This is a genomic window from Cellulomonas sp. plas2 (genome assembly GCF_057221735.1).
Window position 1 is genome coordinate 2,337,516 of sequence record NZ_CM170155.1, and the last position, 115,343, is coordinate 2,452,858.

The 115,343-nt window shown below is 76.5% G+C and carries 97 protein-coding genes (2 of these 97 cut by a window edge); 27 read left to right on the top strand and 70 right to left on the bottom strand.

What is annotated here, in order from left to right; genetic code table 11:
• The 14 genes from ftsZ to mraZ form a co-directional block, all read right to left on the bottom strand.
• Positions 1-125 carry the beginning of a cell division protein FtsZ gene (gene ftsZ / locus AC2TDM_RS10510; RefSeq protein WP_090030281.1) on the bottom strand. The gene continues 1,156 nt to the left of window position 1, outside the view, so only the first 125 of its 1,281 coding nucleotides appear in the window; its start codon is at positions 123-125; the stop codon falls past the left edge of the window.
• A gap of 147 nt (positions 126-272) precedes the next feature.
• Positions 273-1,055: a cell division protein FtsQ/DivIB gene (locus AC2TDM_RS10515; protein WP_090030538.1), complete on the bottom strand. Its 783-nt coding sequence runs from the start codon at positions 1,053-1,055 to the stop codon at positions 273-275.
• Positions 1,056-1,300: 245 nt separating this feature from the next.
• Positions 1,301-2,758: a UDP-N-acetylmuramate--L-alanine ligase gene (murC, locus tag AC2TDM_RS10520; RefSeq protein ID WP_484636440.1), complete on the bottom strand. Its 1,458-nt coding sequence runs from the start codon at positions 2,756-2,758 to the stop codon at positions 1,301-1,303.
• 74 nt (positions 2,759-2,832) lie between these two features.
• Positions 2,833-4,005, bottom strand: a complete 1,173-nt coding sequence (gene murG, locus AC2TDM_RS10525; RefSeq protein WP_484634573.1) for an undecaprenyldiphospho-muramoylpentapeptide beta-N-acetylglucosaminyltransferase — start codon at positions 4,003-4,005, stop codon at positions 2,833-2,835.
• On the bottom strand, positions 3,998-5,269 hold the full coding sequence (gene ftsW / locus AC2TDM_RS10530) for a putative lipid II flippase FtsW (protein WP_090030277.1): 1,272 nt from the start codon (positions 5,267-5,269) through the stop codon (positions 3,998-4,000). The genes murG and ftsW overlap by 8 nt, the downstream gene beginning before the upstream one ends.
• Entirely contained in the window at positions 5,266-6,798 is a 1,533-nt protein-coding gene (murD, locus tag AC2TDM_RS10535) for a UDP-N-acetylmuramoyl-L-alanine--D-glutamate ligase (protein ID WP_484634574.1), read from the bottom strand. The genes ftsW and murD overlap by 4 nt, the downstream gene beginning before the upstream one ends.
• Positions 6,799-7,881: a phospho-N-acetylmuramoyl-pentapeptide-transferase gene (gene mraY, locus AC2TDM_RS10540; RefSeq protein ID WP_484634575.1), complete on the bottom strand. Its 1,083-nt coding sequence runs from the start codon at positions 7,879-7,881 to the stop codon at positions 6,799-6,801.
• A complete protein-coding gene (locus AC2TDM_RS10545) occupies positions 7,878-9,317 on the bottom strand; it encodes a UDP-N-acetylmuramoyl-tripeptide--D-alanyl-D-alanine ligase (protein ID WP_484634576.1) in 1,440 nt (479 codons plus the stop codon). The genes mraY and AC2TDM_RS10545 overlap by 4 nt, the downstream gene beginning before the upstream one ends.
• Positions 9,314-10,903: a UDP-N-acetylmuramoyl-L-alanyl-D-glutamate--2,6-diaminopimelate ligase gene (locus tag AC2TDM_RS10550; protein WP_090030269.1), complete on the bottom strand. Its 1,590-nt coding sequence runs from the start codon at positions 10,901-10,903 to the stop codon at positions 9,314-9,316. Before AC2TDM_RS10550 ends, AC2TDM_RS10545 begins: the two co-directional genes overlap by 4 nt.
• Positions 10,900-11,040, bottom strand: a complete 141-nt coding sequence (locus AC2TDM_RS10555; RefSeq protein WP_484634577.1) for a hypothetical protein — start codon at positions 11,038-11,040, stop codon at positions 10,900-10,902. The genes AC2TDM_RS10550 and AC2TDM_RS10555 overlap by 4 nt, the downstream gene beginning before the upstream one ends.
• On the bottom strand, positions 11,037-13,040 hold the full coding sequence (locus tag AC2TDM_RS10560) for a peptidoglycan D,D-transpeptidase FtsI family protein (protein WP_484634578.1): 2,004 nt from the start codon (positions 13,038-13,040) through the stop codon (positions 11,037-11,039). Before AC2TDM_RS10560 ends, AC2TDM_RS10555 begins: the two co-directional genes overlap by 4 nt.
• Entirely contained in the window at positions 13,037-13,354 is a 318-nt protein-coding gene (ftsL, locus tag AC2TDM_RS10565) for a cell division protein FtsL (RefSeq protein ID WP_239078636.1), read from the bottom strand. The genes AC2TDM_RS10560 and ftsL overlap by 4 nt, the downstream gene beginning before the upstream one ends.
• A 158-nt stretch (positions 13,355-13,512) precedes the next feature.
• The gene (rsmH, locus tag AC2TDM_RS10570; protein WP_484634579.1) at positions 13,513-14,658 is read right to left on the bottom strand and encodes a 16S rRNA (cytosine(1402)-N(4))-methyltransferase RsmH; all 1,146 of its coding nucleotides are present in this window, start codon (positions 14,656-14,658) and stop codon (positions 13,513-13,515) included.
• A 293-nt stretch (positions 14,659-14,951) separates the two neighbouring features.
• Positions 14,952-15,389: a division/cell wall cluster transcriptional repressor MraZ gene (mraZ, locus tag AC2TDM_RS10575; RefSeq protein ID WP_373308390.1), complete on the bottom strand. Its 438-nt coding sequence runs from the start codon at positions 15,387-15,389 to the stop codon at positions 14,952-14,954.
• Between the two features lie 576 nt (positions 15,390-15,965).
• On the opposite strand from mraZ, the gene AC2TDM_RS10580 reads away from it, so the two are divergent.
• Genes AC2TDM_RS10580 through AC2TDM_RS10590 form a run of 3 tightly spaced genes read left to right on the top strand, consistent with a single transcriptional unit; the run spans position 15,966 to position 20,571 of the window.
• Positions 15,966-16,979, top strand: a complete 1,014-nt coding sequence (locus AC2TDM_RS10580) for an AAA family ATPase (RefSeq protein ID WP_090030263.1) — start codon at positions 15,966-15,968, stop codon at positions 16,977-16,979.
• On the top strand, positions 16,979-18,226 hold the full coding sequence (locus AC2TDM_RS10585; RefSeq protein WP_090030261.1) for a DUF58 domain-containing protein: 1,248 nt from the start codon (positions 16,979-16,981) through the stop codon (positions 18,224-18,226). The genes AC2TDM_RS10580 and AC2TDM_RS10585 overlap by 1 nt, the downstream gene beginning before the upstream one ends.
• Positions 18,223-20,571 (top strand): transglutaminase TgpA family protein, encoded by a 2,349-nt coding sequence (locus AC2TDM_RS10590; protein WP_090030259.1) that lies wholly within the window; start codon positions 18,223-18,225, stop codon positions 20,569-20,571. The genes AC2TDM_RS10585 and AC2TDM_RS10590 overlap by 4 nt, the downstream gene beginning before the upstream one ends.
• A gap of 283 nt (positions 20,572-20,854) precedes the next feature.
• On the opposite strand, the gene AC2TDM_RS10595 is transcribed toward AC2TDM_RS10590, so the two are convergent.
• Both AC2TDM_RS10595 and AC2TDM_RS10600 read right to left on the bottom strand, forming a co-directional pair.
• Positions 20,855-21,241 (bottom strand): DUF3040 domain-containing protein, encoded by a 387-nt coding sequence (locus AC2TDM_RS10595; RefSeq protein ID WP_484634580.1) that lies wholly within the window; start codon positions 21,239-21,241, stop codon positions 20,855-20,857.
• Between the two features lie 200 nt (positions 21,242-21,441).
• Complete coding sequence (locus tag AC2TDM_RS10600) at positions 21,442-21,993, bottom strand: SAV_6107 family HEPN domain-containing protein (protein WP_484634581.1); 552 nt, start codon at positions 21,991-21,993, stop codon at positions 21,442-21,444.
• A gap of 171 nt (positions 21,994-22,164) precedes the next feature.
• Here AC2TDM_RS10600 and AC2TDM_RS10605 point away from each other — a divergent pair, with 171 nt between their 5' ends.
• A complete protein-coding gene (locus AC2TDM_RS10605) occupies positions 22,165-23,001 on the top strand; it encodes a spermidine synthase (RefSeq protein WP_090030256.1) in 837 nt (278 codons plus the stop codon).
• 57 nt (positions 23,002-23,058) lie between these two features.
• On the opposite strand, the gene AC2TDM_RS10610 is transcribed toward AC2TDM_RS10605, so the two are convergent.
• From AC2TDM_RS10610 to AC2TDM_RS10630, 5 genes are all read right to left on the bottom strand, one after another.
• Entirely contained in the window at positions 23,059-23,262 is a 204-nt protein-coding gene (locus AC2TDM_RS10610; RefSeq protein WP_090030531.1) for a cold-shock protein, read from the bottom strand.
• Positions 23,263-23,616: 354 nt separating this feature from the next.
• Positions 23,617-24,546: a proteasome assembly chaperone family protein gene (locus tag AC2TDM_RS10615; RefSeq protein WP_484634582.1), complete on the bottom strand. Its 930-nt coding sequence runs from the start codon at positions 24,544-24,546 to the stop codon at positions 23,617-23,619.
• A 129-nt stretch (positions 24,547-24,675) separates the two neighbouring features.
• Positions 24,676-25,128, bottom strand: coding sequence for a response regulator (locus AC2TDM_RS10620; RefSeq protein WP_484634583.1), 453 nt, complete (start codon positions 25,126-25,128; stop codon positions 24,676-24,678).
• A complete protein-coding gene (locus AC2TDM_RS10625; protein WP_484634584.1) occupies positions 25,125-26,894 on the bottom strand; it encodes a sensor histidine kinase in 1,770 nt (589 codons plus the stop codon). Before AC2TDM_RS10625 ends, AC2TDM_RS10620 begins: the two co-directional genes overlap by 4 nt.
• On the bottom strand, positions 26,891-28,165 hold the full coding sequence (locus AC2TDM_RS10630) for a PP2C family protein-serine/threonine phosphatase (RefSeq protein WP_484634585.1): 1,275 nt from the start codon (positions 28,163-28,165) through the stop codon (positions 26,891-26,893). The genes AC2TDM_RS10625 and AC2TDM_RS10630 overlap by 4 nt, the downstream gene beginning before the upstream one ends.
• Positions 28,166-28,468: 303 nt before the next feature.
• Between AC2TDM_RS10630 and AC2TDM_RS10635 the strand changes: the two genes are divergently transcribed.
• Together AC2TDM_RS10635 and serA are read left to right on the top strand one after the other, a co-directional pair.
• Positions 28,469-30,739 carry a HelD family protein gene (locus tag AC2TDM_RS10635; RefSeq protein ID WP_484634586.1) on the top strand — a complete coding sequence of 757 codons (2,271 nt, stop codon included), beginning with the start codon at positions 28,469-28,471 and terminating at the stop codon, positions 30,737-30,739.
• A 65-nt stretch (positions 30,740-30,804) separates the two neighbouring features.
• Positions 30,805-32,004 carry a phosphoglycerate dehydrogenase gene (gene serA, locus AC2TDM_RS10640; RefSeq protein WP_484634587.1) on the top strand — a complete coding sequence of 400 codons (1,200 nt, stop codon included), beginning with the start codon at positions 30,805-30,807 and terminating at the stop codon, positions 32,002-32,004.
• Between the two features lie 76 nt (positions 32,005-32,080).
• Here serA and AC2TDM_RS10645 read toward each other — a convergent pair whose 3' ends face one another.
• Positions 32,081-32,305, bottom strand: a complete 225-nt coding sequence (locus tag AC2TDM_RS10645; RefSeq protein WP_090030246.1) for a DUF5302 domain-containing protein — start codon at positions 32,303-32,305, stop codon at positions 32,081-32,083.
• 210 nt (positions 32,306-32,515) lie between these two features.
• On the opposite strand from AC2TDM_RS10645, the gene AC2TDM_RS10650 reads away from it, so the two are divergent.
• Positions 32,516-33,556 carry an aldo/keto reductase gene (locus AC2TDM_RS10650; RefSeq protein ID WP_090030527.1) on the top strand — a complete coding sequence of 347 codons (1,041 nt, stop codon included), beginning with the start codon at positions 32,516-32,518 and terminating at the stop codon, positions 33,554-33,556.
• On the opposite strand, the gene AC2TDM_RS10655 is transcribed toward AC2TDM_RS10650, so the two are convergent.
• From AC2TDM_RS10655 to AC2TDM_RS10665, 3 genes are all read right to left on the bottom strand, one after another.
• The gene (locus AC2TDM_RS10655) at positions 33,522-35,762 is read right to left on the bottom strand and encodes a S9 family peptidase (RefSeq protein ID WP_484634588.1); all 2,241 of its coding nucleotides are present in this window, start codon (positions 35,760-35,762) and stop codon (positions 33,522-33,524) included. The genes AC2TDM_RS10650 and AC2TDM_RS10655 overlap by 35 nt on opposite strands.
• Before the next feature lie 9 nt (positions 35,763-35,771).
• Complete coding sequence (gene nrdR / locus AC2TDM_RS10660) at positions 35,772-36,317, bottom strand: transcriptional regulator NrdR (protein WP_239078640.1); 546 nt, start codon at positions 36,315-36,317, stop codon at positions 35,772-35,774.
• Positions 36,318-36,592: 275 nt separating this feature from the next.
• A complete protein-coding gene (locus AC2TDM_RS10665) occupies positions 36,593-36,925 on the bottom strand; it encodes a LysM peptidoglycan-binding domain-containing protein (RefSeq protein WP_175499178.1) in 333 nt (110 codons plus the stop codon).
• Positions 36,926-37,321: 396 nt separating this feature from the next.
• Between AC2TDM_RS10665 and lexA the strand changes: the two genes are divergently transcribed.
• Positions 37,322-38,029 (top strand): transcriptional repressor LexA, encoded by a 708-nt coding sequence (lexA, locus tag AC2TDM_RS10670; protein ID WP_275407324.1) that lies wholly within the window; start codon positions 37,322-37,324, stop codon positions 38,027-38,029.
• 82 nt (positions 38,030-38,111) lie between these two features.
• Here lexA and AC2TDM_RS10675 read toward each other — a convergent pair whose 3' ends face one another.
• The 3 genes from AC2TDM_RS10675 to hflX form a co-directional block, all read right to left on the bottom strand.
• Entirely contained in the window at positions 38,112-39,122 is a 1,011-nt protein-coding gene (locus AC2TDM_RS10675; RefSeq protein WP_090030240.1) for an L-lactate dehydrogenase, read from the bottom strand.
• A gap of 79 nt (positions 39,123-39,201) precedes the next feature.
• The gene (locus AC2TDM_RS10680; protein ID WP_484634589.1) at positions 39,202-41,457 is read right to left on the bottom strand and encodes an ATP-dependent DNA helicase; all 2,256 of its coding nucleotides are present in this window, start codon (positions 41,455-41,457) and stop codon (positions 39,202-39,204) included.
• 104 nt (positions 41,458-41,561) lie between these two features.
• The gene (gene hflX, locus AC2TDM_RS10685; RefSeq protein WP_090030236.1) at positions 41,562-43,073 is read right to left on the bottom strand and encodes a GTPase HflX; all 1,512 of its coding nucleotides are present in this window, start codon (positions 43,071-43,073) and stop codon (positions 41,562-41,564) included.
• A gap of 168 nt (positions 43,074-43,241) precedes the next feature.
• Here hflX and AC2TDM_RS10690 point away from each other — a divergent pair, with 168 nt between their 5' ends.
• A complete protein-coding gene (locus tag AC2TDM_RS10690) occupies positions 43,242-43,874 on the top strand; it encodes a class I SAM-dependent methyltransferase (RefSeq protein ID WP_484634590.1) in 633 nt (210 codons plus the stop codon).
• A 20-nt stretch (positions 43,875-43,894) separates the two neighbouring features.
• On the opposite strand, the gene AC2TDM_RS10695 is transcribed toward AC2TDM_RS10690, so the two are convergent.
• The 4 genes from AC2TDM_RS10695 to AC2TDM_RS10710 are packed head-to-tail and all read right to left on the bottom strand — an operon-like array spanning position 43,895 to position 47,238.
• Positions 43,895-44,230 carry a thioredoxin family protein gene (locus AC2TDM_RS10695; protein WP_090030232.1) on the bottom strand — a complete coding sequence of 112 codons (336 nt, stop codon included), beginning with the start codon at positions 44,228-44,230 and terminating at the stop codon, positions 43,895-43,897.
• Complete coding sequence (locus AC2TDM_RS10700; RefSeq protein ID WP_484634591.1) at positions 44,211-45,230, bottom strand: diaminopimelate epimerase; 1,020 nt, start codon at positions 45,228-45,230, stop codon at positions 44,211-44,213. The genes AC2TDM_RS10695 and AC2TDM_RS10700 overlap by 20 nt, the downstream gene beginning before the upstream one ends.
• Entirely contained in the window at positions 45,227-46,330 is a 1,104-nt protein-coding gene (gene miaA, locus AC2TDM_RS10705) for a tRNA (adenosine(37)-N6)-dimethylallyltransferase MiaA (protein WP_484634592.1), read from the bottom strand. Before miaA ends, AC2TDM_RS10700 begins: the two co-directional genes overlap by 4 nt.
• Positions 46,327-47,238 (bottom strand): hypothetical protein, encoded by a 912-nt coding sequence (locus AC2TDM_RS10710; protein ID WP_139224269.1) that lies wholly within the window; start codon positions 47,236-47,238, stop codon positions 46,327-46,329. Before AC2TDM_RS10710 ends, miaA begins: the two co-directional genes overlap by 4 nt.
• 121 nt (positions 47,239-47,359) lie before the next feature.
• On the opposite strand from AC2TDM_RS10710, the gene AC2TDM_RS10715 reads away from it, so the two are divergent.
• Both AC2TDM_RS10715 and AC2TDM_RS10720 read left to right on the top strand, forming a co-directional pair.
• Positions 47,360-47,947 carry a type III secretion system chaperone family protein gene (locus AC2TDM_RS10715; protein WP_090030225.1) on the top strand — a complete coding sequence of 196 codons (588 nt, stop codon included), beginning with the start codon at positions 47,360-47,362 and terminating at the stop codon, positions 47,945-47,947.
• Positions 47,944-48,465, top strand: a complete 522-nt coding sequence (locus AC2TDM_RS10720; protein WP_090030223.1) for a type III secretion system chaperone family protein — start codon at positions 47,944-47,946, stop codon at positions 48,463-48,465. The genes AC2TDM_RS10715 and AC2TDM_RS10720 overlap by 4 nt, the downstream gene beginning before the upstream one ends.
• 26 nt (positions 48,466-48,491) lie before the next feature.
• Here the strand turns inward: AC2TDM_RS10720 and miaB are convergent, their stop codons facing one another.
• On the bottom strand, positions 48,492-50,123 hold the full coding sequence (gene miaB / locus AC2TDM_RS10725; RefSeq protein ID WP_484634593.1) for a tRNA (N6-isopentenyl adenosine(37)-C2)-methylthiotransferase MiaB: 1,632 nt from the start codon (positions 50,121-50,123) through the stop codon (positions 48,492-48,494).
• A 304-nt stretch (positions 50,124-50,427) separates the two neighbouring features.
• Here miaB and AC2TDM_RS10730 point away from each other — a divergent pair, with 304 nt between their 5' ends.
• The 4 genes from AC2TDM_RS10730 (at position 50,428) to AC2TDM_RS10745 (ending at position 53,898) form a co-directional block, all read left to right on the top strand.
• Complete coding sequence (locus AC2TDM_RS10730) at positions 50,428-51,291, top strand: amino acid ABC transporter ATP-binding protein (protein WP_484634594.1); 864 nt, start codon at positions 50,428-50,430, stop codon at positions 51,289-51,291.
• 89 nt (positions 51,292-51,380) lie between these two features.
• The gene (locus AC2TDM_RS10735; RefSeq protein WP_484634595.1) at positions 51,381-52,247 is read left to right on the top strand and encodes a glutamate ABC transporter substrate-binding protein; all 867 of its coding nucleotides are present in this window, start codon (positions 51,381-51,383) and stop codon (positions 52,245-52,247) included.
• A gap of 101 nt (positions 52,248-52,348) precedes the next feature.
• Positions 52,349-53,038, top strand: a complete 690-nt coding sequence (locus tag AC2TDM_RS10740) for an amino acid ABC transporter permease (protein ID WP_484634596.1) — start codon at positions 52,349-52,351, stop codon at positions 53,036-53,038.
• Positions 53,035-53,898 carry an amino acid ABC transporter permease gene (locus AC2TDM_RS10745; protein WP_090030215.1) on the top strand — a complete coding sequence of 288 codons (864 nt, stop codon included), beginning with the start codon at positions 53,035-53,037 and terminating at the stop codon, positions 53,896-53,898. The genes AC2TDM_RS10740 and AC2TDM_RS10745 overlap by 4 nt, the downstream gene beginning before the upstream one ends.
• Positions 53,899-53,971: 73 nt before the next feature.
• Here the strand turns inward: AC2TDM_RS10745 and rny are convergent, their stop codons facing one another.
• The 4 genes from rny to AC2TDM_RS10765 form a co-directional block, all read right to left on the bottom strand.
• On the bottom strand, positions 53,972-55,708 hold the full coding sequence (gene rny, locus AC2TDM_RS10750; protein WP_484634597.1) for a ribonuclease Y: 1,737 nt from the start codon (positions 55,706-55,708) through the stop codon (positions 53,972-53,974).
• Between the two features lie 259 nt (positions 55,709-55,967).
• Positions 55,968-56,558, bottom strand: coding sequence for a regulatory protein RecX (locus AC2TDM_RS10755; RefSeq protein WP_090030211.1), 591 nt, complete (start codon positions 56,556-56,558; stop codon positions 55,968-55,970).
• A 16-nt stretch (positions 56,559-56,574) separates the two neighbouring features.
• Entirely contained in the window at positions 56,575-57,618 is a 1,044-nt protein-coding gene (gene recA / locus AC2TDM_RS10760) for a recombinase RecA (RefSeq protein ID WP_090030519.1), read from the bottom strand.
• A gap of 306 nt (positions 57,619-57,924) precedes the next feature.
• Positions 57,925-58,158, bottom strand: a complete 234-nt coding sequence (locus AC2TDM_RS10765; protein ID WP_090030209.1) for a DUF3046 domain-containing protein — start codon at positions 58,156-58,158, stop codon at positions 57,925-57,927.
• A gap of 210 nt (positions 58,159-58,368) precedes the next feature.
• On the opposite strand from AC2TDM_RS10765, the gene AC2TDM_RS10770 reads away from it, so the two are divergent.
• Positions 58,369-63,423, top strand: coding sequence for an Lhr family ATP-dependent helicase (locus AC2TDM_RS10770; RefSeq protein WP_484634598.1), 5,055 nt, complete (start codon positions 58,369-58,371; stop codon positions 63,421-63,423).
• A gap of 135 nt (positions 63,424-63,558) precedes the next feature.
• A complete protein-coding gene (locus tag AC2TDM_RS10775) occupies positions 63,559-64,482 on the top strand; it encodes a DNA-formamidopyrimidine glycosylase family protein (protein ID WP_484634599.1) in 924 nt (307 codons plus the stop codon).
• 122 nt (positions 64,483-64,604) lie between these two features.
• Here AC2TDM_RS10775 and AC2TDM_RS10780 read toward each other — a convergent pair whose 3' ends face one another.
• The 8 genes from AC2TDM_RS10780 to AC2TDM_RS10815 form a co-directional block, all read right to left on the bottom strand.
• Positions 64,605-64,946, bottom strand: coding sequence for a helix-turn-helix domain-containing protein (locus AC2TDM_RS10780; protein WP_090030205.1), 342 nt, complete (start codon positions 64,944-64,946; stop codon positions 64,605-64,607).
• Positions 64,947-65,329: 383 nt separating this feature from the next.
• Positions 65,330-65,821 carry a CinA family protein gene (locus tag AC2TDM_RS10785; RefSeq protein ID WP_090030515.1) on the bottom strand — a complete coding sequence of 164 codons (492 nt, stop codon included), beginning with the start codon at positions 65,819-65,821 and terminating at the stop codon, positions 65,330-65,332.
• Positions 65,822-65,913: 92 nt separating this feature from the next.
• Positions 65,914-66,528, bottom strand: coding sequence for a CDP-diacylglycerol--glycerol-3-phosphate 3-phosphatidyltransferase (pgsA, locus tag AC2TDM_RS10790; RefSeq protein WP_373308391.1), 615 nt, complete (start codon positions 66,526-66,528; stop codon positions 65,914-65,916).
• Between the two features lie 20 nt (positions 66,529-66,548).
• Positions 66,549-69,464, bottom strand: a complete 2,916-nt coding sequence (locus tag AC2TDM_RS10795; protein WP_484634600.1) for a DNA translocase FtsK — start codon at positions 69,462-69,464, stop codon at positions 66,549-66,551.
• A gap of 105 nt (positions 69,465-69,569) precedes the next feature.
• A complete protein-coding gene (locus AC2TDM_RS10800; protein ID WP_090030203.1) occupies positions 69,570-71,255 on the bottom strand; it encodes a ribonuclease J in 1,686 nt (561 codons plus the stop codon).
• Between the two features lie 112 nt (positions 71,256-71,367).
• Entirely contained in the window at positions 71,368-72,294 is a 927-nt protein-coding gene (gene dapA, locus AC2TDM_RS10805) for a 4-hydroxy-tetrahydrodipicolinate synthase (protein ID WP_484634601.1), read from the bottom strand.
• Positions 72,295-72,377: 83 nt separating this feature from the next.
• Positions 72,378-73,640, bottom strand: coding sequence for a dihydrofolate reductase (locus tag AC2TDM_RS10810; RefSeq protein WP_484634602.1), 1,263 nt, complete (start codon positions 73,638-73,640; stop codon positions 72,378-72,380).
• Positions 73,641-73,659: 19 nt separating this feature from the next.
• Positions 73,660-74,466 (bottom strand): thymidylate synthase, encoded by an 807-nt coding sequence (locus tag AC2TDM_RS10815; RefSeq protein WP_090030201.1) that lies wholly within the window; start codon positions 74,464-74,466, stop codon positions 73,660-73,662.
• A gap of 83 nt (positions 74,467-74,549) precedes the next feature.
• On the opposite strand from AC2TDM_RS10815, the gene AC2TDM_RS10820 reads away from it, so the two are divergent.
• Entirely contained in the window at positions 74,550-76,031 is a 1,482-nt protein-coding gene (locus tag AC2TDM_RS10820) for an NAD-dependent succinate-semialdehyde dehydrogenase (RefSeq protein ID WP_484634603.1), read from the top strand.
• Entirely contained in the window at positions 76,028-76,612 is a 585-nt protein-coding gene (locus AC2TDM_RS10825; protein WP_484634604.1) for a GNAT family N-acetyltransferase, read from the top strand. Before AC2TDM_RS10820 ends, AC2TDM_RS10825 begins: the two co-directional genes overlap by 4 nt.
• A 108-nt stretch (positions 76,613-76,720) precedes the next feature.
• Here AC2TDM_RS10825 and AC2TDM_RS10830 read toward each other — a convergent pair whose 3' ends face one another.
• From AC2TDM_RS10830 to rpsO, 8 genes are all read right to left on the bottom strand, one after another.
• The gene (locus AC2TDM_RS10830) at positions 76,721-76,975 is read right to left on the bottom strand and encodes an acyl carrier protein (protein WP_484634605.1); all 255 of its coding nucleotides are present in this window, start codon (positions 76,973-76,975) and stop codon (positions 76,721-76,723) included.
• A 133-nt stretch (positions 76,976-77,108) separates the two neighbouring features.
• A complete protein-coding gene (locus tag AC2TDM_RS10835) occupies positions 77,109-77,363 on the bottom strand; it encodes a hypothetical protein (protein ID WP_484634606.1) in 255 nt (84 codons plus the stop codon).
• A 152-nt stretch (positions 77,364-77,515) separates the two neighbouring features.
• Positions 77,516-79,351 (bottom strand): apiosidase-like domain-containing protein, encoded by a 1,836-nt coding sequence (locus AC2TDM_RS10840; RefSeq protein WP_484634607.1) that lies wholly within the window; start codon positions 79,349-79,351, stop codon positions 77,516-77,518.
• 220 nt (positions 79,352-79,571) lie between these two features.
• On the bottom strand, positions 79,572-80,057 hold the full coding sequence (locus AC2TDM_RS10845) for a tetratricopeptide repeat protein (RefSeq protein WP_484634608.1): 486 nt from the start codon (positions 80,055-80,057) through the stop codon (positions 79,572-79,574).
• Positions 80,054-80,896: a 4-hydroxy-tetrahydrodipicolinate reductase gene (gene dapB, locus AC2TDM_RS10850; RefSeq protein WP_484634609.1), complete on the bottom strand. Its 843-nt coding sequence runs from the start codon at positions 80,894-80,896 to the stop codon at positions 80,054-80,056. Before dapB ends, AC2TDM_RS10845 begins: the two co-directional genes overlap by 4 nt.
• A gap of 17 nt (positions 80,897-80,913) precedes the next feature.
• Positions 80,914-82,257, bottom strand: a complete 1,344-nt coding sequence (locus AC2TDM_RS10855) for a M16 family metallopeptidase (protein WP_484634610.1) — start codon at positions 82,255-82,257, stop codon at positions 80,914-80,916.
• A 2-nt stretch (positions 82,258-82,259) separates the two neighbouring features.
• Positions 82,260-84,488 (bottom strand): polyribonucleotide nucleotidyltransferase, encoded by a 2,229-nt coding sequence (locus AC2TDM_RS10860; protein WP_090030185.1) that lies wholly within the window; start codon positions 84,486-84,488, stop codon positions 82,260-82,262.
• A 286-nt stretch (positions 84,489-84,774) separates the two neighbouring features.
• Positions 84,775-85,044, bottom strand: coding sequence for a 30S ribosomal protein S15 (gene rpsO / locus AC2TDM_RS10865; RefSeq protein ID WP_090030183.1), 270 nt, complete (start codon positions 85,042-85,044; stop codon positions 84,775-84,777).
• A gap of 162 nt (positions 85,045-85,206) precedes the next feature.
• On the opposite strand from rpsO, the gene AC2TDM_RS10870 reads away from it, so the two are divergent.
• Positions 85,207-86,607: a cystathionine beta-synthase gene (locus AC2TDM_RS10870; protein WP_090030181.1), complete on the top strand. Its 1,401-nt coding sequence runs from the start codon at positions 85,207-85,209 to the stop codon at positions 86,605-86,607.
• 208 nt (positions 86,608-86,815) lie between these two features.
• Complete coding sequence (locus AC2TDM_RS10875) at positions 86,816-88,054, top strand: cystathionine gamma-synthase (RefSeq protein WP_484636441.1); 1,239 nt, start codon at positions 86,816-86,818, stop codon at positions 88,052-88,054.
• On the opposite strand, the gene AC2TDM_RS10880 is transcribed toward AC2TDM_RS10875, so the two are convergent.
• The 7 genes from AC2TDM_RS10880 to AC2TDM_RS10910 all read right to left on the bottom strand — a co-directional run bounded on the left by AC2TDM_RS10880 (position 88,051) and on the right by AC2TDM_RS10910 (position 96,110).
• On the bottom strand, positions 88,051-89,076 hold the full coding sequence (locus AC2TDM_RS10880; RefSeq protein WP_484634611.1) for a bifunctional riboflavin kinase/FAD synthetase: 1,026 nt from the start codon (positions 89,074-89,076) through the stop codon (positions 88,051-88,053). The genes AC2TDM_RS10875 and AC2TDM_RS10880 overlap by 4 nt on opposite strands.
• A gap of 96 nt (positions 89,077-89,172) precedes the next feature.
• Positions 89,173-90,123 (bottom strand): tRNA pseudouridine(55) synthase TruB, encoded by a 951-nt coding sequence (gene truB, locus AC2TDM_RS10885; protein WP_484634612.1) that lies wholly within the window; start codon positions 90,121-90,123, stop codon positions 89,173-89,175.
• Between the two features lie 23 nt (positions 90,124-90,146).
• Positions 90,147-90,662 (bottom strand): 30S ribosome-binding factor RbfA, encoded by a 516-nt coding sequence (rbfA, locus tag AC2TDM_RS10890; protein WP_484634613.1) that lies wholly within the window; start codon positions 90,660-90,662, stop codon positions 90,147-90,149.
• A 138-nt stretch (positions 90,663-90,800) separates the two neighbouring features.
• Positions 90,801-93,749, bottom strand: coding sequence for a translation initiation factor IF-2 (gene infB, locus AC2TDM_RS10895; RefSeq protein ID WP_484634614.1), 2,949 nt, complete (start codon positions 93,747-93,749; stop codon positions 90,801-90,803).
• Between the two features lie 81 nt (positions 93,750-93,830).
• The gene (locus tag AC2TDM_RS10900) at positions 93,831-94,322 is read right to left on the bottom strand and encodes a YlxR family protein (protein WP_484634615.1); all 492 of its coding nucleotides are present in this window, start codon (positions 94,320-94,322) and stop codon (positions 93,831-93,833) included.
• Positions 94,319-95,434: a transcription termination factor NusA gene (gene nusA, locus AC2TDM_RS10905; protein ID WP_090030173.1), complete on the bottom strand. Its 1,116-nt coding sequence runs from the start codon at positions 95,432-95,434 to the stop codon at positions 94,319-94,321. Before nusA ends, AC2TDM_RS10900 begins: the two co-directional genes overlap by 4 nt.
• A gap of 1 nt (position 95,435) precedes the next feature.
• A complete protein-coding gene (locus AC2TDM_RS10910) occupies positions 95,436-96,110 on the bottom strand; it encodes a ribosome maturation factor RimP (protein WP_484634616.1) in 675 nt (224 codons plus the stop codon).
• A 250-nt stretch (positions 96,111-96,360) separates the two neighbouring features.
• Here AC2TDM_RS10910 and AC2TDM_RS10915 point away from each other — a divergent pair, with 250 nt between their 5' ends.
• A complete protein-coding gene (locus AC2TDM_RS10915; protein WP_484634617.1) occupies positions 96,361-97,470 on the top strand; it encodes a DUF4439 domain-containing protein in 1,110 nt (369 codons plus the stop codon).
• A 59-nt stretch (positions 97,471-97,529) separates the two neighbouring features.
• Here AC2TDM_RS10915 and AC2TDM_RS10920 read toward each other — a convergent pair whose 3' ends face one another.
• Positions 97,530-99,323 (bottom strand): proline--tRNA ligase, encoded by a 1,794-nt coding sequence (locus tag AC2TDM_RS10920; protein WP_484634618.1) that lies wholly within the window; start codon positions 99,321-99,323, stop codon positions 97,530-97,532.
• A gap of 84 nt (positions 99,324-99,407) precedes the next feature.
• Between AC2TDM_RS10920 and AC2TDM_RS10925 the strand changes: the two genes are divergently transcribed.
• Complete coding sequence (locus AC2TDM_RS10925) at positions 99,408-100,298, top strand: DNA-formamidopyrimidine glycosylase family protein (protein WP_484634619.1); 891 nt, start codon at positions 99,408-99,410, stop codon at positions 100,296-100,298.
• A gap of 58 nt (positions 100,299-100,356) precedes the next feature.
• On the opposite strand, the gene AC2TDM_RS10930 is transcribed toward AC2TDM_RS10925, so the two are convergent.
• The 3 genes from AC2TDM_RS10930 to AC2TDM_RS10940 all read right to left on the bottom strand — a co-directional run bounded on the left by AC2TDM_RS10930 (position 100,357) and on the right by AC2TDM_RS10940 (position 103,928).
• The gene (locus AC2TDM_RS10930; protein WP_484634620.1) at positions 100,357-101,241 is read right to left on the bottom strand and encodes a GNAT family N-acetyltransferase; all 885 of its coding nucleotides are present in this window, start codon (positions 101,239-101,241) and stop codon (positions 100,357-100,359) included.
• 62 nt (positions 101,242-101,303) lie between these two features.
• Positions 101,304-102,464 carry a flavodoxin-dependent (E)-4-hydroxy-3-methylbut-2-enyl-diphosphate synthase gene (gene ispG, locus AC2TDM_RS10935; protein WP_484634621.1) on the bottom strand — a complete coding sequence of 387 codons (1,161 nt, stop codon included), beginning with the start codon at positions 102,462-102,464 and terminating at the stop codon, positions 101,304-101,306.
• 165 nt (positions 102,465-102,629) lie between these two features.
• Positions 102,630-103,928 carry a M50 family metallopeptidase gene (locus AC2TDM_RS10940; RefSeq protein ID WP_484634622.1) on the bottom strand — a complete coding sequence of 433 codons (1,299 nt, stop codon included), beginning with the start codon at positions 103,926-103,928 and terminating at the stop codon, positions 102,630-102,632.
• Between the two features lie 181 nt (positions 103,929-104,109).
• Here AC2TDM_RS10940 and gabT point away from each other — a divergent pair, with 181 nt between their 5' ends.
• Together gabT and AC2TDM_RS10950 are read left to right on the top strand one after the other, a co-directional pair.
• Positions 104,110-105,570 (top strand): 4-aminobutyrate--2-oxoglutarate transaminase, encoded by a 1,461-nt coding sequence (gabT, locus tag AC2TDM_RS10945; RefSeq protein ID WP_484634623.1) that lies wholly within the window; start codon positions 104,110-104,112, stop codon positions 105,568-105,570.
• Positions 105,567-106,940 carry a transaminase gene (locus AC2TDM_RS10950; protein WP_484634624.1) on the top strand — a complete coding sequence of 458 codons (1,374 nt, stop codon included), beginning with the start codon at positions 105,567-105,569 and terminating at the stop codon, positions 106,938-106,940. Before gabT ends, AC2TDM_RS10950 begins: the two co-directional genes overlap by 4 nt.
• Positions 106,941-106,980: 40 nt before the next feature.
• On the opposite strand, the gene AC2TDM_RS10955 is transcribed toward AC2TDM_RS10950, so the two are convergent.
• The 6 genes from AC2TDM_RS10955 to AC2TDM_RS10980 all read right to left on the bottom strand — a co-directional run bounded on the left by AC2TDM_RS10955 (position 106,981) and on the right by AC2TDM_RS10980 (position 114,151).
• Positions 106,981-108,309 (bottom strand): saccharopine dehydrogenase family protein, encoded by a 1,329-nt coding sequence (locus AC2TDM_RS10955; protein ID WP_484636442.1) that lies wholly within the window; start codon positions 108,307-108,309, stop codon positions 106,981-106,983.
• A 63-nt stretch (positions 108,310-108,372) separates the two neighbouring features.
• The gene (locus AC2TDM_RS10960; RefSeq protein ID WP_090030495.1) at positions 108,373-109,164 is read right to left on the bottom strand and encodes an ABC transporter permease; all 792 of its coding nucleotides are present in this window, start codon (positions 109,162-109,164) and stop codon (positions 108,373-108,375) included.
• A gap of 74 nt (positions 109,165-109,238) precedes the next feature.
• Complete coding sequence (locus tag AC2TDM_RS10965; RefSeq protein WP_484634625.1) at positions 109,239-110,156, bottom strand: ABC transporter permease; 918 nt, start codon at positions 110,154-110,156, stop codon at positions 109,239-109,241.
• Positions 110,153-111,295 carry an ABC transporter ATP-binding protein gene (locus AC2TDM_RS10970; RefSeq protein ID WP_090030151.1) on the bottom strand — a complete coding sequence of 381 codons (1,143 nt, stop codon included), beginning with the start codon at positions 111,293-111,295 and terminating at the stop codon, positions 110,153-110,155. Before AC2TDM_RS10970 ends, AC2TDM_RS10965 begins: the two co-directional genes overlap by 4 nt.
• Complete coding sequence (locus AC2TDM_RS10975; RefSeq protein WP_484634626.1) at positions 111,292-112,542, bottom strand: polyamine ABC transporter substrate-binding protein; 1,251 nt, start codon at positions 112,540-112,542, stop codon at positions 111,292-111,294. The genes AC2TDM_RS10970 and AC2TDM_RS10975 overlap by 4 nt, the downstream gene beginning before the upstream one ends.
• 166 nt (positions 112,543-112,708) lie before the next feature.
• Entirely contained in the window at positions 112,709-114,151 is a 1,443-nt protein-coding gene (locus AC2TDM_RS10980) for an aminobutyraldehyde dehydrogenase (protein WP_484636443.1), read from the bottom strand.
• Between the two features lie 242 nt (positions 114,152-114,393).
• Here AC2TDM_RS10980 and AC2TDM_RS10985 point away from each other — a divergent pair, with 242 nt between their 5' ends.
• Both AC2TDM_RS10985 and AC2TDM_RS10990 read left to right on the top strand, forming a co-directional pair.
• The gene (locus AC2TDM_RS10985; protein WP_203708706.1) at positions 114,394-114,882 is read left to right on the top strand and encodes an Lrp/AsnC family transcriptional regulator; all 489 of its coding nucleotides are present in this window, start codon (positions 114,394-114,396) and stop codon (positions 114,880-114,882) included.
• Positions 114,879-115,343, top strand: partial view of an aspartate aminotransferase family protein gene (locus AC2TDM_RS10990; protein ID WP_090030146.1) — the start only. Its footprint extends 969 nt past the window's final position; the window shows 465 of its 1,434 coding nt (coding positions 1-465); the start codon lies at positions 114,879-114,881; its stop codon lies beyond the right edge, outside the window. The genes AC2TDM_RS10985 and AC2TDM_RS10990 overlap by 4 nt, the downstream gene beginning before the upstream one ends.

A 115,343-nucleotide genomic window follows, 5' to 3' on the forward strand; every position in this document is an offset into this window, starting at 1 on the left:
GTGTTGATCGCGATGAACTCGACCCCCTTGAGGCCGACCTCGATCATGCGGTTGACGGCGTTGACGCCGCCGCCGCCGATGCCGACGACCTTGATGACCGCCAGGTAGTTCTGCGGAGCTGCCACGTGGGGTGCCTCTCGTCCGGGTCCGGTGAACCCTCACCTTCAGGTGGAGGGTTAGAGTTATGTCAGGTGCGCTGCTGCCCGTGACGCTAGGTGCGGCCCCCGCCGGGTTCAACGACCGCCGCGCGCGTGTCGGCGATCGGTCGCGCGTCAGCGCGTGATGGGCATCGTGGGCGCCGACACGTCGTAGACGGTCACGCCCGCCGCGTCCGCCGACGCCCGCAGCGTGGCGAGCACCGCCGCCTTCAGCGCCGTGCCGTCCGCGCTCCCCCACTCCACCGCGACGCCGTCCCGCAGGCCCAGGCGGACGGTGTCCTCCGTCCCGGCGCTGACGTCGGCGACCTGGGCCAGCAGGTCCGCGGGCAGCCCCTCGAGGACGCGCAGGACCGCGGCCAGGACGCGCGGCCGGCCCACGGGGACGTCGACGACCGGCAGGCCGTCGGGCACGTCGTCCACGCGCCCGACCTGGACCCCGTCGGTGTCGAGCAGGACGAACCCGCCGTCGGCCTCGGGCACGGCGGCCGCCGGCTGCCGCGCCACGAGCTCCACGGCCAGGCCGTGCGGCCACAGCCGCAGCACGCGCACCTCGCGCACGCCGGGCACGTCGAGGAGCTCGTCGCGCAGCGCGACCGTGTCGAGCCGCGGGAGGGGGACCCCGCTGCGCGCGGCGACGACGGCGTCCACCTGGTCGACGGCCACGACCGTGCTCGCGCCCGTGACCCGCACCCGGGCCGGGTCGAGCGCGAGCACGGGCGACCAGAGCAGCACCCATGCCACCGCCGCCAGCGCGACGACGCCGCCGACCAGCGCGGCGACCTTCCGCCGCGCGAGGGTGCGGCGCAGCCGGACCCGTTCGGCGAACCTCGCGGCGGACCGCGGGGAGACGACGGGCGGTTGGCGCGGGCCGCGCGCCGGGGGCGGCGGGACCACCACCTGCGGCGCCGGGGGCTGCGGCCGGACCGTGGCCGGCGCGCCCGGCCGCTCTCCCGCCGGAGCCCGGGTCGCGGCGGACGCGGGCGCCTCGGGCCGGGCGGCTGCCGGCGCCGGCGGCCGGATCGGCGGGGCGGGCAGGATCGGCGGGCCGGTCGCGACCGGCGGGGCGGGCGGGACCGGCGGGGCGGGAGCACGAGGGGCCGTCCGCACGGGCACCGGCCGCGGGCGTGGCGGCCGGGCCGGGCTCACGCCGTCCCCCGCCCGTGCGTCGTGCCCCCGTCGGCGGCAGCGGTGCCCTCGGCGAGCGCCGCGAGCACGACGGGAGCGAGCTCGGTGACGTCCCCCGCACCGACGGTCAGCAGCAGGTCTCCCGGCCGCGCGGCGGCGGCCACGGCGAACGCGGCGGCGGTCCGGTCGGCGACGAAGGCGGCGCGTCCGGGCGTCGGCACCGCGTCGGCGACGAGGGCACCGGTCACCGTCGGGTCGGGCGCCTCGCGGGCCGCGTAGACGTCGGTGACCACGACGACGTCGGCCAGGTCGAAGGCCTGCCCGAACTCCTCCGCGAAGGTCCGCGTGCGGGAGAACAGGTGCGGCTGGAAGAGCGCGAGGACGCGCCCGTCCCCCGCCTCGGCGCGGGCCGCCCGCAGGAGCGCCGCGACCTCGGTGGGGTGGTGGGCGTAGTCGTCGACGACGCGCACGCCGCCGGCGCTGCCGCGGTCCTCGAAGCGGCGGCCCGTCCCGCGGAAGGACCCGAGACCGGCCGCCGCCGCCTCCGGGGCGACGCCGACGCGGCGCAGCGCGCACCACGCGGCGGCCGCGTCCAGCGCGTTGTGGACCCCGGGCACCGCCAGGAAGAGCTCCACCACCGTGCCGTCGCGCCGGTCGGTGAGCCGCACCGGCCAGCGGCGTGCGCCGTCGACCGTGCGTGCCGCGCCGGGCTGCACGGCGACGTCCGGCTCCCCGGTGGCTGCGCCGTCGGTGGCCGCGCCGTCGGTGGCCGCGCCGCCCTCGTCGATGCCGTACGTGGCGACCTCGGCGCCGCGGGTCGCGAGGGCTTCGCGCGTGCGGGCGACGAGCGCGGCGGACCCCGGGTCGTCGGCGCACGCGACGAGCAGCCCGCCGTCGCGGACCCTGCCCGCGAACGCGACGAAGGCGTCCTCGAACGCCTCCCGCGTCCCGTAGTGGTCGAGGTGGTCCGGCTCGACGTTGGTGACGACCGCGACGAGGGGGGCGTAGGCGAGGAAGGACCCGTCGGACTCGTCCGCCTCTGCGACGAACACCGGTCCGGCGCCCTCGCGGCTGCCGCCGAGGGGGCCGTCGGCCGCCAGCACCGTGCCCCCGATGGCGAACGACGGGTCCGCACCGGCGGCCACCAGCGCGGCGGCGACCATCGCCGACGTCGTGGTCTTGCCGTGCGCGCCGGCGACGGCCACGGCGTCCCGGTCCGCCATGAGGGCGGCCAGGGCCTCCGACCGGTGCAGGACGCGCCGGCCGAGCGCCCGCGCCCGCGCGAGCTCCGGGTGGTCGGCGCGCACGGCGGAGGTGACGACGAGCGTGTCCGCGTCGTCGGCGTGCGCGGCCGCGTGCCCGACGTGCACGGCGACCCCGGCGTCCCGCAGGACTGCCAGGGCGGGCCCCTCCTTCGCGTCGCAGCCCGAGGTCGGCACCCCGCGCGCGGCGAGCAGGCCCGCGACCGCCGACATGCCGACCCCGCCGACGCCGACGAGGTGCGTGCGGCCCAGCGCGCGCAGGTCGACGGGCGCCCCGCCGACCCCGCTCACGACCAGCCCCCGGCGGCCCGGACGGGCGGCAGGTGCCGCTCGACGAGGTCCGCCACGCGCGCGGCGGCGTCCGGGACGCCCACGCCGACCGCCGCGGCGCCCATGCGGGTGCGCGCCGCGACGGCGTCGGGCCCGTCGAGCAGGGGCAGCAGGTGCGCGCGCAGCCATGCCGCGTCGAGGCTCTCGTCGGGCACGAGCAGGCCGCCCCCGGCCGCGACCACCGGGGCCGCGTTGAGGCGCTGCTCGCCGTTGCCGACGGGCAGCGGCACGTAGACCGCCGGGATCCCGAGGGCGGCCAGCTCGCAGACGGTCCCGGCGCCGGCGCGCCCGAGCACGAGATCCGCGCAGGCGAGCGCGAGCTCCATCGCGTCGAGGTACTCGCGCACGACGTACCGCTCCGACCCGGGCAGGCCGGACACCGCCGCCAGGACGGGCGCGGACTTGCCGGCCCCGGTGAGGTGCACCACCTGCGCACCGGTCGCCAGGAGATCGGCGGCGGCCCCGGCGACAGCGGCGTTCACGCTCTGCGCGCCGAGGGACCCGCCGGTGACGAGCAGGGTGGGGCGGGCCGGGTCGAGCCCCAGCGCCGCGGCGGCGCGGGCGCGCGTGCCCGCCGCGTCGGCGGACCGGTCCGCCAGGAGCCGCGCGACCGCCGTCCGCAGCGGGAGCCCCGTGACGACCGCCCCCGGCAGCGCCGTGCCGGGGAAGGTCGTGGCGACCGCGGCGGCGCCCCGGGCGCCCACGCGGTTGGCCAGGCCGGGCCGGGCGTTCTGCTCGTGCACGACGACGGGCAGGCGCAGGCGCCGGGCGGCGAGGTAGGCCGGCGTCGCGACGTACCCGCCGAAGCCGACGACGACCTCGGCGCGGCTCCCGCGGGCGGCGTCCTCCGCCGCGCGCACCGCCGCGACCAGCCGCGCGGGCAGGCGCAGCAGGTCGACGGAGGGCCGGCGCGGCAGCGGCACGCGCGGCACGGGGACGAGCGGCAGCCCGTGCGCCGGCACGAGCCGCGCCTCGAGGCCCGCCGTCGTGCCGAGGACCGTCAGCACCACGCCCGGGTCGCGGCGGCGCAGCTCCTCGGCGACCGCCAGGAGCGGGTTGACGTGGCCGGCGGTCCCGCCGCCCGCCAGGAGGACGGACCGTGCGCGTGCCGCCGCGGGGGCCTCAGCCACGGACCCGGCCCACGACCGCGAGGCTGCGGCGCACGACGGAGGGACGGGCTGCCAGGGCCTCGGCGGCCCCGGGCTCGGTCCGCGCGAAGGCCAGCACGACCCCGATCGCCGCCATCGTCATGATGAGGGCGGAGCCGCCCGCCGACACGAGCGGCAGCGGCACGCCGATGACCGGCGCCAGTCCGACGACCACCGCGATGTTGACCAGGGCCTGCCCGACGATCCAGGCCATGACCGCGCCCGTCACCACCTGGGCGAACGGGTCGGGGTGCCGCCGCACGACGCGCAGCATGGCGACCGCCATCAGGCCGATGAGCACGAGGACGAGCACCGTCCCGACGAGCCCGAGCTCCTCGCCGAGGATCGCGAAGATGAAGTCGTTGTGCGCCTCGGGCAGGTAGGACCACTTCTCCCGGCTGCTGCCGAGGCCCACCCCGAGCAGCCCGCCCGTCGCGAGCCCGTAGCCGCCGTGCAGCGTCTGGTAGCAGGCGCCCGAGGTGTCGCAGGTGTCCGAGAGCCAGCTCGTGATCCGCTCGACGCGGTTGGCCGACGTCAGCGCCAGGGCCGCGGCGAGCCCGGCGCCGGCCAGCCCCGCGACCGCGAAGAACCGCAGCGGCAGCCCGGCGACGAAGAGCGCCCCTGCGACCAGCAGCAGCATGACGAGCGCCGTGCCCAGGTCGTGCCCGACGAGCACGACCCCGACCGCGACGGCGACGACGGGCACCACCGGCACGGCGGCGTGCCGCCAGTCCCCCAGCAGGTGCTGCTTGCGGGCGAGCACCGCGCCGAGCCACAGCGCGAGCGCGAGCTTGATGGCCTCCGACGGCTGCGCCGAGAAGCCGCCGACGCACACCCAGTTGAGGTTGCCGCCGGCCCCGCAGCCCAGCCCGGGGACGAAGACGAGGAGCTGGAAGACGACCGCGCCGGCGAGCGCCGGCCAGGCCAGGCGGCGCAGCAGCCGCACGGGCGCACGGGACAGGAGCACCAGCACCGGCAGGCCGAGCAGCGCGTACTGCAGCTGGGAGAGGAACCCGGCGTAGGGCGACCGCCCCGCGTCCACCGACTCGACGCTCGAGCTCGACAGCACCATGACGAGGCCGATGACGAGCAGCAGCCCGGCGGCCCCGGCCAGGAGGTAGGACGAGGCGACGGGGCTGTTCCAGTGCCCGATCAGCCCGCGGGCCCGCACGAGCGCGGGGGCACCCGACCCGGGGGGCAGCGCGGTCGCGCCGCGCTGCGGCCGGGCGTCGGTCGGGGCGCTCACCGGGATCCGGTCGGGCTGCTCGTGGGCACGCCGTCGGGGCCGTCGCCGTGCCCGTCGCCGTGCCCGTCGACGTGCCCGTCGACGAGGGCCCGCGCGGCGCGCGCGAAGGCCTCGCCCCGCTCGGCGTAGGAGCGGAACTGGTCCATCGACGCGCACGCGGGGGCCAGCAGGACGGTCACGGGGTCGTGCGCCCCGACGGCCGGCAGGGCCAGCCGCCGCGCCACGGACACGGCTCGGGTCATCACATCCCCAGTGTCACCGGCGTCGATCTCGACGACGGGCACCTGCGGCGCGTGTCGGGCCAACGCGTCCCGCAGCGGGGCGCGGTCCACGCCGATGAGCACGGCGGCGTGCACGCGGTCGGCACGGGCGCGGACGAGCTCGTCGAACGTCGCGCCCTTGGCCAGGCCGCCGGCGACCCATACGACGCTGCCCGGCTCGAAGGCCGCGAGGGACGCCGACGCCGCGTGCGCGTTGGTGGCCTTGGAGTCGTCGACCCACGCGATCCCCTCGCCGCGCGCGACCGTCTCGATGCGGTGGGCGCCCGGCGCGTACGCGCGCAGGCCGTCCCGCACCGCGACGGGCTCCACGCCGTGCGCCAGCGCGAGGGCCGCGGCGGCGAGCGCGTTCTGCACGACGTGCGGCGGCACGAGCCCGTCGGGGCCGGCCAGGTGGCGCAGGTCGTCGACGGTGCCGAGCTCGGCCGCGCCGTGCCGGTGCCGCAGGGGGGTGAACCCGCGGTCGACGAGGATGCCCTCGACGAGCCCCACCTGCCCGACGGTGGGCGCCGCGAGCGTGAAGCCGACCGCCAGCGCGCCCTCCACGACCTCGGCCTCCCGGACGAGGGCCTCCGTGCGCGGGTCGTCGACGTTGTAGACGCAGGCGACCTGGGTCCGGGCGTAGACCCGGCCCTTGTCGGCCGCGTAGGCGTCCATGCCGCCGTGCCAGTCGAGGTGGTCGGCGGCCACGTTGAGCACGGCCGCGGCCTGCGGCGAGGTGCTGTGCGTGCTGTGCAGCTGGAAGCTCGACAGCTCGACGGCCAGCACGTCGAGGTCGGGGTCGGTCACGGCCTCGACGACCGGCGTGCCGACGTTGCCGACCGCCGCCACGCGACGGCCGCCCGCCCGCAGCACCGACTCCAGCATGCCGACCGTCGTCGTCTTGCCGTTGGTGCCGGTGACCGCGAGCCAGGGCGCGGGCCCGCCGTCGGCGGCGCGGTCGACGCGCAGCCGCCAGGCCAGCTCCACCTCGCTCCAGACCGGGACGCCGGCGGCGGCGGCCGCGACCGGCAGCGGCGAGCGCGGCGGCCAGCCCGGCGAGACGAGCAGCAGCGCGGCGCCGTCGAGCCCGCCCGCGGCGACGAAGGCCGCCTCGTCGGCGGCGTCGGCCCCCGGGGCGCGGGCGTCGACGGTGACGACGTGGTGGCCGCGCCCGCGCAGGGCGCGCGCGGCGGCCGCGCCGGAGACGCCGAGACCGGCGACGACGACCCGGGCGCCCTCGGCCAGACCGGGGACGGGTGCGGTCGTCATCTAGGAGCTCACCACCCACTCGCCGTAGAACACGGCGACACCGGCGGCGACGAAGAGCCCCGCGATGATCCAGAACCGGATGACGATCGTGACCTCGCCCCACCCCGACAGCTCGAAGTGGTGGTGCAGCGGGGCCATCTTGAACACCCGCCGGCCCGTCATCTTGAAGAACCCGATCTGGATGACGTCGGACAGGACGACGAGGACGAAGAGCCCGCCGAGGATCGCGGCGAGGATCTCGGTGCGCGACAGGATCGAGATGCCCGCCAGCGCCCCGCCGAGCGCCAGGGACCCCGTGTCGCCCATGAAGATCCGTGCCGGGCTGGCGTTCCACCACAGGAAGCCGAAGCACGCGCCGGTGATCGCCGCGGCCACGGCGGCCAGGGCCAGCGGGTCACGGGCGTCGTAGCAGCGGGGGCCGGGCGCCAGGGTCTGGCACGTCTGGTTGAACTGCCAGATGCACACGATGACGTACGCGCCGAAGACGATGAGCGACGCCCCCGTCGCGAGCCCGTCGAGCCCGTCGGTGAGGTTGACGGCGTTGGACCACGCCGTGATGAGGAAGTTGGCCCACACGACGAAGAGCACGAGCCCGAGCGTCGCCCCGGCGAAGGCGAGGTCCAGGTCCGTGTCGCGCAGGAACGAGATCTCGGTGGAGCCGGGCGTCAGGCCCTCGGCGTTGGGGAACCGCAGGGCCAGCACCGCGAAGGAGATCCCGACGAACCCCTGCCCGACGATCTTCCACACCGCGCGCAGGCCGAGGCTGCGCTGCCGGGAGATCTTGATGTAGTCGTCGAGGAACCCGACGAGCCCGAGGCCCGTCATGAGGTACAGCAGGAGCAGCGCCGACACGGTCGGTGCCCGCCCGGTGCTCAGCACCGCCGCGAGCCACCCGACAAGGGTGGCGCCGATGATGACGACGCCGCCCATCGTCGGGGTCCCGCGCTTGGTGAAGTGGCCGGTCGGCCCGTCCTGGCGGATGAACTGGCCGTACTGCTTCTTGACGAGGAGGCGGATGAAGAGCGGCGTGCCGAGCAGCGCCACCACCATGGAGACCGCCCCGGCGATGAGGACGGCCTTCACGCGGTCTGCACCCCCTGGGTCAGGTGGTCCCCGAGCCGCCACAGGCCGGCGCCGTAGGAGGACTTCACGAGCACGACGTCACCCGGCCGCAGCTCCGCGTCGAGGAACGCGGCGGCGGCGTCGACGTCGTCGACCACCGCCACCTCCTCCCCCCACGAGCCCTCGTGCTGGGCGCCGTCGGCGATGCGGTGCGCGCCCTCCCCCACGACGACGAGGAGCTTGACGTTGAGCCGGACCGCGAGACGCCCGATGAGGTCGTGCGCCTCGCCCGCCTCGTCGCCGAGCTCGCGCATCTCCCCCAGCACGGCCACCGAGCGCCGGTCGCGGCCGGCGAGGACCGCCAGGGCCTTGAGCGCGGCGCGCATGGAGTCGGGGTTGGCGTTGTAGGAGTCGTCGACGACGGTTACGCCGTCGGGGCGCTCGACGACGTGCATGCGGTGCGGCGACAGCGCGTCCGCGAGCGACAGGCCGGTCGCGACCTCGTCGAGGTCCAGCCCGACGGCCAGCCCCGCGGCGGCCGCCGCCAGCGCGTTGTGCACGTGGTGCTCCCCGACGAGGCGCAGCCGCACGGGGGCCGAGCCGCCGCGGGCGGTGAGCGTGAACGAGGGGCGCCCCGCACGGTCGAGCTGCACGTCGACGGCCCGCACGTCGGCGGTGGGGGCGCTGCCGAACCACACGACGTCGCCCGGCGCGCGCTCGGCCATCGCCTGCACGCGCAGGTCGTCGACGTTGAGCACGGCCACCCCGCCGGGCGCCAGCCCGTCGACGATCTCCGCCTTCGCGCGCGCCACGGCCTCGATGCCGCCGAAGCCGCCGAGATGCGCCTGCCCGACGACGAGCACGACGGACACGTCCGGCGGCGCGATCCGCGTGAGGTACGTCAGGTGCCCGGGGCCGCTCGCGCCCATCTCGAGGACGAGGAACCGCGTCCGCTCGTCGGCCCGCAGCACCGTCAGCGGCAGCCCGATCTCGTTGTTGAACGACCGCACCGGCGCGACGGTCGGGCCCGCGGCGGAGCACAGCTGCGCCAGCAGGTCCTTCGTCGTCGTCTTGCCGACCGAGCCGGTCACCCCGATGACCCGCAGCCCCGCGCCGCCCGGCTCGACCGAGGCCTCGCGGAGCCGGCCGAGGACGTCACGGGCGAGCTCGCCGAGGGCCGCGACGGGGTCGTCGACCACGACGGCCGGCAGGGGCGACCCGTCGGGCCCCGCCAGCTCCCGCGCGGCCAGCACGAGGACCGCTCCCGCCGCGACGGCGGACGCCGCGTGGTCGTGCCCGTCCGCGTGCTCCCCGGCGATGGCGACGAACAGCGCCCCGGGGTCCACCTCGCGCGAGTCGCTCACCACCGGCCCGCTCACGACGGTCGCGGGGTCGACCGGCCCGGTCAGCCGCCCGCCCGTCGCGTCGGCCAGCTCGGCCGCGGTCAGCGCGATCACGCGGGCAGCCCCGCGGTCCCGGCCCGGTGGCGGCGCTGCGCCTCCAGGTACACGTCACGGTCGTTGTAGCGGTGGAACACCCCGGCGATCTCCTGGGTCGGTTCGTGGCCCTTGCCCGTCACGATGACGGTGTCGGGCTCGTGCGCCGCGGCGACGGCGTCGAGCAGGCCCTGGCGGCGGTCGGTGGCCTCGACCACGTCGTGCAGGTCGGGGCGCACGGACCGCACGCCCTCGAGGATGGCGGCCCGGATGGACGCGGGGTCCTCCGAGCGCGGGTTCTCGTCCGTGACGACGACGACGTCGGCCAGGCGGGCGGCGATCTCCCCCATGATCGGCCGCTTGCCCCGGTCGCGGTCGCCGTCGGAGCCGAGGACGAGCACGAGCCGCCCCGGCGTGATCGGCCGCACGGCCTCCAGCGCCAGCACCAGCGCGTCCGGGGTGTGGGCGTAGTCGACGAGGCACAGCGGCAGCCCGTCGCCGCGCTCGACGACGCGCTCCATCCGTCCGGGCACGGCGTGCGCGGCGCCGACGGCGGCGATCGCGGTGCCCAGCGGCACCCCGGCGGCGTGCGCGACGACGACGGCGAGGGCCGCGTTGGAGACGTTCACGAGCCCCGGCAGCGGGCTGGCCGCCTCGTGCGTCGTCCCGTCCGGGCCCCGCAGGGTGAACCGTGAGCCGACGCCGTCCAGCCCGACGTCGGCCGCGACCACGGCCCAGTCGGCCTCGTCGGCCCCCGGCGCCCCGACGTGCGTGGCGACGGTCTCGACCGGCACGGTCGCCTCCGTCGCCAGCCGCCGGCCCCAGTCGTCGTCGACGACGACCACCGCGCGGCGCGCGTGCGCCGGGGTGAACAGGGCCGCCTTGGCGGCGAAGTAGCCCTCCATGTCGCCGTGGAAGTCGAGGTGGTCGCGCTGGAGGTTGGTGAAGGCCGCCACGTCGGCGACGAACCCCTCGACGCGGCCCAGGGCCAGCGCGTGCGACGACACCTCCGTGGTGAGGGCGCCCGCGCCGCGCTCGAGCGCCAGCGCGCAGATCGCCTGCAGCACCGGCGCCTCGACCGTCGTGCGCGGGCTCTCGATGGACTCCTCGCCGATCCGCAGCTCCACCGTGCCGAGCACGGCGGTCACCGGGTGGACGGCCCGCAGGGCCGCGTCGACGAAGTAGCTCGTCGTCGTCTTGCCGTTCGTGCCCGTGACGCCGACGGTCACGAGCCGGTCCGCCGGGTGCCCGTGCAGCCAGGCGGCCACGGGCCCGGCCAGCGCGCGCGGGTCCGCCGCGAGCAGCACGGGCACCCGGTCCGCCAGCCCGGCGTCGGCCAGGTGGGACAGGCCCTCGTCGTCGGTGAGGACGGCGGCCGCACCGAGGTCGAGGGCCTGGGCGGCGAAGCGGGCCGCGTGCACGGTCAGGCCGCGGACGGCGACGAAGAGGTCGCCGGGAGCCACGTCGCCGGAGGCGACCGTCACGCCGCTGACCTGCACGTCCGCCGCCGGGGCTCCCGCCGCGGCGAGGCCGTGGGCGGCGGCGAGGTCGGTCACCCGGCGGGCCGTCGGGGCGTGCGGGCGCAGCCGACCCTGGGGGGACGTCATGGGGCGAGGCTACCCCGCGCCCGGCGGCCGGCCCGGTCCGCCGTGCCCGGGGACCCGGCCGCGGCCGCGGCCGTCGACGTGGCGTCCACCACGTCGCGCACCACGTCGCTCACCACGTCGCTCACCACGCTGCTCACCACGTCGTCGGGTACAGCGTCGGGGCCGTGCCGGAGGGCGCGACGCCGAGCTCCCCGAGGGCGTACCGCGTGACGTCCTGGAACACCGGCGCCGCCACCGTGCCACCCCACTCGGACGTGCGCGGGTTGTGCAGGATGACGCTCACGACGAGCCGCGGGTCGTCGACGGGCGCCACGCCGATGAAGGAGGCCGTGATGCCCTGCACGCCGTCGACCCAGTTCTGGGCGGTGCCGGTCTTGCCGGCGACGCGGTAGCCCTCGATGGCCGCGCTGCCACCCGTGCCGTCGTCGACGACGCTCTCGAGCATGCTGAGCACGGTCCCGGCCGTCTCCGCGGAGACGACCTGCGTGGAGGCCGCGGGGGCGGCCGGCGTGAAGGTCCCGTCCTCGTCCGTCGTGCCGGCGACGAGGTGCGGCGCCACCCGGACGCCGTCGTTGGCGATCGTCGCGAAGACGCTCGTCGCCTGCACCGCCGTGACGGAGAGCGCCTGGCCGAACAGGACCGCGTACTGGGAGCGGCCGTCCCACTCCTCGGCGGGCAGCAGCCGCCCGGCCGACTCCCCCGGCAGCTCGATCCCCGTGCGGGCGCCGAAGCCGAAGCGGCGCAGGTACTCCTCGCGCGTCGGCTCGCTCAGCCGCTGGCCGATCATGACGGTCCCGGTGTTCGACGACTCCGCGAGCACGCCCGTCGTCGTCAGTCGCTGCAGCTCGTGCTCGTGGGAGTCCTTGAAGGTCTGCCCGTTCTCCGTCGTGTACGTGTACGGGACCTCGTACTGGTCCGTCGGCGTCGTGATGCCCTGCTCGAGCGCGGCGGCCATCGTGACGACCTTGCCGGTCGACCCGGGCTCGAAGACGTCCGAGACCGACGGGGTCAGCGACCCCGTGCTGCCGCCGGGGCTGTTCGGGTCGATGCTGCCCGAGTCGGCGAGCGCCAGGACCGCGCCGGTCCGCGGGTCCATGACGACGACCGTGCCGCTGTCGGAACCCGTCGCGGCCACCTGCGCGTCGAGGGCCGCCTGGGCCTTCCACTGGATGTCGGAGACGATCGTCGTGCGCACCGACAGCCCGTCGCGCGCCGGGTCGCCCTCGCTGTAGCCGCCCGGGATGGCCTGCCCCATGCGGCCGCGCTCGTACTGCTCCCAGCCCGCCTCGCCCGTGAGCGTGCGGTCGAGCGCCGCCTCGAGGCCCGCCACGCCCTGGTCGGACGAGTTGACGAAGCCCACGACGTTCCCGGCCAGCGTGCCGTTGGGGTACACGCGGTCGGGCACCATGTCGACGCCGATGCCCGGCAGCCCCAGGGACCGGATCTCGCGGGCGATCTCGGGCAGCACGTCCTTCTGCAGCACCTTGTAGCCCGCCTCGCCGACGAGCCGCCCGCCGAGCTCGGCCACGTCGGCGTCGAGCAGCGGCGCGAGGAGCTGCGCCACGCCCGCCGCGCCCTCGGGCGCCTCGTCGGAGCCGCGGAACTCGGCGACCTGGTGCTGGTTGACCCACACGACGTAGCGCTCGACGGAGGTCGCCAGCGCGACGCCGTCCGCGTCGGTGATCTGGCCGCGGGTGCCGAGCACCTCGGTCCGCGTCGTCAGCCGCGAGGCCAGCGCCTCCTCCGCACGCGCCGGCCCGACGACGACCTGCACCCACACGAGGCGGCCCGCGAAGACGGCCAGGAGCGCCAGGACGAGGACCGTGAGGAACGCGGTGCGTCCCCGGGCGTCGGCGGCGACCGGGCCCAGCGCGCCGGGACGGCGGCCGCCGCGCCCGCCCGCGCCGCCACCTCCTCCGCCGGCGCCGGCGCGGGCGGGACGGGCGTTGCCGGCGCCGGACGCCGGACGGCGGTTGGTGCCGACGACGCCGGGCCGGACGGCCGTGGACGTCGTGGCGCCCCTGGTGGCGGTGGCGCTGGTCGTGGTGGCGCTGGTGGTGGTGGCGCGGGCGGCGCCGCCAGGGGTGGCGGTCGCCCCCGGGGCGCGCCGAGCCGGACGCGGCGTCGTCGTCGTCATCCCGCTGCCCCCGGCCGGCCCTGGACGGTGCCGTCGGACAGGCGGATCCACCCCGTGCCGTCGGCGGGGACCATGCCGAGCGCCGTCGCCGCCCGTGCGAGCGAGCCCGGCGCCGAGCGCTCGTCGAGCTCGGCCTGCAGGTCCTTGCGGTCCTGCTCGAGCTGGCCGAGCGTGCTGGAGAGCTCGTACTTCGCGTACGCGCCGCCGGCCATGGTGGTGTTGAGCAGCAGCGCGGTCAGCAGGGCGGCGCCCAGCACGGCCATGCAGAGCAGCACGAAGGGGACCCGCGTGCGGGCCTGCAGCGGGGCGCGCACCAGGCGCAGCCGCGGCGCGGGCGCGGTCGACGGCGCGCCCGCGCGACGGGGGGACGGGGCTGCCCCGGGTGCGGCTGAGGCTGCGGATGACGGTGCGGCTGACGGCACGGGGGCCGTGCGGTGACGGTCGGGGCCGACGGCCCGGGCGGCGCTCGCGCTCATGCCACGCTCCTCGATCGCTGCTGGGGGGACGGTGCCGGTCGGACGGGTCCGGGGGTGGACGTGGGTGTGTCGGCGGGGCTCCGCAGGCGGGCCGGGCGGCCCGGTCCCCCGCGACGCGCCGGGCGCGACCCGCGGGGCGCCGCGTCGCCCGCCGCGGCGGGGCGCCGGTGCGCGGGCGTCGGGCGCGTCCGCTCCGCCGCGCGCAGCCGCACGGACTGCGCGCGCGGGTTGCGGGCGAGCTCGGCCTCGTCGGCCTCCTCCGCGCCGCGGGTGAGCAGGCGCAGGTAGGGCGCGTCGTCGGCGGTCTCGACCGGCATGCCCGGTGGGGCCGACGACGTGGCGCCGGCGGCCAGCGCGCGCTTGACGATGCGGTCCTCGAGGGACTGATACGCCTCCACGACGATGCGGCCGCCGACCGCCAGGACGTCCACGGCGGCCGGGACGGCCCGTCCGAGCACCTCGAGCTCGCCGTTCACCTCGATGCGCAGCGCCTGGAAGGTCCGCTTGGCCGGGTGGCCGCCCGTCGCGCGCGCCGCGGCCGGGATGGCGGCCCGGACGATCTCCACCAGCTCCTCCGTGCGCTCCAGCGGCCGGCGCGCCCGCGCGGCGACGACCGACCGAGCGATCCGCGGCGCGAAGCGCTCCTCGCCCCAGTCGCGCAGCACGCGCACGAGCTCGCGCTCGTCGTAGGTGTTGAGCACGTCGGCGGCGGTCGGGCCCGTCGTGGGGTCCATCCGCATGTCGAGCGGGGCGTCTCGGGCGTAGGAGAAGCCGCGGTCGACCTCGTCGAGCTGCAGCGAGGACACGCCGAGGTCCATGAGCACGCCGTCGACGGCCGGCAGGCCGAGGTCGTCGAGGACCGCGCGCATCTCGTCGTACACCGCGTGGACGCCGACGAACCGGTCGCCGAACGGCGCGAGCCGCCGGCCCGCGAGCGCGAGCGCCTGCGGGTCGCGGTCGAGGCCGACGACGCGCACGTGCGGCAGCGCCCGCAGCACGCCCTCCGTGTGGCCGCCCATCCCGAGCGTCGCGTCGACGAGGACCGCGCCCGACGCGGCCAGCGCGGGGGCGAGCAGCTCCACGCACCGGTCGAGCAGCACCGGGACGTGCCGCGCCGCGGCGTCGTCCACGGGCTCGGTCATCGGTCCTCCTGGCCGGTCGCTCGCGGTCGTGGGGCGGGTGGTGCTCGGTACGGGGTCGTGCGTCATGGCGATGTGTCGAGCTCGTCGTGCGTCGTGCTCGGTCGCGCCCGTCGTGCGGGTGGGCCTGCCGGGGTGGCAGGCCGGACGGCCCTCCACCGTCCGGCCAGATCCCCCTCCGAACCCCCTGCCGCCGGGGAAGTGCGGCAGCGGGATCGGGGGGAGGTCTCGTCGGACGACGGCGTCGCCGGTCGTGCGGGTGGTGCTGGTCGTAGCGGTCGTGCTGGTCGTGCGGGTCAGGGCACCTCGCCCGGGAAGCCCTCCTCGACCGCCTCGGCGTAGCCCGCCTCCTTCTCGGCCAGGTAGGCCTCCCACGAGGGGAGGTCCCAGATCTCGACGCGGTTGCCCGTGCCGATGACGGCGACCTCCCGGTCCAGCCCGGCGTAGCGGCGCAGCACCGGCGGGATCGAGAGGCGGCCCTGCTTGTCGGGCAGCTCGTCGCTGGCCCCGGAGAGGAACACCCGCAGGTAGTCCCGGCTCGAGCGGTTGAGCAACGGGTTGCGGCTCAGCGCGTCGTGGATGCGGTGGAACTCGGCCGGCGGCAGCAGGTACAGGCAGCGCTCCTGCCCCCGCGTCATGACGAGCCCCGCCGCGAGCCGGGCCCGGAACTTCGCCGGGAGGATGAGCCGGCCCTTGTCGTCGAGCCGTGGGGTGTACGTGCCGAGGAAGGGCACGACGCCGCTGAGCACGCCGCTCGACGCATCGTCCACACCCCGCCTCCCCCTCCGGACCGCCGGCGACCCCACACCGCTCCCGTGCGCCCCACCGTACTCCACATCCATCCACCGCACACCCCTGCCTTCCCCGACCGTTCTCGTGCAGGGTGCGTCGTCGCAGGACAGAGCGGTGGTGCGGAGTGGAGCGACACGACGTGTCATCAGCGGACGACGGCGCCGCCGACGGTGTCCGACGACGCCACAGCGCGCGACCGGCACTGCGCGGCCCGCCTCGTGCGGCCCGCCCCAGTGCGCGGTGGAGGGACGTGGAGGGCGCCGGCGCCCCCGACCGGGACGCCGGTGGAGGGAGAGGGAGGGAGCCGGCGGGCCCCGCGCCGCGATGTCGGTGGAGGGAGAGGGAGGGGCGCGGCGGGCCCCGGCCCCGCAACCACCAGCGCCCGCGGAGCGGTCCGGGCGGCCCCGCGGGCGCCGCTCGTTCGCGCGGTCGGGTGGTCCTCCTGAGGGTCCCCGGATCGGTGCGCGAGGGGTCGGCGGCGCGTCTAGGCTCGTCGCCACCACGCCGAGGAGCCGCACATGATGTCCGTCCCGCCCGCGCCCGCCGAGATCGACCACCTGGCTGCCGTGGGCGCGCGCCTGTCCGCGGCGATGAGCTCCGTCGTCGTGGGACGGCCGGACCTCGTGCGGACGAGCCTGGCGGTGCTGCTGGCCGGCGGGCACCTCCTGCTGGAGGACGTCCCCGGCCTGGGCAAGACGACCCTCGCGAAGGCGCTGGCGCGGTCCATCGACTGCACGGTCGGTCGCGTGCAGTTCACCCCGGACCTCCTGCCGAGCGACCTCACGGGCGTCACCATCTACCGCCCGCAGACGCAGGAGTTCGAGTTCCGGCCCGGGCCCGTGTTCGCGCACGTCGTCATCGGCGACGAGATCAACCGCGCCTCCCCCAAGACGCAGGCCGCTCTGCTCGAGTGCATGCAGGAGGCGCAGACGACCGTCGACGGCACCACCTACCCCCTGCCGCGGCCGTTCTTCGTCGTCGCCACCCAGAACCCGGTCGAGATGGAGGGCACCTACCCCCTTCCCGAGGCGCAGCGCGACCGGTTCATGGCCCGCCTGTCCGTCGGCTACCCCGACGCCGCCACCGAGGTCGAGCTGCTCGACCGCAACGAGGACGGGGACCCGCTCGACGACCTCGCCCCCGTGACGGAGGCCGCGGAGGTGGAGCGGCTCGTCGCGGTGGCCCGCCGGCTGCACGCCTCCCCCGCCGTCAAGCGGTACGTCGTCGACCTCGTCGCGGCGACCCGGACGGACAACGGGCTGCGGCTGGGCGCGTCCCCCCGCGCGTCCGTGCAGCTGCTGCGCGCGGCGAAGGCGCTGGCCGCGCTCGGGGGCCGGGACCACGTGCTGCCCGACGACGTGCAGGAGCTCGCCGTCCCCGTCCTCGCCCACCGGCTGCTGCCCTCGGCGCAGGCCCGCACCTCCGGCCGGACGACGGCCGACGTGGTGCGTGCGGTGCTCGACCAGGTCCCGCTGCCCGCGGCGTCCCCGGTCCTGGCGTCGGCCGGCCGCGGGCGCCGGGCCGCCCCCTGATGCGGCTGCGGCCGACCGTCCGCGGCACCGTCCTGGCCCTCGCGGGCCTCGCGCTGCTGTGGGTCGGCGCGCTGCTCGGGTCGGACGACGTGGTGCAGCTCGGCACCGTCGCGGTGCTGCTCGTGGCGGCCTCGGTCGTGGTGACGGGCCTGCGGGACCCGGGCCGCGGCCGCCACCGGCTCCGCGTCACGCGCAGCACCTCGCCGCCCACGCTGACCGCGGGCCGCCCGGCGCAGGTCCGCACGGCCCTGCGCGCGGCGACGGCGGACGGTGCCCGGCGGCTGGCCGGCGCCCGGCTCCAGGAGGCCGCCGACGACGAGCTCACCGGCGGGCTGCCCCTGCGCGTGCGTGCCGTGCGCGTCCCGGGCGGCGCCGGCCTGAGCTACACGGTGCGCCCCACCCGGCGCGGCGTCTGGGCCCTGGGCCCCCTCACGCTCACGCGCGGCGACGTCTTCGGCGTCGTGCGCGTGCGCCGGGAGGTCGGCACGGAGACCCTGCTGCGGGTCTGGCCGGCCACCGTCGCGCTGCCCGCCCCGCGGGAGGTCCTGCCCGGCGCTCCGGAGCAGACCGTGCTCGGGGCCCTCACGCCGGCACCCGACGACGTCTCCCTGCGCGAGTACCGCGAGGGCGACGACCTGCGTCGCGTCCACTGGCGCAGCAGCGCCCGGCTGGGCGAGCTCGTCGTGCGGACCGACGAGCGAGCCGGCACCCGACCGGCGACGGTCCTCGTCGACACGCCCGCCGACCCGGACGCCCTGGAGTGGACGCTCGGCCTCGGCGCGTCGATGGCGCTGGCGCTGCTCGACGCGGGCCACGCCGTGCGCTTCGTGCCCGCGGACCCCGACGGGGACCCCGCGGAGACCTTCGTGCACGTGACGGGCGGCGCGGACGCACGCGCCGCCGTCCTCGACAGCACCGTGGAGCTCGTCCCGGCCGCCTCCGGGGCCGCGGCCGCCGCGGGTGTCCGGCGCGCGGCCCGGGCGCTGGGGCACGCCTCCGGCGAGCGGGAGGTCCTCCTCGCCGTGGTGGGGACCGAGCCCGTGCCCGCCGACGACCCCCTCCTGCCCCTCGGGGCCGGAGCCGACGCGTACGCGGTGGTGCGCCACGAGGGCAGCGACACGACGCGCGAACGGGCGCACGACGTGGCCGAGCTGCTCGGCCGGCACGGCTGGCACGTCGCGCTCGCCGCCGTCGGCGAGCACCCGGCCCGGGTCTGGGAGCGGCTGCTCGTCGGGGTGCCCGCATGAGCGCGGCCACCGTCACCGGGGCGCGTCCGTCGCCGGCCCCGGCCGGAGGCCCCGCCCCCGGACGGGGCGCGCCGGCCGGCGGCGGTCGCGGGCGTCCCGCCCCGGCCCCGCGCGCCTGGGTCGACGCCGTCGGCACCGCGCTCGTGGCCCTCGCGACGGCGGGTGCCGTCCTGGCGCTGGGCCACCTCCTGCTGCCCGGGTCCTGGCGGACCGTCACGTGGCTGGTCCTGCTGCTGGCGGCGGGCGCGGTGGCCGCGACGCGGGCGGCCGCGGGGCGCCGCGCACGGTGGCTGCCGACCGTGGTCGGCGCCGCCGTCCTCCTGGTGACCCTCGTCGTGCGCTACGGGGGGTCCCCCACGCTCGGGGCGGCGGGCACGGCACGGGAGGTGGCACGCGAGGGCACGAGGGCGATCCAGGTCGGCGTCGTGCCGCTGGAGAGCGTTCCCGGCACGGAGCTGCTCGTCGTCGCGGGCGCCGCCGCGGTCCTGCTGCTGGCCGACACCCTCGCCGTGGCCCTGCGGCTGCCCGCCATGGCGGCGCTGCCCCTCGTGACGCTGTGGGTGCCCACGGTCGTGCTGGCCGTCCCGGCACCGGGCTCCGCGCTGTGGGCCGCGGGGATGCCCTGGCTCCTGCTCCTGGCGTGGGACCGCGGGCGTGAGGACCGCCGCGCGGGCCTCGCGCGCGGGCAGGACCTCGGGCGGCGCGCCCAGGGCGCCGCGGTCTCGGCGCTGGTCGTCGTCGCGCTCGCCGCCCTGGCGACACCCCTGGCCGCGGGCGGGCTCTCGGCGCTGCCGGGCTGGGCGCGGCTGGACGTGCCCGACCTCGGGACGCAGCCGGTGGGTCCGCTCACGCTGAGCGACGACCTCGACCTCCGGGAGAGCCTGGGCGCCCGCTCGCAGCAGGAGGTGCTGCGCTACACGCTCACGGCCACGGAGGGCGCCGAGGACGGCACCGCCGCCCCGCCGGACCTGGCGGCGGCGGTGGGTCCGCTCCGGGCCTTCACGCTCGCGGAGTACGACGGGCGCTCCTGGGAGCGCACGGATGCCCAGGCCCTGCAGGAGGTGCCGGCCGAGCCGTTCGGCAGCAGCGGCGGCGACGTGCCGCAGCGCGCCGTGGTCGAGGTCGCGGTGACGGTCAACCTGCTCGACGAGCGGCGCCTGCCCATCACCACGACGCCCCGGCTGCTCGACGTCCCCGCCGGCTGGGAGTACGACGTCGCGCGCGACGAGGTCGTCAACGACCGCCCGACGCGGGACGGCATGCGCTACCGGATGGTCGCGGTCGTCCCGGAGCTGTCGCCCGACGACCTCGCCCGCGCGGAGGCCGTCGTGCCGCCGGACGCCACCGAGGACTACCTCCAGCTGCCGCAGACCGAGCACCTCGAGGACGTGCGGGCCCTCGCGGCCGAGCTCACCGCGGAGGCGGGCACGCCGTACGCCCGCGCCGCCGCCCTGCAGACGTTCTTCCGCTCGGCCGCGGAGTTCACCTACGACACCCGGGTGTCGGACGCGACGAGCGAGGACGCCGTCTGGGACTTCCTGCGGTCGCGGCGCGGCTACTGCGTGCAGTTCGCCACCGCGATGACCGTCATGGCCCGCACGCTCGGGATCCCGGCACGCATGGGGGTCGGCTTCCTGCCGGGGCAGGCGGTGGGCGAGTCCACGCGGCGCGTGACGGGCCAGCAGGCGCACACGTGGCCGGAGCTGTATTTCGAGGGCTACGGCTGGGTGCGCTTCGAGCCGACGCCCGCCGTGCAGACGGGCAGCGCGCCCTCCTGGACGACGCCCGCGAGCAGCGGTGGCGCCGAGCCGCAGCCCGACCAGGCGGAGCCGTCGGCGGCGGCGCCGGGCACGCAGCCCTCGGCCTCCGCGTCCGCCTCGACGGGTGCCTCGGCGACGGCCTCCGCCGGGCCGGGCGCGGGTCCGGGCGGCGCGCAGGGCTGGCTGCTCCCGGCAGGCGTCCTGGCCGTCCTCGGACTCCTCGCGGGGACGGTCGCGCTCGTCGGCCGACGTCGTCGCCCCGTCATGGACTCACCCGACGCCGTCTGGGCCGCCCTCGTCGACGACCTGCGCCGTGCCGGGGTGAGCGTGCCGGTGGCGACGACGCCGCGGGCGGCCCCCGGAGCAGTGGGCGGCGCGTTGGCCGAGCGCGGGTGGGACCCGCTGGACGCGCCGGCCGCGGCGGCGCTCGGGGATCTCGCCGCCGCCGTCGAGCGGCACCGGTACGCCCCAGGGGAGCAGGTCGGCGTCCCCCCCGACCGGCTCCGGGAGCAGGCGGCGCTCGTCGTCGCCGGGGTCCGGGCGTCGGCCGCCGCGGCCCGGACCTCGCGCCCCGCCCGCACCTGACCGGTCAGGGCGGCGAGCGCCCGGAGGATCGTCCGGGGCCTCGCCGGCGACGTCGTCGAGGGGGCTGCGACCTGCCTCCGGGCACCGATCGGTCGCGGCTCGGTGCGGGGCTGCCCGCTCCGGCAGCAGGCTGTCACCCGGGCGCGCGCGACAGGCTCCTCTGGTCAGCGCGCACCACGCGCCTTCCGCACGACCCTCCCCCGCACGACGAGAGCCCCGCACGGCGAGGCGTGCGGGGCTCTCGTCGACTGGGGGACGGCCGGGACGTCAGACCGTCGCAGAGTCAGCGGTCGCCGGGCTCCCGGCGACGGTCCCAGCGCTGCTCCATGCGGGACATGAACCCGGGGTTCGACGACCGGGCCGGGGCGGGGCGTCCGGCGTTGGGCGCCGCGGTCGGCACCTGCCCACGCCGACGTGGTTCGGCGAACGCGTACGCCACCGACGCGAACATCAGCACGAAGCCGACGACGCCGAGGAGGACGAGACCGTCGCCCGCCGCACCGAGGACGAGCAGGAGGAGGCCGACGGCGGTCCCCACGCCGGCCAGGACCCACCGCCCCACGGACCGGCGGGATCGCTGGGTGAGCGTGTTGGCGAGCCGCGGGTCGTCAGTCGTGAGCTGACGCTCCATCTGCTCGAGCACGCGCTGCTCGTACTCAGAGAGGGGCATGGCGACTCCTGTGTGCGCGCCACCGTCGTTCGGACGTGGTCAGGATAGATCGCGGTGGGGCGCACCGGTAGTCGAGCGACCGGGTGCTTCTCAGTCTCACAGCGCTGCCGTCCGGGTGTCCGAGGACACGCCGAGGACACGCCGGGAGCGCGCCACGAGCGCACCCCGGGCGGCACCGGACGACGGCCGGCGGCAGCGCGTCACGAGACCCGCAGCCCCGTGACCGCGGTCCCGGTCTCGACCACGTACCCCCGCTCGACGCGGTCGCGTGCCGCCTCGACGAAGCGCTCGGCGGCCTCCAGCGCCGCCTGCGCCCGGGCGGGCGGGACGGCGCCGAAGCTGCCCGCGTCGACGGCCGCCCGCAGCGGCGCCGCGGCCGCGAAGTAGTGGGCCCAGGACGCGAGGCCGGGCTCCGCCGTCTCGAGGAGGTCCCACACCGTCCGCACGGCACGCCGTCCCGTGAGCGGACCCACGTGCTCGACCACCGCGCCGGCGGCCCGCAGGGCGGCGAGATGGGCGTGGCTGAACACCTCCCAGGCCTCGGCGGACAGGCGCGCGGCGACGAGCTCCCCGTCCGCGCGCGCGAGCAGCGTCAGCACCTTGTGCCCGACGGGCGCCGGCGGCACCGCCGCACCCGTGGTCCCCGCCACCGTCCCGCTCGTCGCCCGCACCGGACGTGCCACCCGCACCGCCGCCACTATCTGCTCACCCTCCGCCTCGTCGAACCCCCGGCACCCGACGCGCCGCCGCACGTCCCGCCCCGTCCAGCCCTGCCGCTCCGCACGTGCCCGGGCGTCCCGCCCGGACCCCGCGCCGCACACCCTGTGTAACGTCACGACGTGCCCCGACAGTCCCGTCCCGGACGCCGATCAGCCAACCACGGGGCACCGACACGCCCCCTCGCGCCGTGGCCCGACGGGCCCGTGACGGTGCCGACGGGGACGGTCCGCGTCGTCAGCGACCCCGACCGGCCGCGACTGGTCACCCTCCTCGTCAACGAGGTGCCCAGCTCGGCGCTCGACCTCGACGACCCCGCCTGGCTCGACTTCGAGTACATGCAGCAGATGGCCCTCGTCGTGGACGCCGCGGCGCCCGGGGGCACGTCCGTGGACGTCGTCCACCTGGGGGCCGGCGGCTGCGCGCTGGCCCGCGCCCTCGACGCCCGGCACCCGGGCTCCCGGCAGCTCGCGGTGGAGCTGGACACGGCGCTGCCCGACCTCGCCCGCGCCTGGTTCGGGCTGCCACGGGCCCCACGCCTGCGGATCCGCGCCGGTGACGCGCGGGCCGTGCTGGCGGCGCTGCCGACGGCCTCGGCCGACGTGGTGGTGCGGGACGTCTTCGCCGGCGCCACCACCCCTCCGCACGTGCGGACGCACGGCTTCACGGCCGAGGCGGTGCGGGTGCTGCGGCCCGGCGGCGTCTACCTCGCCAACGCGGCCGATCGGCCGCCGCTGGCCGCCGCCCGGTCGGAGGCGGCCACGCTGCGCCGGCTGTTCGCGCACGTGGCCGTCGTCGCCGAGCCCGGCCTCCTGCGCGGCCGGGGGTACGGCAACGTCGTGCTCGTGGGCACGGACCGCGACGGGCTCCTCGACGACCCCGTGCTCGCCCGCGCGGTGCGCAGCCTGCCCGCGCCGGCCCGGCTGCTCGTCGGGCCCGACCTCGACGCCTTCGTCGGCACCGCGCCGCCGCTCGTGGACGCGGCCGCACCGCCGGACGTCGACGCGGCCGCACCGCTGGACGACGACGGGCCGCAGCCATAGCGGCTGCGGCCCGTCGATCGGTCCCCCGGCCACGGCCGGAGGGCGCTCAGCGCGAGGTCAGAGCGGGCGGACCTGCTCCGCCTGGGGGCCCTTCGGGCCCTGGGTGATCTCGAACTCGACGCGCTGGCCCTCGTCGAGGCTGCGGTAGCCCTGCGAGTCGATGGCGGAGTAGTGGACGAAGACGTCAGCGCCGCCGCCGTCCTGGGCGATGAACCCGTAGCCCTTCTCCGCGTTGAACCACTTGACAGCACCCTGTGCCATGTCCCTGTCCTTCTCGTCCTGCCGGTGACGCCGCGGACCCCACGTCCACGGCGTGCCGCAATGCCTCACGTCCTGCACCGGTGGGACCAGCAGAGCTGCGGGTGCCGGCCCGTACGGGTCGGCGCCGGTCAAGCGTCAGTACGTCACTGCAACAGCGCCGATCATGGCACGTCAGGGCCGGGGACCGCCACGGTTCCGCGGCACGGACCACACGTCCGTCGTCAGGGCCACCTGCGCCTGGACGTGCAAGGCAGCAGTGCAGGCCAGCAGTGCAGGCCAGCAGTGCAGGCCAGCAGTGCGGGCCAGCCGTGCACGCATACGGTGCGGGCCAGCGCTGCCGGTCGGCCCTGCCGGTCAGCGGTGCCCGTCGTCCTGCTGGGCCAGGAACCGCTCGAACTCGGCGCCGAGCTCGTCGGCCGTCGGCAGCTCGGTCGTCGTCCCCAGGAGGTTCGAACGGCCCAGGTTGCGGGTGAAGGCGTCGTACTGCTCCTCCAGCGCGCGCACGACGTCCGCGACCTCGTCGGAGCCGCGCACCTGCCGCTCGATCTCGAGCATGGTGTCCTCGGCGGCCGCGGACAGCCCGCCGACCTCGAGGTCCAGCCCCGTGCGCCGCTGCACGCACTCCAGCGCCGTGATCGACGCCTGGGGGAACGGAGACTGGGCGAGGTAGTGCGGCACGTGCACGGCGTACCCCACCGCGTCGTGGCCCGCCTGCCCGAGCCGCAGCTCGAGCAGCGCCGACGCCGACGCGGGCACCTGCACGGTCCCGAACCACGGCGTGTGCGAGGTCACGAGGTCAGGGCGCGTGGCGTGCGCGGTGACGGTGAGGGGTCGCGTGTGCGGGATGCCCATGGGGATCCCGTGCAGGCCCACCATGAGGGGCACCGCGAACCGCTCGACGACCTGCTGCACCGCCGCGACCCACCGCTCCCACTGCACGTCCGGCTCGACGCCGTGCAGGAGCAGGAACGGCACGCCCTCGGCGTCCTCGACGACGTCGACGGCGAGCTCCGGCGTGTCGTACGCCGTCCAGGTCGTGGCGTCGAAGGTCATCGTCGGGCGGCGGGACCGGTAGTCGACGAGCTGGTCCGCGTCGAACGTCACCAGCCGCTGCGTGCGCAGGGTCGTCGTCAGGTGCGCGGCGGCCGTACCGCCGGCCTGGCCCGCGTCGACGAAACCCTTGAGCACGTGCACCAGCACGGGCCCGCGCCCGTCCACCACGCGCTCGCGCACGCGGTCCGCCACGCCCTCGTCCACCGTGTACAGCTCTGCGGGGTCCAGCACGTCGTCCTCCTCGCCTCGTCCTGCCGCACGCAACGCCGGTACCCGCCGGATCCTTCCCGCCGCTGCGCCGGGTGTCGCGGCCCGCGCACCGGCCCGTCCGGCCAGGTCGTCCGCCGGACGCGTCGCCGGTCAGCGGGAGGGCAGGCGCACGACCTCCACGAAGAACTCGTCGATCTGCCGGACCACCTCGATGAACCGGTCGAAGTCCACGGGCTTCGTGACGTACGCGTTGGCGTGCAGCGCGTAGGAGCTGCGCACGTCCTCCTCCGCCTCGGACGTGGTGAGCACGACGACGGGGATGGAGCGCAGGGTCTCGTCGCGCTTCATCTCGTCGAGGACCTCGCGCCCGCTCTTGCGGGGCAGGTTGAGGTCGAGCAGGACGAGGTCCGGCGTCGGCGCGTCCGCGTGCGGCCCCTCCTTGCGCAGGTACTCCAGGGCGCTGACGCCGTCGGGCACGACCGTGAGGCGGTTGCGCAGCTTGTTGTCCTCGAACGCCTCGCGGGTCATGAGGACGTCGCCGGGGTCGTCCTCGACGAGGAGGACCTCCACCGGGCGCGACCCCTGCGTGCTCTGCGTGCTCATCGTGCTCCGTCCTGCCCCTGCGGGCCGTGCTCGGGGTCGGGGGCCGGGTCGGCGGCCGGGTCCGGTGCCGTGTCCGTTGCCGTGTCCGGTGCCGTGTCCGGTGCCGTGTCCGTTGCCGTGTCCGGTGCCGTGTCCGGTGCCGTGTGCGGCGCCAGGTCGTCTGCCGGACCGGTGGTCAGGTCGTGGGCCGGCTCGAGAGCCGGCTCGAGAGCCGGGTCGGGGGCCGGGTCGGGGTGCGTCCAGCGGATGCTCGTGCCCACCTCCCCCGGCGGCAGGGGCTCGACGTGGATCTGCCCGCCGTGGTGCTCGACGATCTTCTTGCACAGCGCGAGCCCGATGCCGGTGCCGGCGTACACGTCCTTGGGGTGCAGGCGCTGGAAGATGACGAAGACGCGGTCCGCGTACTCGGGGTCGATGCCGATGCCGTTGTCGCGGCACTCGAGCTCCCAGCCGCCCTCGACGCGCCGCGCGCCGACGTGCACGTGCGGCGTCCGGTCGGGCGCGGCGAACTTCACCGCGTTGCCGACGAGGTTGAGCAGGAGCTGCACGAGCAGCGCCCGCTCCCCCCGCACCGTCGGCAGCGGGCCGTGCGTCACCCGCGCGCCCGTCTCGGCGATGCGGTGCTCCAGGTCGCCGACGGCCTCGTCGAGCGCCTCCGCCAGCGGCACGTCCGTCGCCTGCCCGCCGAGCCGGCCGACGCGGGAGAACTCGAGCAGGTCGGTGATGAGCCGCTGCATGCGCTTCGCGCCGTCGACGGCGAAGGCGATGTACTGGTCGGCGCGCTCGTCGAGCTCCCCGCCGTAGCGCTTCTGCAGGAGCTGGGTGAAGCTCGCGACCTTGCGCAGCGGCTCCTGGAGGTCGTGCGACGCGACGTAGGCGAACTGCTCGAGGTCGCGGTTGGACCGCTGCAGCTCGGCCGCCTGGTCCGTCAGGAGGGCGTGCGCGCGCGCCACCTCCTGCTGGGACCGCTGGGCGGCCTGCATCTGCTCGACGAGGGTCTGGCGCATGTGCTCGACGTCCCGGGCCAGCGCCGCGATCTCACCCGGCCCCGCCGAGCGCACGCGGTGCCCGAGCGCGCCGGCCGACACGATCCGGGTGTCCGCCGCGAGCGCGTCGAGCGGCCCGGTGACCCACCGCCGCAGCTGCGTCCACAGCAGCACCCCCACGACGGCGGCCGCGACGAGGAGCAGCCCCGAGATGGCCTGGGCGGCGAAGGTCCAGCCGCGCAGCGCGTCGGCGGCGGCGAGCCGTTCCTCGCGGACGAGCGCGGTGAACGCCCCGATCTCGGACCGCACCTCGTCGAACCGCGTCCGCCCCTCGTCCACCTGCTCGGGTCGGACGGAGGCGAGACCCTCCGCGTCCACCTGCGCGACGAGCGGCTCGGCGAAGCCCTCCCGCCACGCCTCGACGGCGCCGTCCACGTCCGCCGCCGCCGCCCGCAGCGCCGGCGTCACCTCCGTGCGGCGCGCGAGCTCGGAGGCGATGGCCGTGAACCCGCCATCGGTCCCGGGGGCGTCGCCGTAGGGCGCGAGGGCGTCCGGGTCCCCCGTGAGGGCGTAGCCGCGCACCGCGGTCTCGTCGTCGACGAGCGCGAGGTAGGCCTCGTCGACGTCGAGCACCGCGGAGAAGTAGACCTCCGTCACCACGCGCTGCCGATCCGCGAGCTGCACGTAGACGAGGACGGTGGCGACGATCGCCGCGCCGAGCACGAGCGCCGCGGCCAGCAGCAGCGCCTCGACCCGTCGGCGCAGGGTGAAGGGCGTCACGCGGGGGCCCCGTCCGCTGGTTCCCGCGGCGCCGCGTCCGCGTGCGGCGCGGAGCCGGGGACGCAGCCGAGGAGGACGAGCGCCGAGTCGTCGACGAGCGGCCCGCCGTGCAGCGCCTGCACCGCGTCCAGCACCGCCTCGACGACCCCCGAGCCGTCGCCGCGCGCGTCGGCTGCCCGCGCGACGCCCTCGACGACCGCGACGAGCCGCTCCTTGCCCAGCCGGTCGCCCTCGTCGTCGATCGTCGCCTCGAGCAGCCCGTCCGTGTAGACGAGCAGCCGCCAGTCGCCCTCGAGCGGCACGTGCTGCGGCTCCCACCCGCCGTCGAGCGGGAGGCCCAGCGCCCGTCCGCGGCGCACCGGCGGGACGACCGCGGTCGGCGGCCCGACGAGCAGCGCGGCGGGGTGCCCGGCCAGGTACAGCTCCGCCGAGCGCCGGTCCGGCGCGACGACCACCATCGCGGCCGTCGTGAAGACCCAGTCGGCCGCGCGCTCGGCGCGCAGCACGCGCTCGAGCAGCGCGAGGATGCACGCGGGCGAGTGCTCGGCCAGCACGAGCGTGCGCCACGCGGTCCGCAGGGTGGCGCCCAGCGCGGCCTCGTCGGGGCCGTGCCCGCAGACGTCGCCGACCACCGCCAGCACGGTCCCGTCCGGCCGCTCGACCACGTCGTAGAAGTCGCCGCCCAGCACGCCGTCCCGGCCCGAGCGGTAGGCCACCTCGACCACGAGCCGCGGGTCGTGGACGACGGGCCGCGGCAGCAGGGCGCGCTCGAGGCGCAGCGTCTCCTGGGCGCGGACCCCGCTGCGGAACAGCTCGCGCTCCGCCGACTCCCACCGGGTGCGCTGCACCGCGTAGCGCACGGCACGGCCGAGCGTCCCGGGCTCGACGTCCTGCTTGACGAGGTAGTCCTGCGCGCCGGCGGCCACGGCGGCCAGCCCGGTGCGCGTGTCGGCCAGCCCGGTCAGCACCACCACGGGCGGCGCGCCGCCGGCGAGGAGCCGCTCGAGCGCCGGCAGCCCGCGGGCGTCGGGCAGGCCGAGGTCGAGCAGGACGCAGTCGGCGTCGAGCCGCTGCAGCGCCTCGTCGAGCGTCCGGGCCTGCACGAGCTCGACCTGCAGCCCGGCGTCCTGGAGGTGCTCGCGGACGAGCAGGGCGTCGGCGTCGTCGTCCTCGACGAGCAGGACGCGCAGGACGTCCTCGCGCGCCTCGTGCTCGCGCCCCGTGTCCGCGTGCGACGCGCCGGCCGCGGTCGCCGGCTCCTGGACCGACACCCTCACCTCCCGCCGTACGGACGACGGCCGTGAGGCCGCGTCGTGCCGAGCGCCGGGGGTCGCTGCCCGTGCTCCGGGCGGTGCGCCCGCGTCCCGGCGCGGCCCGGCAGCCGGGACGGACGGGACGCACGGTGCACCGCGTCCGCGTCGGATAATAGACGGCCCCCCGCGGCCCGGACGGGTCCGGGCGGCGTGTCCGTGCTGCTCCACGGCCCGCGGTCGGTCGCGGGACGTGGTGCTGGAGGGGCGGCGGTAGTGGCGGCGGGAGTGGCGGCGGGCGTGGCGGCGGGAGGCGGGCAGAGGGTGACGGGTAGCGAGGACGCGCTGACGCAGCAGGTGCGGCACGAGCAGCGGACGGTCGACGTCCTCTACGCACGCCTCGACGCGCTGCGGGCGCACACGCGCGACCGGCTGGCGCGCGTGCGCCGGGAGGGCCCGTCGGGCTCCCCGCAGAACCGGTCGGAGCGCGACGCCTTCGCCACGCTGCACGAGGACCGCCTGCGGCAGCTCGAGGCCGTGGAGGACCGGCTCGCCTTCGGCCGCCTCGACCTGCGCGAGGCCCCGCACCGCTACATCGGGCGCCTCGGCCTGACGGACGACGACCAGACCCAGCTCCTCGTGGACTGGCGGGCCCCGGCGGCGCAGGCCTTCTACCGCGCGACCGCGGCGCGTCCGGACGGCGTCGTGCGCCGCCGGCACCTCGTCACCCGTGGCCGCGAGGTCACCGGGCTGGAGGACGAGGTGCTGGACCTCGACGCCCTCGAGGCGGAGGGCGGGGCGGGCCTGTCCACCCTGTCCGGCGAGGGCGCGCTCGTCGCGGCGCTCGCCGCGGGCCGGACCGGCCGCATGAACGACATCGTCGCGACGATCCAGGCCGAGCAGGACGCGATCATCCGCTCCGAGCTGGCCGGCGCGCTCGTCGTCCAGGGCGGTCCAGGCACCGGCAAGACGGCCGTCGCCCTGCACCGCGCGGCGTACCTGCTCTACGCGCACCGCAAGACGCTCGAGCGCTCGGGCGTCCTGCTGGTGGGGCCCTCACGCACGTTCCTGCGGTACATCGACCAGGTGCTGCCCAGCCTCGGCGAGACGGGGGTCGTGACGACGACCGTGGCCGAGCTCCTGCCCGGCCTCGTCGCCACGGGGACCGAGGACGACGCGGTCGCCGCGCTCAAGGGCCGGGTCGTGATGGCGGAGGTCGTCGCGCGGGCCGTGCGGGCGCGCCAGCGGGTGCCGCAGGAGAGCACGACGATCCGGGTCGAGGGGCGCACCGTCGTCGTGCGGCCCGGGGACGTGGCGGCGGCGATCGCCCGCGCGCGCCGCAACCACCGGCCGCACAACGAGGCGCGCGTGACGTTCGTGCGCGACATGCTCGCCCGGCTGGCCGACCAGTACGTCGCCCAGCTGGGGCAGAAGGTCGACCCCGAGGACCGGGCCGAGGTCGTGGAGGAGCTGCGCACGACGCGGGAGGTGCGCATCGCGCTCAACCTCGCGTGGATGCCCCTGACGCCGCAGGGCCTCGTCGCCGACCTGTGGTCGCGGCCGTGGCGGCTCGAGCAGGCGGCGCCCATGCTGACCGCCCGCGACCGGGCGCTGCTGCGCCGCGACGCCGACGCGCCGTGGACCCCCGCGGACGTGCCGCTGCTCGACGAGGCCGCCGAGCTGCTCGGCGAGGACGACCAGGCCCAGCGCGCGCAGGCCCGCGCGGACGCCGAGCGGCGTGCCGCCGAGGTGGCCTACGCCCGCCAGGTGCTCGCCCAGACGGGTGCCGGCGGCATGGTGTCGGCGGAGATGCTCGCCGACCGCTTCACCGCCGGCGGGCCGGCGCTCACCACGGCCGAGCGAGCCGCGGCGGACCGGTCCTGGACGTACGGGCACGTCGTCGTCGACGAGGCGCAGGAGCTGTCGGCGATGGCGTGGCGGGTGCTGCTGCGGCGGGTGCCGACGCGGTCGCTGACGATCGTCGGTGACGTCGCGCAGACCTCAGCGCCCGGCGGCGCCCGGCGGTGGGCGACGGCGCTCGACCCGGTGCTGCGCGGGTCGTGGCGGCTGGCGGAGCTCACGGTGAACTACCGGACGCCCGCCGCCGTGACGGAGGCCGCGCGTCGGGTCGCGGTCGCCCAGGGCCTGCCCGTGAGCCCGCAGACCGCGGCCCGGGACCTGCCCGACGCGCTGCGCGTGGCGCGGGTACCCGCGGGCGACCTGGCCGACCGCGCGGCGGACGCCGCGGTGGCCGGGCTGGCCGAGGTGCGCGACGCCGCCGGAGCGGGCCGCGTGGCGGTGCTGGCCGCTGCCCCCGCCGTGGCGGCGCTGCGGGCGGGCGTGGCGGCGGCGCTCGTCGCGGCGGGCCGGGACGACGAGGGCCGGCGGACGGCCGTCGCCGACCCTGACGCAGCCGTCGTCGTGCTCGGTGCCCGCGAGGCCAAGGGCCTGGAGTTCGACCTGGTGGTGCTCGTCGAGCCGACCGAGGTGCTGGCCGAGGGGGCCGGCGACCTGTACGTGGCCATGACGCGGCCGACGCGGGCCCTGCAGGTGCTGCACGCGCGCGGCCTGCCGCCCGGCCTCACGGACGGGTAGCCGCGGGCTGTCCGTCAGCCGGACGGCGGCCGTCCCAGCGCGCGGGACGGGGGCACGATGGGGGCGTGCCCAAGGCCCTGCTGCTCGAGAACCTCCACCCCCAGGCGCGGACCATCCTCGAATCCGCCGGCTTCGAGGTGACCACCCGCACCGGCGCGCTCGACGAGGACGAGCTGGCCGATGCCCTCGAGGGGGTCCACCTCCTCGGCATCCGGTCCAAGACACAGGTCACCGCCGCCGTGCTCGAGCGCGCCGACAGCCTCGTCGCCCTGGGGGCGTACTGCATCGGCACCAACCAGGTCGACCTGCGCGCGGCGGCCGCACGCGGCGTGGCGGTGTTCAACGCCCCGTTCTCCAACACGCGCTCCGTCGTGGAGATCGCCCTGGCCGACATCATCGCCCTCACGCGGCGCCTCACCGTTTTCGACCGGAAGATGCACGACGGCATCTGGGACAAGTCGGCGACCGGCGCCCACGAGGTCCGCGGCCGCACCCTCGGGATCGTCGGGTACGGCAACATCGGCACCCAGCTGTCCGTCCTGGCGGAGGCGCTGGGCATGTCCGTCGTCTTCTACGACACGGCGGAGAAGCTCGCGCTGGGCAACGCCCGGCGGCTGGGGTCGCTCGACGAGCTGCTCGACGTCGCGGACGTCGTGACCCTGCACGTGGACGGGCGCTCCGGCAACGCCGGGCTGTTCGGCGCGGAGCAGTTCGGCCGGATGCGGCCCGGGTCGGTGTTCCTCAACCTCTCGCGCGGGTTCGTCGTCGACTACGGCGCCCTCAAGGCCGCCATCGAGGAGGGCCGCGTCGTCGGGGCCGCGGTGGACGTCTTCCCGGAGGAGCCCAAGCGCAAGGGCGACCCGTTCGAGTCCGAGCTGCGGGGCCTGCCGAACGTCATCCTCACGCCGCACACCGGCGGGTCCACGGAGGAGGCGCAGGAGGCGATCGGCCAGTTCGTCTCGCACAAGCTGCGCGACTACCTGGCCACGGGGTCGACGACGCTGTCGGTCAACGTGCCGAACCTGGCGCTCGACGCCCAGCCGGAGCAGCACCGCATCGCCTACCTGCACCGCAACGTGCCGGGCGTGCTCGCCGCCGTCAACAACCTGCTCGCGGAGCACGGCGTGAACATCGAGGGGCAGCTCCTGGCCACGCGCGGCGACCTCGGGTACGTGGTCACGGACGTCGGCTCCCTCGTCGACGAGGCGGCGCTGGCCGCGCTCCGCGGCCGGCCCGAGTCGGTGCGGCTGCGCCTCCTGAGCTAGCACGAGCGACGGCCGCCGACCCCCCGGAGGGGTCGGCGGCCGTCGCTGTGGCTGCGCCCGGGCGCGGAGGGGTCGGTCAGCCGGACTTGCGGCGGAAGCGCCGCTGCGTCGGCCCGGCCGTCTCCGACCCGTGCACGGCGCTCCCGCCGCCGGGACCGGCGGCCGTGCGGTGCTGCTGGGCCTTCTTGCGCTCGAGCGCCTCGCGGAAGCGGGCCTTGGCGTCCGTGGGCGCGTCGGCCGGCGCGCCCGCGGGGCCCGTCGTCGTGCCGCCGGCTGCCGGGGCGTCAGGTGCGTCGGCCATGGGGCCTCCTCGTCGTGTCGGTGCTGCAGGGTGCCACACCGCACGCGGTGCGCCCGACCACCCTCGTCCACCGACGGTGGCCGTCGCCAGCCGAATACCCGACCGGTCCGTCCCCGGCGCCGGACGGGGCCCCGCTCGGGGCGCTACGGTCGCGGCGTGCCCGACCCCGCCGCCGCGTCGCCCGCCGCACCCGTGCGGACGCCCGTGCCGATGTCCGTGCCGCCTGTTCCAGGACCGGCCGCACCGGTACCCGTGCGCCGCGCCGGGGGTCTCGCGCTCCCGGCGGTCTCCCTGGGCCTGTGGCAGAACTTCGGCGACGGGACCCCGTTCGCCGACCAGCGTCGCGTGGTGCTGCACGCGGTGGACCGCGGCGTGTTCCACCTCGACCTCGCCAACAACTACGGCCCGCCACCCGGCGCCGCCGAGACGACGGTCGGCCGGCTGCTGGCCACCGACCTGCGGGCGCACCGCGACACGTTGGTGGTCACGACGAAGGCCGGCTACCGCGGGTGGCCGGGGCCCTACGGCGAGCACGGGTCCCGCAAGGGCCTGCTCGCCTCGCTCGACGCGAGCCTGGGCCGGCTCGGCACGGACCACGTCGACGTGTTCTGGTCCCACCGCTTCGACCCGCGGACGCCGCTGGAGGAGACGATCGGAGCGCTGGCGGACGCGGTGCGCCGGGGGAAGGCACGCCACGCCGGCATATCGTCCTACTCCGCGCGGCGGACGACGGAGGCCCTGGCCGTCGCGGACGGGCTGGGTCTCCCGCTCGCGCTGCACCAGCCGTCGTACTCCCTGCTGAACCGCTGGGTGGAGCGCCCCGGGCCCGACGGACGCAGCCTGCTGGACGTCTGCGGCGACGCCGGGCTGGGCGTCGTGGCCTTCTCGCCGCTGGCCCAGGGGATGCTCACCGACCGCTACCTCGACGGCGTGCCGGCCGGGTCGCGCGCGGCGCGGGGCGGCCCGCTGCAGCGCGCGTGGCTCACGCCGGAGACGCTCGCGCACGTCCGCGCGCTCGACGCGCTCGCCCGCGGCGCCGGCCTCACGCTGCCGCAGCTCGCCGTGGCCTGGGTGCTGCGCGACGCGCGGGTCACCTCCGTGCTGGTCGGCGCCCGGACGACGGACCAGCTCGACGGCACCCTCGCCGCCGCGGCCCTGCCGCCCCTCGACGACGACCTGCTGGTCGCCGTCGAGAGGCACGCCGTCGACGCCGGGATCAACCTGTGGGGCTCGCGCTCGAGCGACCTGTGACGGGCAAGCGCTCGTCGAACCACCGCAGCAGGTGCTCGAACCGGGCGACGCGGTGGCGAGGCCGGCCGGACCGGCTCAGCTCGTGGCCCTCGCCGGGGAACAGGAGCAGCCGGGTGGGCACGCCGCGTCGCCTCAGCTCGACGAACCACCGCTGCCCCTGCTCGACCGGGCAGCGCCAGTCCTGCTCGGAGTGCACGACGAGGGTCGGGGTCCGGACCGCGCCGACGTGCGCCATCGGCGACTGGGCCGCCACCTGCGCGGCCCCCTCGGGCGTGGCGTCGTCGCCCACGTACTCCAGGCCGAAGAACCAGCCGATGTCGCTGGACCCGACGAAGCTCACGGGGTCGAGGAAGCCGCGCTCGACGACGGCCGCCGCGAACCGGTCCGTGCGCGTGGTCAACCACGCGGTGAGGTAGCCGCCGTAGGAGCCGCCGAGCACGCCCGTGCGCCCGGCGTCGAGGTCGTCCGCGCGCAGCGCCTCGTCCAGCAGCGCGAGCACGTCGTCGGTGTCCACCGTGCCCATCGCCCGGTGGATGGCCGTCGCGTGTGCCCGGCCGTACCCCGCCGACCCGCGCGGGTTCCCCATCACGACCGCGTACCCCGCCCGCGCCAGCACCTGCGCCTCGTCGAACACCGCGCCGGTGTACTGCGCGTGCGGCCCGCCGTGGATCATCAGCAGCGTCGGGTGCGGCGCCGGGTGCGCTCCCGGGTCGGGCCGGACCACCCAGCCGTGCACGTCCGCGCCGTCCGGGGCGGTCGCGTGCAGCTCCACGGCCGGCCGCAGACCCGCCGCGCGGAGCGGGGCCGACAGGTCGGTCAGCCGGTGCAGCGTGCCGTCCGCCCGGAGCCGGTGCAGGTCTCCCGCGGAGTCGGGCGCGGCCGCCGTGACGACGGCACCGCCGTCCGGCGCCGGGGCGGCGGCGGTCACGACGAGCGGCCCCTCGACGAGGGTGCGCGCGGTGCCGTCCGGGGCGACGGCGAGCAGCGGCTGCGCCCCGCGGTGCACGCGCGCGACGAGCACCTCGTCGCCCACCGGGACGAGCACGTCCGCGTCGAGGTCCACGTCCTCGTCGGTGAGGGCGCGCGGTTCGCCCGCCGGGCGCGGCCCGTCCCCGTCGCCGTCCCCGACACCGTCCCCGTGCCCGTCGGTCGCGAGCGCGAGGTGGTGCAGGGTAGTCGGGCGCCCGACGAAGTCCCGTCCGCCCTCGCCCAGCCGCTGCGCGAGCAGCCAGACGGCCGACCCGTCCGGTGACGCCGCCGCGGCGACGACGCCGAGGGTGCTGCCGGCGTCGGCGTCGGTGAGGCGGGTGGCCCGCGTGGGCCACGGGGCGTCGTCCCCCGTCCCGGCGGTGGTCGCGGGCACGGGCAGCAGGAGTGCGTCGGCCCGGAGGTCCGTCCCGCGTCCGGCGTGCACGCCGGCGACGACGAGCACCGCATCATCCGCGGGCCCCGCCGGCCACCACTCGGCGGCCGCGACGTCGTGCTCGCCCGGGGTCACGTCCTGCAGGTGCGGCAGCAGGCCGTCCTCGCCGGGCCCGCGGCCGTCGCCGCCGGCGTGCCCGTCGGGGGGCCCGTCGGCGTGCCCGTCGATCCCATCGCGCGGCGCCGCGGGCCAGGCCTCGAGCGCGGCCGGGGTCGGCACGTCGAGCACGTGGGCGTGCCGCGGCCGGTCGTGCACGAAGCCGACCCCGTCCGCGCGGTAGCGGAACGTGTCGACGAGCCGCGGCGCCTCCGCGGCCGGGTCGCCGCCGCGGACGTAGCGACCCTCCTCCGGCACGCGCGCCAGCACCAGGAGCCGACGGCCGTCCGGCGAGAAGCGCGGGCGCTGGACGCCGAGCGGGGCGTCCGTCAGCGCCACGGGCTCCCCGCCCTGCAGGTCGAGCAGGTGCAGCTGGCCGGGCGAGCCGGGAGCGGCACGGACGAACGCGAGCAGCCGACCGTCCGGCGACACGACCGGTTCGGTGTCCCGGTGCCCGCGCGTGAGGCGGTGCGGCGCCCGGGCACGGGTGCTGAACCCGGTGGCGAGGTCGGTGCCGAGGTCGGCGTCCGTGTCGGTGCGGGTGGCGAGCGGCACCCGCCACAGGGAGCCGGTGGTCTCGTCGGCCGCGAGGTCGGGGGTCAGGACGGCCACGACCGCGGCGGACCCGTCGGGCAGGACGGCGGCGCGGCCAGGCGTGCGGAGCAGGGCGATGTCATCGGGGAGCACCCGCCGACGCTAGCCCGCCCCCTGGGCGACCGCGCGTGCCGGGGGCACGGCCCCGCCGGAGACCGGCGTCGGCGTCGGCGTCGACGCGGTGTCCCGGTCCGGACGCCCCTCCCGCTCGGCGCGCAGCACGGTGATGGCGGCCTCGAAGTCCTCGAGGGAGTCGAAGGCCTGGTACACGGAGGCGAACCGCAGGTAGGCCACCTCGTCGAGCTCCCGGAGCGGACCGAGGATGGCCAGCCCGATCTCGTACGCGTCGATCTCCGCCGAGCCCGACGAGCGCAGCGTCTCCTCGACCTTCTGCGCGAGCAGCGCGAGGTCGTCCTCGCTGACCGGACGCCCCTGGCAGGCCTTGCGCACGCCGTTGACAATCTTCTCGCGCCGGAACGGCTCGCTGGCACCCGACCGCTTGACCACCGCGAGGCTCGTCGTCTCCACCGTCGTGAAGCGGCGGTTGCAGTGCGGGCACTGGCGGCGGCGCCGGATGGACGAGCCGTCGTCCGACGTCCGCGAGTCGACGACGCGCGAGTCCGGGTGGCGGCAGAACGGGCAGTGCACGGGAGTCCCCCTCGCGTCCGCAGGGGCACGGCCCCCGGGCGCACGGGGCGCCGGGCCCGACGTTAGGTGCGGGCCGACGGCAGGTGCAAGCGTGTCCGCCGATGGCGCAGTGCCGACGGACGCAGTGCCGACGGACGCAGTGCCGACGGACGCAGTGCCGACGGACGCAGTGCCGACGGACGCAGTGCCGACGGGCGCAGTGCCGACGGACGCGGTGCCGACGGACGCGGTGCCGACGGACGCGGTGCCGACGGACGCGGTGCCGGCCCCCACGCTCACCCCCGGACGGGGACGACGATCGTCTGGCCGGCCGACAGCTGCGAGGACGGCAGCCGGTTGAGCTGGACGAGCTCGAGGACGACGTCCCGCACGTCCTCCCCCGGACGCACGACGCCCTCCGCGATCTCCCAGAGCGTGTCCCCCGGGGCCACGAGGTGCCGCGCGACCTCGGTCCCGCCGGCGGGCCGCCCCGCCTCGGCCCGGTCCGCGGACCACAGCCCCGTGGCGGCGACACCGGCGACGACGAGGAGCGCCGCCCAGCGGCCGCGCGCGGTGAGGCGGAGAGGGACCGCGGCGGCGGCCGGACGGGCGGTGCTGCTGCTGCGCATGGTGACCTCCGACGGGCGGGCGTACGGGTGTTCGACGAACGTGTGTACGAGTTCTACCACGGGCGCGTCCGACACGTCGAGACACGCTCGAACAGGTGTTTGGTCCGCGCGTCCCGCGCTCCTAGGCTGGCTCATGCCCGACAGCCCACCACCGACCACTGACACGCCCGCCGTGGGCCACCGCCCGGGCACCGCACGACAGGGAGGACGACCGTGACGGACAGGACCCAGCGGCCCGGGGACGACCCCGCGGCCACGGACGCACCGCTCACCGGGCGCGGCCCGCGGGCCCGCGCCCGCACCGGCGGCACGGCCGTGCTGACGGCCGTCCCCACGGAGCAGGAGCAGGAGCAGGAGCAGGAGCCACCCGCGGACGACCTCTCCGCGCTCGCCACGGTGACCGCGCTGCCCGACGCGTCCGAGGCACCGGCGCTCACCCGCCGCCAGCGCATGGTGCTGGACTGCATCCGCGCGTCCGTGGAGCAGCGGGGCTACCCGCCGAGCATGCGCGAGATCGGGGAGGTCGTCGGCCTCGTCAGCCCGTCGAGCGTCAAGTACCAGCTGACGTCGCTCGAGCGGAAGGGCTACCTGCGCCGCGACCCGCACCGGCCGCGCGCCATGGAGGTCGTCCTCACCGACGACGCACGCCCGGTCCGCGGCTGGACCGCCCCGGACGGGACCCCCGGCGCGCTGACCGACGCGGACGCGGCCGACGGGGACGCCGCGCCGACGCCGGCCTACGTGCCCGTCGTCGGGCGGATCGCGGCCGGCGGACCCATCACGGCGGAGCAGGTCGTCGAGGACGTGTTCCCGCTCCCGCGCCAGCTCGTCGGCGACGGGGAGCTCTTCCTGCTCGCCGTGCGGGGCGACTCGATGGTCGACGCCGCCATCTGCGACGGGGACTGGGTCGTCGTGCGGCGTCAGCCCGTGGCGGAGAACGGCCAGATCGTCGCCGCGATGATCGACGGCGAGGCGACGGTCAAGACGCTGCGCCACGCCGACGGGCACGTGTGGCTCATGCCGCACAACAGCGCGTACGAGCCGATCCCGGGCGACGACGCCACCGTCCTGGGACGCGTCGTGAGCGTGCTGCGCTCGCTGTGACGACGAGGGGGGCGGGTCCCGGTACCGGTGCCGGGACCCGCCCCCCTCGGTCGATGCCCGGCCGCTCCGCCGGGCATCTCCCCTAGAGCCCGAACCGCCGTGCGACGGCCTTGATCGCCTCGGCGGACCGCCGGAGCCCGGCCAGCTCGTCGGCCGACATCGGCACCTGGAGCCGGTCGCCCACGCCCGCGCGTCCGACGAGCGCGGGCACCGAGAGGCACACGCCGCTGATGCCGTGGTAGTCCTCGAGGAGCGAGGAGACGGGCAGCACGCGCTGCTCGTCCTTCAGCACCGCCTCGATGATCCGGGAGCCGGCGAGCGCGACGGCGTAGTTCGTCGCGCCCTTGCCGGCGATGATCCGGTACGCGGACTCGACGACCTCGCGGGCGATCTGCTCGCGAACCTCGTGCGTCAGCGCGCCCCGGCCGCCGATGCCGTTCCACTCGAGCAGCGGCACCGCGCCGATGCTCGCCGAGCTCCACAGCGGCAGCTCGCTGTCGCCGTGCTCCCCCGCCACGTACGCGTGCACGTTCTGCACGGCGACCCCCGTGTGCCGCGCGATGAGGTAGCGCAGGCGCGAGGAGTCAAGCACCGTCCCGGAGCCGAAGAGCTGCGAGGAGGGCAGGCCGGACATCTTCAGCGCGGCGTAGGTCACGACGTCGACCGGGTTGGTCACCATGACGTAGACGGCGTCGGGAGCCACCTCGACCAGGGGCGGCAGGATCTTGCCGATGAGCGAGACCGTGGCCTCGGCCAGGTCGAGCCGGGTCTGCCCCGGCTTCTGCTTCGCGCCCGCGGTGATGACGACGACGTCGGAGTCGGCGCACACCGCGATGTCGTCGCTGCCCTCGATCTCGGCCATCGGCATGAACTGGATGCCGTGCCCGAGGTCCAGCGCCTCGGCCTCGACCTTCGCCCGGTTGATGTCGTACAGCGCGACGGTCCGCGCCGCGCCGCGCATGAGCGCCGCGTAGGCCATCGTCGCGCCGACCGCGCCCGCCCCGACGATGGACAGCTTCGACGTGCGGCGCGTCGGCGACGGCGCGGCCAGCACCTCCTCGTCCGTCTCGACGGTGCTGATGCCCTCGCTCATGCGTCCTCCCGGTGCCCCGTGACCCCGCCGCACGGCTCGCGTCGGGGCGAGCGACCGCGCACGGCCGCCGCTGACGAGGCTAGCGGGCCTGCGACCACGCGGCCGGGGCGGGCCGCGCGAGCCGCCGCAGCGCGTCCCGGACGAGCGCCGGGTCGCTCGTCGGCCACAGGTCGGGGAGCGTGCGGCGCAGGACGTCGCCGTACCGGGCCGTGACCAGGCGCGGATCGAGCACCGCGACGACGCCGCGGTCGTCGACGGACCGGATGAGCCGCCCGGCGCCCTGCGCGAGCAGGAGCGCGGCGTGCGCGGCCGACACCGACATGAAGCCGTTGCCGCCGGCGCGGTCCACCGCCTGCGCCCGCGCCGCGCGCACGGGGTCGTCGGGCCGCGGGAAGGGGATGCGGTCGATGACGACGAGCCGGCACGTCGGCCCCGGCACGTCGACGCCCTGCCACAGCGACAGGGTGCCGAACAGGCACGTCGGCTCGTCGGCGGCGAACCGGGCCACGAGCGAGGGCAGCACGTCGTCGCCCTGCAGCAGGACCGGCACGTCCAGCCGTTCGCGCAGCGCGAGGGCCGCGGCCTCGGCCGCGCGCCGCGAGGAGAAGAGCCCGAGCGTGCGACCCCCGGCCGCCTCGACTAGACCGGCCAGCTCGTCGAGCTGGGCCTCCGTCGCCGGCTCGCGCCCGGGCGGCGGCAGGTGCCGGGCGACGTAGAGGATCCCCTGCCGTCGGTAGTCGAACGGGCTGCCGACGTCGAGCGCCCGCCACGGCAGCCGCTCGTCGCCCGACCCCTCGGCGGGGCCGGCCGTGGGACCTCCGGTCGGATCGTCGGCCGCGCCGACGGCCGTGCTGCTCGTCGCCGCGCCGCTCGTCGTCGTGCCGCCCGCCGTCGTGCCGCTCGTCGTGCCGGCCGCCGTCGTGCCACCCGCCGGCGCGGTCTCGTCGGCCCGCCGACGGGGCCCCTCGAGGCCGACCGACCGCGCCACGGGCTCGAACGCGCCGCCCAGCGACAGCGTGGCCGACGTCAGCACGCTGACCCGGCCGGCCAGCAGGTGGGTGCGGACGAGGCCGCTGACGACGAGCGGCGCGGCGTGCAGCCGGGTCAGCGTGCTGCCCCGCCGGTCCTCCCCGCGGGCGCACCACAGCACGGTCCGCGACCGGTCGGCCGGGTCCGCGGCCATCTGCTCCGCCACCTCGAACAGGGCCAGCAGGGCACCCGTGGCCATCTTGCGCCCGCCGTCCGGCGGCCCCTTCGTCGCCCCCGCCTCGGGCCGGGTGGCGGTCATGAGCGTGCGCACGGCGTCGCGGACCGCGGCCACCGCGTCCCGCAGGCCCTCCGGCAGCCCGTCCGGGAAGCGGCCCTCGGGCAGGGTCACGAGCGCCGCGGCCAACGCCTGGCCGGCGGCGTCGAGGTCCGTCGTGGGCACCGCGAGGTGCCGGCGCACCAGCCGCGCGGCGTGCTCGACGGTCGCCAGCGACAGCTCCGCGGTCGCCTGGGCGGTGACGCGCTCGGCCAGCTCGTGCGCCTCGTCGACGACGAGCACGTGGTGCTCCGGCAGGACGCCCGGGGAGCCGGAGGCCGCGATTCCCAGCATCGCGTGGTTGGTCACGACGACGTCCGCCTCGCGCGCACGCGTCCGCGCCGCCTCGGGGAAGCACTCGGCCACGAGGGGGCACTGCTGCCCGAGGCACTCCATGGCCGTGACGGACACCTGCCGCCACGCGCGGTCGGTCACGCCGGGCACGAGGTCGTCGCGGTCACCCGTCGTCGTCTCGTCGGCCCACTCGCGCAGGCGGACCACCTGCTGGCCGAGCGTCTCGCCGCCACCACCGCCGCCGCCACCCGCGCGCCGCACGCCCGGGTCCGCGTCCACGGGCGGAGGGTGCTCCGCCGCGCCGGCCGCCTCGCCCAGCGCGAAGAGCGCCCCGGGCTCGTCCGCCGGGTACCCGCCCTGCACCTTGTGCAGGCAGAGGTAGTTGTGCCAGCCCTTGAGCAGCGCGACCTGCGGCGGGCGCGGCAGCCGTGGTGCCAGCGCCCGGGCGACGAGCGGCAGGTCACGCGTGATCACCTGCCGCTGCAGCGCCAGGGTCGCGGTGGAGACGACCACGCGCTCGTCCTCGAGCACCGCGTGCCGGACGGCGGGGACGAGGTAGGCGAGCGACTTGCCCGTGCCGGTCCCGGCCTGCACGAGGACGTGCTCCCCGGCCTCGACGGCGGCGGCCACCGCCTCCGCCATGGCCCGCTGCCCCTCGCGCGGCGCCCCGCCGAGCGCACCGACCGCCGCGTCCAGCAGCTCGCCGACCGCGGGGACGGTCCTGTCGGTCTGCGGCACCGCGACAGCCTAGTGCGGTGCACCGCCGCCCCGTCCGCGCGCCCGGTCCGGGCTGGGGACGGGGCCGTCGGTCACACCGTGCTCAGACCGCGCTCACACCGCGCTCACACCGCGACGGAGCGCAGCTCGGCGGCCAGCGTCTCGTCGACGCGCGCCCGCAGCAGCGTCCCCTCGGGGCGGTGCTCCTCCGCGTCGATCTCGCCGTGCTCGTGCACCCGGTTGACCAGGTCGCCGCGCTCGTACGGCACGACGACCTCGACCGGGACGCCCGGGCGCGGCAGCTGGTCGGCGATCAGCTGCCCCAGCGCCTCGATCCCCTCACCCGTGTGCGCCGAGACGACGACGGAGTGCAGCTCCCGCGACCGCAGCCGGGCCACCACGGCCGGGTCGGCACGGTCGACCTTGTTGAGCACGACGACCTCGGGCACGTCCATCGCACCGGGGATGTCCGCGAACACGTGCCGGACGGCCGCGATCTGCCCCTCCGGGTCGGGGTGCGACGCGTCGACGACGTGGAGGATGAGGTCCGCGTCCGCCACCTCCTCCAGCGTCGAGCGGAACGCCTCGACGAGCTGGTGGGGCAGGTCGCGCACGAACCCCACGGTGTCGGCCAGCGTGTAGGTGCGGCCGTCGGGGGTCTGCGCGCGCCGGACCGTCGGGTCCAGCGTGGCGAACAGCGCGTTCTCGACGAGCACGCCGGCGCCGGTCAGGCGGTTGAGCAGCGAGGACTTGCCGGCGTTGGTGTAGCCGGCGATGGCGACTGACGGGATCGCGTTGCGGCGGCGCGAGGCGCGCTTGGTCGCGCGCGCCGGCTCCATGGCCGCGATCTCCCGCCGCAGCCGCGCCATGCGGTTGCGGATGCGGCGGCGGTCGAGCTCGATCTTCGTCTCGCCGGGGCCGCGAGAGCCCATGCCGGCGCCCGCGCCGCCCACCTGGCCACCGGCCTGGCGGGACATGGACTCGCCCCAGCCGCGCAGGCGCGGGAGCAGGTACTCCAGCTGCGCCAGCTCGACCTGGGCCTTGCCCTCCCGCGACTTGGCGTGCTGGGCGAAGATGTCGAGGATCAGCGCGGTCCGGTCGACGACCTTCACGCGGACGACGTCCTCCAGCGAGCGGCGCTGGGAGGGCGCGAGCTCCCCGTCGACGACGACCGTGTCGGCCCCGACGGCGGCGACGACGGTCGCCAGCTCGGCGGCCTTGCCCGACCCGAGGTAGGTGCTGGGGTCGGGCGTCGCGCGGCGCTGCAGGAGCCCGTCGAGCACCTGCGAGCCGGCGGTCTCGGCGAGGGCGGCCAGCTCGCGCAGCGAGACCTCCGCCTCGGCCGCGCTGCTGCCGGACCAGAGGCCGACGAGCACGACGCGCTCGAGGCGCAGCTGGCGGTACTCGACCTCGGAGACGTCCTCGAGCTCGGTCGACAGACCGGCGACGCGCCGCAGGGAGGTGCGCTCCTCGAGGTCGAGCTGCTCGCCGTCGTAGGTGGAGTGGACGGTGCCGCCGGCCTGCACGGCCGTCCCGGCGCGTGCGAGCACGCGCGCCACCACGTCGTCGGCCACCTCCTGCGGCGTCCGCTCGGCGGACGGCTGGGTCGGGCGGATGGTGGGGCGGGCGTCGTTCACGCAGGTCCTCCGGGTCGGTGCTGCCGGGCGGTCCCGCCGCGGCCCGTCCAGGGTGGCACGCGTCCCCCCTCCCACGCACGCGTTTTCGCCCTGGGCCGAGCGCCGGAGCCGGGTGGGGCGAGCCCGCCGACGCGCGGCGTCGGGCGACCGCGCCGGTAGCCTGCGCGGGTGGACGGGCCCGAGCACTACTTCACCGCCGCGCCGGCCTCCGACGGCGAGCTGCGCACGCGCCGGGTGGACCTCGCCGGGCGGGCGCTGACCGTCCGGACGGCCGGCGGGGTCTTCTCCCCCGACCACGTGGACCACGCCACGCGGGTCCTGCTCGACCACGTCCCCGACCCGCCGGCCGACGGGGACCTGCTCGACCTCGGGTGCGGGTGGGGTCCGCTGGCGCTGACGATGGCGCTGCTGTCCCCCGCCGCCCGCGTGTGGGCGGTGGACGTCAACGCCCGCGCGCTGGACCTCGTCCGGCGCAACGCCCCGCTCGTCGCCCCGGGGACCGTGCTCCCGGCGCTGCCCGACGAGGTGCCGGCCACCACGACCTTCACCGCCCTGTGGTCCAACCCGCCCGTGCGCGTGGGCAAGCCGGCGCTGCACGCGCTGCTGCTGCGCTGGCTGCCGCGGCTGGCGCCCGGGGCCTCGGCGCACCTCGTCGTCGGGAGGAACCTGGGCGCGGACCCGCTGCAGCGATGGCTCGTGGAGCAGGGCTGGGACTGCACGCGCACCGCGTCGTCCAAGGGCTTCCGCGTGCTCGAGGTCCGCGCGACGTCCCGCCAGCCGTTCAGCCAGCCGTCCAGCTAGCCGTCCAGCTAGCCGTCCAGCTAGCCGTCCAGCGCGGCGACGAGGGCCCGGGCCCGCGCCAGCCCGGGGACGCCCTCCAGCCGCGCGACGGGCCGGCCGCCGGCGTCGAGCACGACGACCGTCGGCGTGCGCACGACCTCGAACCGGGCCGCGAGCGCGGCGTCGTGGGCGACGTCGACCTCGACGTGCGCCACCCCGTCCGTCGTCGCCACCACGCGCTCCAGGACGCGCCGGGCCGCCCGGCACGGGGCGCAGAACCCGGTGGAGAGCTGCAGGAACGTGGCCCGGGAGCCGAGCCGGTCCGCCGGCAGGACGGGTGCGGCCCCGGGCGCGTCCTCAGGCGAGGAGGGCGTCACGGTCCAGCACCGCGTCCGCGACGAGCACCGCCGGCCCCGCGAGCTCGACGTGCCCGCCGGCGAGCACCCGGACGCGCACGGTCCCGCCCGGCACGTCGACGAACCAGGTGTCGGGCGCCCCGGCCCCCGCCCACACCCGCACGGCGAGCGCGGCGGCGCACGCCCCGGTGCCGCAGGAGCGCGTCTCCCCCACCCCGCGCTCGTGCACCCGCATGCGGGCGCGCCCGACGAGCCGGCCGTCCGCGCCCGTCTCCTCGCCCGTCGGCAGCACGAGCTCGACGTTCGTCCCGGCGGGCGGCGCGGGCTCGACCAGGGGCACGGCCGTCAGGTCCGCGGCGACGAGCGCGCCCTCGTCGGGCAGCACGACGACCGTGTGCGGGTTGCCGAGGTCGACGTCGAGCCCGGGCAGCCCCGGCGGCAGACCGGGCACCGTGACGGCCGACCGGGCGTCCGGCAGCCCGGCCGGTGCCGCCGCGGGCCCCGCGCCGGGCCGGTCCCCGTCCCCGCCGCCCGTGCCGCCCGGCAGGCGCCACGGGCCCATGTCGACCGCGTACCAGTCGGGCTCCGGCGTGCCGTCGGCGCGGACGCCGGGCGCCGGCTCGTGCCGTACCACGCGCACGCCCGCACGCGTGCCGAGGACGAGGTCGCCGGTCGTGGGGTCCCACAGCCCGAGGCGCCGGGCCAGCAGGGCGGTGACGCGCACGCCGTTGCCGCACATCTCGGCCACGGACCCGTCTGCGTTGCGGTAGTCCATGAACAGGGTCGCGCGTGGGTCGTCGGCGAGCAGGGCCCGGCCCTCGGGCAGCGCCTCGCTCGCGACCAGGCGGATGACGCCGTCGCCGCCGAGGCCCGACCGCCGGTCCGCCAGCGCCCGCACGAGCGGCGCGTCGAGCTCCGTCCCGGGCTCGCGCCCGTCGAGCAGCACGAAGTCGTTCTGCGTGCCGTGCCCCTTGTGCACGTGCAGCGTGCGGGCGTGCGCGGGGGCGGCGGTCGTCGTCACGCGTCCAGCGTACGGGCGGCCCCCGGGCCGGAGCCGAGCGGCCGGCGCACGGGGCCGCGGTCGCCGGCCCCGGGCCCGTCCGTGGGCCCGTCCGTGGGCCCGTCCGTGGGCCCGTCCGGCCGCAGGTCGTCCGCGGACGCCCCGGCGGCGACGAGGCCGTCGGCGCGCGCGACCGCCGCCAGCGCGGCGCCGAGCAGGTCGCCCTCCTGCGCGTCGAGCCAGTGCACGCGCGGGTCCCGCCCGAACCACCCCATCTGCTTGCGGGCCAGCCGCCGGGTGCCGGCGACGACGTCCGCCCGGGCGGCGTCCTCGTCGCGCTCCCCGCGCAGGTGCGCCAGGACCTCCGCGTACCCGACCGCCCGCGAGGCCGTCCGGCCCAGCCCGCGTGCCGCGAGCCCCCGCACCTCGTCGACGAGGCCGTCGGCCCACATCCGCGCGACGCGCCGCTCGACCCGGGCGTCGAGGACCGCCCGGTCGCAGTCGAGCCCGAGCTGGAGGGCGGGCACCGCGTAGGCGTGGCGCGGGAGGTGGGCGCTGTAGGGGCGGCCGGTGAGGGCGACGACCTCGAGGGCGCGCACGACGCGCCGGGCGTTGCGCGGGCCGATCGACGCCGCCGCGACCGGGTCGACCCGCTCGAGCTCCGCGTGCAGCGCCCGCGCGCCCTCCCGCTCCACCCGCTCCTCGAGGCGGGCGCGGACCGCCGCGTCGGTCCCCGGGAAGTCGAGGTGGTCGAGCAGCGCCCGCACGTACAGGCCCGAACCGCCGACGACGACCGGCCGCCGCCCGCGCGCCACCACGTCCGCCACCGCCGCACGGGCGAGCGCCTGGTAGTCGGCCACCGACGCCTCCTCGGCGGGGTCGAGCACGTCGAGCACGTGGTGCGGCACGCCCCGGCGCGCCGCGGGCGGGACCTTGGCGGTGCCGACGTCCATCCCGCGGTACAGCTGCAGGGCGTCGGCGTTGACGACCTCGCCGTCGAGGGCCAGCGCGAGGGCGATCGCGAGGTCGGACTTGCCGGTCGCCGTCGGGCCGACGACGGCGACCACCAGCCCGGGGGCGGTCGGGACGGGAGGCAGCACCCGGGGCGCGGACGCGCTCATGCCCCGTCCGCCGCGGCCGGCAGCAGGAGCCCGACGGCGTGGAGCACGCCGAGGGACGCATCCACGGCCGGCGGCGTCCCGACGTGGCCGGCCGCCGTCCGGGCGGCGAGGGCGCCCGCGAGGACCTGCCAGGGCGCCCAGGCGCTCACCGCGAGCGCGGCCGCCGTCGCCTCGTCGAGCCCGGCGGGCGGCGGCCCGTCCGGGGCCGCCCACGCGCCGGGGTCGCCCAGGGCGGCGACGAGGGCCTCGTCGACGGCCGGCGCACGGGGGTCGTCGGCCAGCGGGCCGTCGGGTCCGTGGCGCGCGCTGCCGGAGCCGACGACGAGCAGCAGCAGCGGCCCCGGCTCCGCCACGAGTGCCGCACCCCACCGGCGCAGCACGGCGGCCCTGCCGGCCGTGCGTCCGTCGGGTCCGGCGCCGCCCGCACCAGCCGCACCCGCCCCCGCGACCTCGAGGACCGCCGACACGGGCGCGGCGTCGAGGCCGGCCGCGACCAGGACGTGCAGGGCGACGGCCACGCCGGTGCCCGGCGCGCCGATCGCCGGGCGCGCCGCGGCGACCCCGGGCACGGGCGTCGCGTCCCGCACGTCGACCTCCGGCACGTCGACAACCGGCACGACCGCGCCGAGGGCGGCGTCCGGCACCCCGGCCGCGGCGAAGGAGCCCCGCAGCCGCCCGACGAGCGCGCGGTCCGCGGGACCCGGGGCGACGACCGCCACCCGGAGGTCGGTCGCCCGGGCGACGACGCCGTCGTCGGCCGGGGTCCCCGGCCGCTCCCCGAGCGCGGCAGCGCCACGCCGGACGGCCGCGACGGCAGCCGTGCGCAGGTCGGCGAGCGGGTCGGAGCGCCCGGCCACGCCGGGCACCAGCAGCGCGGTGTCCGGCAGGGCGACGACGGCGAGGGGCACGGTGCGCACGGTAGTCGCGCGCGACGACGTGCACGGGTGGCGCTCACCACGACCTGCACGAGGCGGGCACGACGACGTGCACGGTCGACCGCGTCGCGGGAGCGCCCGGTAGGGTCGGCCCATGGGCGTGTTCGACCGCGGACGGCGGTGGCTGGGCCGCAGGACCGCGCCGGCCGCGGAGGTGCCGCCGGTCGAGGACCTGACGGACGCGGAGCTGCAGGACCGGGTGGCCGCGCTGCTGGCCGCCGAGCTCGGGCCGGCCGAGCCGGGCGAGGAGCACCCGACCTCGGTGACGCCGGCGCGGATCGCCGCCTGGATGACGGACCACGACTTCAGCTACTTCGTCGACAACGACGGCGACCTCGGCGGGCTGTGGCGGGGCCGGCTGTTCTACTTCTTCCTCTTCGGGGAGCGCTCGGAGATCCTCCAGGTGCGCGGCCAGTGGCACCGCGAGGCGTCGATCGAGCGCCTGGAGGAGGTCCTCGACCTCTGCAACGAGTGGAACGCCGAGCGGATCTGGCCGAAGGCCTACGTGCGGGTGCGGGACAACGGCCGCGTCCACGTCGTCTCCGAGGTCGCCGTCGACCTCGAGCACGGGGCGACCGACGCCCAGCTCGGCCAGCTCCTGTACTGCGGCCTGTCGACGGGCAGCATGCTCTTCGACGCCCTCGACGAGCGGTACCCGGACCCGGCGGGGGTGGCCCCGTGACGAGCCCCGAGTGGCTGCTGCGCGTCCTGGGCGGGCGCCCGAAGCCCGTCAAGCGGCCCGTGCGCCGCGACCCGCCCACCCCGCTGACGCGCGAGCGCATCGCCGACCACCTGCGGGCGCGCGGCTACAAGTTCGCCGTGGACGACGACGGCGACCTCACCGGCACCTGGGACGGCTCGCGTTTCTGGTTCCTCACCCTCGGCGACGAGGCGGAGATCCTCCAGGTGCGGGGCCGCTGGCACCGCACGCTGCCGGTCGACCAGCGCGCGGCGGTCGGGCTGGCGCTGAACGACTGGAACCGCGAGCGCATCTGGCCCAAGGCCTACGTGCGCGAGGAGGAGGGCACGCTCGCGCTCTACAGCGAGGTGTCCGCCGACCTGGAGGCCGGTGTCACCGACCGGCAGCTCGCCCAGCTGCTCGCGTGCGGGCTCGGCACCGGCGTGCACATGTTCACCGCGCTGGACGCGCTCCTGCCGGCCGGCGACGGCGCGGCGGACGAGGACATCCCCGACAACTGACCGGCGGGGACGACCGACCGGCGCTCTCAGCGCAGCGGGCGGCCGAGCGTCGGCAGCCCGAGGACGACGGGGCCGGCCGGGGCCGGGGTGCCGCAGGCGTCCCCGCCGTGCGCGTGCTCGTCGCCCCCCGACTGCCGCGCCGCCCACGCGTCCCCCGCGCGGGTGCGGCGGACGGCGAACGTCCCGCCCGCGAGCGCGGAGTCGGCCACGAGGTGGTGCGGCGCCGCCCGGGTGACCGTGACGCGGACGAGGTCGCCCGGGCGCGGGGCCTCGTCGGGGGCCGTGCCCGGCGGGAGGGACAGGTGGACGAGCCGGTTGTCCTCGGCGCGACCGGTGGTGCGGCGGCTGACGCCGTCCTTGCGCCCCTCCCCCTCGGCGACCAGCACCTCGACCGTGCGCCCGACCTGGGCCTGGTTCTCCTCGAGCGAGATGCGCTCCTGCAGCGCGACGAGTCGCTCGTAGCGCTCCTGCACCACCGCCTTGGGCAGCTGGTCGGGCAGGTCGGCGGCGGGCGTGCCGGGGCGGGGCGAGTACTGGAAGGTGAAGGCGGAGGCGAAGCGCGACGCCTCGACGACCTCCAGGGTGCGGGCGAAGTCCTCCTCCGTCTCGCCCGGGAACCCGACGATGACGTCGGTCGTGATCGCGGCGTGCGGGATGGCCGCGCGGACCCGGTCGAGGATGCCGAGGAAGCGGTCGGCGCGGTAGGACCGGCGCATGGCGCGCAGCACGCGGTCGGAGCCCGACTGCAGCGGCATGTGCAGCTGCGGCATGACCGTGGGCGTCTCCGCCATCGCGGCGATCACGTCGTCGGAGAAGGACGCGGGGTGCGGGGAGGTGAACCGCACGCGCTCGAGCCCCGGCACCGCCCCGACCGCGCGCAGGAGCTGCGCGAACGCCGTCCGGTCGCCGAAGCCGACGCCGTAGGAGTTGACGTTCTGCCCGAGCAGGGTCACCTCCACGGCGCCCTGGGCGACGAGCGCCTCGACCTCGGCCAGCACGTCGCCGGGGCGGCGGTCGCGCTCCTTGCCGCGCAGGTGCGGCACGATGCAGAACGTGCAGGTGTTGTTGCAGCCGACGGAGATGGACACCCAGCCGGCGTAGACGGACTCGCGGCGCGTGGGCAGCGTCGAGGGGAAGACCTGCAGGGACTCCGCGATCTCCACCTGCGCGGCGGCGTTGTGCCGGGCGCGCTCGAGCAGCGCGGGCAGCACGTCGAGGTTGTGCGTGCCGAAGACGACGTCCACCCAGGGCGCGCGGTCGACGATCGTCGAGCGGTCCTTCTGCGCCAGGCACCCGCCCACGGCGATCTGCATGCCGGGGCGCTCGCGCTTGCGGCCCGCCAGCCGGCCCAGGTTGCCGTACAGCTTGTCGGCCGCGTTCTCCCGGACCGCGCACGTGTTGATGACGATGACGTCGGCGTCCTCCGCCGCGGCCGACGCGGGGTCCGCGGCCACGTAGCCGGCCTGCTCGAGCATGCCCGCCATGTGCTCGGAGTCGTGCACGTTCATCTGGCACCCGAGGGTGCGCACGAGGTAGGTGCGCACGTCCGGCCGACCGGTGGTCGGACCGTCGTGCACGGCGGCCTCGGCGCGCCCGTCGGCACCGGAGGCCGGGGCGCGCGTCGCGGGAGGGGCGGAGACGGTGAGCGTGGTGGACATCACCGCCCAGCGTACGGCGGGCGTCGGGCACTCCCGGCACGCGCGCGGGCTGCCCGTCGCACGCCGACCGCCGGGCGCACCGGGCCGTCGAGGTCCGTGCGCTCGCGTCGGTGCTGGTCAGGGCCCCGTCCGGCGCGCCGGGGGCCCGCGCTGCCGTGGCGTCCGGCGCCCGGGCGACGGCGTGCGCGGGCGCCGGCCGGACGGGAGCCGCTCGACCGGACGAGGACGTCCCCGCGGCCGGACTGTGGCCCGTTCGTGACCATCGGTGCTGGTCACGACGCCCGATACGACCTAGTTTCACGGCATGGCCAGCCCTCCACCGGGTCCTCCCCCGCCCGACACGACGGTCGGCGGGACCGTCCCGAGCGCCCCGACGACCGCCGACGACGTGCCGCGACCGGCCGCCGCTCCCGCGCGCCGCTCCACCGTCGGCGCGCCGCTCGTCGTGCTGCGCGGCGTGCAGAAGCACTTCGGCGCCCTCCACGTGCTCAAGGACGTGGACCTGAGCATCGGGCGCGGCGAGGTCGTCGTCCTCGTCGGGCCGTCCGGCAGCGGCAAGTCCACGCTGTGCCGCACGATCAACCGGCTGGAGACGATCGACGAGGGCACCATCACGATCGACGGCGCGCCGCTCCCCGAGGAGGGCCGCGCGCTCGCCCGGCTGCGCGCCGACGTCGGCATGGTGTTCCAGTCCTTCAACCTCTTCGCGCACCGGACCGTGCTGGAGAACGTCACGCTCGGACCGACGAAGGCCAAGGGCGTCAAGCCGGCCGCGGCGAAGGCCCGCGCGCAGGAGCTGCTGGCGCGCGTCGGCGTCGCGGACCAGGCGGGCAAGCTGCCCGGGCAGCTGTCGGGCGGTCAGCAGCAGCGCGTGGCCATCGCGCGGGCGCTGGCCATGGACCCGAAGGTCATGCTGTTCGACGAGCCGACGTCGGCGCTCGACCCCGAGATGATCAACGAGGTCCTCGACGTCATGACCGCCCTGGCGGCGGACGGCATGACGATGCTCGTCGTCACGCACGAGATGGGCTTCGCCCGCCGGGCCGCGCACCGGGTGGTGTTCATGGACCGCGGGCAGGTCGTCGAGCAGGCGGAGCCGGAGCAGTTCTTCGCCGCCCCGCGCAGCGACCGCGCCCGCGACTTCCTGTCGAAGATCCTCACCCACTGACCGCACCGACAGCACCGACCGCACCGACCGAACGACGGCCGGGCCCACACCGCCCGGCCGGGAGCACCACCCACACGAAGGGGACCGACATGCGCGCACGACGACTCGCGGTGGCCATGGCCGCCGCGGCCACCCTCACGCTCGCCGGCTGTTCCGGCGGCGACGGCGGCGGAGGCACCGAGCCCGCGGCGAGCGGCAGCGCCGGCGCCGGAGAGGGCTCCTCGGAGACCCTCCGCATCGGCATCAAGTTCGACCAGCCGGGCCTGGGCTACCAGGACGGCTCCGAGTACACGGGCTTCGACGTCGACGTCGCCCGGTACGTCGCCGAGGCGCTCGGCTACTCCGAGGACCAGATCGAGTGGGTGCAGGCGCCGTCCGCGCAGCGCGAGAACCTGCTGCAGACCGGCCAGGTCGACATGATCTTCGCGACCTACTCGATCACGGACACCCGCAAGGAGGTCATCTCCTTCGCGGGCCCGTACTTCGTCGCGGGGCAGGACCTGCTCGTCGCGGCGGACGACGACTCCATCACCGGGCCGGAGGACCTCGAGGGCAAGAACCTGTGCTCCGTCACCGGCTCGACCTCCGCTCAGCGGATCAAGGACGAGTACGCGACGGGCACCAACCTGCTCGAGCAGCCCGGCTACGCCGAGTGCGTCACGGCCCTGACGTCCGGCGCGGTGGACGCGGTCACCACCGACGACATCATCCTCGCGGGCCTGGCAGCCCAGCCCGCCAACGAGGGTCAGGTGAAGGTCGTCGGCAACCCGTTCTCGGAGGAGAACTACGGCGTCGGGCTCCCGTTGGACTCCGACCGCTGCGAGGCCGTGACCGAGGCCATCACGGCGATGATCGAGGACGGCTCGTGGGAGCAGATCCTGCAGGACAACGTCGGCGCGTCGGGGTACGAGGCGAACGCCGACCTCAACCCGCCCACGCCCGAGGCCTGCGCCTGACCGGCACCGACCACTGACGCGGGTCCGCCGCGCCGCGCCCCCGGGCACGGCGGCGCGGCGGACCTCCGTCGCACGCACGACCGAGGGAGTGGAGGGCAGGCGTGGACGAGGGCTACCTCGCACGGCTGGGCACGCTGCTGGAGCAGTACGACGTGCCGGCGGCGTTCTGGGTCAACATCCAGCTCACGGTCTGGGCCGGCCTGCTCGCGCTCGCGCTGGGGACCGTGCTGGCCGTCATGCGCATCTCGCCCGTGGCGAGCCTGCGGGCGCTCGGCGCCGGATACGTCACCGTGCTGCGCAACACGCCGCTGACGATCATCCTCGTGTTCTGCACCCTGGGGCTGTGGGGGCAGCTCGGCGTGACGCTGTCTTCCGACTTCACCAGCAACTTCTTCCGGCTCGCCGTGCTCGGCCTCGCGGTGTACCACGCGGCCTTCGTGTGCGAGGCCCTGCGCTCCGGCGTCAACACCGTGCCGGTCGGCCAGGCCGAGGCGGCGCGGGCGCTCGGCCTCCGCTTCAGCCAGTCGGCGCGGCTCGTGATCCTCCCGCAGGCCTTCCGGGGCGCGGTCGCCCCCTTGGGCAACGTCCTCATCGCGCTCATCAAGAACTCCACCGTCGCGGCCGTGGCGTCGGTGGCGGAGACCTCGGGGCTCATGCGCCAGATGATCGAGTTCCGGCCCGACGTCGTGCTCGGCATCTTCCTCGTGTTCGCGCTCGGGTACGTCGTGGTCGTCGTGCCCGTCGGGCTCGCGACGACCGCGCTGTCGCGCCGGCTGGCGGTGGCCCGGTGAGCGGGCGGTCGGTCCTGTTCGACGCGCCCGGGCCCGTGACGCGGCGCCGGGTGCTCGTCGCCAACGTGGTCGGCGGCGTGCTCGTCGCGGCCCTGGTCGCGGTGGTGCTGCTGCGGCTCGCCGAGAAGGGCCAGCTCGACGCGGCGAGGTGGTCGCCGTTCCTCACCGCAGGGCCGTGGACGAACTTCCTGCTGCCGGGCCTGGTGGAGACCCTGCGGGCGGCCGCGATCGCGATGGTCACGTCCGGGGTGTTCGGCCTCGTGTTCGGGCTCGGGCGCCTGTCGCCCTCGCGGGTCGTACGGGCGGTGTGCGGCACGGTCGTCGAGTTCTTCCGGGCGGTGCCCGTGCTGCTCATGATGATCTTCTTCTGGCTGGGCCTCGCCCAGCTCGACCTGTTCGCGCCGCAGGACCTCCCGCTGGTCGGCGTGGTGCTCGGGCTGACGCTCTACAACGGGTCCGTCGTCGCGGAGCTGGTCCGCTCCGGCGTGCACAGCCTGCCGAAGGGGCAGCGGGAGGCGGCGCTCGCCGTCGGGCTGCGGCCCGGGCAGTCGCTGCGGCTCGTCGAGGTCCCGCAGGCGCTCATCGCGATGCTGCCGGCCCTGGCCAGCCAGCTCGTCGTCATCCTCAAGGACACGGCGCTCGGCGTCATCATCACGTACCCCGAGCTGCTCGACAGCGCCCGTCGGCTCGGGTCGGGGCAGGGGAACATCCTGCAGTCCCTCGTGGTGGCGGCCGTCGTCTTCATCGTCATCAACGACCTGCTCACCCGCCTCGCCCAGTGGCTGGCCGGGCGTGCGGGCCGCCGCACCGCCGGGACCGCCAGCGCGGAGGCACCGGCCCTCACCGTCACCACGCGCTGAGCCCCGCGGCGGCGACCTCCCGCGCGACCCATCTCGCCGGCCATGTCCAGGCGACGCCGGGAAGCCCCCCGGCTCAGCCCGCCGTGGCGCTCGCGCGCAGCTCGCGCACGACCGTCACGCGGATCTCCCCCGGATAGCTGAGGTCCTGCTCGATGTGCCGGGCGATCGCGTCCGCCAGCCGCGGCAGGTCCTCGTCCCGCACCTCCTCGGGCTCGACGACGACGCGCACCTCGCGCCCGGCCGACATGGCCAGCGCCCGGCGGACGCCGCCGTGCTCGGCGACGAGGCTCTCCAGGCGCCCCATGCGCTCGACGAACTGGTCCAGCTCGTCGTGCCGGGCGCCCGGCCGGGCGGCGGAGATCGCGTCGGCGACCTGCACGAGCACCGCCTCCACGGTCTCGGGACGGACCTCGTCGTGGTGCGCGGCGATGGCGTTGACGACCGCCGCGCTCTCGCCGCACCGGCGGGCCAGGGCCGCGCCGACCTCGGCGTGCGTGCCCGGCAGCTCGGCCGTCAGCGCCTTGCCGACGTCGTGCAGGAACGCCCCGCGCCGCGCCAGCGCGACGTCCGCCCCCACCTCGGCCGCCAGGGCCGCCGCGAGCAGCGCGCACTCGACGAGGTGCTCGAGCACGTCCTGCCCGTAGGACGTCCGCAGCCGCAGCCGGCCCAGCGTGCGCACGAGCTCGGGGTGCAGGTCGGCCACCCCGGCGCGCGCCGCCGCCGCGTGGCCGGCCGCCTCCGTGCGGTCGTCGGCACCCGCGAGCGCGTCGGCGTACGCGCTCTCGATCCGCGGCGGGCTGATCCGGCCGTCGAGGAGGAGGGCCTCCATGGCGACGCGGGCGACCTCCCGTCGCTCCGCGTCGAAGGCGGACAGCACCACGGTCCCCGGCACCTCGTCGACGAGGACGTCCACGCCGGTCAGGGCCTCGAAGGCACGGATGTTGCGCCCCTCCTTGCCGATCACCCGTCCCTTGAGCTCGGGCGCGGGCAGACGGACGCTGACGACCGAGACCGCCGAGCTCGACGGGCCCGCGAGCCGCTGCACCGCCGTGGTGACGGCGCGGGTCGCCCTCGCCTGGGCGGACCGGCGGGCGGCCGCCTCCAGGCGGCGCACCTGCGCCTCGGCGTCGCGCTCGGCGTCGGCCACGAGCCGGCGCCGCAGCTCCTCCCGCGCCTCCTCCACGTCCAGGCCCGCCGTCGCCTCCACCGTCCGCAGCGCCTCCGCCTGCGCCGCCGCGACGACGGCCTCCGCGTCCTGCCGGGCCTGCTCGCGCGTGCCGGCCACCTGCCGCCGCACGTCGGCCAGCAGGTCGCCCGCCTCGCGGCGAGCCGCTGCGAGCACGTCGTCGGCCTCGCGGCGAGCGCCCGTCAGCACCTCCCCCGCCTCTCGACGGGCGCCGGCCAGCACACCGTCCGCCGCACGGCGGGCCCCCTCGGCCATCTCGTCGGCGAGCCGGCGCGCCGCCGCCACCCGCTCCTGGTCCTCGGCGAGGCGTGCGGCACCGGCCTCCGTCCGCGCCGCGAGGGCGCCCACCGCCGCCTCCCGCACCGCGAGGGCGGCCTCCGCCTGCCGCAGGTCGGACGAGCGCTGCTCGACCGCTCCCTCGCGGGACGCCACCGCGCGCTCCCGGTCGCCGAGCGCCTCCTCGCGCCGCCGCACCGCCTCCTCGCGGCCGTGCAGCGCCTCCTCGCGCCCGTCCTGCGCCGGGGCACGACCGCCCGCCGCCCGACGGGCGCCGAGCACCAGGACGGCCGCGAGCACGAGCACGACCAGCACCACCACCGTGGCGACGACCGGGGCTGACGGCACGTCCACCTCCTCGACGTCGACGGGGCCGCGGCGCGGCCGGAGGGCTCATCCTCGCCCACGCAGCCCTGCCGTCGTCGCCGACCGCGCCGCGCCCGCCCCGCCCGTGCAGGACCGGCGGGCCCGACGACCGCTCGCGACCCGCCCGCGACCCGCTCGCGACGACCGGCTCGTGCACGACCGGCTCGTGCACGACCGGCTCGTGACGACCGGCCGCTCACGACGAGCCGACGCCGCCGCGCCCTCTCCTGTCCGTGCCGGGCTAGTCCATGCCCAGCTCGTCGGTGTCGGGCAGGCTCACACCGTCGGTCCCGGCCGCCAGCTCCTCGCGGACGAGCCGCAGCACCAGTCCGGGCGCGTACCCCTTGCGACCGAGGGCCGCCACGGTCCGCCGGACGCGGACCTGCGCGTCCAGACCGGCGGTGGCGGCCAGCCGCCGGCGCACGAGGCCGCGCGCGGCCCGCTCCTCGTCGTCGGCGTCCACCGTCGCCAGGGCCTCGGCCGCCGTCTCCTCGTCGATGCCCCGACGACGCAGCTCGGCGCCGATGGCACGCCGTGCGAGCCCGCGCTCGGCCTGGCGCGTGCGCACGAGGACCCGGGCGAACTCCGCGTCGTCGACGAGCCCGACCTCGGTGAAGCGGTCGAGCACGCGCTCGGCCACGTCCTCGGGCACGTCCTTGCGGGCCATCGCCTCGGCCAGCTGGTGCCGGCTGCGCGCGGCACCCGTGAGCAGCCGTAGCGCGACCGCGCGCGCGACGGCCTCGGCGTCGGGTTCCCGGTCCTGCAGGGCGGAGCCGGTCGGGGGCGGCTCGTCCGTCGGCCGCCCCCGGCCCCGCCTCGTCCCTGTCACCATCAGAGGGCGGGCACGGTCAGAAGTCGACCGGGACCGCGTCGTCCGCCGGGGCGTCGACGCGGGCGCCGACCCCCAGCTTCTCCTTGATCTTCTTGTCCAGCTCGTCCGCCAGCTCGGGGTTGTCGCGCAGGAACGACCGCGCGTTCTCCTTGCCCTGGCCGAGCTGGTCGCCCTCGTACGTGTACCAGGCACCCGACTTGCGGACGAAGCCGTGCTCCACCCCCATGTCGATGAGGCTCCCCTCCCGGGAGATCCCGACGCCGTAGAGGATGTCGAACTCGGCCTGCTTGAAGGGCGGCGCCAACTTGTTCTTGACGACCTTGACCCGGGTCCGGTTGCCGACCGCGTCGGTGCCCTCCTTGAGGGTCTCGATGCGGCGGATGTCCATCCGCACGGAGGCGTAGAACTTCAGCGCCTTGCCGCCGGTGGTGGTCTCGGGGGAGCCGAAGAAGACCCCGATCTTCTCCCGCAGCTGGTTGATGAAGATCGCCGTGGTGCCGGAGGAGTTGAGCGCACCGGTGATCTTGCGCAGCGCCTGCGACATGAGCCGCGCCTGGAGGCCGACGTGGCTGTCGCCCATCTCCCCCTCGATCTCGGCCTTGGGCACGAGGGCGGCGACCGAGTCGATGACGACGATGTCGATCGCGCCGGAGCGGATCAGCATGTCCATGATCTCGAGCGCCTGCTCACCCGTGTCCGGCTGCGAGACGAGCAGCGCGTCGGTGTCGACGCCCAGCTTCTTCGCGTACTCCGGGTCCAGCGCGTGCTCCGCGTCGATGAAGGCGGCGATCCCGCCGGCGCGCTGGGCGTTGGCCACCGCGTGCAGGGCCACCGTCGTCTTGCCGGACGACTCCGGGCCGTAGATCTCGATGACGCGGCCGCGGGGCAGGCCGCCGATCCCGAGCGCCACGTCCAGGGCGATGGAGCCCGTGGGGATGACCTCGACGGGGGCGCGCCCCTCGTCGCCGAGGCGCATCACCGACCCCTTGCCGAACTGGCGGTCGATCTGGCTGAGGGCGACCTCGAGAGCCTTCTCGCGGTCCTTGGGTGCTACGGGCATGGCGTCCACCTGTCGTCCTGGGCAGCGGGTGCGCTGCGGCCTGCGGGGGCTGGTCTCTGACGCGGCTGACGGTATGCCCGACCACCGACACGCCGGCCGGGACGCGGCGCCGGGCGTCCGGGTGCCCCCGCGACGGGGGCTGGGGACGGCTCGACGCGGCACCGACCGGTGTCAGCCGTGCACGACTCTAGCCGTACGCATGTTCGACGACGTGCGACACGCCGTGGCGTCCGCGCCTCCGCACGCCGGCCCTCCCGCCCCCGCAGCGCCCGGACCGCCCCTTCGCCTCGTCGCCGACGCGCGCCCTCAGCGGGACGGAGGAGCGGGCCGGCGGTCGTCCTGCCCCCACCGGCGCGCGTCGGGCACCTCGAGGGCGTCGCACAGGGCGTGCCACACGTCGCGGGGCGGGACCCCGGCGTCGAGCGCCTCCTGCGCGGAGCGCCCGCCGACCGCCCCGAGCACGAGCTCCTGGGCGAGCACCCGCCCCTGCGCGCGGCCGAGCACCTCGTCGACCAGGGCCCAGAACTCGCGGTACGTCACGGCACCAGCCTGCCACCCGACCCGCGGCCCGCGCCCGCCGTCACCCGCCGCGCGGCGCGGGGCACCACGCCCGTGCGGCCTCCGGTGCAGCCTCCCGTGCAGCCTCCCGTGCAGCCTCCCGTGCAGCCACGCCCGTGCAGCTGCGACGCGCGCCTGTGCGTCCGCCGGGGGCGTCGCGCGCGTGTCGGTGGTGGCTGCGACGATGACGCCGTGCTGAGCGAGGGCTTCTCCGAGCCGACCCGGAGCTGGTTCGCCGGGGCCTTCCACGCGCCCACGGCGGCCCAGACGGGCGCCTGGGAGGCCGTGCAGGGCGGGGCGCACGCGCTGGTCGTCGCCCCCACCGGCTCGGGCAAGACGCTCGCCGCGTTCCTGTGGGCGCTCGACGGGCTGCTCACCGGTCCGCCGGTCGAGGAGGCGGTCCGCCGCTGCCGCGTGCTGTACGTCTCGCCGCTCAAGGCCCTGGCCACGGACGTGGAGCGCAACCTGCGCTCGCCGCTCGTCGGCATCCGCCAGGCCGCCACCCGGCTGGGCCGGTCGCTGCCCGACGTGACGGTGGGCATCCGCACCGGGGACACGCCGCCCGCGGAGCGCCGGTCCTTCGCCACCCAGCCGCCCGACATCCTCATCACGACGCCCGAGTCGCTGTACCTCGTGCTGACCTCCGCCGCGCGCGCCGGCCTGAGCGGCGTGCGCACGGTCATCCTCGACGAGATCCACGCGGTGGCGGGCACGAAGCGGGGCGCCCACCTCGCGCTGTCGCTCGAACGCCTCGACGCGCTGCTCGAGGCTCCCGGCGGCCCCGGGCCGGCGCAGCGGGTGGGCCTGTCCGCGACCGTCCGGCCCGTCGACGCGGTGGCCGCCTTCCTCGGCGGCGCCCGCGCGATCGAGGACGGCGGGCGTCCCGTCCGGGTCGTCCAGCCCCCGTCGACGAAGACGATCGAGGTCGACGTCGTCGTACCCGTGCCCGACCTGGGCGACATCGCGTCGGCGGGTCCGGCGCACGACCGGCCCACGCCGGAGGGGGCGGTCCCGGCCGGGGAGCTCGACCTCACCGGGCAGGGCGGTGGCGGCACGCCGCGCGCGTCGATATGGCCCCACGTCGAGGAACGCGTCGTGGACCTCGTCGGCGGTCACCGCTCCACGCTGGTCTTCACGAACTCCCGGCGCGGCGCCGAGCGCCTGACGGCGCGCATGAACGAGATCTGGGCGGAACGCCACGGCGTCGACGTGCCGGACCGCGGCACGCTGCACGCCGCCGCCGTGCAGGCGCAGTCCGGCGCGTCCGCGGGGATCGACACGGCGGACGCCGCGCAGGTCCTCGCCCGTGCGCACCACGGCTCCATGAGCCGCGCCGAGCGCACCCGCACGGAGTCCGAGCTGAAGGCAGGGCGCCTGCCGGCGGTCGTCGCGACGAGCTCGCTCGAGCTCGGCATCGACATGGGCGCGGTCGACCTCGTGGTCCAGGTCGGGTCGCCCCCGTCGGTGGCGAGCGGCCTGCAACGCGTGGGACGGGCGGGGCACCAGGTGGGCGCCGTGTCGCGCGGCGTCGTCTTCCCCACCTTCCGGGGCGAGCTCGTGCCCGCGGCGGTGACGGCCGAGCGCATGCGGCGCGGGGAGCTGGAGCCCCTCGGCGTGCCGGCCAACCCCCTCGACGTGCTGGCACAGCAGGTCGTCGCGATGGTGGCGGTCGAGGACTGGCCGGTCGAGGACCTGGCACGCGTCGTCCGCCGGGCGGCCCCCTACGTCACGCTCGGGGACGCGACCCTGCGCGCGGTGCTCGACATGCTGGCGGGGCGCTACCCGAGCGAGGAGTTCGCCGAGCTGCGCCCGCGCGTCGTCTGGGACCGGGTCACCGACGTGCTGACGGCCCGGCCGGGGGCGCTGCGCCTGGCGGTGACCAGCGGCGGCACCATCCCCGACCGGGGGCTGTACGGCGTCTTCCTCGCCGCGGGCGCGACGACGACGGACGTCCCGGCGGACGCGGAGACCGGCGCGGGCCGGCAGCGCGGCGGCCGGCGCGTCGGGGAGCTCGACGAGGAGATGGTGTACGAGTCCCGCGTGGGCGACACCTTCACCCTCGGGTCGAGCACCTGGCGCATCGAGGAGATCACGCCCGACCGCGTGCTCGTCAGCCCCGCACCCGGCGTCCCCGGCCGGCTGCCCTTCTGGAAGGGCGACTCCCCGGGCCGGCCCGTCGAGCTCGGCCGCGCGATGGGCGGCTGGGTGCGCGAGCTCGTCGCGCTGGACGACGCGGACGCCCGGGCCCGGGCCGAGGCCGCCGGCCTCGACGGCTGGGCCGCCGACAACCTGCTGACGTACGTGCGCGAGCAGGCGGAGGCCACGGGCCAGGTGCCCACCGACCGCACGCTCGTGCTCGAGCGCTTCCGCGACGAGCTCGGCGACTGGCGGGTGGTCCTGCACTCGCCCTTCGGCGCGCGCGTGCACGCCCCCTGGGCCCTCGTCATCGGCGCCCGCCTGCGCGAGCGGTTCGGCGTGGACGCGGCCGCCCTGCACTCCGACGACGGGATCGTCCTGCGCCTGCCCGACGTGCTCGACGCCGAGACCTGGGACCCCGGCGCCGCCGACCCGGACGGGTCGGGACCGGCCATCACCGTCGCGGACCTCCTCGTCGAGCCCGAGGAGGTGCTGGATCTGGTCCGCTCGGAGCTCGGCGGGTCGGCCATGTTCGGCGCCCGGTTCCGGGAGGCCGCTAGCCGGGCGCTGCTGCTCCCCCGCCGGCGGCCGGACCGGCGGCAGCCCCTGTGGCAGCAGCGTCAGCGGTCGGCCCAGCTGCTGCAGGTGGCGGCCGGGCACCCGGAGTTCCCCATCCTGCTCGAGGCGGTGCGGGAGTGCCTCCAGGACGACTTCGACACCGCCGCCCTCGCCGACCTCATGCGGGACGTCGCGGCCCGGCGCATCCGCGTCGTCGAGGTCACGACCCCGCACCCGTCCCCCTTCGCCCAGACGCTGCTCTTCGGCTACACCGCGCAGTTCCTGTACGACGGCGACGCACCGCTCGCCGAGCGCCGGGCGGCGGCCCTCACCCTCGACCCGACGCTGCTGGCCGAGCTCCTCGGCCAGGGCGGGGAGTCCCAGCTCGCCGACCTGCTCGACCCGCAGGCCGTCGAGCAGACGGAGGCCGAGGTGACGGGCACCGCCCCGGACCGGCGGGCGGGGACCCTCGAGCAGGTGGCGGACGTCCTGCGCCGGCACGGTCCGCTGACCTCGGCCGCCGTGCTCGAGCGCACGCGCGCCGAGGTCGCGGACGAGGTGCGCGGGTGGCTCGAGGAGCTCGAGCGCACCCGGCGGGCCATCCGCGTGCGCCTCGGCGGGGTCGCGCCCGACGACGCCGAGCAGTGGGCGGCCGTCGAGGACGCCGGCCGCCTGCGCGACGCGCTCGGCGTCGCCCTGCCCGTCGGGGTGCCGGAGGTGTTCACGGAGGTCCTGCCGGACCCGCTCGGCGACCTGGTGCGACGCCACGCCCGCACGCACGGCCCGTTCACCGCGCACGCGCTCGCCGCCCGCTTCGGGCTGGGGGTGGCGGTGGTCCAGGACGTGCTGCGGCGGCTGGAGTCCGCACGCGTCGTCGCCCAGGGCCGGCTCCGGCCGGAGGTGCTGGGCGGCACGGGCGACGAGTACTGCGACGCCGAGGTCCTGCGCACGCTGCGGCGGCGCAGCCTGGCGGTCCTGCGGGCCCAGGTCGAGCCCGTCGAGCCTGCCGCGCTGGGCGTGTTCCTGCCCCGGTGGCACGGCGTCCGGCCCGCGGTGGGGCCCGCCCGCAGCGCCGGTGCGGCGGTGCACCGCGGGGTCGACGGCGTCGCCCGGGTCGTCGAGCAGCTCGCCGGGGCGGTCCTGCCGGCGTCCGCGCTCGAGACGCACGTGCTGCCCGCGCGCGTGGCCGACTACGTCCCGGCCATGCTCGACGAGCTGACGGCCGCGGGTGAGGTCGTGTGGGCGGGGCACGGGGCGCTCAGCGGGCACGACGGGCTGGTCTCGCTGCACCCGACCGCCGTCGCCGACCTCACGCTCCCGCTGCCCGACGCCGAGGCGGAGCTGACCGACCTGCACCGCGCGGTCCTGGCGGCGCTGGAGGGCGGGGGCGCCTTCTTCCTCACGGCGCTGGCAGGACGGGTGGGTGCGGCCCTGCCCGGGCCGGTGCCGTCGGCGTCGGTCGCCGCCGCCCTGTGGGACCTCGTGTGGGCCGGTCACGTCACCAACGACTCCCTGGCGCCGCTGCGGGCCTGGTTGGGCACCGGCTCCACCGCCCACCGCACCCGCAGCGCCGCGCCGCGCAGCCGTCCGCTGCGGCCGCGGCTCGGCCTGCGGACCGCGGGCCGCCTCGGCGGCCTGCCCCTGCCGGGGGGCGGTGCCGGCACCGCCCACGACGGGGGCGTCGCCGTCGGTCCGGACACGCAGGGAACGGCGGCCGTACGGGGCGACGCCGTGACGGCCGCCGCGCTCCACGCGGGGGCTGCGGGTGGCCGCTGGTCGCTCCTGCCGGTGCGGGAGGAGGACCCGACCGTGCGCGCGCACGCACTGGCCGCCCAGCTCCTCGACCGGCACGGCGTGCTCACGCGCGCCGTGGCACCCGCGGAGGGCATCGGCTCCCGGTTCGCGCAGGTGTACCGCGTGCTGGTCGCGCTCGAGGCGGCGGGCCAGGTCCGGCGCGGCTACTTCGTCGAGCGCCTGGGCGGGTCGCAGTTCGCCCTGCCCGGCGCGGTCGACCGGCTCCGCACGGACGCGGAGGTCGTCACCCGGGCGCGCGAGCACGCCCGGGAGGAGTCCGAGCGGTCGACGGAGGGCCCCGACCTGCCGTGGACCACCCCGGTGAGCGCCGAGCGCCGCGAGGACGTGCCGTGGTCGGTCGTGCTCGCCGCCACCGACCCCGCCAACCCCTACGGTGCCGCCCTGGCGTGGCCGGACCCGCCCGCGGAGACCGAGGGGTCCGGCACCACCGGCCGGCACCGACCGGGGCGCAAGGCGGGCGCGCTCGTCGTCCTGGTCGACGGGGACCTCGTGCTGTACCTCGAGCGCGGCGGGCGCACGGTGCTGTCGTTCGACCGGTCACCGGCCGTGCTGCACGCCGCCGCGCAGGCCCTGGTCGCCACGGTGCGCAGCCGCGGCATCGGCCGGATCACGATCGCCCGCGCCGACGGCGTCGACGTGCTCGGCGGGGGCACGCTCCGCACACCGCTCGGCGAGGCGCTCCTCGCCGCCGGCTTCCTCGCCACCCCGCGCGGGCTCAGCATCCGGGGGCAGGCGTGAGGACGGCGACGGGCGCACGGGTGGGCGCAGGTGTGAGCGCAGGTGTGGGCGCAGGCGTGGCCGCAGGCGTGGGCGCAGGCGTGGCCGCAGGTACGGGCGATCGGACGCAAGCGGGCCGACGCCGGGAGGGTGACCGTGCCCGAGGGTGACACGCTGCGCCGGACGGCGGCGCGGCTCGACCTCGCGCTGCGGGACGGGGTGCTGGACCGCAGCGACCTGCGGTGGCCGTCCGCGGCGACGGTCGACCTCACCGGCAGCACCGTGCTGGAGACCCGGCCCTACGGCAAGCACCTGCTCACGCGGGTGTCGGACGGACGCACGCTGCACACGCACCTGCGGATGGACGGCTACTGGCGCGTCGTCCGGACGGGCTCGTCGGAGGCGGCCGCGCGCTCGCCCAAGGTGCGCGCCGTGCTCGCGGCGGGGCCGTGGACGGCCGTCGGCCACCTGCTCGGGATGCTCGACGTCGTTCGGAGCACGGACGAGGTGACCCTCGTGGGTCACCTCGGACCGGACGTCCTCGACGACGACTTCCTTCCCGACCCCGAGGAGCCGACACCCACGCTGCCCCCGCTCGCCCCCACGCCCGTCGGGATCGACGACCCGGGGCGACGACGCTGGGAGGGTCCGGGGCTCGAGGAGGCGCTGCGCCGATGGGACCGCCAGGGCGGCCGCCCGGTCGCGGAGGTCCTCCTCGACCAGACGGTCGTCGCGGGCCTCGGGACGATCTGGACGGCCGAGTCGCTGTTCGCGCGGCGGGTGTGGCCCTGGACGCCGGCCGTGGAGGTGGACCGGCCGGACCTCGTGCTGCGAGCCGCGCGGGCGCAGATGCGGCGCTCGGTGGCGGCCGGGGAGGAGCTGGCCCGGGTGCACCAGCGCGCCGGCCGGCCGTGCCCGCGCTGCCGCACCCCCCTCGTGGAGGGCTCCGTGGGGGTGCTCCCGACGGCACGGCCGACGACCTGGTGCCCGGTGTGCCAGGCGGACCCGCACCACCGGCCCGCACCGCCGATCGTGCACCGCTGGACGGGCGTCGCCGCCGCCGAACGCCGCCGGCACTGAGCCGTCGCGCCGCCGAGGCGCACGACGCCCGGTGGCTCGGGCACGAACGCCAGGAGCGCCGCACCCCTGCGGGTGCGGCGCCCCTGATCGTGCTCTGCCGCCGACGCCGGCGGACGTGGCCGTCAGCCGACGGGCGCGAGCTCCGCCCGCGGCCGGTCCCAGTCGCCGTCCCCGGCGCGCCGGACGCGCACCTCGAGATCGGCGGGCACCGTGTCCGGGATGTGCAGGCCCTCGGCGACGGCGATCCGGTCGCTCACCTCACGCAGGACCGACGACATCGGCACCGACAGCGCCGAGCAGATGCTGTGGAGCAGCTCCGACGACGCCTCCTTCTGACCACGCTCGACCTCGCTCAGGTACCCGAGGGACACCCGAGCAGCCGACGACACCTCGCGCAGGGTCCGACCCTGCCGCTGCCGCGCGTCCCGCAGCACGTCACCGATCTCACGACGCAGTACGACCATCTGGATCCCTCCTCCCGCGCCACGTCCTGCTCCCTGGACCTCGGCACGGAGGACACGACCGGAGTCCCGGCCGACCGACCCGTCCCGCACCACCTGCCCGCCGGCACCCGACGGGCCGACGTCCTTAACGTACCGTGGCGCACCGACACGCGCCCTCGGCCGCACCATCGACCGCTCCGCTGACATCACGAGTGGTCCAACGCCCGGACCCCCACGCGTGTTCCCCCCGCCGTTCTCTCCCCAGCCGAGGCCGGTACCTCGTCGGGACGATCCCGGACAGAACGGGGCAGAGGGGCGTGGTCGGTGGAGCTCACGACCGTCGCACGTCGGGCCGCCTCGTGTGCCGGGTGCTCCGACGACGTCCGCGGACCCACAGCCCCGCCTCAGCGGCGTGGCGCTCCCCCATGTCCGTCCTCGCCCACGACCTCGAGGGCGAGCCCCAGCACGGCGGCGACGGCGGCGGCCCGGACCGCCGCCCGGGCACCCGGCAGGGACAGCGAGCGGACCTCGTCGCCCCGCGGCGTGCTGACCGCGACGTGCACCTCGCCCGGGGCGTGCCCGTCCTGGCCGCCCGGCCCGGCCACCCCCGTCGTCGCCAGTCCCACGTCCGTCCCGAGCACCCGGCGTACCCCCGCGGCCATGGCGTGGGCCACGTCCGGGTCGACGGCACCTCGAGCGGCCAGCAGCGGCCCGGGGACGCCGAGCACCGACCCCTTGAGGTCGGTGGCGTACGCCACGACCCCGCCGCGCAGGACGGCCGACGCGCCCGGCACGGACACCAGCGCCGCGGAGACCAGCCCGCCCGTGAGCGACTCCGCCGTCCCGACGGTCCACCGCCGCCCGAGGAGCGCCGCGAGCAGGCGCTCGGCGAGCACCGGCCCCTCGCCGGTGGTGGCGTCGCCCGGTGCTGCGCCCGGCGCCACGCCGGCTCCCGCGTCGCCGGCGCCGTCGTCACCGCGCTGTCGGGTCACGGGCGGCCGGTGACAGCAGGTGGCACCGCGCGCTGCTCCGCCCGCACGCGCAGCCCGGTCCGGACGTAGTCGACCCCTGTCAGCACGGTGACGAGCACCGCCACCGCCATGACGACCGCGGCCAGCACGTCCACGACGAGCGGCAGGCGGTCCAGCGGCAGCAGGTACAGGCCGATGGCCACCGTCTGGAGCACCGTCTTGAGCTTGCCGCCGCGGGACGCGGGCAGCACGACGTACCGCAGGAGCACCATGCGCAGCACGGTGATCCCCAGCTCCCGGACGAGGACGACGACGGTCACCCACCACGCGAGCGCGCCCTGCCACGACAGCAGGACCAGCGCCGCACCGACCAGCAGCTTGTCCGCCACGGGGTCGAGCATCTTGCCGAGGTCGGTCACGGAGTCCGAGCGCCGGGCCAGCCACCCGTCGACCCGGTCGGTCGCGGCGGCCAGGACGAAGATCCCCAGCGCCGCCAGCCGCCACCGCAGGTCCTGCCCGCCGTCGACCGCCAGGGCCGCGGCGAACGCCGGGGCCAGCAGGATGCGCAGCATGGTCACGACGTTCGCGGCGGTCCACGGGGACGAGGCCGTCGCGGGGGGCACGTCCACCACCCTAGGCGAGGACCCGCTGGTCACGCCTCGTCGTCGTACCAGTCACGCGCCACGGGCGGGTCGCCCGGGAAGCCCTCGCCGGTGGCACCCGGCGAGCCCTGCCCGGCCGGTGCCGGACGCGAGGGCGCCGACGGCTCGTCGTCCTCGAACGGCTCGCCGCGCAGCATGGCCAGCGCCGTCGGCAGCTCCTCCGGCTGCACCAGCACCTCGCGCGCCTTCGACCCCTCCGACGGCCCGACGACCTCGCGGGACTCCAGGAGGTCCATGAGCCGCCCCGCCTTCGCGAAGCCGACGCGGAGCTTGCGCTGGAGCATCGACGTGGAGCCGAACTGGCTCGTCACGACGAGCTCCGCGGCCTGCAGCAGCAGCTCCAGGTCGTCGCCGATGTCGTCGTCCACCTGCTTCTTCGGCGCGGCGACGGCGACGTCCTCGCGGTAGACCGGCTTGAGCTGCGCCTTGACGTGCTCGACGACCGCGTGGATCTCCGACTCCGACACCCAGGCGCCCTGGGTGCGCATGGGCTTCGCGGCGCCCATCGGGAGGAAGAGGGCGTCGCCCTGGCCGATGAGCTTCTCCGCGCCGGGCTGGTCGAGGACGACGCGGGAGTCCGTGAGCGACGACGTGGCGAAGGCCAGGCGCGAGGGCACGTTGGCCTTGATGAGCCCGGTCACGACGTCCACCGACGGGCGCTGCGTGGCCAGCACGAGATGGATGCCCGCCGCGCGCGCGAGCTGCGTGATGCGCTGGATGGAGGCCTCGACGTCGCGGGGCGCCACCATCATGAGGTCGGCCAGCTCGTCGACGATCACGAGCAGGTAGGGGTACGGCGCGATCTTCCGCTCGGAGCCGGGCAGCGGCTGCACCTTGCCCGCGCGCACGGCGACGTTGAAGTCGTCGATGTGCTTGAAGCCGAACATCGCCAGGTCGTCGTAGCGCGCCTCCATCTCCCGCACCACCCACTCGAGGGCCTCGGCGGCCTTCTTGGGGTTGGTGATGATCGGGGTGATGAGGTGCGGGATGCCCTCGTACAGCGTGAGCTCGACGCGCTTGGGGTCGACGAGGATCATCCGCACCTGCTCCGGCGTGGAGCGCATGAGGATCGAGACGATCATCGAGTTGACGAAGCTCGACTTGCCCGCGCCGGTGGCGCCGGCCACCAGCAGGTGGGGCATCTTCGCGAGGTTGGCCACGACGTAGCCGCCCTCCACGTCCTTGCCGACGCCGATGACCATGGGGTGCTCGACCCGGCGGGCCGCGCCGGAGCGCAAGACGTCGCCGAGCGAGACCGTCTCCCGGTCCGTGTTCGGGATCTCGATGCCGATCGCCGACTTGCCGGGGATCGGCGAGAGGATGCGCACGTCGGCGGACGCGACCGCGTAGGCGATGTTGCGCGAGAGCGCCGTCACCCGCTCGACCTTCACGCCGTGCCCGAGCTCGACCTCGTACCGCGTCACCGTCGGGCCGCGGGTGAAGCCCGTCACCTGCGCGTCGATCTCGAACTGCTCGAGCACGGACGTCAGGGAGTCGACGACGCGGTCGTTGGCGGCCGAGCGCACCTTGTGGGGCGCACCCTTGGCCAGCGCGTCCTCGGGCGGCAGCGTGTAGAGCACGTCGCCCTCGAGCATGGGCTGGACGCCGCTGGGCACCCCCGTGGTGGGCGGGGCGACGAGCGCCGCCGCCGTGGCCTCGCGCCCGCCCCGGTCCTCGTCGGGATCGCCGTCCGAGCCCGCTGACGGGCGAGACGACGCGCCCGGCGACGAGTCCCGCGCCCCGAGGACGGAGGTCGGCACGGTGTCGGGGTGGCGGTCGGCGCCGGCGTCCCGCCGCGCGGCGAGCGCCGCCGCCGCGACCGCGACACCCGCGTCGTCGACCCCGGCCACCGCGACGGCCTGCTCGTACGCCTCGTCGCCGGCGTAGTGGTCCAGCAGGGCGTCCGTGTCGCCCTGCACCTCCTCGGCCCGCGGGGTCGCGCGGCGGCGCAGGCGCTCGCGCAGGCCCGGGCGGCCTGCGGTCGCGCCGTCCGTGCCCGTGCCCGTGCCCTGCATCGCCGTCGACCCGGCCCCCACCGCCGGCAGGTCGCCGCTGTCGTCGGCAGGTGCGGAGGCACCCCCGCGACCGGCGGCACCGCCGCGCCGCGACGGTCGTGCGCCCGGCTCGAGCACGGCGGTCGGGGTGTCGCCGCCCTCGTCCTCGTCCTCGGCGTACCGGTGGGCGCCCGTGGCCCAGGCGTAGGCGTGCCGCAGGCGCGGCACGACCATGTGCACCGGCGTCGCGGTGACGACCAGGACCCCGAAGAACGCGAGGAGCAGCAGCAGGAGCACGGTCACGACCGCGGAGACGAGGTGCTCCAGCGGCGTCGCGACGAGGTAGCCCACGACGCCGCCCGCCGCCCGCACCGGCGCGAAGCCGGCCGAGGGCGCCGGCAGCCCGGCCTCGAGGTGCACCAGACCGCAGACCGCGACGACCAGCGCGCCGACGCCCACCGACCGCCGCGAGGTCGTCTCCACCTGGTCCGGGTGCCGCATGAGCCGGACCGCCAGGGCCAGCAGCCCCACGGGCACCGCCACGCCGACCACGCCGAAGGTGCCGGCGACGACGGCGTGCACGACGTCCCCCGCCGTGCCCGACAGCCCCCACCACTCGCGCGCGGCGACCACGACGGCCAGCCCCAGCAGCGCGAAGGCCACGCCGTCGCGCCGGTGGGCCGGGTCGAGGTCGCGGGCGCCCCGCCCGACGCGGCGGGCGGTCCCGCCGACGACGTGCGCGACGCCCATCCAGGCGCCGCGCAGCACGCGGACGGGCAGCGCGCTGCGGCCCGGGCCGGCTGTGCCGGGCCGCGAGGAGGACCCCGGGCGGGACGAGGACGGGGCCCGGCCCGCGGCCGTCGCCCCGCGCGAGGGTCGCACGGCGGTGCCGGAGGACGGACGGGAGGCCATGGTGCTCACCGTAGCCAGCGACGCGCCCGGCGGGGCGCAGCCGGGCGGCGCGTGTCCGGGCGGCGTACGGACGTCCCGCCCACCACTGGTACCCGGCGTCGCGGCTCAGGCCTCCACGACCACCGGGATGATCATGGGCCGGCGGCGCAGGCGCCCCGAGACCCAGCGCCCGACGACCCGCCGCATGACCTGCTGCAGCCCGTAGGTGTCGACGGTGCCCTGCCGGGAGGCCTCCTCGAGGGCCGCGGTGAGCTCGGGCAGGATCGCGTCGAAGACGGTGTCCTGCTCCGCGAAGCCCCGGGCGGTGATCTGCGGCCCGCCGATGACCTTGCCGTCGGTCGAGCTGACCACCGCGAAGATGGAGATGAAGCCCTCGACGCCGAGGATCCGCCGGTCCTTCAGCTCCGCCTCGGTGATCGTCCCGACGGACGAGCCGTCCACGTACACGTACCCGCACGGCACCGCGCCGACGACCTTCGCCACGCCGTCGACGAGGTCGATGACCACGCCGTCCTCGGCGAGCACGACGCGGTCGGCCGGCACGCCGGTCCGGACGGCGATCGCGCCGTTGGCGACGAGGTGGCGGACCTCGCCGTGCACGGGCATGACGTTGCGCGGGCGGAGGATGTTGTAGCAGTACTCCAGCTCGCCGGCCGACGCGTGGCCGGACACGTGCACCTTGGCGTTCCCGGAGTGCACGACGCGCGCCCCGAGCCGGGTCAGCCCGTTGATGACCCGGAACACCGCGTTCTCGTTCCCGGGGATGAGCGACGAGGCGAGGATGACGGTGTCGCCGCGGCCCACCGTCACCCGGTGGTCCCCGTTGGCCATCCGCGACAGCGCCGCCATGGGCTCGCCCTGGGAGCCGGTGCACATGAGGACGACCTCGTCGTCGCGCAGGGAGTCCACGCGCTTGAGGTCGACGAGCACCCCGTCCGGGACCTGCAGGTAGCCCAGGTCGGCGGCGATCTGCATGTTGCGGACCATGGACCGCCCCACCAGGGCCACCCGGCGTCCGTGCGCGGCCGCGGCGTCGAGCACCTGCTGCACGCGGTGCACGTGGGAGGCGAACGAGGCGACGATGATCCGTCGCGGCGACTCGGCGAAGACCTGGTCGAGCACCGGCCCGATGCCGCGCTCCTGCGCGACGAACCCCGGCACCTCGGCGTTCGTCGAGTCGACGAGGAACAGGTCCACGCCCTCCTCGCCGAGGCGCGCGAAGGCCCGCAGGTCGGTGATGCGTCCGTCGAGGGGCAGCTGGTCCATCTTGAAGTCGCCGGTGTGCAGCAGCAGGCCGGCCCGGGTGCGCACGGCGACGGCCAGGGCGTCCGGGATGGAGTGGTTGACCGCCACGAACTCGCAGCCGAACGGGCCGAGCTGCTCGACCTGCCCCTCCTTCACGGCGAGGGTCAGCGGCGTGATGCCGTGCTCCTTGAGCTTGGCCTCGATGAACGCCAGCGTGAGCTGGGAGCCGACGACGGGGATGTCCCGGCGCAGCCGCAGGAGGTAGGGGACGGCACCGATGTGGTCCTCGTGCCCGTGGGTGAGCACGACCGCGACGATGTCCTGCACGCGGTCCCGGATGTGCTCGAAGTCCGGGAGGATGAGGTCGACGCCCGGCTGGTGGTCCTCGGGGAAGAGGACGCCGCAGTCGATGACCAGCAGCTTGCCGTCGTGCTCCAGGACGGTCATGTTGCGGCCGACCTCGCCGAGGCCGCCCAGCGCGACGACCCGCAGGCCCCCGGGGGCCAGGGCGGGCGGCAGGGACAGCTCGGGGTGGGGATGGCTCACGGGCGCTCCTCGTGCGGGGTGTGGTGGAGGGTGGGCGCGGGCCCGGTCGGGTCCGCGGCGCCGGCCCGGGGCGCGCCCGTCGGGGGCTGCGCACGGTCCGACGGCTTCACGGTCAGGGGGCGTGCGCGCCCTCGGGGACGAGCAGGCCGGCGGCGCGGAGGCCGGCACGGATCGCGTCGACCTCCTCCTCCGACGCCGGGACGAGCGGCAGGCGCAGGGCGCGGTTGCCCAGGAGGCCCAGGACCTCGAGCGCGGCCTTGGCCGCGACGGCCTGGAACCCGGCGCCGTTGAGCGCCACCACGGCCGGGACGACCCGGCGGAAGGCCTCGAGCGCACGCGCGTGGTCCCCGGCGTCCCAGGCGCGCGCGATCTCGGCCAGCCCGGCCGAGGCCACGTGGCCGACGACGCTGACGATGCCCACGCCGCCGTGCGCGAGCACGGTCAGGTACGCCCCGTCGTCGCCGGCGTACCAGGCCAGGCCCGTGGTGGCGACGAGCTGCGCCGCGGTGAAGGCGTCGCCCGCCGCGTCCTTCATCGCCACGACGCGGTCGTGCGCGGCGAGCCGCTCGACGGTCGCGGGGGCCAGGCGCACGCCCGTGCGCCCCGGCACGTCGTAGAGCATGACGGGCAGGTCGGTGGCGTCCGCCACGGCGGTGGCGTGCGCGACCACGCCGTCCTGCGAGGGCCGCGAGTAGTAGGGCGCGACGACGAGGAGCCCGTGCGCGCCCGCGGCGGCGGCCTGCTCGGCCATGCGCACCGCGTGCAGCGTGTCGTTGCTGCCCGCGCCCGCGACGACCCAGGCCCGGTCCCCGACGGCCTCGACGACTGCGGCGACGAGCTCCGCCTTCTCGGGGGCGTGCGTCGTGGGCGCCTCGCCCGTCGTGCCGTTGAGGACGAGCCCGTCGTTGCCCTGCTCGACGAGGTGCCGGGCCAGCGCGACCGCCGCGTCGAGGTCGAGGGTGCCGTCGGTCCTCATCGGCGTGACCATGGCGGTGAGCACCGAGCCGAAGGGGCGTCCGGGCCGGGCGACGGGTGGCATGGGCTCACGGTACCGCCCGGCCACCTCGGGACTGCTCCTCGACCGCCGCACCGCGGCACCCCGGACGGGTGCGGCGGACGCGCCTAGCAGGCGACGAACCACCCGTCGACGAGCACCGGCGCACACCCGTCGGCGTCGAGCTCGGCGGCCGCCGTCACGTCGTCGGCCCACCCCCGCTCGATGAGCTCCCGCCCGCTGGCCGACTCGCGCAGCGTGCCGACGGGGTCGTCGGCCACGGCCAGCCACGCCTGCCGCGCGACCTCGGCCTCGACGGAGATGTCCGTCGCGCCGTGCCGCCGCAGCGCCTCGACGACCGCACCCGCCCCCCACAGGTCCTCGGCGCAGGGCCGGAACGCGCCGTCGGGCCACCCCTCCCCCGCCGGCACGACGCCGACGACGAGCCGCGCGTCCTCCGCGAGGCGGCGCGCGCAGTACGCCGCCACCGCGTCGGCGGTCCGGATGCTGCCCGCCACCACGGTCGCGCCCGTCGCCGCGAGGGTGAGCGCGGTCGTCGCCCCGTTGGGCGAGGGCAGCACGAGCCGGTGCAGCCCCGAGGCGCGCACGGAGCCCGGCGACAGGCTGGGCCCGCCCGTCGCGCGCGAGACGGCCAGCGTCGCCCCGGTCTCCTCCGCGAAGCGCGGCGCCCGGGGGTCGTGCCAGCGGAACGGTGCCACCTCGATGCCGGCCGCGCAGGCGGCGGCGACGGTCGTCGTGAAGGTCAGGACGTCGACGACGACCGCGATGCGGTCGCTGCCGGCCGCGACCGCACGCGCACCGGCCCGGCCCCAGTCGCAGCGCACGCGGTGCGGCGCCTGCAGCCGGGGGTCCACGGCGGGCTGGCTGTCGGGGCGGTGCCCGTAGGTGATGTACCGGTACCGCGTGCCCTCGGCGGCCGAGGTGTACCAGCCCTCCGCCGGCTCGTGGGCGGTCTGCACCCAGCGGCGCTCGTCGAGCACGGGGGCCACGGTGTCCCCGGCGGTGGCGAGGTCGACGAGGGTGACCTCGACGCGGTCGGCATGGGGCAGCGCGGCGGCGTAGAGCGAGCCGCCGCCGATGACCCAGGCGTCCCGGTCCCCCACGACCGCGAGCGCATCGTCGAGGCTCGTCGCCACGACCGCGCCCTCGGGCGCGAAGCCCGGGTCCCGCGACAGCACGACGTTGTCCCGACCGGGAAGCGGACGGAACCGCGGCGGCAGGGACTCCCACGTGCGGCGGCCCATGACGACGGGGTGCCCGTCGGTGAGCCGCCGGAACCGCGCGAGGTCCTCCGGCACGTGCCACGGCAGGGCGCCGTCGACGCCGATGACGGCGTCGGGCGTCTGGGCCCAGATGAGGGAGAGCGTCATGTCCTGGTCCTGCCGGCGCCTAGACGGCGACCGGCGCCTTGATCGCGGGGTGGTGCCGGTAGTCGAGCACCTCGACGTCCTCGTACGCGTAGTCGAGGATCGACGGCGCCGGCCGCAGCCGCAGCGTCGGGGACGGGTAGGGCGTGCGGGACAGCTGCTCGCGCACCTGCTCCACGTGGTTGTCGTAGACGTGGCAGTCCCCGCCGGTCCAGACGAAGTCGCCGACCGCGAGCCCCGCCTGCTGCGCCACCATGTGCGTGAGCAGCGCGTACGAGGCGATGTTGAACGGCACGCCGAGGAACATGTCCGCGGAGCGCTGGTACAGCTGGCACGAGAGCCGGCCGTCGGCCACGTAGAACTGGAACAGCGCGTGGCAGGGGGCCAGCGCCATGCGCGGCACGTCCGCGACGTTCCACGCCGACACCACGAGCCGGCGCGAGTCCGGGTCCCGGCGCAGCGTCTCGACGACCTGCGAGATCTGGTCGACCGTCCCGCCGTCGGGCGTCGGCCAGGAGCGCCACTGCACGCCGTAGACCGGGCCCAGCTCGCCGTCGGCGTCCGCCCACTCGTCCCAGATGCGCACGCCGCGCTCCTGCAGCCAGCGGACGTTGGACTCCCCGCGCAGGAACCACAGGAGCTCGTGGACGACCGAGCGCAGGTGCACCCGCTTCGTCGTCACCAGGGGGAACCCGGCCGCGAGGTCGAAGCGCATCTGGTGCCCGAAGAGGCTGCGCGTCCCCGTGCCCGTGCGGTCGGCCTTCGGCGTCCCGGTCTCGAGCACGAGCCGCAGCAGGTCCTCGTACGGCGTCGGCACCGGGTCCGTCATGGGCCCGAGTCTAGGGGTGGGTCGTGGGGTGGCCGGTGGTCCGACCGTGGCGCGCGCCCGCGCCGCGGGGCGAGGATGGCGCCATGAGCGCGACGACGACCTCGACCCTGCCGCCGACGGTGGCGGCCCACCTGCCCACCGGCGTCCTCGTCGCCGGGCGGTGGCGCCCCGCGCACGGCGGCGGCACCTTCGCGGTGGCCGACCCCGGGACCGAGGAGGTCCTCGCCGACGTCGCGGACGGCACCGAGGAGGACGCGCTCGAGGCCCTGGGCGCCGCCGACGCGGCCGCCGACGCCTGGCGCCGCACGGCTCCCCGGGTGCGCTCGGACCTCCTGCGCGCGGTGTTCGACGAGATGGTCGCCCACGCCGACGACCTCGCGGCGATCGTCACGGCCGAGGGCGGCAAGCCGCTCGCGGAGTCGCGCGCCGAGGTGCTCTACGCCGCGGAGTACGTGCGGTGGTACTCCGAGGAGGCGGTGCGGGCCGAGGGGCTGGCCCGGCGGGCGCCGGCCGGCACGCACCACCAGCTCGTGCTGCGCCGGCCGGTGGGGCCCGCGCTGCTCGTCACGCCGTGGAACTTCCCCATCGCGATGATCGCCCGCAAGCTCGCGCCGGCGCTGGCCGCCGGGTGCCCGGTCGTCGTCAAGCCCGCGCAGCTCACGCCGCTGACCACCGCGTACGTCGCCGACATCGTGCGGGCCGAGCTCGAGGCGCGGGACCTGCCCGCGGGCGTCGTCAACGTGGTGCCCACCTCGTCGGCGCGCCGCGTGTCCGGTCCGCTGCTGGCCGACCCGCGGCTGCGCAAGCTGTCGTTCACCGGTTCCACGGAGGTCGGGCGGACCCTGCTGAAGGCCTCCGCCGACGGGGTCCTGCGCACGTCGATGGAGCTGGGCGGCAACGCCCCGTTCCTCGTCTTCGACGACGCCGACCTCGACGCGGCCGTGCAGGGCGCCGTGGCCGCGAAGATGCGCAACGCGGGCCAGACGTGCGTCGCCGCCAACCGCTTCCTCGTGCAGGCGGGCGTGGCCGAGGAGTTCACCGCCCGGCTCACGGAGGCGTTCGGCCGCCTCGTCGTGGGGCACGGCGCCGACGACGGCGTCACCGTGGGCCCCCTCATCGAGGCGGCGGCCGTCGACCACGTCGACGAGCTGGTCACCCAGGCCGCCGACGGCGGGGCGGTGATCCGCACGGGCGGCGAGCGCGTCGGGCGCCGGGGGTACTTCTACGCCCCGACCGTCCTGGCCGACGTCGCGCCGGACCAGCGGGTGGTGACGGAGGAGATCTTCGGCCCGGTCGCGCCGGTCGTGACCTTCGGCTCGGAGGCCGAGGGCGTCGCGCTGGCCAACGGGACGGAGTACGGCCTCGTCGCCTACGCCTACACCGGCGACATGGGCCGTGCCATGCGCCTGGCCGAGGACCTGGAGACGGGCATGCTGGGGCTCAACCGCGGGATGGTCTCGGACGCGAGCGCACCCTTCGGCGGGGTGAAGTCCTCCGGCCTCGGGCGCGAGGGCGGCGAGGCGGGCATCGAGGAGTACCTCGAGACCGTGTACGTGGCGCTGTGAGCGGGCTGCTGGGCGGCCCCACCGCCGACGTCTCGGTCCGCCCGGCGGTACCCGGCGACGAGGTGGCGCTCGTCCGGGTCCAGGTCGCTGCCTGGCGGACGACCCACGACGAGGTGCTGGGTCCCGACGTCCTCGACCGGCTGGACGAGGACCTCATGCGCGAGCAGTGGGCGGCCGCCGTCGCGGCGCCCCCGGCCGGCGGGTTCCGGGTGCTCGTCGCGTGCGACGGGCCGCGGGTCGTCGGGCTCGTCTCCCTGGGCCTCGTGCCCGACGAGCCCGGTCCCGGCGCGCCCCCCGGGCGCGGCGCGCCGGGCGGCGTGGTCCTCGCCCTCGAGGTGGAGCCCGGCCACCGGAGGGCCGGGCACGGCTCACGCCTGCTGGCCGCGGCCGTCGACACCCTGCGGGCCGACGGCGCCGACCAGGTGCACACGTGGGTCCTCGACGGCGACGAGGGCCGCCGGTCGTTCCTGCACGGCGCCGGTCTCGGTCCCGAGGGCGTCCACCGCACGCTCGCCTCGGGCACCGCGCCGGACGGCACCGAGCGGACCGTCCGCGAGGAGCGCTGGGCCGCCACGATCTGACGACGACCCGACGACGACCACCCGACGGTGGCGGCTGCAGGAGCACGCCACGCCGTGGCCCCGGGCTGCGCCCCCGGCCGGGGCGGGAGCGCGACCCGGGCGGGCCCGTCAGCCCGCGGAACCTTGGGGCGACGTCGCGTCGACGCCGTCCTTCGTCAGCTGCGCGAGCAGCTCGTGGCAGCGGTGGGCGCGTGCCGCGTCCTGCGCCATGACCTCCTCGAAGAACGAGGCGATCTCGTCCTGGCCGGCGTTGCGGGCGTCGCGGACGTACTGCCCGTAGTCGTGCCCCGCCTTGAGGGAGTGGTACTGCAGGGAGATGAGGTCGAACGTGACGTCGTCGAAGCCGGTCTCGCCGGTGGCCATGGGGACCTCCTGGGTCCGCCCGGCCTGGGCCGGGCGCTGTGTGCCGCCCGTCGCTGGACCTCGTCCACGCTACGCGCGGCCACGCCGTCCGCAACGGCAGCCGCCGGCACCGACGGGCACGCCGGCCGGGGCGTCAGCCCCGCTGGAGCACGTCCGGACCGGGTGTGGGGAAGGACGTGCCCCGGTGCTGGCGCGCCGCCTGCGCGAGCCCGGCACCGCCGGGCTCCGGCTCCTCCTCGTGCTCGGAGGAGGGGCGCCCCTCGGGGGTGTCGGGGTCCTCGCCCCCGATGCCCGTGCCCGGGGCGGTGCGCGGGGCGCCCACCCCCGGGTCGGCGGCGGCGACGGACTCGTCGCCCGGGTCGGAGGACGGGAGCAGAGGATCGACCATCGACATGGCTCCTGCCTACCGCACCCCGGCGGACCCCGCGCGCCGGACCCCGCGCACCGGACCCCGTGCGCCGGACCCCGTGCGCCGGACCCCGTGCGCCGGACCCCGTGCGCCGGGCCGACGCGCCGTGGCCCGGGGTGCGCAGCTGCACGTCAGGCCGTGACGGGCTCCGCCACCAGCAGCGCGTCGTCCCAGCCCCGCGGCACGGCCAGGTCCCGCGTGCCGGTCGCGGCGTGCCGGCCCTCGTCGCGCACGTCGCCGCTGGCCGGGTCCACCCACGACAGGCGGACGTCACCACCGGAGCCGCCCGACGCCGCCGCGGCCAGGTCCACCGTCACCGTGCGCGCGGTGGGCAGGTAGGTCAGCAGGGCGCCGCTCGACGACCGCCCCGACAGCGCCCGCGAGCCGGGCGACGACGCGCCCTCACCGGAGGTCAGCGGGACCGGCGCGGGCCGGAGCCGCGGGTGCGCGTCCAGGATCGTCGCCACCCGTCCGACGTCCGCGGCCGAGGACGCCCGCAGGGCACGCCCCCACGCCGCGTCGAGGTCCCACACGTCCTCGTGCCCGTAGGCGAATCCGGCCCCGGACAGCACGGCCCACCACGCCTGCGCCCGCAGCTGCGTGCGGTCGAGGAAGGGCGCCCGGTCGCGGCCGTCGTAGTACGCCTCGGTCACCACCGAGGGGATGCCCGTGCCGAAGGCCGCCGGGGCGTGCTCGTGGACGTGCTGGTCCGCGTACGGGTTGTTGAGCGTGTGCCACTCGCGGTCGCCGACGTAGGCCGACGAGGTCACCCCGCGCCGCCCGTGGTACGTCATGAGGTGCCGCACGGGCTCGTGCGCCCGGATGGCCGCAGCCATGGCGTCGGTCGCCGCGAGCTTGTCCGAGCGGTCGGCACCCGGCGCCACCTTCGCCACGTCGCCCGTCGGGGCGTTGTCACCGCCCAGCAGCCACACCAGGTGCGGCATCGCGCCCAGCCGACGACCGAGGAACGCCCCGTAGTCCGTCGCGTTGCCGGTCGTCTCCCGGGCCCGCCAGTCCTCGCCGCCGTACCCGTACCAGGAGGGGACGACGGCGACGGCCAGCCCGCGCGCGGCGGCCTCGTCGAGCACGTACGCCACGTGGTCCCAGTAGTCGTAGTCGGGCGAGCGCGCGTCGCGCGTCCGCTCCCCCACCTCGAGCGGGCGGGACAGGTCGTACCCGCCGACGAAGGGCAGGTCGCCGTAGACGTTCGCCGGCCCCTCGTCCTGCTGGCCGACGGAGTGCAGGAGGGAGACCTGCACGGCCGTGAAGCCCTGCGCGACGCGCGCGTCGAGCCAGCGACGCACGCCGGCCTGGTCCAGGCGCGTCGGCGCCATCCAAGCCGTGTCCGCCAGGTAGAGGAACGGCTCGCCGTCGGCGGTGACGAGGTGGTCGCCGTCCGCCGACGCGCGCAGCGGGAAGGCCGGGGACGTGGGGGCCGTGGGGGCGGCGGCGGTCACCGGCACGGCGGCGACCGCCGACAGCGTCGCCAGGTCCACGTGCGCCTCGAAGCCGAGGTCCAGCGCGCCGTCGCGCACCTCGACGTCGAACGCCACGGTGTGCGCGGTGCCGTGCCCGGTCCTCTCGTGCAGGTCCAGGGCGTGCACGACCCTCTCCCCCTCCGCGTCGACGGAGAAGACGCGACGGCCGTCACCCTCGTGGTAGTTCTCCAGCAGGTGCAGCGTGACCCGCCACGTGCCGCCCGACGGCAGGGCCAGGCGGTACCCGTCCATGCCGACGCGCAGGTCCCGGTAGAGCCGGTGGTCCTTCGTGCCCCGCACGTGGCCCTCGGCGGCGACGTTCGTCGGGCGGCCGCCCACGTACCCGGTGTCCGCCGCCCACGTGCGCCCGCGGCTGTCGCGGTACGCGTCGCCGCCGACGTTCACGCGCACCGCTTCCCCCGCGTCGCCCGCGGCCGGCTGGGCACCGTGCCCGACCGCGGACGCCGGCGGGGCTCCGGCGGCCGACACCCCGACGAGGGAACCGACCACCACGGCGCCGGCGGCGAGCCGCGCGACCCGCCACCTCGACGCCCGTCGCGCGGGACGGCCGGTCGCGGGCGGGGACGTGCACGGGTCGAGCACAGGACCTCCTGGTGGTCGCCGTCGGGAGGACCGGCCGCACCGGCCCTGGGCACACGGAGAGGCGAGGGTAACCCGAGCGGGTGACGGGGAGGAGATGCCCGTGCGGCTAGCGGGAGCCGGCGGCCGTGCGCCAGAGACGGCGAGCCGTCCGGAGGGCCTCGCGCGCCCGACGGCGGTCGCCCGCGGCGTCGTAGGCGAAGGCGAGGTGGTACCAGGCGGCCCAGCTCTCCGGGTCGGCCTCCACGGCGTCGCGGGCGGGGTCGAAGGCCGCGCGCGCGGCCTCGCGGTCGATGCGGCCCCCGGGCGAGCGCGGCAGCCTGTCGACGGGCAGCTCCCCGGCGGCGGCGAGGGTGTCGGCCATCCGCTGCACGTGCAGCGCGAGCAGCCACTCCCGCGCGATGAGCACCAGGGCGACGAGGGGCAGGAGCGCGAACGCCAGCCCCAGCGCCACCCCGACCGGCTCCCCCGTCCGCACGAGCGCCACCGAGCGCCCCAGCACGAGCACGAGGTACAGGGCCAGCAGGCCGCTGAGCGCGACCGCGGCGACGAGGCCGCCGGTCGGACGGCGGCGCCGCGGGACGGCGGCGTTCACGGCACGAGGCCGAGGAGGTGCTCCAGGCCGACCGTGAGCCCCGGGCGCGACCCGACCTGCCGGACCGCCAGCAGCACGCCCGGCATGAAGGAGCTGCGGTCGAAGGTGTCGGTCCGGATGGTGAGCTGCTCCCCGGGGTTGCCGAGGAGCACCTCCTCGTGGGCGACGAGGCCCCGCAGGCGGACGGCGTGCACGCGCACCCCGTCGACGTCGGCACCGCGGGCGCCGTCGGTCGCGTGCACGGTCGCGTCCGGGGACGGGCCGACGCCCGCCGCTGACCGGGCCGCCGCGATCGCCGCGGCGGTGTGGCGCGCGGTGCCCGACGGCGCGTCGAGCTTGTCGGGGTGGTGCAGCTCGACGACCTCGACGGACTCGAACCAGGGGGCGGCGAGCGCCGCGACGTGCATGGTCAGCACCGCGGAGAGCGCGAAGTTGGGGGCCACGACGACGCCGGTGCCCGGCGCGTCGGCCAGGGCGGCGCGCACCCGGTCCAGCGCCGCGTCGTCCCAGCCCGTCGTGCCCACGACGACGTGGACGCCGGCGGCGACGCAGGCCAGCACGTGGGCCAGCGTCACGTCCGGGACGGTGAAGTCCACGACGACGTCCGGACGGTCCGCCGCGCCGAGCAGTGCCGCCAGGTCGTCGCCGCGCCCGAGCCGCGCGACGACCCGCAGGTCGTCGGAGGCGTCGAGGGCGGCGACGGTCTGGCGGCCCATCCGTCCGCCGGCGCCGAGCACCGCGACGCGCAGCGGTGCCGGCGGCACCGCTGCGGACGTCTCGTCGGACGTCGTGTCGGACGTCGCCCCGGACGTCACGGGGGACGCAGACGTGTCGGTCATCGCCGGCGCCGTCCCGCTCAGTCCCCGAGCGGGCCGACGCGCACGACGGTCCGCGGACGGCCGAGCAGCTCGCCCGCCAGGGCCTGCACCTGCGCCGCCGTCACGTCCCGGACGCGCGCCAGGGACTCGTCGACGGACACGAGCTCGCCGTGCACCAGCTCCGCCTTGCCGAGCCGGCCCATGCGCGAGCCGGTGTCCTCCATGCCCAGGACGAGCCCGCCGGAGAGCTGGCCGATGCCCCGCTGCAGCTCGGCGTCGTCGAGCCCGCCGTCGGCCAGGCGCTCCCACTCGGCGACGAGCAGCGCCGTCACCTCGTCCACGCGCCCCGGCGTGCAGCCGGCGTACAGGCCGAAGACGCCCGTGTCCGCGTGCCCGGAGGCGAAGGAGTACGTGGAGTAGGCCAGGCCGCGCTTCTCGCGGATCTCCTGGAAGAGCCGGGAGGACATGCCCCCGCCGAGCACGGCGTTGAGCACGGACAGCGTGAACCGCCGCTCGTCGGTGGCCGTGAGGCCGGCGCAGCCGACCACGACGTTCGCCTGCTCGCTGGGGCGGCGCACGGTGCGCTCGCGCGCGTCGGCGGGCAGCCCGCCCGTCCCCGGCGGCAGGTCGCGGCCGGCGACCCGGCGCGCGGCGGGCACGGCAGCGGCGTCCAGCGTCCAGCCGCCGTCCCGCACCGCCTTCTCGACCTGCGCGCACAGCGCGTCGTGGTCGACGTTGCCCGCCGCGCTCACGACGAGGGTGTCGGGGCGGTAGTGCCAGCGGTAGTGCTCCCACACCGCGTCGCGGGGCACGTCGCGGATGCTCTCCGGCGTGCCCCCGATGGGCCGGGCCAGCGGGTGCTCGCCCAGCGCGACGAGGGTGAACTGCTCGTGGGCGACGTCGCTGGGGTCGTCGTCGTTCATCGCGAGCTCTTCGAGGATGACGCCGCGCTCGGTCTCGAGCTCGTCGGTGTCCAGGCGCGCCGAGGTGACCATGTCGGCGATGACGTCGACGGCCATCGGCAGGTCCTCGTCGAGCACCTTGGCGTAGTAGCAGGTGTGCTCCTTGCCGGTGGCGGCGTTGGCCTCGCCGCCGACCGCGTCGAACGCCTCGGCGATGTCCATCGCCGTGCGCCGCGCCGTCCCCTTGAAGAGCAGGTGCTCGAGGAAGTGCGTCGAGCCGTGGTGCCCGGACTCCTCGTCACGGGACCCGACGCCGATCCACGCCCCGACGGACGCGGACCGCAGGCCCGGCATGTGCTCCGTGAGCACCCGGACCCCGCCGGGCAGGACGGAGCGACGGACGAGTCCGTCGCCATCCTGCCCGGCGCGCAGCTCGGCCCCGGCGGTGCCGGGGGCGACGAGCGGGAGGTCGAGGGGCACCGTCAGGCGTCGACCGTCTGCGCCGGGGCCTCGGCGTCGCCGCCCGCACCCTCCTCGACGACCGCGTGCAGCGAGAGCTTGCCGCGCGGGTCGATCTCGCCGATCTCGACCTGGACCTTCTGGCCGACCGCGAGGACGTCCTCGACGTTCTCCACGCGACGGCCGCCCACGAGCTTGCGGATCTGCGAGATGTGCAGCAGCCCGTCCTTGCCCGGGGACAGGGAGACGAACGCGCCGAACGTCGTGGTCTTGACGACCGTGCCGACGAAGCGCTCGCCCACCTCGGGCATGTGCGGGTTGGCGATCGCGTTGATCGCCGCCCGCGCGGCCTCGGCGGACGGGCCGTCCACCGCGCCGATGTAGACCGTGCCGTCGTCCTCGATGGAGATGTCGGCGCCGGTCTCCTCCTGGATCTGGTTGATCATCTTGCCCTTCGGGCCGATGACCTCGCCGATCTTGTCGACGGGGACCTTCACCGTGATGACGCGCGGCGCGTACGGGCTCATCTCGTCGGGCACGTCGATCGCCTCGGCGATGACGTCGAGGATCGCCAGGCGCGCCTCCTTGGCCTGCGTCAGCGCGCCGGCCAGGACGGAGGCGGGGATGCCGTCGAGCTTCGTGTCGAGCTGGATGGCCGTGACGAACTCGCGCGTGCCGGCGACCTTGAAGTCCATGTCGCCGAAGGCGTCCTCCGCGCCGAGGATGTCGGTCAGCGCGGCGTAGCGCGTCTGGCCCTCGACCGTGTCGGACACGAGGCCCATCGCGATGCCCGCGACGGGGGCCTTGAGCGGCACACCGGCGTTGAGCAGCGACAGCGTCGCGGCGCAGACCGAGCCCATGGACGTCGAGCCGTTGGAGCCCAGCGCCTCGGAGACCTGGCGGATCGCGTAGGGGAACTCCTCGCGGGTGGGCAGGACGGGCACGATCGCCCGCTCCGCCAGCGCGCCGTGGCCGATCTCGCGGCGCTTCGGCGAGCCGACGCGGCCCGTCTCGCCCGTGGAGAACGGCGGGAAGTTGTAGTGGTGCATGTAGCGCTTCTTCGTCACCGGCGACAGCGAGTCGATCTGCTGCTCCATGCGCAGCATGTTGAGCGTCGTGACGCCCATGATCTGCGTCTCGCCGCGCTCGAAGATCGCGGAGCCGTGCACGCGGGGCAGGACCTCGACCTCGGCCGAGAGCGTGCGGATGTCGCGCAGGCCGCGGCCGTCGATGCGGAAGCCGTCCGTGAGGATGCGCTGCCGGATGAGCGCCTTCTGCACGGAGCGGTAGGCGGCCGACACCTCCTTCTCGCGGCCCGCGAACGCCTCGGCGAGCTCGGCCTGGACCTCGCCCTTGATCTCGTCGAGCCGGCCCTCGCGGGTCTGCTTGTCGGCGATGGACAGCGCCTCGCCCAGGCGGCCGGAGACCGCGGACTCCACGGCGGCGTAGACGTCGCCCTGGTAGTCGGGGAACGTCGGGAACTCCTGCGTCTCCTTGGCGGAGGACGCGGCGAGCTGCTGCTGCGCCTCGACGAGGGCGCGGATGAACGGCTTGGCCGCCTCCAGGCCCGCGGCGACGACGTCCTCGGTCGGCGCGGTGCCGCCGCCGCCGTGGATGAGGTCCCACGAGCTGTCGGGCGCCTCGGCCTCGATCATCGCGATGGCGACGTCGTCGCCCACGACGCGGCCGGCGACGACCATGTCGAACGTGGCGCGCTCGCGCTCGGAGTAGCGCGGGAACGCGACCCACTGGCCGTCGACGAGCGCGATGCGCGTGGCGCCGACCGGGCCGGAGAACGGCAGGCCGGACAGCTGCGTCGAGATGGACGCGGCGTTGATCGCGAGGACGTCGTAGGCGTCGTCGGGGTGGATCGCCAGGACCGTCACGACGACCTGGACCTCGTTGCGCAGGCCCTTGACGAACAGGGGGCGCAGCGGGCGGTCGATGAGGCGGCACGCGAGGATCGCGTCCGTCGAGGGGCGGCCCTCGCGGCGGAAGAACGCGCCGGGGATCTTGCCGGCGGCGTAGGAGCGCTCCTCGACGTCGACGGTGAGCGGGAAGAAGTCGAACTGCTCCTTGGGGTGCTTGCCGGCCGTCGTGGCCGACAGGAGCATCGTGTCGCCGTCGAGGTAGGCGACGGCGGAGCCGGCCGCCTGCTTGGCGAGGCGGCCGGTCTCGAACCGGACGGTGCGGGTGCCGAAGCGACCGTTGTCGATGACGGCCTCGGCGAACTGGATCTCGGGACCCTCCACGGGTGCCCTCCTTCGGGACGGGCGCCGGCCCGGGCCCCGCGGCGGTCTTCGACCGTGGCCGTCGGACGCCCCGTCACGCGCGTGCGGCGCGGGGTTCCGGCGGGCCACTACCGAGGACCGGACGAGCGGGCCGGCGCGGACTGCGTGGTGCCTTCGGTGATGCCTTCGGTGGTGCTGGTCGTGCGGGTGGTGCTGGGGCCTGCGACCCGGGCCGGGGCCGTCGCGGCGCGCGGCCCTCACGCGGGACCAGCCCGGACCCGGGCGGGTCCGGGCTGGTCCCGGTCGTTCAGCGGCGCAGGCCGAGCCGCTCGATGATCGAGCGGTAGCGGTTGATGTCGATCTTCTGCAGGTAGCCGAGCAGACGACGACGGCGTCCGACCAGCAGCAGCAGCCCGCGGCGGCTGTGGTGGTCGTGCTTGTGCGCCTTGAGGTGCTCGGTCAGGTCCTTGATGCGCTGCGTGAGCACCGCGATCTGGACCTCGGGGGAACCGGTGTCGCCCTCGTGCGTGGCGTACTCGGTCATGATGGACTGCTTGATGGCACTGTCGAGCGGCACGTCTCTCCCTGGGTTCTCGTTGCGCGGTGCCTCGGGGCACGTCCACCCGGGCTCTCTCGTTCCGCGGCCGATCACACGGCAGCGTCCAGGGTAGCAGGAGCACGGCCCGGACCCGGCGTGGCACAGTGGCGGGACCCAGCACCCGGACGGAGACCCTCACCCGTGCAGTACGTCGACCACGTCGCCGACCTCGTCGGCGGCACCCCGCTCGTCCGCCTCCACGCCGTCACGGCCGGCCTGTCCGCGACCGTCCTGGCCAAGGTGGAGTACCTCAACCCGGGCGGGTCGATCAAGGACCGCATCGCCGCGCGCATCGTCGCGGAGGCCGAGCGCCGCGGCGACCTGCGGCCCGGCGGCACCATCGTCGAGCCCACGTCGGGCAACACCGGCGTCGGCCTCGCGCTCGTCGCGCAGCGGCGCGGGTACCGGTGCGTCTTCGTCTGCCCGGACAAGGTGAGCCCGGAGAAGCAGGACGTGCTGCGCGCCTACGGCGCCGAGGTCGTGGTGACGCCGACCGCGGTGGCGCCGGACTCCCCCGACTCCTACTACTCGGTCGCCGCCCGCCTCGTGCGCGAGACCCCCGGCGCGTACCAGCCGAACCAGTACGCGAACCCCGACGGCCCCGCGAGCCACTACGCCTCCACGGGCCCCGAGATCTGGCGGGCGACCGAGGGGCGGGTGACCCACCTGGTCACCGGCGTGGGCACGGGCGGCACGATCACGGGCACGGGCCGCTACCTGCACGACGTCAGCCGCGACCGGCCCGGGGGACCCGTCGTCGTCGTGGGCGCCGACCCCGAGGGCTCGGTGTACTCCGGCGGCACGGGGCGGCCCTACCTCGTCGAGGGCGTGGGCGAGGACTTCTGGCCGAGCGCGTACGACCCGACGGTGCCCGACGAGGTGCTCGCCGTCGACGACGCCGAGGCCTTCGCCATGACGCGGCGGCTCGCGCGCGAAGAGGCCCTCCTCGTCGGGGGCAGCTCGGGCATGGCGGTCGTCGCGGCGCTGCGCGTCGCCGAGCGGCTCGAGCGCGAGGACCCGGCGGCCGCGGCCCGCGCGGTCGTCGTCGTGCTGCTGCCGGACAGCGGCCGCGGGTACCTGTCGAAGATCTTCTCCGACCCGTGGATGCGCTCCTACGGCTTCCTGCGCGACGAGGGCGCGACGACGACCGTCGGCGACGTGCTCCGCGGCAAGAGCGGGGACCTCCCCGCGCTCGTGCACACCCACCCGAACGAGACGGTGCGCGACGCCATCGGCATCCTGCGCGAGTACGGCGTCTCGCAGCTGCCGGTCGTCACGCAGGAGCCGCCGGTCACGCTCGGCGAGGTCCTCGGCGCCGTGACCGAGCGGGTGCTGCTCGACGCGTTGTGGACCGGCGCCGCGCGCCTGTCCGACCCCGTGCGCAAGCACCTGGCCGACCCGCTCCCCCAGGTCGGGGCGGGTGAGCCCGTGGCCGCCGCCACCGCCGCGCTGCAGGACGGCGACGCGCTGCTCGTCGTCGACGAGGGCCGGCCGACCGGCGTGCTCACGCGCGCCGACCTGCTGGAGCACGCCGCCCGCTGACCCCGCTCCGGCCGGCTCGCTCGTGCACCCGCCCCAGCGCAGGACTGACCGCAGGACCCACCCCAGGACCCACCGCAGGACCCAGTGCAGGACCCACCCGCCCAGGAGGACCCCCGTGACCACCGAGCCCACCGCCGACCGCGAGCCGCAGGAGGGGCGGGGCACGGACGCCGGCACCAGCACCGGCGGCACCCCCGACGCCAGCACCGTGTCGCCCGGCGGGGGCCCGAGCGGCTTCGCCACCCGCGCCGTGCACGCGGGCCTCGAGCCCGACCCGACGACGGGTGCGGTCGTCCCGCCCATCTACCAGGTCTCGACCTACGCCCAGGACGGCGTCGGCGGCCTGCGCAACGGCTACGAGTACTCCCGCTCGGGCAACCCCACCCGCGACGCGCTCCAGACCGCGCTGGCGGCGGTCGAGGGCGGCGAGCGCGCCTTCGCGTTCTCCTCCGGCCTCGCGGCCGAGGACGTGCTGCTGCGGGCCACGCTGACGCCCGGCCGGCACCTCGTCATCCCCGACGACGCCTACGGCGGCACCTACCGGCTCGTGGCACGGGTGCTGCAGCCCTGGGGGATCGAGCACACGCCGGCGCGCCTCGGGGAGCCCGACGCGGTGGCCGCGGCGGTGCGGCCCGGGCAGACCGGCGTCGTGTGGGTGGAGACGCCGACGAACCCGCTGCTGGGCGTCGCGGACATCGCGCGGCTGGCGGAGATCGCGCACGCCGCCGGAGCCCTGCTGGTCGTCGACAACACCTTCGCCTCCCCCGCGCTGCAGCGGCCGCTGGAGCTCGGGGCCGACGTGGTCGTGCACTCGACGACGAAGTACATCGGCGGGCACTCGGACGTCGTGGGCGGCGCGGTCGTCGTGGGCGCCGGCGCGCGGCTGCCGCTGGGGCTCGTCGGGCCGACGGGCACGGACCTCGTCGCGGACGCGGTCGGGTTCCTGCAGAACGCGGCGGGCGCGGTCGCCGGCCCCTTCGACGCCTGGCTCACGATGCGGGGGCTGCGGACCCTCGACGTGCGCATGGCCCGGCACAGCGCGAACGCCGCCGTCGTCGCCGAGCACCTGCGCGCGCACCCGGCCGTGACCGCGGTGCACTACCCCGGGCTGCCCGACGACCCGGGCCACGCCGTCGCGGCCCGGCAGATGACGGCCTTCGGCGGGATGGTGGCGTTCCGGCTGGGCAGCGCCGACCGGGCCCGGGCCTTCTGCGCCGCGACCCGGCTGTTCACGCTGGCCGAGTCCCTCGGCGGCGTCGAGTCCCTCGTCGAGCTGCCCGCAGCCATGACGCACGCGTCCGTCGCCGGGTCCGCGCTGGAGGTGCCCGACGACCTCGTGCGGCTGTCCGTCGGCATCGAGGACGTCGGCGACCTCGTCGCCGACCTCGACGCGGCGCTGGCCGCCGCCGGCGGGGACGCGGTCCGGGAGGGCGTCCGGGAGGGCTAGGCGTACGGCCCGGGGCGCGCCGCCGACGGCGGGACGTCGAGCAGCGCCCGCGCCTGCTCGACGTCCCGGGCCATCTGCGCCAGGAGCGGCTCCACGCCGTCGAAGCGCAGCGTGGGCCGCAGCCGCTCCACGAGCTCGACGACGACCTCCTCGTCGTAGAGGTCGAGGTCCGTGCGGTCCAGGACGTACGCCTCCACGCGGCGCTGCACGCCGTCGAAGGTGGGGTTCGTGCCGATCGAGACGGCGGCCGGCAGGAGCACGTCGGGCGCCGCGGGGTCGTACGCGGTCCCGTCGCCACGGCGCACGCGGCGCAGCCGCCCGGCGTAGACCCCGTCGGCGGGCACCATGCCGGACGCGTCCTGCGCCAGGTTGGCCGTGGGGTAGCCGAGCTCGCGGCCCCGCGCGTCGCCGTGCACGACGAGGCCGCGCAGCCGGTGCGGCCGGCCGAGGAGCGCGGCCGCGGCGGCCACGTCGCCGGCTGCCAGCAGCTCGCGGACCCAGGTCGAGGAGAGGCGCCGCCGGCCGTCCGCCGGGTCGGCCGGCGCCTCGTCGACGAGGTCGTCGACCACGTCGACCACGAAGCCCAACCCCTCGCCCAGGGCCCGCATCGTGGCCAGGTCGCCGCTGTTCTGCCAGCCGAAGCGCACGTCACGGCCCACGACGACGACCCGGGCGCCCAGGGCCTCGACGAGGTAGCGCCGGACGAACTCCTCGGGCGACTGCCGCGCGAAGGCCAGTGTGTACTGCTCGAGCAGCACCGCGTCGAGGCCGCACGCGGCGAGCAGCTCGAGCCGGTCGGCGTCCCCGGTCAGGAGCGGCGGCGCGGTCTGCGGGCGGTGCACCTGCGCCGGGTGCGGCGTGAACGTGACGGCGACGGACCGCAGGTCGGCGGCACGGGCGTCCGCGGCCATCTCGGCCAGCACGCCGGCGTGCCCCCGGTGGACGCCGTCGAAGTTGCCCAGCGTCACCACCGACGGGCCCCAGCCCGTCGGCACCTCGTCCAGACCTCGCCAGACCTGCACGCCCGCCCGCCCTCCCCGTCCGCACGCCGCGTCGTGCGGCCCAGCGGTCAAGGGTGCCACCTCGCGGCCCCACCGCCGGACGCGGCGGGCCTCCGGTCAGCCGCCGGCGGGCGCCAGGACGAGCAGCGGCCGGTCGCGCCCGTCCCGGGGCTCGACGACGGCGACGAGGACGCCGTCCGGGCCCACGGCCGCCGCGGGCCCGTCGCGACCGGGCACGAGCGCGACCGCCTGCCCGTAGGACAGGGCGCGCGCCTCGGCCTCGTCGAGCGGGCGCACCGGCAGCGTCGCGGCGGCCGCGGCCGCGGGGTCCACGACGTCCAGCGGCACGTCGTCCGGCACCGCGGCGAGGTCCTCGAGCGTGCGCGCGGCGGACAGGTCGAACCCGCCCACGCGGGTGCGGCGCAGGGCGGTCAGGTGACCGCCGGTGCCGAGCGCGGCGCCGAGGTCGCGGGCCAGCGCCCGCACGTAGGTGCCCGAGGAGCAGACCACCCGCACGTCGACGTCGAGCACGGGCGTGCCCGCGGCGTCGCCCGGGCGGGCCTCGCCGACGTCGAACGCGCTGACCGTCACGGGCCGGGCCGCGAGCTCGACCGCCTCACCGGCACGGACGCGGGCGTAGGCCCGCTGCCCGTCGACCTTGATCGCGGAGACGGCGCTGGGCACCTGCAGGACGGCGCCGGTGAGGGGCAGCACGGCCGACTCCACGTCCGCGCGGACGACGCCGCCGGCCCCGGGTGCCGTGACGACCTCGCCCTCGGCGTCGTCCGTCGTCGTCGCCACGCCCAGCCGGACCGTGGCCGTGTACTCCTTGTCGGCGCCGGACACCCAGGTCAGCAGGCGTGTGGCACGACCGACCCCGACGACGAGCACGCCCGTCGCCATGGGGTCCAGCGTGCCCCCGTGGCCCACCTTGCGGGTCCCGGCCAGCCGCCGCATGCGCGCGACGAGGTCGTGGCTGGTCCAGCCGGCGGGTTTGTCGACGACGACGATGCCGTCGGGCGCGGTGGGGCGCCGCGGACGGGGCGGGGAGGTGCTCACGGGCGCCACTGTCCCACGCGGGTGGGCCGGGCTCAGCGGGGGTCCGTCGCGTCCTCGTCGTCGGCCGCGTCGTCGTCCTCGTCGTCGGCCGCGTCGTCGGCTGCGCCGTCCGCTGCGTCGTCGTCCTCGTCGGCCGGCCGGCGGTAGGGGTCGGCCTCGCCCGCGTACGCCGCGCGGGCGGCGAGGGCAGCGACCTCGGCGTCCCGGCGCTGCGCCTCGGCGAGGGCGGACTCGAGGTGTGCGGCCGTCTCGGGCACGGCGTCCAGGTGGAAGTCGATGGTGGGCGTGAGCCGGATGCCCACGGCCTTGCCGACCTCGGACCGGATGAGACCCCGGGCGCTCGCGAGCGCGGCGGCCGAGCCCGTGCGCGCCTCGTCGTCGCCGAGGACCGTGTAGAAGACGTCGGCGTGCTGCAGGTCGCCCGTCACGCGCACGTCGGTGATGGTGACGAACCCCAGGCGCGGGTCCTTGATCCGGGTGTCGAGCAGCTGGGCCACGACCTGCTGGATGCGGTCGGCGATCTTGCGTGCCCGCGGCGTGTCGGCCATGGGTCCTCCTCTGCGTGGCGCGGCCCGTCCCGGGCGCGCGCGGTGGGACGCGCCGGGCGGCGGCACCCGCAGGTCTGCAGGTGCCGCCGCCCGTCGTGCTGGTGGTGCTGGTGGTGCCGGTGGTCGGTGCCGCCGGCGTCAGGAGCGCGGCTTCTCGCGCATCTCCCACGTCTCGATGACGTCGCCGATCTCGAGGTCGTTGAACGACCCCAGGCCGATGCCGCACTCGAAGCCCTCGCGGACCTCGGTCGCGTCGTCCTTGAACCGCTTGAGCGACTCGATCGACAGGTTGTCCCCGACGACCTTGCCGTTGCGGGTGACGCGCGCCTTGGAGTTGCGCACGATCGTGCCCGAGCGGACCAGCGAGCCGGCGATGTTGCCGAACCGCGAGGAGCGGAACACCTCGCGCACCTCGGCGGTGCCGAGCTGGGCCTCCTCGTACTCCGGCTTGAGCATGCCCTTGAGGGCCGCCTCGACGTCGTCGATGGCCTGGTAGATGACCGAGTAGAAGCGCACGTCGACGCCCTCGCGGTCCGCCAGGTCCTCCACGCGCTCCGCGAACTTCACGTTGAAGCCGATGATGATCGCGTTGTCGACCGTGGCGAGGTTGACGTCGTTCTGCGTGATGGCACCCACCCCGCGGTGGATGACGCGCAGGTCGACCTCGTCGCCCACGTCGATCTTGAGCAGCGCGTCCTCGAGCGCCTCGACGGCACCGGACACGTCGCCCTTGAGGACCAGGTTGAGCGTCTCCACCTTGCCCTGCTGGAGGGCCTGCGTGAAGTCCTCGAGGCTGATGCGCTTGCGGCGCTTGGCCAGGAGGGCGGCACGCTCGGCGGCCTCGCGCTTCTCCGCGATCTGACGGGCCGTGCGGTCGTCGCGGGCGACGATGAACGTGTCACCGGCACTGGGCACCGACGTGAGGCCGAGGACCTGGACCGGACGGGCCGGGCCCGCCTCGGTCACGGTCTCGCCGTGCTCGTCGAACATGGCGCGCACGCGGCCGTGGGCCGTGCCCGCGACCACCGCGTCACCGACGCGCAGCGTGCCGGACTGGACCAGCACGGTCGCGACCGCACCGCGGCCCTTGTCGAGGTTCGCCTCGATGGCCACGCCGCGCGCGTCCTTGTCGGGGTTCGCCCGCAGGTCGAGCGCCGCGTCCGCCGTGAGGAGGACGGCCTCGAGGAGGCTGTCGATGCCCTGGCCCTGCTTGGCGGAGACGTCGACGAACATCGTGTCGCCGCCGTACTCCTCCGCCACGAGGTTGTACTCCGTCAGCTGCTGGCGGATCTTGGCGGGGTTCGACCCCTCCTTGTCCACCTTGTTGACGGCCACGACGATCGGCACGTTGGCGGCCTGCGCGTGGTTGAGCGCCTCGATGGTCTGGGGCATCACGCCGTCGTCGGCCGCGACCACGAGGATCGCGATGTCCGTGACCTGCGCACCACGGGCACGCATGGCGGTGAACGCCTCGTGGCCCGGGGTGTCGATGAACGTGATGGGACGCTCGACGCCCTCGTGCTCGGCCCGCACCTGGTAGGCACCGATGTGCTGGGTGATGCCGCCGGCCTCGCCCGCGACGACGTCCGTGGAGCGGATGGCGTCGAGGAGCTTGGTCTTGCCGTGGTCGACGTGACCCATGACGGTGACGACCGGCGGCCGCGCCTGCAGCTCGTCGTCGCCCTCCGCCTCGAGCTCGGCGTCCAGGTCCATGTCGAAGGACCCGAGCAGCTCGCGGTCCTCCTCCTCGGCCGAGACCATCTCGATGCGGTAGCCCAGCTCCTGGGCGAGCGTGCCGAACGTGTCCTCGTCGAGGGACTGCGTGGCCGTGGCCATCTCCCCGAGGTGGAACAGGACGGTGACGAGCGAGGCCGGGTTGGCGTCGATCTTGTCGGCGAAGTCGTTGAGCGACGAGCCGTGGCGCAGGCGGACGACCGTCTGCCCGTTGCCGCGGGGGACGCTGACGCCGCCGAGCGACGGCGCCTGCATCTGCTCGAACTCCTGGCGCTTCGCGCGCTTGGACTTGCGACCGCGGACGGGACGACCGCCGGCGCGCCCGAAGGCGCCCTGCGTCGAGCCGCGACCGGCACCGCCGGGACGGCCGCCGCCACCGGGACGCGCGGGGCCGTAGCCGCCACCACCGCCGGGACCACCGGTGCCGCCACCCGGGCGGTTGGGGCCGAAGCCGCCGCGACCGCCGCCGGCACCGCCGGGACGGCCCGCACCCGCGGGGCGCTCACCGGGCCGGCCGACGCCCGAGGACGTGCGGCCGGGCATCATGCCGGGGTTGGGGCGGGGGCCGCCGGGACGGGGGCCACCGGGACGGGGCCCGCCGGGACGGTCGCCCGCGGACGCCTCGGGCGCACCGGCGCCGGCCGGCGTGCGGCGCTCGCCCGGACGGGGCATGCCCTGCGACGGCGCGAACGGGTTGTTGCCCGGACGCGGACCGCCGGGACGGGGTCCACCAGCACGGTCACCGCGGTCGCCCGCGGGGGCCGGGCGGTCGCCGCCGCGGTCCGGCCGCTCGCCGCCGCGGCCCATCCCCTGGGAGGGCGCGAACGGGTTGTTGCCGGGACGCGGGGCGCCCGGGCGCGGGGCGCCGGGCCGCTGCGGGGCGTTCTCCGTGGCGCCCGGGCCCGTCGGGTTGGCGGGTGACGGGCGGCCGGGGACGGCCGGGCGCGGGGCGCCCGGACGGGCCGCCGCGGGCGCACCCGGGGTGGCCGAGGCGGCCGCCGGACGTGCGGGCACGTCCGGACGGGCGGCGGGCGCGGGCGCCGGGGCGGCGGGCGCGGGGGCCGGTGCCGCCGCAGCAGGAGCCGGGGCGGAGGGCGCCGCGGCGGCGGGGGCCGCCGGGGCCGGGGCGGCCGGGGCCGCGGGGCGCGCCGCCGGGGCGGGCGCAGGACGCGCGGCGGCAGCGGGGGCGCCGCCACCGGCCGGGTAGGTGTCCCGCAGCTTGCGGACCACCGGGGGCTCGATCGTCGAGGACGCCGAGCGGACGAACTCACCGAGCTCGGTGAGCTTCGTCATGAGGGTCTTGCTGTCGACTCCGAGCTCCTTGGCGAGCTCGTAGACGCGGACCTTGGGCACATCTCTCCTGTCTCGGCCCGCCCGGGACAGGGTGGACCGTCGTTAGTGCTGGGTGCTCATCGCGCACTCATCGGTGCGTGCTCATCGGGCAGCCATCGGCTTCTCGACCCGCTTCCCATCCGACGTCCGCCCCGGGCCGTTCCCGGGGTCGGTGTGATCCGGCCGTCCTGCCTCCTCCAGCAGCGCGCGCAGCGCGGAGGCGTCCACCGGGCCCACTGTCCGCAGGGCCCGCCCGAACGCCCGCCGCCGTTCGGCGAGCCCGAGGCAGTGCAGGTCGGGGTGCAGCCAGGCACCCCTGCCCGGCAGCCGCCGCCGCTCGTCGGGCACCAGCAGCACGGGTGCATCCGTGGTGCCGGCCCTCGGGGCGACGACCCGCAGCAGGGCCGACCTCGGGCCGGTCGTCCGGCACCCCACGCAGGTCCGCTGCGGGCCCGGAACGGGCAGCGCGACGTGCGCTGCAGGTTCGGGGGTCCGCGGTGCGGGCGCGGGGAACCGGGCATCCGGCCCAGCCGTGGGCAGTCTACCCCGTCCGGCGTCCGCGCCGCTGCGGGACGCGTCACCCCGGCGGGTCACCGCGCGGTGCCGGCCGCTCCGCCGGCCCCCGACGCACTGCCCGACCCGCCGCTCGACCCGCCGCCGGGCCTGTCGCCCGGCCCCTCGTCGGGCTCGTCACCCGGCCCGCCGTCGGGCTCCGCGTCGGATCGGATGTCGATCCGCCAGCCCGTCAGCTTGGCCGCGAGCCGGGCGTTCTGCCCCTCCTTGCCGATGGCGAGCGAGAGCTGGAAGTCCGGGACGACGACCCGCGCCGCGCGCGTCGCCTCGTCGACGACCGTCACCGACAGGACCCGGGCCGGCGACAGCGCGTGCGCCACCATCTCCGCCGGGTCGTCGGAGTGGTCGACGATGTCGATCTTCTCGCCCTGCAGCTCCGCCATGACGGCACGGACGCGGCCGCCCATCGGGCCGATGCACGCGCCCTTGGCGTTGACGCCCGGCACCGTGGCCTTCACCGCGATCTTCGTGCGGTGGCCCGCCTCGCGCGCCAGGGCCGTGATCTCGACGGTGCCGTCGGCGACCTCCGGCACCTCGAGGGCGAACAGCTGCCGCACGAGCGCGGGGTGCGTCCGCGACAGCGTCACCTGGGCACCGCGCGGCCCGCGCGCCACCTGCACGACCAGCGCGCGCAGCCGCTCGCCGTGCACGTAGCGCTCGGTGGGCACCTGCTCGTGCTGCGGGAGGACCGCCTCCGTGCCGCCGACGTCGACGAGCACCGTCCGCGGGTCGCGGCCCTGCTGGACCACGCCGCCGAGCACCTGGCCCTCGGTGCCGCGGAACTGGCCCAGCACCTGGTCGTCCTCCGCGTCGCGCAGCCGCTGCACGATGACCTGACGGGCCGTGGCGGTGGCGATGCGGCCGAAGCCGTCGGGGGTGTCGTCGTACTCGGGCCCGAAGGACGCGGGCCCGGTCGGCTCGCCGTCCTCGCCCACCGGCGCCGGGACGCGCTCGCGGGCCCAGACCGTCACGTGCCCGGTGGACCGGTCGACCTGCACCCGTGCCGACGGCTGCGCGTCCGGCGTGCGCTGGTAGGCCGACAGCAGGGCCTCCTCGATCGCCGCGACGAGGACGTCGAGCCGGATCTCGCGCTCGCGCTCCAGGAGCCGCAGCGCCGCCATGTCGATGTCCACGTCAGTCCCTCCCCCGGGCGGCCCCGCCGCCCTCGTCCTGCTGCTCGTCCTGCTGCTCGTCGGCCTGCTCGTCGACCTGCTCGTCGACGATGTCGTCGTCCTCGTCGTCGTCGGGCACCTCCTCGTCGGGCGCCACGGGGCCCAGGCCCCGCAGGTCGACCTCGACCCGGCCCCGACGCACGTCGCCCAGCGGCACGGCGACCGGCGGGCCGATGCGGGGCGGCCGGCCCTTGCCCCGGTCCTCCTCGGGGACGACGACGAGGGTGCCCGGCGCGTCCCCCGCCCCCGGGTCCCCGGCCGCCAGGTCCACGGCCCGCAGCACCCCGACGAGCACGGTGCCGTCCGTGCGCTCGACGCGGACGGTGCGGCCGACCGCGCGCACCCAGTGCCGCCGCTGGGTCAGCGGGCGCGAGGCGCCGGGGCTCGAGACCTCGAGGTCGTACCGGTCGGGCAGGGCGTCGGCGTGCGCGTCGAGCCGCTCGGACACGAGCCGCGTCGCCTCCGCCACGCGGTCGAGGTCCAGGTCGCCGGGCGTCGCCTCGTCGAGGTCGACGACGACCTCCAGGACGTGGCGGGCACCGCTGCGCGTGAGCCGGACGTCCTCCAGCACGTAGCCGGCGGCGCGGAGGACGGCGTCGAGGTCCTCGCGGACGGCGGGGGGCGCTGGCGCGACCATCGATCGCCTCCTTGGCGTGTGCCGGGGGGCGAGCACCTGCCGGCTCCGACCCTGTGACGTTGTGGCACCAGCCTAACGAGTCCGCGCCGACCGGCCGACCGGGCCGACCGGGACCCGCCCCGCGGCGGGGCCGCCCGTCGGCCGTGGCAGGATCGCGACGGTGCGACCCGACCAGCCCTCCCGTGCGGCCGACGAGCGCGGTCGGCGCCCTCCTGCAGCTCGGCGCGACGGCCGGCACGGCCCCGTCCGGGTGGTCGTGCTGACCCTGCTCGCCGGTCTCCTGTCAGGCCTGCTCGGGGGGTGCGACCTGCGGCTGGAGACGTCGCCTCCCCCGGCGCGCACCCCGACCGCCGACGAGACGGTCCGCTCCCGCACGCTCGCGGACGCGCGCGCGCTCGCCGGGACCGCCACGGCCGCGGCCGCCGCGCCCGCCGTCGCCGCCCTCGCCGCGGAGGACCCGCTGCGCGCGGCGCTCGCGCAGGTGGCGGGGGCCGCGGCCGCGCACGTGTCGGCGCTCGGCGGGGAAGCGTCGCCGGCGACGGGCGCCACGGTGGGCCCGTCGCCCGCACCGACCGGCACGACGGACGGCGGGACGGCTGGCACGACGACCGGCGGGACGACCGGCACGACGAGCACGGCCGCGCCCACCCCGTCGCCTGCCGACCTCGTCTCCCTGCTGACGACCGCGGCGGGGACCGCGGGCGCCGACGCGCTCGACGTGCCCGACGGCGGTCTGGCCGGCCTCGTCGCGTCCGTCGCGGTGTCGCGGTGGTCCAGCGCCCGCGCGCTGGCCGCCGCGGCGGGCGCACCCGAGCCGTCCTGGGTGCTGCCCGTCCGCGGCGCCACGCCCTCGCCGACGCCCACCGGGGACGCGGCGCCCACGCCCGCCTCGACCGTCGGGCCCGACCCGGCGAGCACGCCGGGCCCCGCGGCCGCCGCCGGCGTGCGGGACGCCGACGCCGTCGCCCTCGCGCGCGCCGAGGACGCCGCGGGGTACGCGCTGGAGGTCGTGGCCGCCGTCCTCGGCGGCGACGAGCGGGCCCGCGCGCTCGCCGACGCCCGGGTGCACCGGGACCGCGCGGAGGCGTGGGCCCGCGCGGCCGAGGTGGTGGGGACCGCGCAGGACCCCCGGCGGGTCGCCTACGCCCTGCCGGCCGACGTGGAGGACGCCGCGGTCGCCCAGGCCGTCGCCCGGGACGCGGAGGGCGGCGTGGCGGTCGCGTACGCCGCCGCGCTCGCGCGGGCCGACCGACCGGCCGCCCGGCCCGAGACTCTCGAGCGCCTCCGCGCCGCGACCGACGCCGCGGCCGCCTGGGGGGCACCGCCGACGTCGTTCCCGGGCCGGCCCGACCTGGGCTGAGCCCGGCCTTCCCCGAGCCGGCCGGGGACGAGCGCCGGCCACGGCCCGCCCGCGTCGCCTCAGCCGGCCAGCAGCCTCGCGACGCGCGCCGCCACGCGGTCCGCCGCCTCCGCCACCGGCACCTGCTCCGCGTCGCCGCCCGTGCGGGGCCGCACCTCGACGAGCCCGTCGGCCAGCCCGCGGCCGACGACGACGACCAGCGGGATGCCGAACAGCTCGGCGTCGGCGAACTTCACGCCGGGCGACACCTTCGGCCGGTCGTCGAGCAGCACCTCGACGCCGCGCCCGGACAGCTCGAGCGCGAGCGCCTCGGCGGCCTCGAGCACGGACGCGTCCTTGCCCGTGGCGACGACGTGCACGTGCGCCGGCGCGACGTGGGCGGGCCAGGCCAGCCCCTTCTCGTCGTGGTTGCCCTCCGCCAGGGCGGCCACGGCGCGCGTCACACCGATGCCGTAGGAGCCCATCGTGACCGTCACGGCCTTGCCGTTCTGGTCCAGCACGGTCAGCCCCAGCGCCTGCGCGTACTTGCGGCCGAGCTGGAAGATGTGACCGATCTCGATGCCGCGGGCCAGCTCGAGCGGGCCGGAGCCGTCCGGCGCCTCGTCGCCCGCCCGCACCTCCGCGGCCTCGACCGTGCCGTCCGCGGTGAAGTCCCGCCCCGCCACGAGGTCGAAGACGTGCCGGCCGGGGGCGTCGGCGCCCGTGATCCACCGCGTCCCGGGCACCACGCGCGGGTCCAGGAGGTACCGGACGGCGGTGCGCTCCGCCCCCTCGGCGACGGGGGCGTTGGGACCGAGCGCCCCGGGCCCGATGTAACCCTTGACGAGCTCGGGGTGCGCCGCGAAGTCGGCGTCGCCGGCCGTCTCCACCTCGGCCGGCGCGACCCCGGCCTCGAGCCGCTTGAGGTCCACCTCCCGGTCGCCCGGCAGGCCCACGACGAGCACCTCCCGCTCCCCCGTCGGCGCGACGAGCGCGACGACGACGTTCTTCAGCGTGTCCGCCGCGGTCCATGCCCGGTCCGGGCGCGGGAACCGCTCGTTGGCCAGCGCGACGAGCGACTCGATGGTCGGCGTCCCCGGCGTGTCCTCGACGTGCGCGGCGGGGGCGTCCGACCAGTCGAGGGCGGGCGGCACGACCGTGGTGACGGCCTCGACGTTCGCGGCGTAGCCGCCGGGCGAGCGCACGAAGGTGTCCTCGCCGATCGACGTCGGGTAGAGGAACTCCTCCGACCGCGACCCGCCCATGGCGCCCGAGGTGGCCGCGACGACGACGTGCTCGAGGCCCAGGCGCGTGAAGACGCGCTGGTAGGCGGCCCGCTGGGCCGCGTAGCTGGCCTCGAGCCCGGCCTCGTCGACGTCGAAGGAGTACGCATCCTTCATGACGAACTCGCGGCCGCGGATGAGCCCGGCGCGCGGCCGCGCCTCGTCGCGGTACTTCGTCTGGATCTGGAAGAGCGTCAGCGGCAGGTCCTTGTACGAGGAGTACAGGTCCTTGACCAGGAGCGTGAACATCTCCTCGTGCGTCGGCGCGAGGAGGTAGTCCCCCCCGCGGCGGTCCCGCAGCCGGAAGAGGTTCGGCCCGTACTCCGTCCAGCGGCCCGTCGCCTCGTAGGGCTCGCGCGGCAGCAGCGCCGGGAAGTGCACCTCCTGCGCGCCGGCCGCGGCCATCTCCTCGCGGACGACGGCCTCGACCTTCGCCAGCACCCGCAGGCCCAGCGGCAGCCACGTGTAGATGCCGGGCGCGGCGCGGCGGATGTACCCGGCGCGGACCAGCAGGCGGTGGCTGGCCACCTCGGCGTCGGCGGGGTCCTCGCGCAGGGTGCGGACGAACAGCGTGGACAGGCGCAGGAGCATGGGCGCGAGCCTAGTGGGCGGCGCGCGCGCCGCCGCGGGCGCCCCCGGGGGTGCCAGGGACCGCCGGGGTGCCACGATGGCCCCATGCCGGAGCTGCCCGAGGTCGAGGCGCTGGCGCAGTTCCTGCGGGGGCGCGCCGGCGGCCGGAGCGTCACCGCCGTCGCCGCGGGCGCCATCAGCGCGCTGAAGACCTTCGCGCCCCCGCCCGACGCGCTCGTCGGCCGGACGGTCACGGACGTGCGGCGGCACGGCAAGTGGCTCGACCTCGTCGCCTCGGCGCCGCAGGAGGACGACCTGCACCTCGTGTGGCACCTGTCCCGCGGCGGCTGGGTGCGCTGGTCGGAGCGCCTGCCGGCGACGCCGGTCCGGCCGGGCCGCTCCCCGATCGCGCTGCGCGTGGGGTTCGACGACGGGTCCGGCTTCGACCTCACCGAGGCGGGCACGAAGAAGCGCCTCGCGGTGCACGTCGTCGCCGACCCGACGTCGATCGGCCCGATCGCCACGCTGGGCGTCGAGCCGCTGTCGCCGGAGTTCACGGCCGAGCGGCTGTCCGCGCTCCTGGCGGTGCGCAACCAGCAGGTGAAAGGGCTGCTGCGCGACCAGGGCACCATCGCCGGCATCGGCAACGCCTACTCCGACGAGATCCTGCACGCCGCCCGGACCAGCCCCTTCGCGCCCACGAAGGGCTTCGACGCCGCGCGCACGGCCCGGCTGCACGCGGCCACCGTCGGCGTGCTCACCGAGGCGGTCGCCGCCGCGGCCGGCCGCCCGGCGGCCGAGCTCAAGGACGCCAAGCGCCGGGGCATGCGGGTGCACGGCCGCACGGGCGAGCCGTGCCCGGGCTGGGACGGCGTGCCGTGCGGCGACACCGTGCACGAGGTGTCCTTCGCCGACCGCAGCCTCCAGTACTGCCCGACGTGCCAGACCGGTGGTCAGCCCCTCGCCGACCGACGGCTGTCCCGGCTGCTGCGCTGAGGGCCACCCCGCCCCCGGCGGCCGGCAGGACGGGCCGGCGGTCCGAACGGGCCCGCCGTCAGAACAGGACGGTCGCGTACGTGCCGACCTGCCGGAACCCGACGCGCTCGTAGGCCGCGACCGCCCGGTGGTTGTAGGCGTTGACGTAGAGGGACACCGTGGGTGCCCACCGCTCGCGGGCCAGCCGCACGACGGCCGCCATGCCGGGCTCCGACAGGTGCCGGCCCCGGTCCTGCGGGTCGACCCACACGCCCTGCACCTGTGCGACGCCGCCGCCCACCGCGCCGATCTCCGCCTTGAACACCACCCGCGGCTCCGCGGCGGCGTCGTGCGTGATCCGCACGTACGACCGGCCCCGCTCGACGAGGGTCCGCACGCGCTGCTCGTACGGTCCGGCCGGCCCGCTGACGGGCGAGTAGCCGACCTCCTCCGTGAACATGCGCACGCACGCCGGCAGGACCACCCCGTACTCCGCGGGCCGGGACGGCCGCACCTGCGGGTCCGGGGCGACGAGGGGTTCGCCGGCGATCGCCATCGAGGGCTGGTCGGGGCGCACCTCCCGCGCCCGCCACTCCTCCTCGAGCCGCGCCCACAGCGACAAGACGACCTCGGCCGGGCCGACGATCGAGGAGTACCAACGGCCGTGCGCCCGGGCGAGCCGGGCCACGGCCTCGACCGCCTCCTCGTCGCCGGCGGGCAGCACGGGCACGAGGTTCGCACCCACCCAGCAGATCCCGACGAGCGCGTCGTCGCGGACGAAGCCCCACAGCCGTCCGCCCGCGGCGCGCAGCCCGCGCTGCGCGGCGTCCTCGAGCCGGGTCGTGGCGAGCACGGAGGCCACCGGGTCGCGCCGGCAGACGGCCAGGGCTGCGGCCACGTCCTCGTCGCCCAGCTCGCGCGCACCTGAGCGGTTCGACAGCAGCGACCCGCGTGTGGGCGTCATGACGGCATCATGCCCGACGGCACGAGGGACGGCCCGACGGGGCACGCAGGACCCCCGACCCGTCAGCCGACGGTGACGACGGGCCGGCCGGACCCCTCGTCGGCGGGCTCCATGTCCTCCGCGAGGCGCATGGCCTCCTCGATGAGGGTCTCGACGATCTTCGACTCCGGGACCGTCTTGACGACCTCGCCCTTGACGAAGATCTGCCCCTTGCCGTTGCCCGACGCGACGCCGAGGTCGGCCTCGCGGGCCTCCCCCGGGCCGTTGACGACGCAGCCCATGACGGCCACGCGCAGCGGCACCTCCATGCCCTCCAGCCCGGCGGTCACCTTCTCCGCCAGGGAGTACACGTCGACCTGCGCGCGTCCGCACGAGGGGCAGGAGACGATCTCCAGCTTCCGCGGCCGCAGGTTGAGCGACTGCAGGATCTGGATGCCCACCTTGACCTCCTCCACCGGCGGCGCCGACAGGGAGACGCGGATGGTGTCGCCGATGCCCTTGCTCAGCAGGGCGCCGAAGGCCGTCGCGGACTTGATGGTCCCCTGGAAGGCCGGCCCGGCCTCGGTCACGCCGAGGTGCAGGGGCCAGTCGCCCCGCTCCGACAGCAGCTCGTAGGCGCGCACCATGACGACGGGGTCGTTGTGCTTGACCGAGATCTTGAAGTCGTGGAAGCCGTGCTCCTCGAAGAGCGAGGCCTCCCACACCGCCGACTCGACGAGCGCCTCCGGCGTGGCCTTCCCGTACTTGGCCAGCAGCCGCGGGTCGAGGGAGCCGGCGTTGACGCCGATGCGGATGGAGCAGCCCGCGTCGGTCGCGGCGCGCGCGATCTCCTTGACCTGGTCGTCGAACTTGCGGATGTTGCCGGGGTTCACCCGCACCGCCGCGCAGCCGGCGTCGATGGCTGCGAACACGTACTTCGGCTGGAAGTGGATGTCCGCGATGACGGGGATCTGGCTCTTGCGCGCGATGGCCGGCAGCGCGTCGGCGTCGTCCTGGCTGGGCACCGCGACGCGGACGATGTCGCAGCCGGCGGCCGTCAGCTCGGCGATCTGCTGGAGGGTCGCGTTCACGTCCGTCGTGGGCGTGGTGCACATCGACTGGACGCTGATGGGGGCGCCACCGCCCACCTCGACCTTGCCCACCCGGATCCTGCGGGTCGGGCGGCGGGGGGCCAGGACGGGCGCGGGTGCCTCCGGCATGCCGAGGCTGATCGGAGTGCTCACGCGGCCATCATCCCACCGCCCCGCGGCGGCACCCGCCGCGGGGCGCCCGCCCGGCGCGTGCGGGTGACGGTCGTCTCAGCGCCGGCACAGTGCCGGCACGATGCCGGCACGATGCCGGCACGATGCCGGGCGTCGGCGGCCGTCGTCCGACGTCGCCGGCCGTCGTCACCCGAGGCGCACGGGGTTGACCAGGTCCGCCCAGGCCAGGAGCAGGCCGACGCCGCCGAGCACCACGAAGACGGAGTAGGCCAGCGGGACGAGCCGCGCGGTGTCGAAGGGCCGCGGCCGCGGCAGGCCCCGCACGCGCGCGATCTGCCGGCGTGCACCCTCCCACAGCGCCGCCGCCACGTGACCGCCGTCGAGCGGCGGCAGCGGGACGAGGTTGAAGACGAACAGGGCGATGTTGAGGCTGGCCATGAGCTCGAGCAGGGAGGCCACCTTGAGGCCGTCGTCGACGCCCGCCCCGTCGGCGGAGGCGATCTCGCCGGCGAAGCGGCCGATGCCGACGGGTCCGACGACGCTCGTCGCGTCGCGCTCCTCGCCGGTGACGGTCACGCGGACGAGGTCGACGACGCGGGCCGGGAGCGTCGCGACGACGCTGACCGTCCCCCACGTGCGTTCCCCCACCAGCCCGGGGACCGCCCCCACGCCCACGCGCTCGGTGACCTGGGTCGGCCCGACGCCGAGGTAGCCCACCTGCGCCGTCCGCGTCGAGCCGTCGTCGGCGACGAGCGTGCGCTCGGCGACGACCGGCGTGACGGCGAGCGTCACGCGCCGCCCGTCCCGCTCGACGACGAGGGGCACGTCCGCCTCACCGCCGCTGGCCTGGATGAGCCCGGACAGCTGGTCCCAGGACGTGACGTCCTGCCCGTCGTAGGCGACGACCGTGTCGCCCGGCCGCACGCCCGCCGCGGCCGCGGGGGCGACGGGGTCGTCGTCGGTGCACGCGGCGTCCGCGGCCGCGTCGGCGGGCAGGACGCAGGAGGACACCGTGGCGACGGTGGTCGAGGCCGCCGGCACGCCGGTGCCGACGTACACGACGGCCAGGAGGACGGCCGCGATGAGCAGGTTCATCACCGGTCCGCCGAGCATGACGACGAGCTTCTTCGGCGTCGACAGCCGGTAGAAGGCCCGGTGGTCCTCGCCGGGCCGGATCTCGTCGGCCGAGGCCTCCCGCGCCTCGGCGGCGAGCCGTCCCCAGGCGGAGCGCGTCGGTGGGTCGCCCACGGCCGCGGCGGTGGGGTACATGCCGACCAGCCGGACGTAGCCGCCGAGCGGGACCGCCTTGAGCCCGTACTCGGTCTCGCCGCGCGTCCGCGACCACAGCGTCGGCCCGAACCCGACCATGTACTGGCTGACGCGCACGCCGAACCGCTTGGCCGGCACCAGGTGCCCGACCTCGTGCAGCGCGATCGAGGCGAGCAGCACCACGACCACGACGAGCACCCCGACCACGTACGCCATGCGACCCCTCGTCCCCGACCCTCGGCGACCCGCGGCCGGGGTCGACGCGGGACATCATCGCGCCGGTGGCTGGGTCCCCGCTGGGCGCCGCGGCCGGGTGACGGGGGTGCTGCGCGTCCCGACGACGACATCCGTCGGTGCAGACCTTCCGGGCAGCACGTCCGCGCACTACCGTGCTGCCGTGACCGCGATTTCCGCACCACCAGCCGTTCCCGACGTCGACGGCGACGCGCCGCTCGAGCAGTCCCGCCTCCTCCGCACGGCCGTCCCTGGCCCGCGCTCGCTGGCCCTGAGCGCCCGGCGTGCGCAGGTGGTCCCGCCCGCGGTCGGCTCGGCGGTCCCCGTGTGGGCCGCCCGCGCCGGCGGCGGTGTCGTCGAGGACGTGGACGGCAACCGGCTCGTGGACCTGGGAGCGGGGATCGCCGTGACCTCGGTCGGCGTCAGCCACCCGGACGTGGTCGCCGCCGTCGCCGCCCAGGCGGCGGCCTTCACCCACACCTGCTTCATGGTGACGCCGTACGAGCCGTACGTCGCCGTCGCCGAGGCGCTGGCCCGGCTGACCCCCGGGGACCACGCCAAGCGCAGCGTGCTCGTCACCTCGGGCGCCGAGGCGGTCGAGAACGCGGTCAAGGTCGCCCGTCGCGTCACGGGCCGGGACGCCGTGCTCGTCCTGGACCACGCCTACCACGGGCGCACGAACCTCACGATGGCGATGACGGCGCGGGCGATGCCGTACAAGGCCGGGTTCGGGCCCTTCGCCGGCGAGGTGTACCGCGTCCCGGCCTCCTACCCGCTGCGGGACCCCGCCGGCATGACGGGCGAGGAGGCCGCGGCGCGCCTCGTCGACGTCGCCACGCGGCAGGTGGGCGCGGACCGGGTGGCGGCGCTCGTCGCCGAGCCCGTGCTCGGCGAGGGCGGCTTCGTCGTGCCGGCACCCGGCTTCTGGCCGGCGCTCGCGCGCTGGTGCGCCGAGCACGGCGTCGTCCTGGTCGCCGACGAGGTGCAGACGGGCTTCGCGCGGACCGGGGCGATGTTCGCCCTGGAGCACGAGGGCGTGGTGCCGGACCTCGTCACCACGGCCAAGGGGATCGCCGGGGGTCTGCCGCTGGCGGCCGTGACGGGCCGGGCCGAGCTCATGGACGCCGTGCACCCCGGCGGCCTCGGCGGGACGTACGGCGGCAACCCCGTCGCGTGCGCCGCCGCTCTCGCCGCGATCGAGGTGTACGAGCGCGACGACCTGGCCGCCGCCGCGCGTCGGATCGAGGCGCAGGTGCGCGGCCGGCTCGAGCCGCTCGTCGGCACGGTGCCGGGGGTGGCGGAGGTGCGCGGGCGCGGGGCGATGCTCGCCGTCGAGCTCGTCGAGCCCGGGGGCGGCCTCGTGCCGGACCGTGCGGCGGCGGCGCGGGTCGCGGCGGCGTGCGCCGCCGCGGGCGTCATCGTCCTCACCTGCGGGACGTGGGGCAACGTGGTCCGGCTGCTCCCGCCGCTCGTGATCGACCCCGCCCTGCTCGACGACGCGCTGGACGTGCTCGTCGCCGCGCTGCGGGGGCAGGAGCCGCCCCCTGCGCCGGGCGAGGCGAGCGCGACGACCCTCGCCGGGTCCCGTCCGGGTCCGGCGGTCGGCGGGGGGCGGGACGCGTGAGCGCCACGGTCGACCCGGCCCGGGTCGCGGCGCTCACGGCGGCCGAGACGGCGGCCTTCGTCGCCGCGCACCCGGCGTGCGCGGCGGAGGCGACGACCGCCCGCGAGCACCTCACCTACGGGGTGCCCATGTCGTGGATGGCGAAGTGGCCGGGGCCCTTCCCGCCGGTCGTCCGGGAGGCCGCGGGCGCGCACTTCACCTGCCTCGACGGGGTCGAGCACGTCGACCTCTGCCTGGGCGACACGGGCGCGATGTGCGGGCACGCACCCGCCGCCACGGTCGCCGCCGTCGCGCGCCAGGCGGCGCGGGGGCTCACCGCGATGCTGCCGACGCCCGACGCCGCGGCCGTCGGCGCGGAGCTCACCGCGCGCTTCGGCGCCGGGCCGTCGCGGGTGTCCCGCTGGCAGCTGACGCTCACGGCCACGGACGCCAACCGGCACGTCCTGCGCTACGCCCGGCACCTCACGGGCCGGACGAAGGTCGTCGTCATGGACTTCTGCTACCACGGCACCGTCGACGAGGCGTTCGCCACCCTGGACCCCGCGGGGCGCGTCGTGGAGCGCCGCGGCAGCATCGGCGCCCCCGTGCCACCGTCGCTGACGACGCTCGTCGTGCCGTTCAACGACGTCGACGCCCTGCGGGCGGCGCTCGACGGCGGTGACGTCGCCGCGGTCCTCATGGAGCCGGCGTTGACGAACATCGGGATCGTCCTGCCCGAACCCGGGTACCTCGACGCGGTCCGGGCGCTCACCCGCGCCGCCGGCGCGTGGTGGGTCGTCGACGAGACGCACACGCTGTGCGCGGGCCCGGGCGGGTGCACCGCGGCGTGGGCGCTCGAGCCCGACGTCGTCGTGGTCGGCAAGACCATCGGCGGCGGCGTGCCCGTGGCGGCCTTCGGGCTGGTGCCCGAGCTGGCGTCCGCGATCGAGCACCGCGTCGAGCTGGAGGACATCGACGTGGGCGGGGTGGGCGGCACGCTCGCCGGCAACGCGCTGTCGACGGCGGCCGCGCGGGCCACGCTCACGGAGGTGCTCACGCCGGCGGCCTTCGCGGGGATGACCGCGCGCGCGGACCGCTGGGCGGACGGGGTGCAGGCGGTGCTCGACGACGCGGGCCTGCCGTGGCACGTGACCCGGCTCGGCGCCCGGGCCGAGTACGGGTTCGCCCCGGTGCCGCCGCGGCACGGCGCCGAGGCGGCCGCCGCGGACGACTTCCCGCTCCAGCAGCTCCTGCACCTGCACGCGCTCAACCGCGGCCTGCTGCTCACGCCGTTCCACAACATGGCGCTCATGTGCCCGGCGACGACGGACGCGGACGTCGACCGGCACACGGAGGCCTTCGCCGCGGCCGCGGGGGCGCTCACCGCCTGACGGGCGCCGGACCTGCCGGCGCCCGTCGGGTGGACGACCGTCAGGTGGACGCCTGTCGGGCCGATGACCTCAAGTCGGCCTGCGTGTCCGCCGGCGTCCGTTCCTGCATCCCCCACGGCGAGCCGTACCCCTGGGGCGCCGGCGCGGCCAGCAGGTCGAGGAAGGGCACCGCGTCGAAGGCCTCGGGACCCAGGACCCCGGTGCCGGACCACGTGCCCGCGGCCAGGAGCTCGAGCGCGACCACCGGGTTGACCGCGGTCTGCCACACGACGCACTGCGCCCCGTACTCGGCCATCGACCACGCGTTGTCCACGACGTGGTGGAGGTACACCTCCCGCGGGCGGCCGTCGGTGTTCGTGCCCGTGACGAGGAGACCCGCGCAGGTGGCGCCCTCCATCCGCGGGCCGATCGTGGCGGGGTCGGGCAGCACGGCCGCGACGACGTCGCGCGGGCTCACCTCCACGCCGCGCACCCGCACGGGCGCCGTGCGGTCCAGGCCGAGCGTGTGCAGCGTGCGCAGGACGCCGATGAACTCCTCGCCCAGCCCGTACTTGAAGGTGACCCGCCGCGCGTCGAGCCACCGCGGCATGAGGAGCACCTCCTCGTGCTCGACGTGCACGCACTCCACCGGCCCGATGGGCGCCGGGAAGTCGAAGACCTCCGGCTCGTGGAACGGCGGCACCGTGTACCAGCCGGCCTCCCTGCTGCCGGCCGCCTCGGCCCGGTCCGCGGAGAAGATGACCGGCGGGTTGAGGCACTCCTCGATCGTCGTCCAGATGGAGAAGGACGGGGCGAACACGGGCTCGCCGTCCTCGCCGCGCACGACGAGGTTCGCCCCGTCGCGCACCCCGAGCTCGTCGATGGCGGAGAACAGGTGGTCCGCGGCGTACCGGGCGAAGACGTCCGAGAGGCCCGGCTCGACCCCGATGCCGAGCAGCGCCAGGCGGCCGGCGTCCCGCCACCGTCCGTCCTGCGCGAGCTGCTCGTCGCCCAGCTTCGTCCCGGGCAGCTCGTACGGTCGCTCGGGGTGCGGCGTCGACAGGGACATCGCCATGTCGAGGTAGTCCGCACCGGCGGCCAGGGCTCCCTCGAAGATCGGCAGGACGAACCGCGGGTCCACGGCGTTGAGCACGTGCGTGGCGCGGTGCTCGCGCACGGCCGCGGCGACCGCCCCGGCCGAGGACGCGTCGACGGCCGCGGCGTCGAACCGGTCGGCGCCCACGTCGTGCTCCCGCGCCGCGGCCACCGTCTTCTCCGCGCGGGCGACGTCGACGTCCGCGACGACCATCGCCTCGAAGAAGTCCCGCCGCGCCGCGATGCGCGCCACCGCGTCCCCGACGCCCCCGCTGCCGACCACGAGCACCCGCACGACGACCCCTCCCACCACCACGGTGCGCGACCGTCGCGCACCGTCCTGCACCGCTCGCGCCGGTCAGGCGGCGCGTCGCCGCCGGGCGCGGGCCGCACCGACGACCTGCACGGCGAGGACGAGCACCAGGGCGAGCACGAACATGAAGGACCCGATGACGTTCGCCTGCGGCGGTATCCCCCGGGTCGCCGAGACGTAGACGAACTTCGGGAAGGTGTCGAACGAGCCCGACGTGAAGTTCGTGACGATGAAGTCGTCGAAGCTGAGGCTGAACGCGAGCAGCGCCGCGGCCGCGATGCCCGGCAGCAGCAGCGGGAACGTCACGCGCCAGAACACCTGCCAGGGGCTGCCGTACAGGTCCGCGCCCGCCTCCTCCAGCGCCGGGTCGAGGCCCGCCACCCGTGCCTTGACGGTCACCACCACGAAGCTCACGCAGAACATGACGTGGGCCGCCACCACGGTCCAGAAGCCCAGCGGCACGCGGACCGTGAGGAACTGCGCCAGCAGGGCCGCCCCGAGGACGACCTCGGGGGTGGACATCGGCAGGAAGATGAGGAGGTTGGCCAGGGTCCGCCCCCGGAAGGTGAACCGGACCAGCGCGATCGCCAGCAGCGTGCCCAGCGCGGTGGCGAGGAGCGTCGACACGACCCCGACCTGCAGGGAGTTGACGAACGCCTGGCACACCTGGGGCGCGCCGCACGGGTTCCGCCAGGCGTCGAGGGTGAACCCCCGCCACACGAGGTTCGTCTTGCCGCCGTCGTTGAAGGAGAACGCGACGGTGTAGGCGATCGGCACCAGCAGGTAGAGGAACGCCAGCGCGGCGAACACCGGGACGAGCGCGTCGCCGAGCCGCAGCCGCGGACGCCGTCGTGCTGCCGGCCGCTCCGGTGGGTGCGGGGCCGCCGTCGCGACGGGGCGGGTCAACGTGGTCACAGCAGCTCCTCCGTCCCGGCCCGGCGGACGTAGGCGGCCACCAGCAGGAGGATCGCCAGCATGAGGACCACCGACAGCGAGGCCGCGGTCGGGTAGTCGAGGACGCGGAAGAACCGTGCGTCGACGACCTGCCCGATCATCGCGGTGTTCGTGTTGTTGCCCAGCAGGCTCGAGTTGACGTAGTCGCCCGAGGCCGGGATGAAGACGAGCAGGGTGCCGCCCACGACCCCGGGCAGCGACAGCGGGAACGTCACCGTGCGGAACGTCGTCATCGGGGACGCGTACAGGTCCGCCCCGGCCTCGACGAGCCGCGGGTCGAGACGCTCGAGGCTCGCGTAGATCGGCAGGATCATGAACGGCAGGAAGTTGTAGGCCAGGCCGCACACGACGGCGAACGGCGTGGCGGTGAGGCGGGCGCCCTCCGGCAGCAGGTGCAGCCACTGCAGCGACGCCACGACGAAGCCGTCGTCGGCGAGGATCTGCCGCCACGCGATGGTGCGCAGGATGAACGAGGTGAAGAACGGCGCCACGACCAGCACGAGCAGCAGGCCCTGCAGGACCGGGCGCCCCCGCGCCCGCACCGCGATCGCGTACGCGACGGGGTACCCGACGACGAGCGTCACGACCGTGGCGAGGAACGCGAACACGAACGACCGCACGAGCTGCGGCCAGAACTGCGCGAGGGCGTCCGCGTAGTTGCCCACCGCGAACGCCGGCTGGTACTGCCCGACGTCCCCGCCCGGGACCGGCACGTACAGCGACGTGCCCAGCAGCGCCCCGACCGGGACCACGAAGAACAGCGCGAGGTAGACCAGCCCCGGCAGCAGCAGCCACCAGTACGCGCGCGACGGCGGCCGCCGCGTCGGCGCGGCGGTCACCGCCCCGCCCGCCCCCAGGCCGGTCAGCAGGCTCACGGCTCGCCGTCCAGGTCGGCGGCGCCGGCCGCCACGTCCTCGTCGCCCGACAGGCCGAACGTGTGCTGCGCGGACCAGGCCAGCCGCACGACCGCGCCGTGCGCGACCGTCGCCCCGCCCAGCAGGTTCTGCGCGAAGACGCCGAAGGTGCCCACCCCGGTCAGCTCGACCCGGTACTGCGTGCTGACGCCCGCGAACGAGACGTCCGTGACGACCCCGGGGCCCAGCACGTTCTCCCCCGGCCCGGGCTCCTGGCCCGGCACGAGGATGCGCACCTTCTCCGGGCGCACGCCCACGAGCACGCGTCCGGCGGCGGCGACGGCCCGCGCCGCCGGCAGCCGCACCCGCGAACCGCCGACGTCGACGCCGAGCAGACCGTGCCCGTCCGGCCCCTCGACGACCGTGCCAGGTGCGAGGTTGGACTGCCCGAGGAAGTTGGCGACGAACGCGGTGCGCGGCAGCTCGTACAGGTCCGCGGGGGCGCCGAGCTGCTCGATCCGGCCGTGGTTCATCACCGCGACGGTGTCGGCCATGGTCATGGCCTCCTCCTGGTCGTGCGTGACGTGCACGAACGTGAGGCCGACCTCGTCCTGGATGCGCTTGAGCTCGAGCTGCATCTGCCGGCGCAGCTTGAGGTCGAGAGCGCCGAGCGGCTCGTCGAGCAGCAGCAGGGCCGGTCGGTTGACGACCGCCCGGGCCAGCGCGACGCGCTGCTGCTGGCCACCGGACAGCTGCGCCGGCCGGCGGTCGGCCACGTGCCCCAGCTCGACGAGCTCGAGCGCCTCCGCGACGCGCCGGTCGACGTCCCGCTCCCGCCGGCGCCGCAGCCCGAACGCGACGTTCTCGCCCACCGTCAGGTGCGGGAAGAGCGCGTAGCTCTGGAAGACCGTGTTGACGGGCCGCTGGTGCGCGCGCGTCCCGGTCACGTCCCGGCCGCCGATCGTGATGCTCCCCGCGGTCGGCTGCTCGAGGCCGGCGACCATGCGCAGCGTCGTCGTCTTGCCGCACCCGGACGGGCCGAGCAGTGCGAAGAAGGACCCCGACGGCACCTCCAGGTCGAGGTCGTCGACGGCCGTGAAGCCACCGAACGCCTTGGTCACGCGCTCGACCTGCAGCGCCGCACCCTGCGCCACGCTCACGCGCCGATCACGTCGAGGAAGTCGCGGTTGTACCTCTCCTCCTCCTCGGGCGTGAGGGTCCGGAAGACCTTCACCTGCGACAGCGTCGCCTCGTCCGGGAAGATGAGCTGCTCCTCCACGAGCGAGGGGTCGACGTCCGCCATCGCCTCCTGGGCCCCCTGGACCGGAGTGATGTAGTTGACGTACGCCGCCACCTGGGCCGCGACCACCGGGTCGTAGTAGTGGTCGATGAGCGTCTGCGCGTCCTCGACCCGGGACGACGGCGTCGGCACCAGGAGGTTGTCGCTCCACAGCGTGCCGCCGGACTCGGGGATCGCGAACCCGAAGCGCCCGTCGTTCTCGAAGTTCAGCGCGGTCACGTCCCCGGACCAGCCGATGACCGCGACCGCGTCGCCCGAGACGAGGTCCTGGGCGTAGGAGTTGCCGCGCACCTGCCGGATCTGCCCGTTGGCGATCTGCTCGCGCAGCACCTCCAGGGCCGCGCCGAACTCCGCGTCGCCCCAGTCGGGCCCGGCGATGTCGACGCCCTGCTCGGCCATGATGAGCCCGATCGTGTCGCGCATCTCGGAGAGGACCTCGATGCGCCCGCGGTACTCCGGGTTCCACAGGTCCGACACCGTGGCCATGCCGCCGGGGACCTTCTCCGTGTCCCAGGCGAGGCCCCCGAAGCCGGACTGCCACGTGAGCGAGTGGGTGCGGCCCGGGTCGAAGTCCACGTCGGCGAGCCCGGGCAGGATGTTCGCGGTGTTCGGCATCGCCTCCCGGTCCAGGGTCTGCGCGTACCCCATCCGGATCCACCGCGCGGCCATCCAGTCGGTCAGCGTGACGAGGTCGTAGCCGATGTCCTGGCCGTTCGCGAGCTGCCCCTGCACCTTCCCGTAGAAGGTGTCGTTGTCGTCGACGTCCTCGCTGTACTCCACGTCGATGCCCGACTGCTCGGTGAAGGCCTGCAGCGTCGGGTAGCCGCCCGCGTCGTCCTGGTCGAGGTAGAGGGTCCAGTTGGCCCAGCGCAGGGCGTCGCCCGCGCCGCCCCCGCCGCCCGACGTCCCACCGGTGCCCGGCGTGCCGCCACCCGTGCCGCACGCGGCCAGCAGGGCCGCGGTGCCGGCGGTGCCCGCCGCACCGAGGAGGAACTGCCGGCGGGACAGACCCGCGGACGCGGCCCGGCGGGCGCGTGCCGCCCGACGGCCGTGCGCGACGAGGGCGGCGACCACCGGGTCGGTCCCGGGCGGCAGGGGGCGGGGCATGGGCGCTCCTCTCGGTTGCCCCGGCACGGGGCGCGTGGTCTGGCGGTCCTGCGTGGTCAGTATGGTGCGGTTCGGGCGGATTCCGTGCCCATCACCCGTCCGGGCGACGAAAAACCTGCGTCAACGGTGCGTGTCGCCCACGTTTCCTGCCGCGCCTCCTGCCCTGCTACCCCTCGAAGGCCGACATCACGTGCTTGACGCGCGTATAGTCCTCGAACCCGTACATGGACAGGTCCTTGCCGTAGCCGGACTGCTTGAAGCCGCCGTGCGGCATCTCCGCGACGAACGGGATGTGCGTGTTGATCCACACGACGCCGAAGTCGAGCGCACGGGACACGCGCAGCGCCCGGGAGTGGTCCCGGGTCCACACCGAGCTGGACAGGCCGTAGCGCACGCCGTTGGCCAGGCGCAGGGCCTCGTCCTCGTCGGTGAAGCCCTGGACGGTGAGGACCGGGCCGAAGATCTCCTCCTGGACGGCCTCGTCGTCCTGGCGCAGCCCGCCGACGACCGTCGGCTGGACGAAGTACCCGACGTCCCCCTGCCGGTGCCCGCCCGTCAGCACCTCGGCGTGGTCGGGCAGCCGGTCGAGGAACCCCGTGACGCGGCCCAGCTGCGTCTCGTTGTTCACCGGGCCGAACGCCACCCCCTCGTCGTCGGGCGCGCCGGTGCGCTGCGCCCGGGCCGCCTCCGCGAGCGCCGCCGTGAAGTCCGCGCGCACGCGCTCGTGCACGAGCACGCGCGTCGCGGCGGTGCAGTCCTGGCCCGCGTTGTAGAGCCCCGCCCCCGCGATGCCCTCCGCCGCTGCGGCGACGTCGCAGTCGTCGAACACGACCACCGGGGCCTTGCCGCCCAGCTCGAGGTGCACCCGCTTCACCTGCGCCGACGCGGCCTCCGCCACCTGCGCGCCGGCGCGCACCGACCCCGTGATGGCGACCATGTCGGGCCGCGGGTGCGCCACCAGCGCACGGCCCGTGTCCCGGTCGCCGCACACGACGTTCAGCACCCCCGCCGGCAGCACCTCGGCGGCCACCCGGGCCAGCAGGACCGTGGAGGCGGGCGTGGTGTCGGACGGCTTGAGCACCACCGTGTTGCCGGCCGCGAGCGCGGGGGCGATCTTCCAGATCGCCATCATGAGCGGGTAGTTCCACGGCGTGACCTGCCCGACGACGCCGACGGGCTCCCGCCGCACCCAGGAGGTGTGCCCGGCCAGGTACTCCCCCGCCGAGCGCCCCTCCAGGACGCGGGCCGCGCCGGCGAAGAACCGCAGCTGGTCGACGCACGGGGGCACCTCGTCCGTGCGCGTGAGGTGCAGCGGCTTGCCCGTGTCCCGCGACTCGGTGGCGACGAACTCCTCCGCCCGCTCCTCGAGCGCGTCGGCGAGCCGCAGGAGCGCGAGCTGACGCTCCGCCGGCGTGGTCCGCCCCCAGGTCGCGAAGGCCTCGGACGCGGCCGCGTACGCGCGGTCGACGTCCTGCCCGTCGGACAGCGGCGCGTGCGCGTAGACGCGCCCCTTCGACGGGTCGACGACCGGTGTCGTCCGGCCCGACGCGGACGGCACCTCCTGCCCGCCGACCACGTTCGTGAAGGTGACGTCGGGCGTGGCGGGCACGGCCGGCGAGGGGTCGCCGGTCGCGGGGGTGGTGGCGGTGGTCGTCTGGCTCACGCGTGCCTCCGGCGTCGACGGGGTGGACGACCGGCAGGCTAGCCGCCGGGACGGCCGGAGCGGGAGACCCCGGGGGACACCTGTTTCCTCCACGACCTGGGACCGGGGCCGGCGGAATACGCGGTGGAGGGGGGCCACGACGACGGAATCGCTTGCCAGCGGCGCGCCCCTGGGGGAGCATCGTCGCCGTGAGCCACCGCCCCGGCCCCGCCGCCCGGCCCGCCGCCCGCCCGGTGCTGGACGACGTCTCCAAGGCGATCATCGAGCAGCTGCAGGAGGACGGCCGCCGGGCCTACGCCACCATCGGGAAGGCCGTCGGCCTGTCGGAGGCGGCGGTCCGGCAGCGCGTGCAGCGGCTCGTCGAGTCCGGCGTCATGCAGATCGTCGCGGTGACCGACCCGCTCGGCGTCGGGTTCGCCCGGCAGGCGATGATCGGGGTGCGCGCGGACGGCGACACGGAGGCGCTCGCGGCGGCGCTGGCCGAGATGCCGGAGGTGGACTACGTCGTGGTCACCGCCGGCGGCTTCGACGTCCTCGCCGAGGTCGTGTGCGAGGACGACGACCACCTGCTCGAGGTGCTCAACCGCAAGATCCGCCCGCTGCCCGGCGTGCGGTCCACCGAGACCTTCGTCTACCTCAAGCTGCACAAGCAGCTCTACAACTGGGGGACCCGATGACCAGCACGCTGCCCGCCGTCCCGGCCGTGGAGCACCGGGACGAGCACCCGGCCGAGCACCGCACGCCCGCGGGCACGCCCCGCGACGAGGCCGCCCGCCGGCACCTGTGGGGGCACTTCACCACCGCCAGCCAGTGGGACCACGACGTCCCGACGATCGTGCGCGGCAAGGGCCACCACATCTGGGACGACGAGGGCCGCCGGTACATCGACGGTCTGGCCGGGCTGTTCGTCGTGCAGGTGGGGCACGGCCGGGAGGAGCTCGCCGAGGCCGCCCGCAAGCAGGCGGAGCAGCTCGCGTTCTTCCCGCTGTGGTCCTACGCCCACCCCGGCGCCATCGACCTGGCCGAGCGCGTCGCGTCCTACGCGCCGGGCGACCTGGACCACGTCTTCTTCACCACCGGCGGCGGCGAGGCCGTCGAGTCCGCCTGGAAGCTGGCCAAGCAGTACTGGAAGCTCGTC

What these genes read in the sequence shown, in the direction of transcription:
- murC (WP_484636440.1), bottom strand. Translation starts at nt 2,758, where the DNA reads ATGTCGGCGGTCGCGGGCCTGCTCGCCGCGCGCGGGGTGCCGACCTCG.
- murD (WP_484634574.1), bottom strand. Translation starts at nt 6,798, where the DNA reads ATGACGACCGCACCCGTCCCCGGTCTGGCCGAGGGCGCCCGGGTCGTC.
- AC2TDM_RS10550 (WP_090030269.1), bottom strand. Translation starts at nt 10,903, where the DNA reads ATGACGTCCCCCCAGGGTCGGCTGCGCCCGCACGCCCCGACGGCCCGC.
- AC2TDM_RS10560 (WP_484634578.1), bottom strand. Translation starts at nt 13,040, where the DNA reads ATGACGACGACGACGCCGCGTCCGGCTCGGCGCGCCCCGGGGGCGACC.
- rsmH (WP_484634579.1), bottom strand. Translation starts at nt 14,658, where the DNA reads ATGACCGAGCCCGTGGACGACGCCGCGGCGCGGCACGTCCCGGTGCTG.
- AC2TDM_RS10580 (WP_090030263.1), top strand. Translation starts at nt 15,966, where the DNA reads ATGATGTCCGTCCCGCCCGCGCCCGCCGAGATCGACCACCTGGCTGCC.
- AC2TDM_RS10585 (WP_090030261.1), top strand. Translation starts at nt 16,979, where the DNA reads ATGCGGCTGCGGCCGACCGTCCGCGGCACCGTCCTGGCCCTCGCGGGC.
- AC2TDM_RS10590 (WP_090030259.1), top strand. Translation starts at nt 18,223, where the DNA reads ATGAGCGCGGCCACCGTCACCGGGGCGCGTCCGTCGCCGGCCCCGGCC.
- AC2TDM_RS10595 (WP_484634580.1), bottom strand. Translation starts at nt 21,241, where the DNA reads ATGCCCCTCTCTGAGTACGAGCAGCGCGTGCTCGAGCAGATGGAGCGT.
- AC2TDM_RS10610 (WP_090030531.1), bottom strand. Translation starts at nt 23,262, where the DNA reads ATGGCACAGGGTGCTGTCAAGTGGTTCAACGCGGAGAAGGGCTACGGG.
- AC2TDM_RS10620 (WP_484634583.1), bottom strand. Translation starts at nt 25,128, where the DNA reads ATGAGCACGCAGAGCACGCAGGGGTCGCGCCCGGTGGAGGTCCTCCTC.
- AC2TDM_RS10645 (WP_090030246.1), bottom strand. Translation starts at nt 32,305, where the DNA reads ATGGCCGACGCACCTGACGCCCCGGCAGCCGGCGGCACGACGACGGGC.
- AC2TDM_RS10650 (WP_090030527.1), top strand. Translation starts at nt 32,516, where the DNA reads ATGTCCGTGCCGCCTGTTCCAGGACCGGCCGCACCGGTACCCGTGCGC.
- AC2TDM_RS10665 (WP_175499178.1), bottom strand. Translation starts at nt 36,925, where the DNA reads ATGCGCAGCAGCAGCACCGCCCGTCCGGCCGCCGCCGCGGTCCCTCTC.
- AC2TDM_RS10675 (WP_090030240.1), bottom strand. Translation starts at nt 39,122, where the DNA reads ATGAGCGAGGGCATCAGCACCGTCGAGACGGACGAGGAGGTGCTGGCC.
- miaA (WP_484634592.1), bottom strand. Translation starts at nt 46,330, where the DNA reads ATGAGCGCGTCCGCGCCCCGGGTGCTGCCTCCCGTCCCGACCGCCCCC.
- AC2TDM_RS10715 (WP_090030225.1), top strand. Translation starts at nt 47,360, where the DNA reads ATGGGCGTGTTCGACCGCGGACGGCGGTGGCTGGGCCGCAGGACCGCG.
- miaB (WP_484634593.1), bottom strand. Translation starts at nt 50,123, where the DNA reads ATGTCCACCACGCTCACCGTCTCCGCCCCTCCCGCGACGCGCGCCCCG.
- AC2TDM_RS10730 (WP_484634594.1), top strand. Translation starts at nt 50,428, where the DNA reads ATGGCCAGCCCTCCACCGGGTCCTCCCCCGCCCGACACGACGGTCGGC.
- AC2TDM_RS10735 (WP_484634595.1), top strand. Translation starts at nt 51,381, where the DNA reads ATGCGCGCACGACGACTCGCGGTGGCCATGGCCGCCGCGGCCACCCTC.
- AC2TDM_RS10755 (WP_090030211.1), bottom strand. Translation starts at nt 56,558, where the DNA reads ATGGTGACAGGGACGAGGCGGGGCCGGGGGCGGCCGACGGACGAGCCG.
- recA (WP_090030519.1), bottom strand. Translation starts at nt 57,618, where the DNA reads ATGCCCGTAGCACCCAAGGACCGCGAGAAGGCTCTCGAGGTCGCCCTC.
- AC2TDM_RS10780 (WP_090030205.1), bottom strand. Translation starts at nt 64,946, where the DNA reads ATGGTCGTACTGCGTCGTGAGATCGGTGACGTGCTGCGGGACGCGCGG.
- AC2TDM_RS10795 (WP_484634600.1), bottom strand. Translation starts at nt 69,464, where the DNA reads ATGGCCTCCCGTCCGTCCTCCGGCACCGCCGTGCGACCCTCGCGCGGG.
- dapA (WP_484634601.1), bottom strand. Translation starts at nt 72,294, where the DNA reads ATGCCACCCGTCGCCCGGCCCGGACGCCCCTTCGGCTCGGTGCTCACC.
- AC2TDM_RS10810 (WP_484634602.1), bottom strand. Translation starts at nt 73,640, where the DNA reads ATGACGCTCTCCCTCATCTGGGCCCAGACGCCCGACGCCGTCATCGGC.
- AC2TDM_RS10815 (WP_090030201.1), bottom strand. Translation starts at nt 74,466, where the DNA reads ATGACGGACCCGGTGCCGACGCCGTACGAGGACCTGCTGCGGCTCGTG.
- AC2TDM_RS10820 (WP_484634603.1), top strand. Translation starts at nt 74,550, where the DNA reads ATGAGCGCGACGACGACCTCGACCCTGCCGCCGACGGTGGCGGCCCAC.
- AC2TDM_RS10830 (WP_484634605.1), bottom strand. Translation starts at nt 76,975, where the DNA reads ATGGCCACCGGCGAGACCGGCTTCGACGACGTCACGTTCGACCTCATC.
- AC2TDM_RS10835 (WP_484634606.1), bottom strand. Translation starts at nt 77,363, where the DNA reads ATGGTCGATCCTCTGCTCCCGTCCTCCGACCCGGGCGACGAGTCCGTC.
- dapB (WP_484634609.1), bottom strand. Translation starts at nt 80,896, where the DNA reads ATGACCGACACGTCTGCGTCCCCCGTGACGTCCGGGGCGACGTCCGAC.
- rbfA (WP_484634613.1), bottom strand. Translation starts at nt 90,662, where the DNA reads ATGGCCGACACGCCGCGGGCACGCAAGATCGCCGACCGCATCCAGCAG.
- AC2TDM_RS10910 (WP_484634616.1), bottom strand. Translation starts at nt 96,110, where the DNA reads ATGGTCGCGCCAGCGCCCCCCGCCGTCCGCGAGGACCTCGACGCCGTC.
- AC2TDM_RS10920 (WP_484634618.1), bottom strand. Translation starts at nt 99,323, where the DNA reads ATGCTCCTGCGCCTGTCCACGCTGTTCGTCCGCACCCTGCGCGAGGAC.
- AC2TDM_RS10925 (WP_484634619.1), top strand. Translation starts at nt 99,408, where the DNA reads ATGCCGGAGCTGCCCGAGGTCGAGGCGCTGGCGCAGTTCCTGCGGGGG.
- AC2TDM_RS10930 (WP_484634620.1), bottom strand. Translation starts at nt 101,241, where the DNA reads ATGACGCCCACACGCGGGTCGCTGCTGTCGAACCGCTCAGGTGCGCGC.
- AC2TDM_RS10940 (WP_484634622.1), bottom strand. Translation starts at nt 103,928, where the DNA reads ATGGCGTACGTGGTCGGGGTGCTCGTCGTGGTCGTGGTGCTGCTCGCC.
- AC2TDM_RS10975 (WP_484634626.1), bottom strand. Translation starts at nt 112,542, where the DNA reads ATGCCCCGCCCCCTGCCGCCCGGGACCGACCCGGTGGTCGCCGCCCTC.